The following is a 112,928-nucleotide window of genomic DNA, read 5'->3' on the forward strand; positions in this document are numbered from 1 at the left end:
CCAGCAGCGGTGTGTTCGCCGCGTCCCTGGTGATGTCACTGGTGGTGCTGTTCAACGCCGGCCACAAGCGCCGCGCGGTGCAGATCATCCGCCAGCACAGCCCGCGACCGCTATTCGTGATCGGCTTTCTCGTCGCTCTGAGCGATGCCCTGACCAGCCCGCAGATCGCCCATCAACTGGGCGGCAACCTCACCAGCAGCATCGCGGTGTTCACGGGGCTTGCGGCGTCGATCGCCTTCGGTTGGCTGGTGATTCGCATGCGCCGTCCCGTCGCCCAGGTGATACGGATCCTGCCGCTGGCCCAGCGTCGTTCGAAGCCGGCCTTGCGCGAAACCCTGCGGATTTTTTCCGGGCTCTGGTACTGGCCGATCCTGTTGATGGTGCTGGTGTCGATCGTCAACCTGATCGGCGTCGGCGATGACAACCAGAAAGTCCTGCGCAGCGCGCTGTTCACCACCGTATTGCTGATCGCCGGAGTGTTCCTGAGCACTACGCTGCATCACCTGTTCAAATCCCACAATCAGTCAGACGTACGCCGCAGCAGCGCCTACAAGGAGCGCTTTCTCAGCCTCTCCCACGCGTTGCTGCGCATCGCCATGGCCATCGTGTTCATCGACATCCTCGGGCGGATCTGGGGCGTGTCGCTGTTCGAATTTGCGGTGAGCAATTCGGTCGGCCGGGCGATTAGCGATTCCCTGAGCCACATCGGCCTGATCTTCCTGGTGACCTGGATGGTCTGGGTGGTGCTCGACACGGCGATTCAGGAAGCCCTGAAACCGCCGGTCAACAAACGCTCGGCGCGCCAGCCCAGCACCCGGGTGAAGACCATCCTGCCGTTGCTGCGCAATGCGATCAAAATCGTCCTGGTGGTGATTTGCGCGATCACCACCATGGCCAACCTGGGGATCAACGTCGCGCCGTTCCTCGCTGGTGCCGGGGTGATCGGGCTGGCGATCGGCTTCGGTTCCCAGCAACTGGTGCAGGACGTCATCACCGGCCTGTTCATCATCATCGAAGACACGCTGTCCATCGGCGACTGGGTGGTGCTCGACTCCGGCCACGCTGGCACTGTCGAAGGTCTGACCATCCGCACCCTGCGCCTGCGCGACGGCAAGGGTTTCGTGCATTCGGTACCGTTCGGGCAGATCAAGGCGGTCACCAACCAATCCCGGCAATTTGCCTATGCGTTCTTTTCGGTGCAGTTCACCTACGACACCGATGTCGACCGGGCCATCGAACTGATTCGCGAGGCGGGGCACGAGATCAGCAGCGATCCTTTTCTCAAGTACAACCTGCAGGGGCCGCTGGATGTGTTCGGCGTCGACAAGATGGACCTCAATGGCGTGGTGCTGACGGCGCAGTTCCGGACTGTGTCGGGTGGGCAATATGCGGTCAGTCGGGCGTTCAACCAGCGGTTGAAGAAGCTTGTGGATAACCATCCTGAAGTGCATTTCGCGCAGACTTATCCACAGCAGGTTTTGATGCCCAGACGGTCTGAGCCGGTGATGGATGGGGAGGTGGAGCATTCGGCGGTGTTGATGCCGGAGCGGGTTCGGCCGCAGTGATTGGGTTCGGCCGGTGATTCTTTGGTGACTGTGCCGGCCTCTTCGCGAGCAAGCCCAGACACTCTCAATGCCGGATCAGTTTGCTGCGCACTTCAGCCATCCCTTGCTGATCCAGCTCCAGCCAAAACTGCTGCTTGCCGGCAATCTCGGCAGCCGCCGGCAATCCATCCCGATACACCAGCCGATTGCTCGCCAATGCCGGCACTTTCACCCCCGGCAACAACGTCCCCGCCAGGTTCAGCGGATCGACGCCGCACACCGCGATCAAACTGCCGTCATGGGGCCGGCGGCGGACTTCGCGCAGCAGCGCGATTGCCTCGGGCAGGGCGAATTGCTCCCCCGCCAGGCCACTGACAAAACGCCCGCCACGAATTTCGCCTCGGGCCTCCAGCCGATGGAACGTGCGCAGCAGTTCGCGCCAGCTGGGCAGCCAGTCCGCCTCACGCTCCAGCAAGCGCCAGAACACCACGCCATAACGGCGCAGCAAGGTCATGGCGATGTGTTCCAGGGTATCGGGGGAAATGGCGGTAGGACGTGCACCCTCAGTCACAGCGCCACGTCGCAGCAACGCCCAGCGCCCGGCATCGTCCATGCCGCCGATAAACGCCCCGCGTCCGCGACGGCTGCTGCGATTCTGCCGTTTGCTGGCCGGAGTGATCAGCGCGCGCAGGCCGGCGAAGCTGTCGGCGTTCACCAGCCCGGCGCCCACCAGCTCCTGCAAGGCGATTTCCAGTTCGGTGCGCAGCACATGGGCTTCGTGGGTCAGCTCATCGAAAAACAGCGCGCCGTGCTGGCGCAGGGCTTCGTAGACTTTTTGCGTCTTGGGCGACAGCTCATTGACCGGCGTCTGCTCGGTCAGATCGCTCCACAGCCCGACCCGGTTGCGCGGTAGCAGCACGATGGGCGTGTTGCGCAGGGCGCTGCTGGCGCCCTTGTTGCGCGCGGTCAGTCGGGTCCAGATCAGCTTGCCACTGCGACACAAATCATCGAGCCAAGTGGCCGAATAGTCCTTGATACGCGCCGGCAGGATGTCGCTGTCCCAGGCGGATGCGGCGGCGGGGTAACCCTCGAACTGCGCGACGATCGACGGCAACACCGCGCTGCCCTGACCCTGGCTGGCGCTGGACAGATGCTGCCAGTCGAAGAGAAAACGCATGAAATCCTGCAGCGCCACCGGCTCGATTTCCCGTCGCAGACGCTTGACCGTGTAGCGATGAATCCGCGCCAGCAAATGCCGCTCGCACCACTGTTCCTCTTCCACGCCGGGGATGAAGCGACCGCGCAGGACGTAACCTTCACGCTCCAGTTGCGCCAGTGCCTGGATGACTTGCACCGGCGGCAATCCCAATGGTCCGGCGATCGCTTCGAGCGGGAGCGGCGAGAAGGCACTGAGCCGGGCGCGAATCACTTCCAGCACCGCTTCGTCGTGTTCCCAGGGCTCATCGAAACCGGGCAAGGCATCCAGCGCCGGCCACACGGCGGCCTGTGGATAAATCGCTTGCAGGCAGGTCAGCCGCTCCCGAGCCAGCCATAACCCTTGATCGAGACGACAGGCTCGCCCACTGTCGGCCAGCGCATTCAACCAATCGACCCAGTTCTCATTGGCCTGCGCCTCGGCCTCGGTGATGCACGCCAGGCTCATGAGCGCTTCGTGCATCTCGTCGACGCTGTTGGGCTTCGGCCAGGCTTCCTCGCCCACGGCGACGATGGCCTCGGCGTCCAGTGCACCGAGATCGTCGGTGGATTGCGGATCGCTCCAGCGGCGGTTGATCACGGCCTGGGTGCGGCGCTCTTCCAGCGGTGCATCGTCGAGAAAGGTATAGGGGCGGGCGCTGAGAATCTCCGCGGCCAGCGGCGAGGGCGCCGGCAGATCGCGACTGATCAGGCGCACCTCGCCTCGTTCCATGCGCCGCAACAACGCCAGCCAGCCTTCGCTGTCCATGGCCTCGTGCAGGCAGTCGTCGAGGGTTTGTTCCACCAGCGGATGATCAGGAACCTCCCGTTCACCGGCGAGGTTTTCCACACAGGCGATCTGATCGGGAAACACGCTGGCGATCAGGTCCTCGCTTTTCATCCGCTGGATCTGCGGCGCGACCTTGCGCCCGCCGGTGAAGCGCGGCAAGGCCAGCGCTACTCCGGCATTCCAGCGCCAGCGCACGCCGAACAGCGGCGCCTCGAGCACGGCCTGGATCAGGATGTGCTCGGCGCTGTTGCTGTGCAGGTAGCGCCAGACATCGTCCAGTTCAAAGCTGTGGCTGGTGGACAGCGACAGGACGATGGCGTCCTCACTGGCGGCGGCCTGCAATTCGAAGTTGAAGGTGCGGCAGAAACGCTTGCGCAGGGCCAGGCCCCAGGCGCGGTTGATGCGGCTGCCGAAGGGCGTGTGGATGATCAGTTGGGTGCCGCCGGACTCGTCGAAAAACCGCTCCATCAGCAAAGTGTCCTGGGACGGCAGGGCACCCAGGGCCTGGCGCGCGCGGGCCAGGTATTCCACCAGTTGTTCGGCGCTGGCGACGTTCAGGCCCAGGGTTGCGGTCAGCCAGTCGAGGGCCGGTTGCAGATTGCCCGGTGTGTCGCCCAGCAGCGCATCGAGTTGCGCCTGCAGACGCGCGACGGCGAACGACAGTTCCGCGCTGCGTCCCGGTGCTTCACCGAGCCAGAACGGGATGGTCGGCGGCTGGCCCTGGGCGTCCTCGACCCGGACCTTGCCGGTTTCGACCCGCAGGATGCGGTAGGAAGTATTGCCCAGCTGGAACACATCGCCGGCGATGCTTTCCACGGCGAAGTCTTCGTTGACGCTGCCGATGTTCAGGCCCTGGGGTTCGAGCAGCACGCTGTAGTCGGCGTTGTCCGGAATGGTCCCGCCGCTGGTCACGGCGGTCATTTTGCTGCCGCGCCGCCCGCGCAGGGTGCGGTTGACGGCATCGCGGTGCAGATAAGCGCTGCGGATGCCCTGTCGGCCGTTGTAGCCTTCTGCGAGCATGTGCAGCAGCGCCTGGTAGTGTTTTTCGTCGAGCGCGGCGTAGGGCGAGGCCTGTCGGAACAGTTCCAGCAACGCCTGCTCCGGCCATTCCTGGCAACTCACCTCGGCGATGATCTGTTGCGCCAGTACGTCCAGCGGCGCCTGGGGGATTTGCAGGGTGTCCAGTTCGCCCCGGCGCACGCAATCGAGCAGCGCCGCGCATTCGATCAGGTCGTCACGGGTGATGGCGAACAGTCGGCCCTTGGGCGTGCCGCCGACCTGGTGCCCGGAGCGACCGACCCGTTGCAGAAAACCGGCAATCGAGCGCGGCGAGGCGATCTGACAGACCAGGTCGACGTCACCGATGTCGATCCCCAGCTCCAGCGAGGCCGTGGCGATCAGCACTTGCAGCTCGCCACGCTTGAGCCGCTGCTCGGCGTCCAGGCGAAACTCCTTGGCCAGGCTGCCGTGGTGGGCGGCGACGGCGTCCTTGCCCAGGCGCTCGCTCAGGTGGCGGCTCAGGCGCTCGGCGAGGCGGCGGGTGTTGACGAAAATCAGCGTGGTGCGGTGTTCCTGGGCAAGGGCGGCGAGACGGTCGTAGACCAGCTCCCAGACATCGTTGGCCATCACCGCCGAGAGCGGCACCGGCGGCACTTCGATGTCCAGGTCCCGGGGGCGGGCGTGGCCGATGTCGATGATCTCGCAGTCGCGATCGCGCCCGACCAGAAAGCGCGATACCGCATCAATGGGTTTTTGCGTGGCCGACAGGCCGATGCGCACCAGTGGCTCGGCGCACAGCGCCTGCAGGCGTTCCAGGCTCAAGGCCAGATGGCTGCCGCGTTTGCTGGCGGCGATGGCGTGGATTTCGTCGACGATCACCGTGCGGGTGGTTTCGAGCATCTGCCGGCCGGAATCGGAGCCGAGCAGCACGTAAAGGGATTCGGGGGTGGTGACCAGAATGTGCGGCGCGGTCTTGCGCATCGCCGAGCGTTCTTTCTGCGGGGTATCGCCGGTGCGCACGGCGGTGGTGATCTGAAGTTCCGGCAGGCCCATGACCCGCAGTTGTTCGGTGATGCCGGCCAGTGGGTCTTGCAGGTTGATCTGGATGTCGTTGGACAGCGCCTTGAGCGGCGAGACGTAGACCACCAGGGTCTGGTCGGGCAGGCCTTCGGGGCTTTCCAGGCCGCGGTGGACCAGATCGTCGATGACGGCGAGAAATGCGGTGAGGGTCTTGCCGGAGCCGGTGGGCGCGGCGATCAGGGTCGAGCGGCGCTGGCGGATCAGCGGCCACGCCCGGGCCTGGGCGGCGGTGACCGTCGCGAAGGTGTTGCTGAACCAGGCGCTGACGGCAGGATGGAAGCCGCTCAGGGCACTGTCGGCGGGGATGGGCAGGTTCATGGGGTCAGTTATGCGGGTGGGGGCGGGAAGATGCAAGTACCGCCGGGGCTTTGTGGTGGTCTTGAGGGCCTCCTCGCGGGCAAGCCCGCTCTCACAGTGTCCGTGTCATTCACAAATGCCCTGTTCACTGCAAATCTCTGTGCGAGCGGGCTGCCCGCGAAGAGGCCGGATGCAGCGCCACAAAACCCTGCCATCTACACTTTGCGGATGACGGTTGCGCACTAAACCCGCAAAATGCAACGATTCCGGCAACTATCGACGACATCGCCCACAGGCGCTGTCGATAAAACCATTGTTCCAATCAGACTGGGCCTGCTGACTTTATGCGAATGCGCCTTATGTTACTGGGCGGCGGAAATGCCCTTGGGCAGGCGCTGATTCGCCTCGGTGCAGAGGAAGACATCAATTTCCTTGCCCCCCGCCCGCCGCAAGACGGCTGGGATGCCGCGAGCCTGACCCAACTGCTCGACGACACCCGCCCGGACGCGTTGATCAACCTTGCCTACTACTTCGACTGGTTCCAGGCCGAAGCGGTCAGCGAACAGCGTCTGGCCGGGCAGGAGCGGGCGATCGAGCGTCTGGCCGAACTGTGCCAGCATCACAATATCGTTCTGCTGCAGCCTTCGAGCTATCGCGTGTTCGACGGCTCCCGCGCCACGGCCTACAGCGAAAAGGACGAGCCGGTACCGCTGGGCCTGCGCGGCCAGGCGTTGTGGCGGATCGAACAGAGCGTCCGCGCGACGTGTCCACAGCACGTTCTGCTGCGTTTCGGCTGGCTGCTCGATGACAGCCCCGATGGCACTCTCGGGCGTTTCCTCGGTCGGGCCGAGCGCCCGGAAGAGCTGTTGATGGCCGATGATCGTCGTGGCAATCCGACACCGGTGGACGACGCAGCGCGGGTCATCATCTCGGTGCTCAAGCAACTCGACTGCGCGGCGCCGCTGTGGGGCACCTATCACTACGCCGGACACGAGGCGACCACGCCGCTGGCGCTGGGGCAGGCGATCCTTACCGAAGCCCGGGCCCTGCATCCGCTGGCCATCGAAGCCCCCACCGCCCAGGCCCACGCCGCGCGCCCCGACGCCGCCGAAGAGCCGCAGCACGCGGTACTGGCCTGCAAGAAAATCCTCCACACCTTCGGCATCAAACCCCGCGCCTGGCGTGCGGCGTTGCCGGGGTTGCTGGATCGGTTCTACCGCCACGGCTGATGCGCTCCCACAGAGGAAAAAATGCAGGAATAGATAAAGGCGCCCATCAGGCGCCTTTTTTTACAGCTCGTTCCCACCACGTGAACGATTTTTAGAACTTGTAGCCCACACCGACCATGTACACGAATGGATCTGCGTCCACGTTGACTCGTGCCCGGGTGCCCGGTGCGACGGCGTTGTTTTCCACGGTCGCGCGGGTATCGATGTCGATGTAGCGCAACTGGGCGTTGAGCAGGATGTGGTCAGTCAGCATGTAGTCCGCACCAACCTGCCAGGCCACGCCCCAGGAGTTTTTCGTGTTGAAGTTGCTGAAACCGTTGGCGCGGGCTTCGCTGCTCAGGTGTTCGTCGTACATCCAGGTGTAGTTGACGCCCGCACCGACATAAGGCTGGAACGCCGACTTGGCGTCGAGCGGGTAGTACACCAGGCTCAGGGTAGGCGGCAGTTGCTTGAAGCTGCCGAGCTTGCCGTTGGCTGCGCTCAGGGCAGTGCCCTTGAGTTTCACGTCATGCTCGAACGGCGTGGCCGCCAGCAGTTCGATGCCCAGGTGATCAGTGATCATGTAGGCGAAGTTCAGGCCCAGTTGCGTGTCGCTGCTCAGCGTCGCCTTGCCGCCCAGATCGGCACCGCTCAATGGACCCTGATCGACCTTCACGGTGGAGCTGTCGGTATTGGGATCAACGGTGATCGCGCCGGCACGCAGGAGGATGTCGCCTTTTTCGTGGGCATGGGCGAGCGGGGCTGCGAGCGCGAGAGCAAACAGCGTGGCGCCGAGCAGGGACTTGTTCATGGGGGCTCCAAAGGACGTTAAAAATTTTTGATGTCCAATGGTAAGGCGGCTAACGAATTGGTCTTTTGACTCAGCTCAAGGAAATCGTGATGGCCTGAAAAGATCGCAGCCTTCGGCAGCTCCTGCAGGGAAACGCATTCCAATGCAGGAGCTGCCGAAGGCTGCGATCTTTTGGGGGCCGAAATCACTCCGGCAATTCATACATGTAGATCTTGTCCGCCTGCATCTGATACCCGGCATCGGCCAGCTCGCTGGTGGACGCCTTGACCTGCATCGGCCCTTCGACCCAATACGGCTGATACAGCTCGTCGACCTTCACCCCCACCTCGCTTTTGACATGCACGATCTGGTTCGATGGCGGCGGCGGAACGTGGATGCAGGCACCGAAGTACGGCACCAGCAGGAACTCCGTGGTGCGGCCTTCCTCATTCACTTCCAGAGGCACGATGTAGCCCGGCAGGCGTATATCCTGGCCGTCGAGGGCCTGGACCACCGGTGCGTTGGGCATGCTCTGCTTGGCGGCCGGCGCCGATTCGGCGGACAGCGCATCGCTCATCTTCGACAGGTCATGCAGGGGCGTCATGTCCGGTACGACCGGCATGGCATCCGGCGGAATCATTTCCGACCAGGTCAGCTCCTTCGGCTCCGCTGCCCACAGCGGCAGGGCGACCAGCATCAACAGCGCAAGCAGAGCGCGGGGCATTTTCAACATCCTCATAAACGGATCGACAGGCCATCGGCCAGGGATTGGCGATACGCGCGCCAGGCCGGCACGCTGCCCATCAACAGGGCGGCGAGCAGAATGCCAGCAAGCAGCGTCCATTCATACTCGCTTGGCCATGCCAGTGGCAGATACAGCCCGTAATTGGCCTGCACATAACCCTGGGCCGCGGCGATGCACACATACAGCAGCGCAAGGCCAGCGGCCACTCCCGCCAGCGCCAGGGCAAACGCTTCGAGCACCAGCAAGGTCGCGATATGCCAAGGGCGCGCACCCACCGAACGCAGAATCGCCATCTCCCGGCGACGTTCGTTGAGGCTGGTGAGAATCGCCGTGAGCATGCCGATCAACCCGGTCAGCACTACAAACAGCGAGACCACGAACAAGGCTTTTTCCGCGGTGCCCATCAGGCTCCACAGCTCCTGCAGCGCCACGCCCGGCAGGATCGCCAGCATCGGTTCACCACGGAATTCGTTGATTTCCCGCTGCAGGGCGAAGGTGGAAATCTTGCTGTTGAGGCCGAGCATGAACGCGGTGATGGCTTGCGGCTTGAGATCCATGTTGCGCGCCTGATCGGCGCTGATCCGCTCGTTGCCCCGGGCCGGAACGCCGTTGTGCCAGTCGATGTGTATCGCCTCCATGCCGCCGAGGCTGATGTGCAGCGTGCGGTCCACCGGCGTACCGGTGCGCTTGAGAATGCCGACCACGGTGAATGGCTTGTCGTCATGCTTGACCAGGCTGATCGCCGCCACGCCGTGGGCCAGCACCAGTTTGTCGCCGAGCTTGTAGTGCAGGGCGTCCGCCACTTCGGCGCCGAGCACCACTTCGAACGGATCGGTGGCGAAGGCGCGGCCATCGGCCAGTTCCAGGTGTTGCTGGCGACCGTACTGGTAGTGCTCGAAGTAGGCCTCGGTGGTGCCCATCACCCGATAGCCGCGATGGGAATCGCCGAGGGACATCGGAATCGCCCACTTCACCTTCGGGTTGCTGGCGAAGTGTTCGAAGCTGTCCCAGCGGATGTTGTTGGTGGCGTTGCCGATGCGGAACACCGAATACAGCAGCAGGTTCACCGAGCCTGAACGCGCGCCGACGATCAGGTCGGTGCCGCTGATGGTGCTGGCGAAGCTGGCCTTGGCTTCGGTGCGCACCCGCTCCACGGCCAGCAACAGGCAGACCGACAGGGCGATGGCGAAGGCGGTGAGAATCGCGGTGAAGCGGCGGTTAGCCAGACTGGCCATGGCTAGACGAAACAAGTACATCTCAGACCTCGGAAACAGTGGCGGCGCGATTGAGTTCGGCCAGCGACAGATGACGATCGAACAGCGGCGCCAGGCTCTGGTCATGGCTGACGAACAGCAGGCTCGAACCGGCCTCGCGGCATTCGGCGAACAGCAGGCGAATGAAGTTTTCGCGGGCGTCGAAATCCAGGGCGGAGGTGGGTTCGTCGGCGATCACCAGTTCCGGCTGGCCGATCAGGGCCCGCGCGGCGGCGACCCGTTGCTGTTGGCCAATGGACAGTGAGTCGGCGCGACGACTGAGGATGTGTTCATCCTTTAAACCGAGGTGGGCGAGCAGGGTCGCGGCGGCCTGGTCGACGCTGCCGTGACGCTGCTTCGCCCGCTGGGCACGCAGCCTGGAGAAGTGGCAGGGCAGCTCGACGTTTTCCCGCACCGAGAGAAACGGCAGCAGGTTGAACTGCTGGAAGATGTAGCCGGTGTGATCGACGCGAAAGTGATCGCGGGCGCCGGCCGACAGTTGCGTCAGCTCCTGGCCGAGCAGGCGGATGCTGCCGCGATCGGGCTTTTGCACACCGCCGAGCAGGCCGAGCAGGGTGGTCTTGCCACTGCCGCTGGGGCCCTTGAGGAACAGGGTTTCGCCCGGTTCCAGGCGAAAGGCCGGGATGTCCAGCAGCGGTGGATGACCGGGCCAGCTGAAGCCCAGGTCGGACAGTTCGATGAGTGCTTGGGTCATGGCGCCGATTTCGTGATGTTGATGACCTGTGCAGGAGCTGCCGAAGGCTGCGATCTTTTGACTTTGAAAATCAAAAGATCGCAGCCTCGTTTCACTCGACAGCTCCTACAGGGGATCTACGTGAATTTAGAATTTCAGGGACGCAGCCTTGGCCGTGACTTCCACCCCTTGCTGCCCGTTCGGGCTGATCAGTTGTACCTGAATTTTCTGGGTAGCCGGGAATGTGTTGAAGATATTCGCCAGGTCCAGGGTTTTCAGCGCGGCCGCAGTGGCGCAGGTGAAGCTGTAGTGGGCGTGGATTTCGCTGTGGTCGTGATGATGTTCGTCCTTGGCGTCTTCATCGTGATCATCGTCGGCGTCCGGCTTGTCGCCGAACAGTGGGCTGTTGAGCTCCTGGCTGGCCACCACGCAACCGGCGGCCTTCGGCAGGCTGAACAGCGCCAGCGGGTTTTCCAGCTGGCTGCGGGCGGCGACGACCTTGGCCTTGTCGGCGTCAGTGGTGGCGGCGTGCTCGAAGCCCACCAGGTTCATCGCCGGGCTATCCAGTTCCAGTTCCAGGGTCTGGCCATCCAGCGCCGCGTTCAGGCGTCCGACACCGTGTTCATGGGCACCGAGGCTGCCGTGTTCATGGTCGTGGTCATGATCATGCTCGTCCGCGGCATGGGCGACAGCCAGCGGCAACAGGGCAAACGGCAAAGCGAGCAACAGACGACGCATGGCGAATCTCCGGAAAGCAAATGAAAGAAATGTTATGTAATCTTATAACGTAAGTGCGGAGAGTTTGACTGCCTGCTTGGCGTTGCACAAGTCCCATGGGAGCATGCAGCGAAGAAATATGCGGGAGCAGACCTATGTTGCGAATTCGCGGAAGCATCGGCGAGTGGCCGGTGGATTTGACGCTGGAGATGGATGACGCCGACTGGGCGCGGTTCGGCGCGCAATTGCAGGTGGAAAAAACCGAGGTCGTCGCAACACCGGCCAAAACGCCGAATCAGGATGAGACGCTGTGGCAGATCGCCCGGGATTTGCTGCGCAAGGCCGGGCAATTGAGCGGGCCGGATCTGCTGGATCAGCTGGAAGGGCTGACCGGTAGCGCGGTTTCAGGCAAGCGGCTGCTGGTGCGCCTGCGGCACAGTGCGGATGTGAAAGTGGAGAGTGGCGCGGATACGCCGATTTACCGCTGGATCGAGTGAAACATAAAAGATCGCAGCCTGCGCCAGCTCCTGCATTGGAACGTATTCCTCTGTAGGCGCTGCCGCAGGCTGCGATCTTTCGATCTTAATAAAGCGCAGCGAACAACTTGCGACGGTACACGGTCACCAACGGGTGATCATTACCCAGCAACTCGAACACCTGCAGCAACGTCTTGTGCGGCAAACCTTCGCTGTAGCTGCGGTTGCGCATGAACAGCTTGAGCAAACCATCGAGCGCCGCCTCGTACTGCTGGCGAGCCAGTTGCTGCACGGCAAGCTGGTAGACCGCTTCATCGTCCTGCGGATCTTTCGCCAGGCGCGCCTTCAAGTCGGCGGCGTCGGGCAGGTCCTTGGCCAGGCCAAGGAACTTGATCTGCGCCTTCGCACCGGCCAGGGCCGCCTTGTGATCATCGCTCTTGACCGCATCGAGCACCGCTTGCGCTTCGCTCAGTTCACCGCGCTCGGTGAGGCAGCGGGCAAAGAGGATCAGCGCCTTGGCGTTGGTGTTGTCCTCGCCCAAAAGGACGGTGAGGATGGCTTCGGCGTCGGCGAAGCGACTGTCATCGAACAGCGCCTGGGCCTGCTCCAACGGATCGGCCGCGGCAGGTGGCGGCATCTGGACATGAGGCTCGAGCAGGGCGCGAACGGCCGACTCGGGCTGCGCCCCGGCAAAGCCATCGACAGGCTGGCCATCCTTGAACAGCACCACGGTTGGCAGGCTGCGAATGCCGAAGCGGGCGACGATGTCCTGCTCGATATCGCAGTTGACCTTGGCCAGCAGCAACTCGCCCTGATAGCTCTCGGCGATGGTCTGCAGCATCGGCATCAGCACTTTGCACGGCGCACACCATTCGGCCCAGAAATCCACCAGTACCGGTTTGTGGAAAGAGTTCTCGATCACCGACTGGTCGAAATCGGCAGTCGTGGCGTCGAAGATGTACGGCGTTTGCTGACTCATGGGGGATCTCGTAGAAGCGTGAATGGGGCAACTATACGGCCTGGCGGGGTGTGGCCGGAAGCGTGATGGCCCTCGATAGTGTGTTGTCGGGACGTCCGTCATCGCGGGCAAGCCCGCTCCCACAGGTACAGTGCGATCCCTGTGGGAGCGGGCTTGCCCGCGATGCTTTTAATGGCGTTGCGCGTGATAAAGGCTCACATGCCGAAATTCTTCCGGCTCACACAGGTCCGGCAAGGTCATGGCTTCGAGCATTTCGATGCGTCGATACAACGGATGACGAAAATCCCGCACCCGCGAATCCGCCACCAGCGCTTGCCGGCCACGGCTGAGGAATTCATCGAGCAGCGGCAGGTTCGCCCGGTCGTACAGCACATCCGCCACCAGGATCAGATCGAAGCGATCGGCCTCGGCGAAGAAATCCGTCGAGTAATTGAGCTGTACATCATTGAGTTCGGCGTTCGCCCGACAGGCCGCAATCGCCAGCGGGTCCAGATCGCAGGCCACCACTTCCAGCGCCCCGGCCTTGACCGCGGCAATGCCCGCCACGCCTGAACCTGCGCCAAAATCCAGCACCCGCTTGCCGTTGACCCATTCCGGGAATTCGGCCAGGTATCGGGCCACCGCCAGGCCGCTGGCCCAGCAGAAACTCCAGTAGGGTGGTTCATGCAGGATGCGACGGGTTTCCTCGGGGCTGAAGGCGCGGTCCATGTTGTCGCCGTCGATCAGCCACAGCTTCAACTCGGTGTCAGGCAGGTCACAGGCAACCAGGCGCGCGTCGCCGAGCAGTTCACTCAACGCCTGTTGCAGGTCGAGCGGTGCACTCATGGGGCTTTGACAAATTGCAGTTGGCCCAGTGCCTGGGTGGTGGGTTGGGTGATCAATTGCGACGGCAGATGCAGGATCAGCTGGCCGGACTGGCTGGCGCGACCGCGCAATTCAACCCGTGCGCCGGCCGGAAAGGCGTCCGGGTTGAAGCGCAGGTGAAACGGCAACACCTGATTGGTGCCGATCAGGCTTGAACTGGCGAGCAACTGTTGCGGGCGATCCTTTTCGTCGATCACCAGCAGTGCCAGTTCGACTTCGGCGCCGGCCGGCACGCCCTGCAGGGTGCCGCTCAATTCACGCTGGTAAGCCGGCAGCGGGCCGAGCTCGGCAGCTTCTTTGGCTTTTTTCTGCGCCTGTTGCGGTGCCGGGCCTGGCGTCGGCGGCTGAGGCTTGGGCGCATCGCTGCTGCAGGCCACCAGGAGGCTGAAAAGGCTGAGCAATACGAGCGGGCGTAACGACATGGGCAGCTCCGGAAACGTGAAATCCATGGATCGACAGATCATGCCGTCTGTATACCGCAAAGCCTATGGCTTGTCTTGCCACCGGGATGCGCTACCATGGCCCTCCCTTTTTTTGTTGCCTGCCACCATGCACTGTCCCTTCTGCGGTGCCAACGACACCAAGGTCATCGACTCGCGTCTGGTCGCCGAGGGCGAACAGGTGCGCCGCCGGCGTGAATGCCTGGCCTGCGGCGAGCGTTTCACGACGTTCGAAACCGCTGAACTGGTGTTGCCGCGCCTGATCAAAACCGACGGCAGTCGCCAGCCGTTCGACGAAGAAAAACTCCGCGCCGGCATGCAGCGTGCGCTGGAGAAGCGCCCGGTGAGTGTCGAGCGCCTCGAATCGTCGCTGGTGCACATCAAACACAAACTGCGCGCCACCGGCGAGCGCGAGGTCAAGTCCCTCGTGGTCGGTGAGCTGGTGATGACCGAGCTGAAAAAGCTCGATGAAGTCGCCTACATCCGCTTCGCTTCGGTCTATCGCCGCTTCCAGGACCTCAACGAGTTCCGCGAAGAGATCGATCGCCTGGCCCGGGAGCCGGAGAAAGAATGACCACGCCTGCCGAGCAAGCCATCCTCGACGCCCATTACATGGCCCGCGCGCTGGAACTGGCGCGCCGCGGCCATTACACGACCCATCCCAACCCGCGGGTCGGCTGCGTGATCGTCCGTAACGGGCAGGTTGTCGGCGAAGGCTGGCACGTGCGTGCCGGCGAGCCCCATGCCGAAGTCCACGCCCTGCGCGCCGCCGGTGAATTGGCCAGGGGCGCCACCGCCTACGTGACCCTTGAACCTTGCAGCCACCACGGTCGTACGCCGCCTTGCGCCGACGCCTTGGTGAAGGCCGGCGTGGCGCGGGTCGTGGCAGCGATGCAGGACCCGAATCCGGAAGTTGCCGGTCGCGGCCTGCAACGCCTGGCGCAGGCTGGCATCGCCACCGACAGCGGCGTGCTGGAAGGCGAGGCGCGCAAGCTCAATGAAGGCTTCCTCAAACGTATGGAGCACGGCTTGCCCTTTGTACGGGTCAAGCTGGCCATGAGCCTGGACGGCCGCACGGCGATGGAAAGCGGCGAAAGCCAATGGATCACCGGCCCAGCCGCGCGTTCGGCGGTTCAGCGCCTGCGCGCCCAGGCCAGCGCGGTGCTGACCGGCGCCGATACCGTGTTGACGGACAACGCCCGCCTGACCGTACGCGCCGATGAGCTGGGCCTGGATGCCGAGCAAACCGCGCTGGCCATGAGCCGGCCGCCCCTGCGCGTATTGGTCGACGGCCGCCTGCGGGTGCCGCCGGATGCGCCGTTCTTCAAGGCCGGGCCGGCACTGATCGCAACTTCCGTGGCGGTCGAGGAACAACACGCCAACGGTCCGGAATGCCTGATCGTGCCCGGCTTCGATGGCCAGGTCGATTTGCGCCAGTTACTGGTCGAGTTGGCCAACCGTGGCATCAACGAAGTGCTGGTCGAAGCGGGTCCACGGCTGGCGGGTGCTTTCGCTCAGCTGGGGCTGGTGGATGAGTTCCAGATCTTCATGGCCGGCAAGTTCCTGGGCTCCACGGCCCGGCCGTTGCTGGACTGGCCGCTCGCCCAAATGAAGGATGCGCCGGCGCTCAAAATCACTGAAATTCGCGCGGTGGGCGATGACTGGCGAGTCACTGCCATTCCTTTGCCAGCGGCGAGCGTATAATTCCCGGCCATCGTTACAGCGCTGGCTCTGTTCTCGAGGAGAACCCCATGTTCACCGGCATCATCGAATCCATCGGCAGTATCCGTGCATTGACCCCCAAAGGCGGAGATGTGCGGGTCCATGTAGCAACCGGCAAGCTCGACTTGAGCGACGTCAAACTGGGCGACAGCATCGCGGTCAACGGCGTATGCCTGACCGCCGTTGAACTGCCGGGCAATGGCTTCGCGGCGGACGTCAGCCGTGAAACCCTCGACTGCACCGCCATGAACGACCTGAAAAGCGGCAGCCCGGTCAACCTGGAAAAAGCCCTGACGCCGACCACCCGCCTGGGCGGGCATCTGGTCAGCGGCCACGTCGATGGCGTGGGCGAAGTGGTTGCCCGCACCGAGAACGCACGGGCCGTGGAATTCCGCATCCGCGCCCCGAAGGAACTGGCCAAGTACATCGCCCATAAAGGCTCGATCACCGTCGACGGCACCAGCCTGACCGTGAACGCGGTCGATGGCGCCGAGTTCCTGCTGACCATCATTCCCCACACCCTGACCGAAACCATCATGGCGTCGTACCAGCCAGGCCGTCGGGTGAATCTGGAAGTCGATTTGCTCGCCCGTTACCTGGAGCGCCTGCTGCTGGGCGACAAGGCGGCGGAACCTGCAGCTGGCAGCACCATTACCGAAAGCTTCCTGGCCCAAAACGGCTACCTCAAATCCTGAATTTTGAAAGAAGGGGGTGCCTTGTGGCGCTCAATAGCATCGAAGAACTGGTTGAAGACATCCGCCAAGGCAAGATGGTCATCCTCATGGATGACGAAGACCGCGAGAACGAAGGCGACCTGATCATGGCCGCCGAGTGCTGCAAGCCCGAGCACATCAACTTCATGGCCAAGCACGCCCGTGGCCTGATCTGCATGCCGATGACCCGCGAGCGCTGCGAGCTGCTCAAGCTGCCCTTGATGGCGCCGCGCAATGGTTCCGGTTTCGGCACCAAGTTCACCGTGTCGATCGAAGCGGCCACCGGCGTGACCACCGGCATCTCCGCCGCCGACCGCGCCCGCACCGTGCAGGCGGCTGCCGCCAAGGACGCCAAGGCCGAAGACATCGTCAGCCCCGGCCACATCTTCCCGCTGATGGCCCAGGCCGGCGGCACCCTGGCCCGCGCCGGCCACACCGAAGCGGCCTGCGACCTGGCGCGCATGGCCGGTTTCGAGCCGAGCGGCGTGATCTGCGAAGTGATGAACGACGACGGCACCATGTCCCGTCGTGCCGAACTGGAAACCTTCGCCGCCGAACACAACATCAAGATCGGCACCATCGCCGACCTGATTCACTACCGGATGATCCACGAACGTACCGTTCAGCGGATTGCCGAGCAGCCGCTGGACAGCGAACTGGGCCAATTCAACCTGGTGACCTATCGTGATTCGGTGGAAGGCGACGTGCACATGGCCCTGACCCTGGGCAATGTCTGCGCCGAGGAACCGACCCTGGTTCGTGTGCATAACATGGACCCGCTGCGCGACCTGCTGATGGTCAAGCAACCGGGCCGCTGGAGTCTGCGCGCCGCCATGGCCGCGGTGGCCGAGGCCGGCAGCGGTGTGGTGCTGTTGCTCGGTCACCCGCTCGATGGCGATGTCCTGCTGGCGCACATCCGCGAAAACAGCGAGCACCCGGCGGTGAAAAAACCGACCACCTACAGCACTGTGGGTGCCGGTTCGCAGATCCTGCGTGACCTGGGCGTGCGCAAAATGCGCCTGATGTCGGCGCCGATGAAATTTAATGCGATATCCGGTTTCGATCTGGAAGTTGTAGAATACGTGCCCTCCGAATAATGACCGGGTGTTTCCGGCCAGTAATTCGCGGTTCAAATATCACTGAGGGGCGCGTAGAAGACGCGTCCCGGCTCTTTAAGAGATCTATCGAATGACCCTGAAGACCATCGAAGGTACGTTCATCGCCCCTAAAGGCCGCTACGCTCTGGTAGTGGGCCGTTTCAACAGCTTCGTCGTTGAAAGCCTGGTCAGCGGTGCAATCGATGCCCTGGTTCGCCATGGCGTGAGCGAAAGCGACATCACCATCATCCGTGCCCCTGGCGCCTTCGAAATCCCGCTGGTTGCGCAGAAAGTCGCTCAGAAGGGCGAGTTCGCGGCAATCATCGCCCTGGGCGCGGTCATTCGTGGCGGCACTCCGCACTTCGAATACGTGGCGGGTGAATGCACCAAGGGCCTGGCCCAAGTGTCCATGGAGTTCGGCGTACCGGTCGCCTTTGGCGTGCTGACCGTCGATTCCATCGAGCAAGCCATCGAACGTTCCGGCACCAAGGCCGGCAACAAAGGTGCTGAAGCTGCCCTGTCCGCTCTGGAAATGGTCAGCCTGCTGGCGCAGTTGGAGGCCAAGTGATTAGCGACGAAAGCGATCGTTTCAACCCGCGCGATCCAAAGCCTGCCGATGCCGGCAAGCCATCGAAAAGCGCCAAGCGTCGCGAAGCCCGTCAGCTCGCGACCCAGGCCCTGTATCAATGGCACATGGCCCGTCAGTCGCTGAACGAGATCGAAGCGCAGTTCCGGGTCGATAACGATTTCACCGATGTCGATGGCGCCTACTTCCGCGAAATCCTGCACGGGGTTCCGCAGTTCAAGACCGAAATCGACACCGCGCTCAAGCCTTGCCTGGACCTGACGATCGAAGAGCTGGACCCGGTTGAACTGGCGGTTCTGCGCCTGTCCACCTGGGAACTGCTCAAGCGCGTCGACGTGCCTTACCGCGTTGTGATCAACGAAGGTATCGAACTGGCCAAGGTCTTCGGTTCCACCGACGGCCACAAGTTCGTCAACGGTGTACTCGACAAGCTGGCACCGCGTCTGCGTGAAGCTGAAGTGAAGGCGTTCAAGCGCTGACAGGCGCTTGGAGTGTCGACACCAGTCCATGGGCGAGTTTGAGCTGATCCGTAATTTCTTCGCCGCCGCGCCCTGTGCGCAAGGCGGCGAAGGCGTTGCCCTCGGGATCGGCGATGACTGCGCCCTGCTGGCTGTTCCTCCCGGGGAGCAGTTGGCGATTTCCACCGACACCCTCGTGGCCGGTGTACATTTCGCAGACCCCTGCGACCCGTTTCTGCTCGGTCAGCGCTCGCTGGCTGTTGCGGTCAGCGACTTGGCCGCCATGGGCGCCACCCCCATTGCCTTTACCCTTGCCCTGACCTTGCCGTCGGTGACCTCCGACTGGCTGCAAGCCTATGCCCGCGGTTTGAACCAGATGGCGCAGAGCTGCGGCGTGGCCCTGGTGGGCGGCGATACCACGCGCGGGCCGTTGAGCCTGACCATGACCGTGTTCGGTCGTGTGCCGGCCGGCCAGGCCCTGACCCGCAGCGGCGCGCAACCCGGTGACCTACTGTGTGTGGGAGGTGACCTGGGCAATGCGGCCGGGGCGTTGCCGCTGGTGCTTGGCCAGCGTACTGCCGAGGCGGCCATCGCCGAACCGCTGCTGGCGCACTACTGGTCGCCGCAACCGCAACTGACATTGGGTCGGGCGCTGCGGGGCAAGGCGACGTCAGCGATGGATATCTCCGACGGCCTGCTCGCCGATTGCGGGCACATTGCCCTGGCGTCGAACGTCGGCCTGCAAGTCGAGCTCGAGCGCCTGCCGATGTCGGCGGCGCTGCGGGCCTTTCTCGGTGAAACGGGCGCGCAGAACGCCGCGCTCAGTGGCGGCGACGATTACGTTTTGGCCTTCACCCTACCGTCCGTCGAGTTGCCTGCGATGCTGGCCGATGGATGGCCAGTCCATGTGGTCGGACGTGTAGTGAGCGGGCAGGGCGTGACCCTGCTGGATGCCGACGGACAAGACATCACCCCGCAAATCCGGGGTTATCAACATTTTCGGGAGACACCGTGACAGACCATCCCAAGCAGGTCCCGGCGGAATTCGTACCGCCGTCGGTCTGGCGCAATCCATGGCATTTCCTGGCGTTCGGCTTCGGCTCGGGCACCTTGCCAAAGGCACCGGGCACCTGGGGGTCGTTAGTTGCGCTACCCTTTATCCCGTTATGGCAAATGTTGCCCGATTGGGGCTACTGGCTGATGTTGGGCATCACCATGCTGTTCGGCTTCTGGCTGTGCGGCAAGGTGGCCGACGATTTGCGTGTGCACGACCACGAAGGCATCGTCTGGGACGAGATGGTCGGGATGTGGATCACCCTGTGGCTGGTGCCGGAAGGCTGGCAGTGGCTGTTGGCGGGTTTCCTGGTGTTCCGCTTCTTCGATATTCTCAAGCCCTGGCCGATACGCTGGGTAGACCGGCATGTGCACGGCGGCGTCGGGATCATGCTCGATGACGTATTGGCCGGTGTGTTTGCCTGGTTGGCCATGCAAGGGTTGGTGTGGATGTTCGCCTGACTGGAGAGGTTAACAGGCGATTACCGGGAGAACTTGACTGGGAGAATCAAGGATGGCTCTACGCGGGTTGATGGTGTTGGTGCTGACCTTGTTTTGCTCATTCGCCCAGGCGGAGGAGGCCGCAACCACGCCGTCGGTGATTCACCTGGCCAGCGAGGATTGGGAAGACTACACCGCCGCCAATGGCCAGGGCCTGGGTTGGGACGTGCTGCGCAAGGTCTTCGAGCCGGCGGGCGTCCAGCTGGATATCCGCAGCGAACCTTATCTGCGCTCCATCGGCCTGGCCGAGCGTGGCGAAGTGGATGCCTGTGTCGGCTCCTACCGCGACGAGTCTGAAGCGCTGCTCTACCCGCACTGGAATTTCGATACCGATCACATCTACGCCCTGGGCCTGGCCAGTAGCCCGGTGCCGACCCCGGAAACCCTGGGTGATTACCGACTGGCCTGGGTCCGCGGCTACGATTACCAGGATTACCTGCCCAACATCCGCCACTACGATGAAGTGGTCCGCCGCACCGGCATCATTTCGATGCTCACCTACAAGCGCGTCGACTACTACATCGATGCACTCACCGAGGTGGATTTCGTCCTCAATCGCGCCAAGGATCCCTCACAGTTCCGTCGCACCCACATTGCAGAACTGCCGCTCTACCTGTGTTTCAGCAAGACCCCCCAGGCCCGCGCGCTGATGGCCCTGTTCGATGAGCGCATGGAAAAACTGGTGAAAAGCGGCGAGCTGAAGCCGATTTTCGAGCGTTGGAAACAGCCTTATCCATTCGACAAAAACTGAGTCTGGCCCGGTAACTCGCCTTTGACCTCTGTGGGAGCGAGCCTGCTCGCTCCCACAGAGGGTTTGGGCAGGCCATATCAAACTTTTTGATGGTTATGCTCGATAATTCAGCCTAAGCGTCGGTTGGAACGTGCTGTTACAATGCCGGCCTGCGAATCTTCAGTCTTCTTAGATCAGGAGCACACCGGTGCCTGTCGTTTTTGTCGCCGCTTCCAAGCTGCCAACGCCTTTTGCGCAATTCACCATGCACGGCTTTCTCGATGAAGCCACCGGCCGCGAGCACGTTGTGCTGAGCCTGGGTGAGATCGCCGACGGTGCCCCGGTACTCGGCCGGTTGCATTCCGAGTGCCTGACGGGCGACGCCCTGTTCAGCCAGCGTTGCGACTGCGGCTCGCAACTGGAAGCCGCGCTGCAGGCCATCGCCCGCGAAGGCCGTGGCGTGCTGCTGTACTTGCGTCAGGAAGGCCGCGGCATTGGTCTTCTGAACAAGATCCGCGCCTACGAGCTGCAGGACGGCGGTGCCGACACCGTTGAAGCCAACGAGCGCCTGGGCTTTGCCGCCGACCAGCGTGATTACGCCATGTGCCTGCCGATGCTGGAGCACCTGGGCGTGAAATCCCTGCGCCTGATGACCAACAACCCACGCAAGGTCAAAGCCTTGACCGACATGGGTATCGTGGTGGCCGAGCGCGTGCCGCTGCACACCGGTCACAATCCGCACAACAAACTCTACCTGGCGACCAAGGCCAGCAAGCTCGACCACATGATGGGCAACGAGCACCAGGGCGAGGTAGACCGCGCGTGACCCGAGGTCAGGTGCGGCGGCGACTGTCCGTCAACTGGTGGCAATACTTCGCGCTGGCGCTATTGCCGCTGTTCGTGATCAATGGCGTGTTCGGTGAGGGCGAGGCGATCCTGCCCGTGCTGGCGATGCCGTTTTTCATCGCCGGCGTGGCCTCGATGTTTGTCAGCCTGAAGTTCTTCGGTCGCTACAAGCACGCCTTGATCGCCACGCAAAAAGCCCTCGACACCCCGGAAGAACCCGCGGCCTGGATCAGCCTCGCGGCCAAGCGGCGCATGGCATTCCTCGCCGCCAGCCTGCCGGCGTGGATCGGTGCACTGGCGGTGTTCGTCGGTCTTGAAGCCGTGCCGTTGATGCTGCTGGCGCTGTCGACCGCCGTGCTGTTTTACCTCTACCGTATCCCGCGCCAGCTGGCTTGATGCGTTCTTTCTGGCTGGCCTGTCTGCTGCTGGCCTCAAGCGGGTCGGCAATGGCAGTCGAGCGGGTGGTCAGCCTTGCACCGTCACTCTCGGAAATCGTCGTCGAACTGGGCTCCGCCGATCTGCTGGTGGGGGTTCTGGATGCCGGCGAACGTCCCTCTGAACTGAAGAACCTGCCCTCCGTTGGCCGCTACGGTCAGTTGGACATGGAGCGGCTGCTCAGCCTGAAGCCCGATCTGCTGTTGCTCTGGCCCGGCAGCGTCGGTCCGGCCCAGCGCGAACAGCTCAAGCGCCTGAACATTCCCATCTTCGTCGCCGAACCGCACAACTTCGCCGAACTCACCGTACAGATCGAAGCCATCGCCGCGCGGCTCGGGCGATCTGAACGTGGGACGGCATTGGTGGGGGATTTGCGTCGACGGCTGGCGGAGCTGCGTCAGCGTTATCGGCGGGAGCAGCCGTTGCGCGGCTTTTATCAGGTATGGGACCGGCCGCTGTACACCGTTGGTGGTGGGCAGATCATCAGTGATGCGCTGGATGTCTGTGGTGTGCGCAACCTGTTTGCCGATCTGACATTGCCAGCGCCGCAGGTGAGTGTGGAGGCGGTATTGTTGCGTAATCCCGAAGTGATATTGGCGGGAGATCAGGCTCAGCTGGATGCCTGGAAGGCCTGGCCGCAAGTCGATGCGGTGGTTCACAAGCAGTTGCTGTTGGTCACCGACAAAGGCCTGGAGCGGCCGAGTGGGCAGATGGTCGAGGCGACCGCCAAACTCTGCCACCTGATCCAGCCCGATCGTTGAGTATCCACAAACCCCTGTAGGAGCTGCCGAAGGCTGCGATCTTTTGATTTTGTTTTTGAAGATCAAAAGATCGCAGCCTTCGGCAGCTCCTACAGGTGATTTCAGCGGATATCGGGTGTCCAGGTCACACCAAAGATCCAGGCCCGACCTTCCTCGCGATACCCGTACTGACTCCCCTCATGGCTGTACAACACCCGGCTGTAATCCTTGTCCAGCAGGTTATCCACCTTCATCTCCAGCCTGATCTCGCGATTGAGCGCCCAGCTGCTGCGCAATCCCAGCAACCCATAGCCACCCAGCGAATGCTCGTTGTTCAGGTCGTCATAGCTGCCGCTCACCGCCTGCCAGCTGGCGCCCAGCCCCAGGCGATCAAACTGCCGGTCCAGATCCAGGCTCAAGGTACGTCGCGCACGGCGGGCGAGGGTATGGCCGGTGTCGCGGTCGCGCGGGTCGATGATCGCCACGCCCAGGTTGCTCTGCCAGCCGAACAGCTCCTGCTTCAGCGCCGCCTCGAAACCGTTGATCCGCGCCGACGCGACGTTTTCCGGGCGTGAGTTGCTGCCGAAGATGATCGCGTCTTCCAGATCGGTCCGGTACAGCGATGCCTCCAGGCGGCTGTCTTCGGTCAGCTGGCTGCGCCATTGCAGTTCATAGCTCTTCGAGGTTTCGGGCTTGAGGTCCGGGTTGCTGAAGTCCGGGTAATACAGGTCGTTGAAGGTCGGTGCGCGGAAGCCTTCGCTGTAGGTCAGCAGCAGATCATTGTCAGGGTTTAGCGGCAGGGTGAAGGTGCCGCTCCAGCTGTTGTGCCCGCCGAATTGCTGGTTCTGGTCGCGGCGCAGACCCAGTTCGGTGGAGAAACTGTCGGTGTGATAGCGATGCTGAACGAACGCCGCGCGGTTCCAGCGGCTGTTTTCGTCGAAGTCCGTGCTGCTGTTGAGCCGATCTTCGTACCAGTCGCCGCCGAGGATCAGGCTGTTGCGTTCGTTGAGGGTCAGGTCGTTCTGCCAGCTCACCGAATCGCGATAGGTGTTGAACACGCTGCGTTCGTCGCTGAGCTTGTCGAGGGTCTTTTCGCGGTTTTCGCTGTGGCCGAATTCGACGCGGCTTTTCCAGACCTCATTCACTCGCGCGTCCACGTAGCTGCTGACGCTGCTCACGTCGAATTCGCTGTAGGGCTGCTGCTGGACCGACTCGAACGTGGTCAGGTCGAAGCGGCCGAACGGGTTGTCGAATTCGCTTTTGCCGCGGTTATCCAGCACGTTGGCGCCGATTTCGATGTCCTCGTTCCGGGCATGGCTCAGGCTCAGGCTGAATGACTGGTTGCGATAGGCGTCGTGGTCGCCATCGCTGGGATAGGACTGGTGGGTGCGATCGATCCCGGCGGTTTCATCGAGGCTGGCACCGAGGTTGAAACGGGTCTGCGCATCGCCCCCGGACAAACCGAGGCTGCGCTCCCAGGTCTGATTGCTGCCCATGCCGACGTGCAGTTGCGGTCGCAACCCCGGCTCGCCGCCACGACGGGTGAAAATCTGGATCACGCCGCCGATGGCATCGCTGCCGTAAATCGCCGAACGCGAGCCGCGCAGCACTTCCACGCGCTCGACCTGTTCGATGTTGATGTGCTGCAGGTTGCTGTCACCGGAACTGGAGGTGCCAATGCGCTGGCCGTCCACCAGCACCAGGCTTTGCGCCGATTGCGTACCGCGAATGTAGACGCCCGGCAGACTGCCGCGCCCGCCGGTTTGCGCCACCTGCACTCCCGGCACCCGGCGCAGCAGATCGGTGACGCTGTTCGGTTGCAGACGGTCGATGTCTTCGCGGGTGAACACGGTATTGGCGGCACTGCTGTCGTTGCGCGCCTCGACCTGGCGATTGGCGCTGATCAGCACATCCGGCAGTTTCAGGGCCTGATCGCGTTCGAAGCTGTCGGCCAGCAGCGGGCCCGACGGCAGAAGGGTCAGCGTCAGGGCGAGGGGGGAGAGTTTCATGGAAGATCCGAGATTTCAGCCACAACACAACCCCAATGCAGGAGCTGCCGAAGGCTGCGATCTTTTGATTTTGATTGTTCAGACTTGAAGCTGCCGAAGGTCAGGATCAATAGATCGCAGCCTTCGGCAGCTCCTGCATGGGGATCGGGTTTACCGGTTCAGCAATTGCAGGCGCTGACGGATCGAAGCCTCGATCCCGGCCTCATCCAGCCCGCATTCCGCCAGCATTTGCGCAGGCTTGGCGTGCTCGACGTAGATGTCCGGCAGGCCCAGGTTCAGCATCGACTTGAGGATGTTCTCCCGCGCCAGGAACTCGCTGACCGCGCTACCGGCGCCGCCCATGATCGCGTTCTCTTCGATGGTCACCAGCAGCTCGTGACCGGCGGCGATTTCGCGTACCAGCGCTTCGTCCAGGGGTTTGACGAAACGCATGTCGACCACGGTCGCATCCAGCGTCTCGGCGACTTTCAGCGCCTCGGCCAGTTGCACACCGAACACCAGCAGGGCGACTTTGCTGCCCTGGCGGCGAATCACGCCCTTGCCGATTTCGATCGGTTCGAGGTCTTTCTCGATGGTGGCGTTCGGGCCGTTGCCGCGCGGGTAGCGCACCGCCGCCGGGCCTTCGTAGAGGTGGCCGGTGGTGAGCATCTTGCGCAGTTCGTTCTCGTCGCTCGGGGTCATCACCAGCATGCCGGGGATGCAGCGCAGGAACGACAGGTCGAAGCTGCCGGCGTGGGTCGGGCCGTCTTCGCCCACCAGACCGGCACGGTCAATGGCGAACAGCACGTCGAGGTTCTGCACCGCCACGTCGTGGATCAGCTGGTCGTAGCCCCGCTGCAGGAAGGTCGAGTAGATCGCCACCACCGGTTTTGCGCCTTCGCAGGCCATGCCGGCGGCGAGGGTCACGGCGTGTTGCTCGGCAATCGCCACGTCGAAGTAGCGCGAAGGATAGCGCTCGCTGAAGGCCACCAGGTCGGAGCCTTCCTTCATCGCCGGGGTGATGCCGACCAGGCGCGGATCGACCGCCGCCATGTCGCACAGCCATTCGCCGAACACGCCGGAGTATTTCGGGCCGCTGGCTTTTTTCGGCGCGGCGGCCGGAGCGTTCAGGGGTTCGAGCTTGGTGATGGCGTGGTAACCGATCGGATCGACTTCCGCCGGTGCGAAGCCTTTGCCTTTCTTGGTGACCACGTGCAGGAACTGCGGGCCTTTGAGGTCGCGCATGTTACGCAGGGTGGCGATCAGGGTCGGCAGGTCATGGCCGTCGATCGGGCCGATGTAGTTCCAGCCCAGCTCTTCGAACAGCGTGCCGGGGACCAGCATGCCTTTTGCGTATTCTTCGGTGCGACGGGCGATTTCCCAGGCGCCGGGCAGACGCGACAGCACTTTCTTGCTGCCTTCGCGCATGCTCGCGTAGGTGCGGCTGGAAAGGATTTTCGCCAGATAGTTCGACAGGCCGCCGACGTTGCGCGAGATCGACATGTCGTTGTCGTTGAGGATCACCAGCATGTTGGCGTCCACTTCCGGCGCATGGTTCAGCGCTTCGAACGCCATGCCCGCGGTCAGGGCGCCGTCGCCGATCACCGCGATGGCCTTGCGATCGCTGTTCTGCAGGCGGGCGGCAATGGCCATGCCCAGCGCGGCGCTGATCGAGGTGCTGGAGTGGCCGACGCCAAAGGTGTCGTACTCGCTCTCGGAGCGGCGCGGGAAAGCGGCGATGCCGTCTTTCTGGCGCAGGGTGCCCATACGCGCGCGGCGATCGGTGAGGATCTTGTGCGGGTAGGCCTGATGCCCCACGTCCCACACCAGCCGGTCGTCCGGGGTGTCGAAAACGTAGTGCAACGCGATGGTCAGCTCGATCACGCCCAGGCCGGCACCGAAATGCCCACCGGTCTGACCGACCGTGTAGAGCAATTCCAGGCGCAACTCATCGGCCAGGGTTTCCAGCTCGGCTTCGCCTAACCGGCGCAGGCCGTCCGGCGTGTTCGCGCGGTCCAGCAGGGGCGTGGTCGGGCGCTTGCGGGGAATCTCATGAAACGTCGTGGGCATCAGGCGAATCGTTATAGGTATAAAAGATGCGGCAGTTTACCTGATGCATCGGCCCCTGCCCACGCGTTGGTCTTTTTTGGCGAATACGCCTTAGTTGCGGCGCGAGACGATGTAGCGGGCCAGATCGCGCAGGGGCTCGGCGGCCGCGTCAAACGGTCGCAGCGCATGCAGGGCCTGATCGCGCAGCTCCAGGGCGTAGGCCTTGGCGGCGTCCAGACCCAGCAGCGCCGGGTAGGTCGGCTTGTCGCGCGCGATGTCGGCGCCCTGGCGTTTGCCCAGGGTGGCGGTATCGCTTTCGACGTCGAGAATGTCGTCCTGCACCTGGAACGCCAGACCAATGGCCAGCGCATATGTCTTCAGGGACTTGAGTTCATCCTTCTCAGCGCGGCCACTGGCCAGGGCGCCGAGCTTGACGCTGACTTCGATCAGCGCACCGGTCTTGTGCCGATGCATGTATTCGAGGGCTTTCTGGTCGAGCTTGAGGCCCACCGAACCGAGGTCGATGGCCTGGCCACCGACCATGCCCGCCGGGCCCGCGGCCTGGGCCAGGGCGCTGACCATTTCGAGGCGAATCTGCGCGTCGGCGTCGCTCAAGCGCGGGTCGAGCAGGGCGCTGAAGGCCATGCTCTGCAGTCCGTCGCCGGCGAGAATCGCGCAGGCTTCATCGAATTTCTTGTGGGTGGTCGGCTGGCCGCGACGCAGATCGTCGTCGTCCATGGCCGGCAGGTCGTCGTGCACCAGCGAGTAGGCGTGGATCAACTCCACCGCACAGGCCGCGCCATTGGCTTGCTCGGCCTTGCCGCCCAGCGCTTCGCACGCGGCGTAGGCCAGCAGTGGACGCACACGCTTGCCACCGTTCATCACGCTGTAGTGCATGGCTTCGTAAAGACGCGCCAGCTCAGGGCTGGGCGCGGTGAAGAGGGTCTCCAGGGCCGCATTGACGCGGGCCTGGCTGGCTGCCGAGTACGCTGCAATCATTCTGGTTGATCCGCGTCGAAGGGTTCCTCGGCCAACTCGCCATCACGCTCGAGCAGCACCTGCACCTTCTGCTCGGCCTGGGCCAGCGCCGCCTGGCAATCGCGAGTCAGCCCGATGCCCTGCTCGAAAGCGGTCAGCGAGTCTTCCAGCGACAATTCACCATTCTCCAGACGCTCCACCAGCGTTTGCAGGTCAGCGAGGGACTGTTCGAAATCCAGTGCAGCTTTTTTGCGGGCCATGGCGGCTATTTCCGGTAGACGTTAAACCGGCGCGACACTAGCAGATAGGGGGTTTATGGGCAAATGAGCGGGCCGCAAAGCCATTCACCCCGTAGGAGCTGCCGAAGGCTGCGATCTTTTGATCTTGCCTTTGAAAAATCAAAAGATCGCAGCCTTCGGCAGCTCCTGCAGGGGATCGCGTTACGCTTCGGGATAGCGGATTTCATAGCGAGTGCTGCGGCCGCCACCCGGCAAGCGCTTCAGGCAACCCTTTTCCAGCAATTCGGCCAGATGCCGGGTCGCGGTGGCCTTGGACACCTTGGCCACCGCCTGATACTGCGCCGCGCTGATCCCGCCTTCGAATCCCCGTTCGCCGCCATCGAGCAAGCGATTGAGCACCTTGGTCTGCTCCGCCGTCAGCGCCGATTCCCGGTGCGCCTGCCAGAAACGCGTCTTGCCCAGCACCGATTCGATGCGCAGCATGGCCTGCTGCAGGCTGCGCAACAGGGTTTGCAGAAACCACTCCAGCCACTGGCTGATATCCAGCGTGGCCTTCTGGCTGCTTTCCAAGACCCGGTAGTAGCCTGCGCGATCGTCGAGGATGCTCGCCGACATGGCATGGAAACGGATCGCCTGGGCCTCGCCCTGTGCCAGTGCCAGGTCAGTGATGGTGCGTGTGAGTCGACCATTGCCGTCGTCGAAAGGGTGCAGCGTGACGAACCAGAAATGGGCGATGCCCGCCCTGAGCAGTGGATCGAGGTCGGGCTGATTCCGGCTGGCGGCAAACCAGTCAAGAAACGTAGTCAGTTGCTGTTCGAGTCCTGGACGGGGCGGCGCCTCGAAATGGATGGTCGGCCGGTCGAGTCGCCCCGAAACCACTTGCATCGGCTCATCGCCGCGCAGGGCTCCCACCCGTATCGAACGGGCCGCGAAGTCCGTGTGCTGATCAGGAAACAGCCATTCATGCCAGCTCAGCAGCCGCTCGAGGGTCAGAGGTTCGGCGAAATGCCGGGTGGCGTCGAGCAGCAACTGCGCCAGGCCCTCGCTGCGTGGGCTGACTCTTTCGCCATCGGTCAATTCCAGTCCCAGCCGCCGCGCCAGGGAGGAGCGCACCGAACCGACATTCAATTGCTCTCCCTCGATCGCCGAGGAGGTCACGATGTTCTGTAGCAGCGCATCCAGTTCGCTTTGCGCGCTCAGGGAGTTGCCGACTGACCCGGTCATCCCCATCAACTGGCCCTGGGCCTGAACACATTGGCGCAGCAGTGGCGCCAGGCGTTCGGCCTGCCATGTGAAGTTCGGCCAGTCGGGTTGTTGCCAGATCCAGTCAGTTGCCATGGGCGAAATGCTCTGCGGGGCGTGAGCCGAATAACAAGGCCATTCGGCTCATTTGATGAGCCGAATATGACGCCTAATCGGCTCACCGTCTACCCGCCAGCGTGATTGCCCCCGCACTTACAGACGTTTGCGATTGTTAAAAAACTTTCGAATGACTACCCTTCGCGCCATTGATGACCCGTCAGTCGCGGGTCTTTCAGACGAAACGCAGTATTGGGATCTGTAACGCGCCGAGGATCAGGCGCAAGGTTTCGTCAGGCATGGCAGGAGGCGTCACATGCGTTCATTTCTTTTGCTGCTGATCGGTTCGGTTTGTGTGCCGGCCATGGCCGCGCCGGGGGCCGAGTTGTCGGAGCCGGTGGGTGGCTGGCGCTTCAACGGGTTGCTCGATCGCACGGAAAATCCCCAGGTGGCCTATCCCACGCCGCCCATCGACCGGGGCGTGCAGCGCAATCGCACGATGATCCAGGGCCAGCTCAAGGCCCTTGGCACACAACGCGGGCCCCACACCCTGGCGGTCAACGGCAATCCGCTGAACCTGTACACCGACGAGCAGGGGCGTTTCGCCCGGCCCTATGCGTTCGGCGCCGGCTCCAACAGCGTCGAGGTTCGCAGCGCCGAAGGGCAGTCGCTCAAGCGCGTGCAATTCTATGAAGCCAACAACCTGCGCACGCCGGCGCGAATCCGTGTGGTGCTGGGTTGGGACGACCCGAAAGCCGAACTCGACCTGCACATCATCACCCCCGACGGCCAGCATGCGTTCTGGGCGCGGCCGGCGATGAGCAACGGCGGTGGCCTGGACCCGGACGGCGTCGATGGCCCCGGTCCCGAGATGTTCACCATGACCGCGCCGCTGCATGGCACCTATCTGGTTTACGTGAACTATTGGGGCAACTTCGGCAACGGCGGCTATAACTTCGATGAGGCCAGCAACCAGAACGAGGTCATCACCTCGCAAATCAACCTGGTGCTCAACGAAAACACCGTCGACGAAAAACGCGAGACCTTCATCGTGCCGTTGCGCGCCATCGGCGATCTGCTGCTGGTCAAGACTTTCAACTATTAAGCATCCCGCTTCACGGATGAACTGCCGAGCTTTTTGAACATGAGTGAAAACACTGCAGCCCCGGCCGCACAAACACCAGGCGTCAAACCTTCTCGCCGTTGGCCGGTCATTGTGGTCGGGCTGTGCCTGGTCGCGGGCGTGGCCGCCGGCATGGGCTGGTTCATGCAAAAGCACCAAGAGCCTGCGCCGCAGCTGGCGGCGGAAAAGCTCGGCATGAGCCGCCCCGACGGTTTGCTGGAAACCCGCTCCCTGAGCCAATTGCCCAAAGACCTGCTGACGGTGCCGTTCCTCAAGGAAACCCTGACCGAGGATTTCGTCTTCTATTACGAAACCCACGCCGATCGCCTGGGTTTGATCGGCAGTCTGCGGCGAATCATTTACGAACATGACCTGAAGTTACAGGACACGTTGATCGAGCAACTGTTCGATCAGCCGGCCGACATTGCCCTGTGGCGTGGAGCGGATGGGCGACTGCGGGATTTCCTGCTGGTGATGGATCGCGGCGGCCTGGCCAAGGTGCTGGAGCCGCTGGCGAAAGTGGCGCTGGATGATTCGCAGCTGAGCAAGATCGCCGACCTGAAAGTCGGCACCGATGATGTGGCGCTTTATCAGCTCACCTACAACGCCGGCCGCGCGCTGCTGTTTGCGTCCCATGGCGACAAACTGGTGGTGCTGTCGAACCCGACCAGGTTCTACGATCCGCAAAGCGGAGCGACACAGGCGTCGGGCAGCGTTTCACCGCAGGCCCTCGCCGCACTGCTCAACGGCGACAAACTGTTCCCCGAAGCCTTCGGCCTGCAACCCCGGGCGCCGGAGGTCAAGCAGCGGCTGTCGGTCAATGCCAGTGTGCTGGCCATGGGTTACCAGCGGTTCATCCCGAATTTCGCCGGCCTGCGGTTCGACATGGACGACAAGGGCTGGCACAGCTTCCTGGCCATGGACGAGCTGGATAACCAGCCGGACTTCGATTTCAAGCCGATCTGGCAGGCCATGCCCATGGGCGCCAGCGCCTGCGTGGCCTTGCCGCTGGCGGCCGAGCAACAGCAACCCTTGCTGGTCAAACTCGGTGCCGAAGCGTCGGCGGCCGAAGCGATGACTGAACACATGGCCGGCGCGGCGGGCCTGTGCTGGTACGCCGATTCGCGGTTGTACACGCCGTTGCTGGTGGCCAGCCTGAATGACAAGGACAGCGCAAAACTCGATGGCGATCTGGGCCAGCTGTTCGGTTCGATGGTGGGTGCCTACGAAGCCAAGGTCGACGAACACGCGTTTCCCGTGGTGGAGAAGCAGGAAGGCCAGAGCCATCAATGGCAGCGCCAGGTCAGCTCCAACTTCGGCCCCTACAAGGCCAAGAATGCCGAAAATCCCGACGCGATCAGCGGCAAGGCGTTCATGCGCGTGAGCCTGGCGCGGCACGGCTCGACCCTGGTGTTTTCTCTCGACGACAAGTTGGTGGACAAGGCCCTCGGCACCCTCGACAAACGCTTCCCGCCCATGGCTGACGTGGTGCCCAAGGACCTGCTGATGCCGATCTATTTCGGCCCCGACTCCATGGCGCAACTGATGCAGCAGGAAACCCTCGACAGCCTGCCGCAGGACATGGAGCCGGTGTTCTACAACGCCGCGCAAACCTACCTGATCCCGAAACTGCGCACCCTCGGCGGCTACGGCAAATACGCCCTGACCCTGCCCGAAGGCAGTGAGCCCGATGGCCACTGGCAATGGCTGCCGCTGGCGTGGAAAGCGCTGTGAGCCAATCGATGCGAATCCTCGGCCTGCTCGCGCTGTTGATGGCGGGACAAGCCCTGGGCAGCGAAACACCGGCGCTGGATGTGCAGCAATCCCAGGTGTTCCGTGCCTGGTTCGTGCGCATCGCCCAGGAGCAACTGAGCCAGGGCCCGAGCCCGCGCTGGTATCAGCAGGATTGCGCGGGGCTGGTGCGTTTCGCCGCCAACGAAGCGCTGAAAGTCCATGACGACAAATGGCTGCGCAGCAACGGCCTGTCCAATCGCTACTTGCCGCCGGAGTTGCAACTCAGCGATGCCCAGCGCGGCCTGGCCCAGCAGTGGCAACAGGGCGGTGGCAAGGTCGGGCCGTACGTCAACGCCATCAAGCTGATCCAGTTCAACAGCCATCTGGTCGGCCGTGACGTGACCCAGGCCCGTCCGGGCGACCTGATGTTTTTCGATCAGGGCGATGACCAGCACCTGATGATCTGGATGGGCCGCTACATCGCCTATCACACCGGCACCACCACTCCCACAGACAACGGCATGCGTTCGGCAAGCCTGCAACAACTCATGACATGGAAGGACACCCGATGGATACCCGATGCAGCCAACCCCAACTTCATCGGCGTTTATCGACTGAATTTTCTCTCCCAATGATCGGTGCCCGCATGTTGCGTCTTCTGCCTCTGTTGTTGCTGCTGGTGCTGCCGTTTTCCGCGAGCCGTGCCGAAGACACGGTCGAGCCGAGCGGCTATGCGCCGGTGGCCGGCGAGAGCTTTTTCCTGCTGGCCGACAGCAGTTTCGCCAGCGACGAACAGGCGATGGTGCGCCTGGAAGCCCCCGGCCGCGACTACCGCCGGTTCCGCATGGAGCCTTACGGCGGCGCGGACATCCGCGTGTATCGCATCGACAAGCCGCTGGATTTCCTCAAGCGCCAGAAGAACCTGCACCGGGTGGTCAGCGACGGCCAGTTCAAGGGCGAGGGCCTGTCCAACACCCTGGCCTACCTGTGGGACAACTGGTATCGCAAATCCCGTCGGGTGATGCAGCGGGCGTTTTCCTACGAGTCGCGTAAACAAGTCACCGAGGAAGTCCCGGAACTGAAGATGGGCGAGGCCATGGCCGCGCCAACGCCCTATGACGCACAGCCGCAATTCGCACTGATTCCGGGCCTGCCGGTGGTCAGTCAGTTCCGCTATCCGTTGTGGGAAGCCAAGCCGATACAGCCGCCGCCGGGAGTGAACCTGGCCGGTTCTTCCAGTGAGTTCGTCAGCGTCGCGCCGGGCAACGTCTATATCCCGTTGGGTCAGCTCAAACCGGGCCTGTATCTGGTGGAAGCGCTGATCGGCAAGTACCGTGCGACCACCATCGTCTTCGTGTCCAACACCGTGGCCGTGAGCAAGATTGCCGGTGATGAATTGCTGGTGTGGGCCGCGCGCAAACACGAAGGCAGTTCGGTGCCCAAGGTCAATGTGCTGTGGACCGATGGCCTGGGCGTGATGAGCAGTGGCGCCACCGATGCCGACGGTTTGCTGCGCCTGAAACACGTCAGCCCCGAGCGTTCGTTCGTGATCGGCGAGGACGAAGAGGGCGGGGTGTTCGTCTCGGAAAACTTCTACTACGACAGCGAAATCTACGACACCAAACTCTATGCCTTCACCGACCGGCCGCTGTATCGGCCGGGGGATTGGGTGTCGCTGAAAATCGTCGGTCGCGAGTTCAAGAATGCCTGGGATTCGGTGCAGCCGGCGGCGGCCGATGTCAACGTGACCGTGCTGGATGCGACGGGCACGGCGCTGCAAAGCCTGGACCTGAAGTTCGACGCCAAGGCCGGCACCCAGGGCCGTTTCCAGTTGCCGGACAACGCGGTGGCCGGTGGTTACGAGCTGCGTTTCAACTACAAGGATCAGGCCTACAGCAGTGCCTTCCGCGTGGCCGAATACATCAAGCCGCACTTCGAGATTTCCCTGAACCTGGCCAAGCAGGACTACCGCACCGGCGAACCGGTGAAGGGCAATCTGGTGCTGCTGTACCCGGACGGCAAGCCGGTGGCCAACGCCAGGTTGAGCCTGAGCCTGCGGGCTCAGCAACTGTCGATGGTGGATAACGAACTGCAGTATCTGGGGCAATTTCCGGTGGAGCTGACCAGCACCGAACTGACCACTGACGCCAAGGGCAACGCCACCCTCGACCTGCCGGCGGCAGAGAAGCCGAGCCGCTACATGCTCACGGTCTTTGCCAGCGATGGCGCGGCGTATCGGGTCAAGACCACCAAGGAAATCCTCATCGACCGTGGTGCCGCAAACTTCCGCCTCAGTGCGCCGCAGCGCTTCAGCGCGGTGGGCGACAAGGTCGTCTTCAGCTACACCAATGAAAACGAGCAGGCCCAGGCGGTCGTGCCAAGCAGCTACGGCTGGGTGCGCCTGGAAGACCAGAGCACCGGCGAAGGCAAGCTGGCGGCCGGGGACAAGGGCTTCACCCTGGCCTTCGATCGCCCGGGCACTTACAACCTGACGCTGCGCGATGATCACGGCCGAACCCTTGGCGCGACCGGGCACTCGGTCACCGGCGAAGGCGTGAAAGCGGTGCCGGGCACCGTGGAAATCGTCCTCGACAAACCCGAGTACAAGGCGGGCGATGAAGCGCTGGCGCTGATCACCTTCCCTGAGCCGGTCAGCGATGCGCTGCTGTCGCTGGAGCGGGACAAGGTCGAAGCCACGGCGTTGCTGTCCAAGGGCGGCGACTGGCTGAAGATGGAAAAGCTCAGCGACACCCAGTACCGCGCGCGTATCCCGGTGAAAGACAGCTTCACGCCGAACCTGACGTTCTCGGTGCTCTACACCAAGGGCGGTCAGTACAGCTTCCAGAATGCCGGGATCAAGGTGATCACGCCGCAGATCGACGTGGCTATCGCCACCGACAAGGATACCTATCAACCCGGCCAGACGGTGACCGTGGACCTGACTACGCAGTTCGCCGGCAAGCCGGTGCCGGCGCATCTGACGGTCAGCGTGGTCGACGAAATGGTCTACGCGCTGCAACCGGAAGTGGCGCCGACCATCGACCAGTTCTTCTATCACCCGCGGCGCAACAACGTGCGCACCAGCGCCAGTTTGTCGTTCATCAGCTACGACGTCGCGCTACCGGGCAGCCCCGGTGCACCGGGCAAGGCCAACCGCAGCGAGCGTGGGGTGAAGGTGCTTGAGCGGCCGCGTCGAGAAGACGTCGATACCGCCACCTGGCAGCCGGAGCTGCTGACTGATGCCAATGGCAAAACCCGCTTCACCTTCAAGATGCCGGACTCGCTGAGCCGCTGGCGCATCACCGCCCGTGCCATCGCCGATGACGGTCAGGTCGGGCAGAAGAAGCAGTTCGTGCGTTCGGAAAAACCGCTGTATCTGAAGTGGAGCGGGCCGAGCAAATTCCGCGCGGGCGATAAACCGGACCTCGGTGTGTTTGCCTTCAGCCAATCGGAAAGCCCGGTCAAGGCGGAGCTGGTGACCCATTACGCTGGTGCCGAACAGCGGATTCCCGTGACGCTCAACAGTGGTATCAATTACATCCCGCTGCCGGCGTTTGCCCTGGCCTCGGGCGAATGGACCGCCGAGCTCGTGCAGGACGGCAAGACCGCGGATGCCCTGGCCGTGCGCCTGATCGCAACCGGCGAAGGCTGGCAAGTCACGCAAACTCAAAGCCTGGACGTGGCCAGCGGTGACACGCCGCTGAGCCTGCCGGCAGACGCGACTGACATCCGCCTGCGCCTGGATGACAGCCCGCAAGCGCTGTTCCGCTCGGCGCTCGATGACCTGCTGGGCTACCCGTACGGCGGCGTCGAACAGACCGCCAGCCAGTTGCTGGCGCTGAGCATCGCCTATCCAGCGCTGTCGACGAACCCGCAGATTCGCGATCGCTTGCGCCTGATCATGCAGAACAGCCGCTTGCGCCTGGTGCAGATGGCCGGGCCGTCGGCGAGCTTCACCTGGTGGGGCATGGACGGCGAGCCGGATGCGTTCCTCACCGCCTACGCCTATTACGCCGACTGGCACGCCAGCAAAGTGCTGGAGCTGAACCTGCCGTCGGAGCATTGGCAGCGGGTGCTGGAGGTCTACGCCAAGCAGGCGAAAAACACGCCGCTGTTGCAGCGCGCGCTGATCCTGTCGTTCGCCCGGCAGATGCAGTTGCCGGTAAACACATTGCTCAGCGGCTTGATGGACGATCTGGCGCAAGCCGGCGAGGGCAGTGCCGCGAACGTGATGGAGTCGGATGGAGGCAGCCTGGTGATGGCTGACCCGGACTCGGCGCTCGGTCTGGCCGCTGCACGGGTGCTGACCGCTTCTCTGGCGCGTGAGGCCAAGGTGACTGTGCCGGAGGCGTTCAATCGGCAAATGGCGGATGCGCAACAGCGGCTGGCGGTCAGCTCGCAGCCGTTTGCCGAGGCATTGAGCCTGTCGCTGCAGCCTTTCGATCAGGCCCGGGCGACGGCATTGCTGCAACGGCTGCTGCCGCAACAATCGACCCTGGAGCGCGCGTTGGCGCTGACCTGGTTGCAGCGCAGCATCGAGCAAGCGTCGCCGACCATCGCACTGGCGCCGGGTGAAGGCTGGAAGAAAAAGTACGGTGACAGCGGCGAGATGTACTGGGTCTGGCAGGGGGCTTCGCCGGTGCCTTCGGTGTTGTCGGTGAGCGGCACGCAGGAGCGTCCGTTGCGCGCCGCATTGAGCTTCCAGACCCGCCAGCCATCGGTTGATCCGCTGGCCGTGACCGTCACCCGTCGCCTGTCGCGCCTGGTGCCGGGCGACGAGGCCTTCACCTTCAAGCTCGAACCGGTCGGCACCACGCCGCTGTCCAGCGACAGCCTGTATCTGGACGAAGTGATCCTCACCAGCAAGGCCGCCAGACCCTTGCGCTACGGCCTGCTGGAAGTGCCGCTGCCACCGGGCGCCGATGTCGAGCGCACCACCTGGGGCATCAAGCTGATGGGCAAGGCGGGCACCGAGCCGACGGCCCTGGAAAAGGCCCGCTTCGAGCCGGGGCAACTGGCTTATGCGGTGCCGGTGGATGCGTTGAGCGGCGAATTGCGCCTGCGGCATCTGGTGCGCTTCTCGCAGAAGGGCCAGTTCAACCTGCCGCCGGTGCGTTTCACCCAGGTGTATGCGCCGCAACATCAGGCCCAGGAGCAGAAACCGGCGCTCGGTCAGGTGACGGTCCACTGACATGTTTCGGGCGCTGGTCTGCGGCTTGCTGTGTTTGATACCTGCGCTGACGATGGCGCAGGACGAGCCCTTGCGTCTGGCCTTCAAGGGCGAGTTGCTGTCCTTGAGCCGGACGCAGCTGCTGTCCCGCGAGCCGTTGCCGGACGCTTTGCAGGCACCGCTGGGCAGCGTGTGGAAGCTGTTCGTCTACGCCTGGCTGGTGGACACCGGGGCCCGCGAGCCGGCTTATGAATGTCGCGGGCAGTCGAAGGAAGAAGTCTATTGCTGCACCGCGGGCGGCAAGATTGAGCGCGATCAGGCGTTGGTGAAGTCCTGCGGGTTGTATTTCGAGCCGTCGCGGCTGGGGATTTCTGCAGCGGACTGGCAGGCGTATTGGCAGGCGCGGCAGGCGCCGCAGTGGCTGATGTATTTGCCTTCGTTGCAGCCGGCGACACGGGTGTCGGTGGCGGAGTTGTTGCGCATGATGGCAACGATGCCGGCGCAGGATCAGGCTCGGCGAGTGCTGCTCGATGTGGTGTTGAGCGCTGCCGATGGAAATGTAGTGGGCGAACTCGGCAGCCGCTTGCGGGTGAAGACCTGGAGCTGGCTGGGAGATCAGGACGCTGCCTCGCGCCAGGGTGGTTTCGCTGGCTGGACCGTGGACGGCACGCCGATCTGGGCGGGTGGTCGCGGCACCAGTCAGCGGGTTTTGCGTGATTACGCACAGGCTCTGTCGACGGTCGTGCCTGTGCAATGGCCTGTCGATGCGGGGCGATGTGTCGAGGTCAGCCTGTTTTCCCGCTATCCGCTCAAACAGGTGCTTTCGGGTGGTAAGCAGGTGACTTCGGGGCCATTGCGTGGTGACTATCGCGTCGAATTCGACAACGGCAATCAGCTCGATATCCACAGTGGCGGTGAGCTGTATCTGCTCAAGGACAAACTCGTCGCCCGCCTGGATCGCGAGGAATACGTCGCCCGCGTGCTGCAACGCGAAGCCACTCCAGAGCCTGCCGAAGCCGCCAAAGCCCTGGCCGTGGCGATCCGCACCTATCTTCTGCAAAACGCCACCCGCAATGGGGACTGCCTGAGCATCGACGACAGCAGCCAGCGCCAGCGTGTGGCCCCGCGCCCGGCCAGTGTTGAGGCGCGCGACGTGGCGGCATGGACCAGCGATCTGGTGCTGGCGGGCAGCGACGTCACTTACCACTCCGATCAACCGGGCCCGGACAAGCTGTCCTGGCAGCAAGCCGTCGAGCAGGCCAATGCCGGCCAGCGCTACGACGCCATCCTTTTGCACGCTTACCCGCGAGCAAGCCTGAGTCGTTGGGACAATCCGGTGGCCTCTTGCGAAGCCTTGCCCGCCGCACAGGACTGGCTGCAAAAGCAACGGCGCGGCTGGCGTCCCCGGCTCGAAAGCGAAACCGGCTACAACGAAGTCATCACCTTCGCCGTCTGCCGCCTGGCGTTCGGCCGGCCCTATGTCGACCGCGAGCGTCAGCGCATCTACGTGCGTGGCGTGCTGTCCTTGCAGGACCGTCTCGACCTGACCCACGAATATTTGCACCTGGCTTTCGAAGCTCATCCCAACGGCCAGGACGAAACCTACATCGAAGGCCTCGCCCGCCACCTTTTGCTGGAATAACCCATGACACTTCGTTTTCCACAGGTCTTGCTGTTGCTCTGCACGTTTGCCGCACTCTCGCCGGCGATGGCGGCAGACGGCGTCAAACTCGACACCCCGGTCGGCGGCTGGCGCACCGGCGCGCCCGAAGGCGAGGGCGAAAGCTTCCGCCAGACCGTCAACTACCCGGCCTCCTCGGTGAACACCCCTGCCGGCCAGGCCAACACCGCGCGCATCAGCGGCCAGATCAAGGCCACGCCCAAGAGCAACGATCCGGGCCGACTGATCGTCAATGGCGTCAGCATGCCGCTGAAAGTCGACCCCGCCGGCCGCTTTGATCGCCCGTTCTCCTTCCCCAACGGCAGCAACAGCGTCGAAGTCCGCAGCCCCGACGGTCAGCAACGCCACCGCACGCAATTCCTCAACACCAGCGGCGGCGCAACCCCGGCAAAACTGCGCGTCCTGCTGGCCTGGGACAGCGACGGCACCGACCTGGACCTGCACCTCATCACCCCCGACGGCGCCCACATCTGGTACGGCGACCGCACCGCCCCCAACGGCGCCGCCCTCGACGTCGACGTCACCACCGGCTACGGCCCCGAAATCTTCGCCATGCCTGCGCCGATCAAGGGGCAGTACCTGGTGTATGTGAATTACTTCGGCGGTGGGTATCGCAGTGATGACGAAGGGCAGGAGGATGCGGTGCAGCCGCTGACTACGGCGCAGGTGACGGTGATTACGGAAGAGGGGACGCCGAGCGAAAAGATGGAGACGTTTCTGGTGCCGATGCGGGCGGTGGGGGAGTTGACGTTGGTTAAGGGGTTTAGTTATCCGTGAGGCTTTATGCTCAGTGCATGTTGAAGGGCATCGGTACCCGTGAGGACCCGGTCAACAGTGAATCCCGCCTCTGCAAGGCCCTGTTGTAAATCAGCACCGGTTTTCGGTTCGTCCTTGTGGCTACATTATGCTGCTGTCGTCGGCCGCTTTTTGCTGAGGGCGGGTGCGATCGGCATTAAAGCGGATACAGTAGCTTCGCGACAAAGACGAAGTGATTCTGGTGAAGGCGAAAAAAGCTCAACCCAGCGTAGTCTTCCAGACATTACACATTGCCCTTGAGAATGGTGTAATGGCGGACTTCCCACCCGAGCGTGACCGGCCTAGATAGAGCGTTGATTCATCCTGGCAGATAAAGCTTCCGCGCTTTCTTTTCGCTCCGAGTAGCGATCAACCAGATAGTCTTCACGGCCACGAACCAGCAGAGTGAATTTCACCAGTTCTTCCATAACGTCGACTACACGGTCGTAGTACGGCGAAGGCTTCATTCGGTCGGTGTCATCGAACTCCAAATAAGCTTTGGGCACCGACGACTGATTCGGGATGGTCAGCATGCGCATCCACCGACCCAGAACACGCATTTGGTTCACTGCGTTGAAGGACTGCGAGCCGCCGCACACCTGCATCACTGCGAGCGTTTTGCCTTGGGTAGGCCTCACTGCGCCCATGGTTAACGGAATCCAGTCGATCTGCGCTTTGAACACCGCAGACATCGCACCGTGACGTTCCGGGGAGCACCACACCTGACCGTCTGACCACAGCACCAGATCACGTAGCTCCTTCACCTTAGGGTGATCGACTGGCGCGTCATCTGGCAAGGGTAGCCCTGATGGATCGAAGATCATTGTCTCGGCCCCCATGTGTTGGAGCAAACGTGCTGCCTCCAGCGTCAGCAGTCTGCTGAACGACCGCTCTCTGGTCGAGCCATAAAGAAGCAGGATTCGTGGCTTGACGTTCGAAGCATCTGCCAGGCCCAGTTTATCGGTGTTGGGGAGATCCATCAGCGAAAGATCAAGGGCAGGAAAAGTCTCGGTAGAGTCCGTATCAAATTCGCTCATCACAATGCTCCGATTCGATCCAAGGCCTGCTTCAGATCAGCCCCTTGAAGCGTTTTCATATCCAGGGTGAAGAACGCGGCAAATCGCCTCTTGATGTGTTCAACCGTCGCATCAAATGCGGCCTGAATATCCTCATCAGCGCCGTCTACCTCCGACGGGTCGGACAGCCCCCAGTGGCTTTTGATGGCCGGGCCGAAATACACCGGGCAAGGCTCGCCGCCTGCCTTGTCGCATACGGTGATGACGATATCGGGCGGCGTGTCTGCGAAAGCCTCCGAGCCTTTGCTGTACAGGCCAGACGTATCGATCCCCAACCCTTGCAGAGTGCTCACAGCACGTGGGTTGATTTTGCCGCTGGGGAAACTGCCCGAACTGATGGCTGTGAATCCGTCGGGGGCAACATGGTTGAACAGCCCCTCTGACAGGACGCTGCGGCAGCTATTGGCCGTACACATGAATAGGATCTTCATAAGCTAACTCCTACGCGCTGATGCTCAAGCGCACGGCAAGTGCTGCCAGTGTCGCAAGCAGAATGGGAAAGGTGAGTACGCAGCCGACCTTGAAGTAGTAACCCCAAGTGATGCGGATGTTTTTCTGAGCCAGGACATGCAGCCACAGCAGCGTTGCCAGACTGCCGATGGGCGTGATCTTTGGGCCAAGGTCGCAGCCAATGACATTGGCGTACACCATCGCTTCCTGCGTGAGCCCAGAGGCGCCAGTTCCCTGAATCGACAAGGCACCGATCAGCACGCTGGGCATGTTGTTCATCACGGATGACAGCAGCGCGGCAGTGAAGCCGGTGCCCAATGTGGCAGCCCACAGGCCATGGTCGGCGAAGGTGCCAAGCAGTGAGCTGAGTCCTTCAGTCAGCCCGGCATTCTTAAGCCCGTAGATCACCAGATACATGCCGAGCGAAAACAGCACAACCTGCCAGGGTGCGTTGAACATTACTTTGCGTGTCGAGATCACATGCCCCTTCGCGGCGATGATCAGCAGCACCAGAGCGCATACGGCGGCGACACCACTGACAGGGATGCCTAGTGGTTCAAGGGCGAACAAACCGACCAGCAGAAGTAGTAACACCCACCAGCCCGCAATGAACGTATGGCGATCTTTGATCGCCTCTTCTGGTCGCCGTAATTGATCGGGCGAGTACGTCAACGGCACTTCCTTCCGATAGAACAGCCAGAGCATGCCCAGGGTCGCAACGATACTGACCAGATTTACTGGCCACATGATCGAGGCGTACCGAGCAAAACCGATATCGAAAAAGTCCGCAGAGACGATGTTCACGAGGTTCGAGACAATCAGCGGCAGGCTTGCAGTGTCGGCAATGAACCCCGCAGCCATCACGAATGCCAAAGTTGCGGATGGACTGAAGCGCAGCGATGTCAGCATTGCGATCACGATGGGAGTCAAAATCAATGCTGCGCCATCATTCGCAAACAGTGCCGAGACTGCTGCACCAAGAAGCACCATCAGCGCAAACAGGCGAGCACCGCTACCTTGGCCCCAGCGGGCCATATGAAGTGCTGCCCATTCGAAAAAGCCCGCTTCATCCAGCAGGAGGCTGATGATGATCACCGCGATGAACGTTGCCGTGGCGTTCCACACGATATGCCAGACAACGGGGATATCGCCGAACGCGATGACGCCAGTCATCAATGCGAGCACCGCTCCGGCAGATGCACTCCAGCCCACGCCGAGCCCGCGAGGTTGCCAGATCACCAGTACCAGCGTGACCAGAAATATTGAAACTGCCAGCAGCATGTCAGTTCTCCAGAAACACTTAGCAGCAGGAAACCTGGCGTACCGGGCGACCTTCCATTGAGGCAAGGCGACCTTGGTCATCGCCGAGCCAGGAACGGTTAGCCTCAAGCGTTGTTTGGAGTACCTCCACTGCCCACTGAGGCAGCTCTGGATGAAGGCGATAATAGATCCACTGCCCCTGACGGCGATCCTCCAGCAGCCCGCAGGTACGCAACTGCGCAAGGTGTCGGGAGACTTTTGGTTGGTGATCGTCGAGCGCCCAGATCAGTTCGCAGACACATAGCTCGCCCTCGGCAGCGAGCATGAGCATGATCCGGGCGCGGGTTTCGTCACCGAGACATTTGAAGAAGGTGTGGGGCTGAATGGACATAGTCAACCTGAATATTCGAATTTACGTATATTCGAATTTACAGATATGTTTCCACCATTGGAAGCAGCTTTTTACCCAGGAAGGTGCGCGCACGTTCGCCGGCACGGCTGGGGCTGAAGTCATAGACCACGGCCGTAAATGCCAAGAGCGGTGTCGTGCAATATCCCCAAGCATACGCGCGGTGCGATTTCGTCTCACTTGGTGCCAGCATCTGCACCGGTATTTCATCGGCATGGACGACTCGCCGGGCCGGCACCGTCTCGCGCAGTGCATCTACCAACGGTTGCAGTTGTACGCTGGTTTGGCCGGCCCACTGAGCCCGCGTCGAGCACGGGATAGCCAAGTCGGTACGGCTAAAGATCTTTCCTGCTGGTACCGCGGAAGATGATCGGCGAACTTGGTCGCCATCACGTGAGCCAATAAGCCGGCAGATGGTTCGTGAACACAAGTTGATGATGGCTGACAAGGAGTGTCACCCATAGCCCAGGATTAGTGGTCGTTCCCCCGCTGCTCCTTTGGTCTATCGGCGCCCACACGGCGCCGTTTTTTTGAGGGCCGCATGAAGCTGACGGAACTGTAATGCCGAGCTCAGCTTTCTGAAAGCGCAGCCTGGCTAATGTGCCCTAAGCCTGAACTCCATGGGCCGCACAGTAATCCGCCGAGGAACAACAGATGAACTCGATCAAAGCACTCGTAATGGTTATCACTTTTGGAATGGCTGGCCTTGCTCTTGCTGAAGGTGGTGGCGACCGTACCTTTGCGAAAATGGAGGCTGCCCGCCAAACCGCCACAGAGGCGTATCAGCTCGCACAGCAGAAGACCGACAAGGCGCCGATGGCAAGCCAAAGCCATAAACACGGGCAGCATGAGAACTGCTGATCCGAGCTTACAGAAATGTAATCACTCGGGAATCTTTTATGTGGCAGTTTCAAATCGCTTTCTCCCACTGTGGCTTGCGCTTTCGAGCAAGTCCATAAGACTTGTGGGCCCCCCAAGGAAGCCGGGTCTGCGATCGAGCGACCCGGATATCAGCGAATCATTTGACTGGACACTACGGCATGCACAGCAAAACCACGAGACGATCTTTCGTCAAAGGCCTGGCCGCTACTGGATTACTGGGTGGACTGGGCATGTGGCGCGCGCCGGTCTGGGCTGTGACCAGCCCTGGCCAACCGAATGTTCTGACAGGCACCGATTTTGATCTCTACATCGGTGAGTTGCCGGTCAACATCACCGGAGCAACTCGCACAGCCATGGCAATCAATGGTTCGCTGCCGGGGCCGATCCTTCGCTGGCGGGAGGGAGACACAGTCACGCTCCGCGTACGCAACCGCTTGAAGCAGGACACGTCTATCCATTGGCACGGCATCATCTTGCCGGCGAACATGGATGGAGTGCCTGGTCTTAGCTTTCATGGCATCGCACCCGATGGCATGTATGAGTACAAGTTCAAGGTTCATCAGAACGGTACCTACTGGTACCACAGCCACTCTGGACTCCAGGAGCAGGTCGGGGTGTACGGTGCCTTGGTCATTGATGCCAAGGAGCCAGAGCCATTCACCTATGATCGCGATTATGTGGTCATGCTTAGCGATTGGACTGACGAGGATCCTGCCAGGGTCCTGTCCAAGCTCAAGAAGCAGTCGGACTATTACAACTACCACAAACGCACCGTGGGCGACTTCGTCAACGACGTAGGCGAGATGGGATGGTCGGCTGCGGTGGCGGATCGGAAAATGTGGGCTGAGATGAAAATGAGCCCCACCGATCTCGCTGACGTAAGTGGCTACACCTACACCTATCTGATGAACGGCCAGGCCCCGGACGGTAACTGGACGGGCGTGTTCAAACCGGGCGAGAAAATCCGCCTGCGCTTCATCAACGGCTCGGCCATGACGTATTTCGATGTGCGAATTCCCGGCCTGAAGATGACGGTTGTCGCAGCGGATGGGCAGCATGTCAAACCCGTTGCGGTCGACGAGTTCCGCATCGCCGTTGCCGAAACCTACGATGTCATCGTCGAGCCCGAAAGCGAGCAGGCTTACACCATTTTTGCTCAATCCATGGATCGCACAGGCTACTCCAGAGGCACTTTAGCCGTTCGCGAAGGTATGCAAGCTGCAGTTCCGGCAGCTGATCCTCGCCCTCTCATTTCAATGAGCGATATGGGTATGGATCACGGCAGCATGGCCGGTATGGACCACAGCAAAATGGCTGGGATGAACCAAGGCGGCATGGCCGGCATGGACCACAGCAAGATGGCTGGGATGGACCAAGGCAGCATGGCCGGCATGGACCACAGCAAGATGGCTGGGATGAACCAAGGCAGCATGGCCGGTATGGACCACAGCAAGATGGCTGGGATGGACGAAGGCAGCATGGCCGGTATGGACCACAGCAAGATGGCTGGGATGGACCACGGCAGCATGGGAGACATGGGCGGCGCCATGCAGTCTCACCCAGCCTCAGAAACTAATAACCCCTTGGTCGACATGCAGACTATGAGTCCAACGCCTAAGTTGGACGATCCGGGAATCGGCCTGCGCAACAATGGACGGCGTGTCCTGACCTATGCGGATCTGCGAAGCACGTTCATTGATCCGGATGGACGTGAACCAGGGCGCACCATCGAGCTGCATCTCACAGGCCATATGGAGAAGTTCGCCTGGTCCTTTGACGGCGTCAAATTTTCCGATGCTGAACCCCTACGCCTCAAATATGGCGAGCGGCTGCGAATCACGTTGGTCAACGACACCATGATGACCCACCCCATCCACCTCCACGGCATGTGGAGCGATCTGGAAGATGAGGACGGTAATTTCATGGTTCGAAAACACACCATCGACATGCCTCCAGGCTCAAAACGAAGCTACCGAGTAACCGCGGATGCTTTGGGCCGTTGGGCCTACCACTGCCACCTACTGTTCCATATGGAAATGGGCATGTTCCGAGAAGTCCGCGTGGACGAATGAACTGGAGATCCAAGATGAGCAAACCAATGAAGCGAAACGCCTTTTTCCTCTCTGCTGCGATGGCTGGCTTGTTTGCTGTTTATGCGCCTTCGTCGTGGTCCAGCGATAACCATGAACAGCACACCCAGAAGTCTGCCGATGCCGCAAAATCGAAGAGTTCTCAGGGCATGGATCATGACTCGATGAAGGGTATGGATCATGGCTCCATGAAGGGTATGGACCACGACAGCATGAAAGGTATGGACCATGGCTCGATGGAGGGTATGGATCACAGCAAAATGATGGAATCGCATGGCAGCGATAAAGCTAAGGCAGGGAAAGATGACCAATAGCCTGGCACGACCATCGCTGCTGGCATTGACCGTTTCATTCAGCATGCTGGGTGCTGCGCCCAGCTTTGCTGCTGAGGAGATGGACCATTCGGCAATGGGGCACGGAGCCATGGAAATGGATTCCGCCCCGTCGGCCGACCCGATGCCAGGCATGGACCACGCTCACATGGGCGCGAGCAAGCAGCAGAAGAAACCTGCTCCCGTTGATCACAGCAAAATGAAACACAGTCAACCTGCGGCCAAACCTGCGCACATGGACCACAGCAAGATGGACCATGGCAGCATGCAGGGGATGGACCATGGGACCATGGATCACTCGACGATGAACCATGGCTCTGATGCCCCAACGACGACTAGCCGTACTCCGATACCTGTGCTGACGGATGCTGATCGCCAAGCTGCCTTTCCTCCGTTGGGCGGGCATCAGATGCACGACAGTGCGATCAACAGCTTCTTCCTGCTGGATAAGCTTGAGTACCAGGATGCAGACGAAGGCAGCGCGCTGGCTTGGGAAGCCTCTGGATGGGTTGGCGGCGATATCAACCGGCTGTGGATCCGCTCCGAAGGCGAGCGGACGAATGGCGTCACCGAGGACGCTGAGTTGCAGCTTCTGTATGGGCGATCCATTAGCCCATGGTGGGATGTGGTCGCTGGGGTGCGCCAGGATTTCCAACCAGGATCTCCACAGACATGGGGGGCTTTTGGTATCCAGGGCATGGCGCTCTATGACTTCGAAGCCGAAGCCACAGCGTTCATCGGTGAGAATGGCCAGACAGCTGCTCGGCTGGAGGGCGAATACGACATTCTCCTGACCAATCGCCTGATCCTGCAGCCAACCGCTGAAGCCAATTTTTATGGCAAAAACGATCCCGAGCGCGGGGTGGGTTCTGGCCTGGCGAACACTGAAGTCGGTCTGCGCTTACGGTATGAGATCGTGCGCCAATTCGCACCCTACATCGGCGTAACCTGGAACCGCTCCTACGGCAAAACAGCAGACCTGATTCGCGATGAAGGCGGGGATGTCGATGAAGCACGTTTCGTTGCCGGCATTCGGATGTGGTTTTGAGAGCCTGACATGAAGAGAACAATTACAACATTGGTAGCAGCAGGCGCCGTGGGTAGCGCGGCGGCATTGGCGGCCGCGTATTTTGGCCTGGTCAACGTCGGTGCTGATGATCCTCACTTCCCAGCTGTGCATGCTTTCCTTGCCATGGCGCGGGATCGCTCCATTGAAGTGCGCGCAAGGGACATCGAAGTACCGAACCTAAATGATGAAACCCTTATCCGTACAGGTGCCGGTAACTACAATGCGATGTGCATTGGCTGCCACCTCGCCCCTGGGTTGGAAAAAACCGAGCTCAGCCAAGCGCTTTATCCGGCACCGCCCAATCTTGCCAGGATTGGTTTAAGCGATGACCCCGCAGCGGCCTTCTGGACCATTAAACACGGTATCAAGGCTACCGGCATGCCCGCTTGGGGCAAGAGCATGGGTGATCAGTACATCTGGGGTATCGTCGCTTTCCTTGAGCAAATGCCACGGATGAGCGCGGAGCAGTACAAGGCCCTGGTAACAACCAGTGGTGGCCACCAGCACGGTGGTGGGGAAAGTGAGATGCACAACCATGAGGGCCAGCATGGCGGCAATGAGCCAGACCAGCATGGCAAGGTTTCCTCGGAGGCAGGGCACCACGATATGGAGCAGTCGGAGGCTCATCACTCGCACTCGGCAGATTCCGAGGGTCACGAGTCTGAGGGCGGCCATCATGATGCTGCCGAGTCCTCTAGTGATCAGCATTCCAAGCCAGGCTCGAAGACGCATACACACAAAGATGGAAAGGTACACACCCATGAAGGCTAACAGCCGCTTTCTCAGGTTGTCCCCAACGCAAACGGCGCTTTAAAAGGCGCCGTTTTCGTTGGGATAGCGTTCAAGAGCTCAATTCTGGCCGCGGTAATTGATACCAGCTGAGCGGTATTCGAGAATGTTGAGCTTGCCTGTCGAGTCTTCATAGGTCATTTGCGCAGGCATTACGTCACAGCGTTGCCCAATCATGTCGGCTTGGCCGAGCTCGATTGGGCAACGTCCGAGTGGGTTCCCAGCAGCCAGTTAGGATCTGCTCCGCCACCCTGATAGATACCGTCTTCTTCGTCGCGTGCACGTTTGTTGATGCGCTGGCGGAACTGAGTCCTTTCTTCCGTTGGGCGGCTGACATCGAACCTGAGGCCGTGAGATTCGTACCTGTAACGACCTTTGATGCCGCGTTCGACAACTCCGGGGTTGGGCACCCCAAAGCCGCAGGTTTTCACCAGCCGCTCGTAATCGCCTTTTGACCCAGCGCCCAGGAAGTCCTCCTTCATGCGTTCGGTCCACTCAGCAGAGGACAGATCGATAGCATTTAAGAAATCGAGTCCATGTAGCGGCGGCTAACCTAGCGCTTGGGTGTGGGTCAAAGTGTGAGTCAAAGATGAAGTTTCGTATCTAGCCCGCATTCTACGTAGCTTTCAGGCATTAAAAAGCCGGCTTGTGGCCGGCTTCTTGGGGACTGGCTTGGTTCATTTTTGGTAAACCTCGCCAGCCTTTAAAACGTACATCCGGATCTTGCGTCCGGCTGTGGGACTTGGCGAGAAAGTCATCTGCCTTGTCGGTGCGATCTGAGCCGCCTTGGCGGGTCGATGCGCAAATGTGGGGCGCATCATACTGATTTTTTGAGGGAATTCCCAGTTTGGCGTGCGCATTGGACTTATGTAGCAGCTGGCGAAGCCTGCGTTCGGCTGCGAAGCAGTCGTGAACCCGGTGGTCGCGGTGTTTCAGATAGACCGCCAGCATACGGTTTACGGCTGGTGCGCAGCCGGACGCAGGCTTCGCCAGCTGCTACAGGAAAGCGCTTTCACAGGAAGGGTATCTCCGGTCGGCGTTTGTTCAGCGTTGACCACCAGAACACCCAGCCGATCACTTTGATGTTCTGCTCTTCGATCTGGGCGGCCCGGAAGATTTCGTCCGGGTATTGTTCGCGATTATGGCTGCGCAATCGCAGCGCGTTGCCGGGCATTCGGTGCAGGTATTTGATTCGCAACATGCCGTCGTGTTCGATGGCGTAGATTTCGCCGTCGACAATCTGGGTCAGGCCGCGATCGATGGCGATGATCGAGCCGTCTTCGATGCGTTCGGCCATGCTGTTGCCGATCATGTGGGCGCAGATGGCGTCGGCGTGGCTGATTTCCAGTGAGTCGAGGTAGCTGCGGGGCAGGCGCACGGATTGGCCCGGGTCTTCGATGACGTGGGTTTTGCCGGAGCCGGGAGCGGTGGTGGTTTCCTTGTAGAGGGGCAGGTCGATGTCGGTGGGTTCGATGACCGTATAGACACCGCGAATGGCCTGGGCGTCGAAGACATTGCCAGACTCGTCGTGCAGGCGCAGGTGTCGGGCGTCCTTTGGACCTTCACCTGTTTTCAGCCATTCACTGTTGATCGACAGCTTTCTCGCGACTTCTTCCATGTAGTGAGCGGGCACACCCCGGGTGTACCAGTTATGGACATTCTGCGGGGCCGTGTTCAGAAACTCGGCAAACCCGGTAGTCGTGATGTTCGCTATCCCGAGGAGCGCTTTGAAGCGGGGTCCGCTAGTGTTTTTTTTCATGAACGCGAGTCTACTGGCGCGTCAAAAGCCTTTGAATAAACGCCGCGTTCAAATTACGAGGGAAATTTACGACCGAATGTAAGACGTGTTTGAGGATTTTTAAACAGAAAACACTAAACCGGACTTACTTAAACGAGATGTTTAAAAAGCCATTTAAAACCCATTTCCAGCACCCACAAAAAACCCCGGATCACCGGGGTTTTTTACTTGAAGCTTGCAGCTCAAAGCTCGCAGTTGCTCTTAGCCTTTATAGGCAGCAACCGACTTGGTGATCGCAGCACGGGCGGCGTCTGCGCCGTCCCAGCCTTCGATCTTGACCCACTTGCCCTTCTCGAGATCCTTGTAGTTCGCGAAGAAGTGCTCGATCTGCTGGATCAGCAGGGGTGGCAGGTCAGTGTATTCCTTCACGTCGACGTACAGCTGGGACAGCTTGTCGTGAGGAACGGCAACAACCTTGGCGTCGCCGCCGCCGTCGTCGGTCATGTTCAGGATGCCGACTGGACGCGCGCGGATCACCGAACCGGGAGCAACCGGGTAAGGGGTCACGACCAGCACGTCGAGGGGGTCACCGTCGTCAGCCAGCGTGTTCGGGATGTAACCGTAGTTGGCCGGGTAGAACATTGGGGTGGCCATGAAACGGTCAACGAACAGGCAATCGCTGTCTTTGTCGATTTCGTATTTGATCGGCGCGTGGTTGGCCGGAATCTCGATCGCGACGTAGATGTCGTTCGGCAGGTCTTTGCCAGCCGGAATCTTGCTGTAGCTCATTGGGCGATGCCCCCGTAGTTGACCAAAAAGTGGCGGCGATTATAGGCACATTCCTGTGTCGACGCCATGTACCAGAGGTCGTGTAGACCTTAGTCGTGGGCCCTGTAGACCGGATCCTCGGCCAGAAGTTGCTGCAGACGCGCCAGCGGGTCCTGGCGATAGAACAGTTTGAGCTGTTCATACACCTGCGGATACGCCTCGTGCAGCAGATCCGGGGCGCTGAAGAAGTATTCACTGGTGACGGCGAAGAACTCGGCGGGATTTTCCGCGGCATAGGGATCGATGGCGGTTTCGGCGTCTGGGTTGCGTTCCAGCTGCCGGTCCAGATCGTCGTAGGCCTGCTGCATGACCCGAGCCCAGTCGCTGACCCGCATGTCGGCGTGCAGCGGCGGCAAGCCATTGGCATTGCCGTTGAGCATGTCGAGCTTGTGCGCCAGTTCGTGGATCACCAGGTTGTAGCCTTCCCAGCCACCACTGGCCATGACGCCCGGCCAGGCGAGGATGACCGGACCCTGCTGCCAGGCTTCGCCGCTGTGCTCGCCGTCCCATTCGTGTTCAACGCCGCTGGCGTCGCGATGGCGCTGGGGGCTGAGGAAGTCGTCGGGGTAGAGAATGATTTCGTGAAAGCCCTGATACCAGTTCAGATCGCCCAGATGCAGCAACGGCAATTGCGCCTGGGCAGCGAGCAGCAAGCGCTGTTCCTGATGCAATTCGACACCGGGCAGGGTGGTCAGGTGTTTATCTTCCAGAAACAGGACGCAGGCTTCGCGCAGCCAGCGGTCTTCGGCAGCGCTGATGCCGTCGAGAAAGCTCAGTTGATGGCGTACCCGCTGCCACATGTCGTCGGCAATCGGGTACTTGGCCAGGGTGCGCCGGCGTCGCCAGGCGCTGAGCGACCACATGCCGGATCAGCGCGTTTCGGCTTTGGAGTTCGAACCGCCGAAGCGGCTGCGCACCACGCCGATGATCATCGGCACCAGCGACAGCAGGATGATGCCGACCACCAGCAAGGACAGGTTGGACTTGATGAACGGCACGTTGCCGAAGAAGAAACCGAGGGTGACCAGGCCGCCGACCCAGAGGATGGTGCCCAGGACGCTGAAGCCGAAGAACCGCGGGTAAGGCATTTTTGCCACGCCGGCGACGAAGGGTGCGAAGGTACGAATGATGGGCAGGAAACGCGCCAGGGTCACGGTTTTGCCGCCGTGCTTCTCATAGAAGTCATGGGTTTGCTGCAGGTAGTCGCGACGGAAGATTTTCGAGTTCGGATTGCTGAACAATCGCTCGCCGGCCGTTCGTCCGATGATGTAGTTGGTGCTGTCCCCCAGGATCGCCGCCAGCATCAGCAAGCCGCCCAGCAGTACCGGGTCCATGCCGCCGCCCGCGGCAACGGCGCCGGCGATGAACAGCAGCGAGTCGCCCGGCAGGAAGGGCATGACCACCAGGCCGGTTTCACAGAAGATCACCAGAAACAGAATCGCGTAGATCCATGGCCCGTAGTTGGTGACCAGCAAATCGAGGTACACATCAAGGTGCAGCACTAGATCGAGCGGGTTGAAATCCATGGATGGCACCTGTGATGACGGCCCGACTCGGCAGGCCTGTGCGGATGACTTCGCGTAAGCCTACAAGCGGGTGTAGATTTTCTTACAAGTCGGAAAGGTCGGCATTATACGGTCTGGGACGTGAAAAACGCGTCGAGATTGTAGCGAGGGATGTCGGCGGGTTGATGACAATTAATAACTGTGACTGTGACTGTGACTGTGACTGTGGCGAGGGGGCTTGTCGAAACGTCGCGCAGTCCAACGGGGCGGTGCGACGTTTCGACAAGCCCCCTCGCCACAAGGCCACGCTAGACGTATCAGAGCTTGTCGCTGATCGGCAGCACGTAGTTCTTGAACTCGGTGTCTTCCTTGAACCCGATGGATTCGTAGGTTTTCTGCGCCACGGCGTTGTTGCTGCTGGTGGAAACGCGCATGCGCACGGCGTTGGTTTCCTTGGCCATTTTCTTCGCGGTGCGAATCAGATGATCGGCCACCAGCTGGCGACGGGCGTCCTCGGCGACGTAGATGTCGTTGAGGATCCACACGCGCTTGAGCGAAAGGGAGGAGAAGCTTGGGTATAACTGACAGAAACCCATCAGTTTCTTGTCGTCCTCATCGGACAGGGCCAGGTAGATCACCGATTCCTTACGGCGCAGGCGTTTCTCGAGGAAGGCCCGGGACGAGTCCGGATACGGCAGGGAACCATAAAACTCGCGATATTTGACGAACAACGGGGTCAGCAGGTCCAGGTGTTCGAGGGTCGCTTGAATAATCCGCATGGTAGGTCTCGTCTTCAAGTGGCTGTCTTGCGTGCTTGGACGGCGACGGGGAACTCTGGAGGCCGTGGATCCGATCCTGCCTCAAACTGGAACGAAAGTGCAACGCAAGCGGTTCAGGCTTGCGGCGAGCTGAGCAGGAAATTGCCTTTCATGTCTGAGCCTGAATCCTCCTCCAGCGTATGAATCTGCGCTTCGTCCTTCAGATTGACCCCCGACAACTGTCGCCGACAGGCTTCGCGCATCAAATACAGCAGACGGTGTGCCGCCATGCCGTAACTCAAGCCCTCCAGACGAACATTGGAGATGCAGTTACGGTAGGCGTCCGTCAGGCCGACCTTGGGATTGTAGGTGAAATATAAACCCAGGCTGTCCGGAGAGCTCAGGCCAGGGCGTTCGCCGATCAGGATTACCGTCATTCTGGCGCCCAGCAGTTCGCCGATTTCGTCAGCGACGGCAACGCGGCCCTGTTCCACGAGGATGACCGGAGCGACGCTCCAGTTCTCCACCCGGATGTGTTCTTCCATACGCGCCACAAATGGCAGGGTATGCCGGTGAACCGCCAAAGCTGACAAACCGTCGGCGACCACAATCACCAAATCCACGCCGCCCGGACGGGCCGAAGCGTAATCACGCAGCGCTTGTGCGGAGTCATCGCTCAACTTTCGCCCCAGATCGGGGCGTTGCAGGTAGCTGTTGCGGTCTGTAGCAGCGCTGTGCAGCAGCAGACTGTCCTGTCCGCGTTCGGCCAGTTGCGAGCGCAGCGCCCGGTGATCGAACGGCAAATGCACGGCATCCCGCGCCTGGGCATGGGCGTATTGAAAGTCCAGTTGCGCGCGGGTCGGCATGCTCGTGCCGGTGCGGCCCAAGGCAATGCGCGCCGGGGTCAGGCGCCGCAGTTCCTGCCAGGGGTTGTGCGGATCGAAGGGCAGTTTTTCCATATCAACTCTCATCCCAATTGCGCCAAAGCCTGGCGAAAGGCCGGCGGCAGACTGTTACCGAACAGCACCTTGCCGTCCGCCTGGGTGAAAATCCCCATCTTCGCCAGCCATGCCTCGAATTCCGGCGCTGGCTTGAGGCCCAGGGTCTGCCGGGCGTAGAGCGCGTCGTGGAACGAGGTGGTCTGGTAGTTGAGCATGATGTCGTCGGAGCCGGGAATGCCCATGATGAAGTTGATTCCGGCCACGCCCAGCAGGGTCAGCAGGGTGTCCATGTCATCCTGGTCGGCTTCGGCATGGTTGGTGTAACAGATGTCGCAACCCATCGGCACGCCGAGCAGCTTGCCGCAGAAGTGGTCTTCGAGGCCGGCGCGGATGATCTGTTTACCGTTGTAGAGGTATTCCGGGCCGATGAAGCCTACGACGGTGTTCACCAGGAACGGGTTGAAATGTCGCGCCACCGCGTAGGCCCGGGTTTCGCAGGTCTGTTGATCGATGCCGTGGTGGGCGTTGGCCGACAGGGCGCTGCCCTGGCCGGTTTCGAAATACATCAGGTTCTGCCCGAGTGTGCCGCGATTGAGGCTCAAGCCCGCGTCGTAGCCTTCTTTGAGTACGTTCAGATTGATGCCGAAGCTGGCGTTGGCCGCCTCGGTGCCGGCAATCGACTGGAACACCAGATCCAGCGGCACGCCGCGATTCACCGCCTCGATGGAGGTCGTGACGTGGGTCAGTACGCAGGCCTGGGTCGGAATCTCGTAGCGCTGGATGATGGCGTCGAGCATCTCCAGCATGGCGCAGATCGAAGCAATGCTGTCGGTGGCCGGGTTGATGCCGATCATGGCATCGCCATTGCCGTGCAACAGGCCATCGAGAATGCTCGCGGCGATACCCGCCGGTTCGTCGGTCGGGTGATTCGGCTGCAGGCGAGTGGACAGCCGCCCGCGCAGGCCGAGAGTGCCGCGGAACTGCGTCACTACGCGGATTTTCTGCGCCACCAGCACCAGGTCCTGCACGCGCATGATTTTCGAGACGGCGGCGACCATTTCCGGGGTCAGGCCGGGGGCGAGGGCGCGCAGGGTCTGTTCATCGGCGGCATCGCTGAGCAGCCAGTCGCGAAAACCGCCGACGGTGAGGTGGCTGACGACCGCGAACGCCTGTTTGTCGTGGGTATCGATGATCAGTCGGGTGACTTCATCGGCTTCATAGGGAATCAGTACTTCCTGCAGGAAGTGGCTCAACGGAATATCGGCCAGCGCCATCTGCGCGGCGACCCGTTCGACATCGTTGAGGGCGGCGACACCGGCCAGAAAGTCCCCGGAGCGCGCCGGACTGGCCTTGGCCATCACTTCCTTGAGGCTGTCGAAGCGATAGGTCTGGGCGCCGACGCAATGGGAAAATACGGCCATAGGGTGGTGTCCTCCTGTTCTGTGAATCACTCAAAAACCACAAGGGGTCTGTATTTCAGGCTGCAAGGCTTGTGCCTGAGCCTTCGGTTTGCATTTGTTGTGTGCTTGAGGACGTCTTCGCGGGCAAGCCTCGCTCCTACAGGTTCAGGTGTCTGTAGGAGCGAGCTGCCCGCGAAGGCTGTTATGCGGTGTTACGCCGGGTTATCAGAAGAAGCCCAGCGGATTGATGTCGTAGCTCACCAGCAGGTTTTTGGTCTGCTGATAGTGATCGAGCATCATTTTGTGGGTTTCGCGGCCGACGCCGGACTTCTTGTAACCGCCGAACGCGGCGTGCGCCGGGTACAGGTGGTAGCAGTTGGTCCACACGCGACCGGCCTTGATGGCGCGGCCCATGCGATAGGCGCGGTTGATGTCGCGGGTCCAGAGACCGGCACCCAGGCCGAACTCGGTGTCGTTGGCGATCGCTAGGGCTTCGGCTTCGTCCTTGAAGGTGGTGACGCTCACCACCGGGCCAAAGATTTCTTCCTGGAACACACGCATCTTGTTGGTGCCCTTGAGCAGGGTCGGCTGGATGTAATAGCCGGTCGCCAGGTTGCCATCGAGCTTCTCGACCTTGCCGCCGGTCAGCAACTCGGCACCTTCGCCCTTGGCGATTTCCAGGTACGACAGGATCTTGTCGAATTGCTGCTCGGACGCTTGGGCGCCGACCATGGTGTCGGTGTCGAAGGGGTCGCCACGCTTGATTTGCATGACCTTCTTCATCACCACTTGCATGAACTCGTCGTAGATCGACTCCTGTACCAGCGCGCGGGAAGGGCAGGTGCAGACTTCGCCCTGGTTGAAGAACGCCAGCACCAGACCTTCGGCCGCCTTCTCGATGAAGGTCGGCTCAGCCTGCATGATGTCTTCGAAGAAGATGTTCGGCGATTTGCCACCCAGCTCCACGGTGGACGGAATGATGTTTTCGGCCGCGCATTTCATGATGTGCGAGCCGACCGGGGTCGAGCCGGTGAAGGCGATTTTGGCGATGCGCTTGCTGGTGGCCAGGGCTTCGCCGGCTTCTTTGCCGAAGCCTTGCACGATGTTCAGCACGCCCGGTGGCAGCAGGTCGCCGATCAGTTCGACCAGCACGCTGATGCCCAGCGGAGTTTGCTCGGCCGGCTTGAGCACCACGCAGTTACCGGCAGCGAGGGCCGGAGCGAGTTTCCAGGCGGCCATCAGGATCGGGAAGTTCCACGGAATGATCTGCCCGACCACGCCCAGCGGTTCATGGATGTGATAGGCCACGGTGTTGCCGTCGATCTCGGCGGCGCTGCCTTCCTGGGCGCGCAGGCAGCCTGCGAAGTAACGGAAGTGGTCGGCAGCCAGCGGGATGTCGGCGTTGAGGGTTTCGCGAACGGCCTTGCCGTTGTCCCAGCTCTCGGTGAGCGCCAGGGTTTCCAGGTTCTGTTCGATGCGATCGGCGATTTTCAGCAGAATCAAAGAGCGCGCCTGGACGGACGTGGCGCCCCAGGCATCGGCCGCCGCATGGGCAGCATCCAGGGCCTTTTCGATGTCTTCGGCCGTGGAACGGGGGAATTCGGCAATCGGTTGGCCATTCACTGGCGAGGTATTGGTGAAGTACTGACCTTTGACAGGCGCGACGAACTCGCCGCCGATGTAGTTACCGTATTTGGCTTTGAACGAAACAATAGCGCCTTCAGTACCGGGGTGAGCGTAACGCATGATGTTTCTCTCCTTGCTTTTGTGCTTATAGGGAGGACGCGCATGTGCGCTGCATTAAGCGTAGAGCAAAGGTCGGGCCACTGCCTCGCAGGTCAGGCAAATCAAGGTCTTGCGTGATTCTTGTCGGACCGGCGGGCGGCGGCCGTGACGCTATCGGTACAGCCAGGGTGACAGTTTGTACCGTTTATGGCACAGCCTGTGACTGCCCGGTCTCGCCAGCATTGCAATGAGGGCCAGCCTGGAGGATGCTCAGAGCAATCGCTGCTGATACACCCTGTGTGGTGGGAGTTGCCGAAGGCTGCGATCTTTTGATTTTGTTTTTAAGAGCAAGATCAAAAGATCGCAGCCTTCGGCAGCTCCTGCAGGGATGTAAACCTTTCGGGGGAACAATAAGAAATGCACGACAACCATTTGAGTCGCCATGCCCGTCAGGTCCTGACCGTTGCCCAGGGCAAGGCCCATCTGCACGGCCCCGGCAGCGACCCGTCCATCGCACGCTCCTGGTTGCGTTGCCTTGAGGACTACCATCTCGACCCGGCCCTGACCATGGCGCCCACGGTGCTGGAACACGGTCGCGTCCTCGAAAGCCGTGAGCGCCTGCAGCAGGTGCTGCACATCGCCGGCAACGAAATGACCAGTCTGCATCAGCAACTCTCCGGTTCCGGCCATGCGGTGCTGCTGACCGACGCCCGGGGCGTGATCCTCAATTGCGTGACGGCCCCCACCGAACGGAAGATTTTCGAACGCGCCGGGCTCTGGCTCGGCGCGGACTGGAGCGAAGCCTGCGAAGGCACCAACGGCATCGGCACCTGTCTGGTGGAGCGCCAGGCGCTGACGATTCATCGCGACGAACATTTCCGTGGCCGCCATACCGGTCTGACCTGCTCGGCCAGCCCCGTGTTCGATCCCCATGGCGAATTGCTGGCGGTGCTCGACGTTTCCTCGGCGCGCCAGGACGTATCGCGCCAGAGCCAGTTCCACACCATGGCGCTGGTCAATCTCTCGGCGAAGATGATCGAGAGTTGCTACTTCCTGCGTTATTTCGAGAACCAATGGCTGCTGCGCTTTCATCTGCAAGCCGAATCTGTCGGCCTGTTCAGTGAAGGATTGCTGGCGTTCGACGGCGATGGGCGCATCTGTGCGGTCAATCAAAGCGCATTGAACCTGTTGGGGCATCCCCGTGGCGGCTTGCCGGGGCAGCCGGTGGAAGCGTTTTTCGATTGCCGGCTCGATGAACTGCTTGGTCGCGCCAGCCTCGACGCCAGCGCCAGTTGGCCACTGCGTACCCGTGACGGACGGCGATTGTTCGCTGTTTTGCGCGGACAGCCGCGGCGCGTGCCGGTGCCTCTGGTGCCGGGGCCGATCATTGAGGCGCGTGCGCAGCTGTCGGGCATTTGCCTTGGCGACACCGCGTTGCAGACCGATTTCCGCAAGGCCCTGCGCGTCTATGAGCGGGACGTGCCGCTGCTGATCAACGGGGAAACCGGTTCGGGCAAGGAAGCCTTCGCCAAGGCGGTGCATCAAGCCAGTCAGCGTGCCGACAAGGCCTTTGTCGCCCTTAACTGCGCGGCCATTCCCGAAAGCCTGATCGAGAGTGAACTGTTCGGCTATCGCGGCGGCAGTTTCACCGGCGCGCGCAAGGAAGGCATGCGCGGCAAGCTGCAGCAGGCCGATGGCGGGACGCTGTTCCTCGACGAAATCGGTGATATGCCCCTGGCGTTGCAGACGCGACTGCTGAGGGTGCTGGAGGATCGCCAGGTGGTGCCCATCGGTGGCGAGCCCCAGGAAATCAATGTGCGGATCATCAGCGCCACGCACCGCCAGCTGCTGGATCGGGTCGAGGAGGGCAGTTTCCGCGAAGATCTGTATTACCGGCTCAATGGTCTGGAAATTGCGCTGCCGGCGTTGCGCGATCGCAGTGACAAATCGCAACTGCTCGACTTTTTGCTGGCCGAAGAGTCGCGCGGGGAAAGCGTGCTGATCGACGAATCCGCGCGTCAGGCTTTGCTGGCCTTCGCCTGGCCGGGCAACGTGCGCCAATTGCGCAATGTGCTGCGCACCCTGGCGGCGCTGTGCGAAGACGGGCACATCGGGCTGGAGGATTTGCCGGCGATGATCCGACAGGCCCGGCCGATGGTCGTGCAGCCCGTTGAAGAGTCCGAACGCCCACTGGACGATGCCGAGCGGCTGGCGTTGCTCAATGCGCTGGAGCATACGCGCTGGCACATGACCCATACGGCGCAGCAGTTGGGCGTGAGTCGCAATACCCTCTACCGGAAACTGCGCAAACACGGGATTGCCCGCTAGATACCTGTAGGAGCGAGGCCTGCCCGCGAATGCCGTGACGCGTACTGCCTGATGGGACGCGTTAACATTCTTCGCGGGCAAGCCTCGCTCCTGCAGGGTTTCATCGCGATCGGAAACAAAGGTGCGATTTTCCCCTCCCTAAGCTAACCTGCGGCCATGTTTTACGAGGTCGACTATGCACATTCATATTCTTGGTATCTGCGGCACTTTCATGGGTTCGATGGCGGTTCTGGCCAAAGAGCTGGGCCATCACGTGACGGGCTCCGATGCCAACGTCTATCCGCCGATGAGTACTCAACTGGAGGCCCAGGGCATCGAGTTGACCCAGGGCTACGACCCGGCGCAGCTGGATCCGGCCCCTGATCTGGTGGTGATCGGCAACGCCATGTCCCGTGGCAACCCGGCGGTGGAATATGTGCTGAACAAAGGCCTGCCTTACGTCTCCGGCCCGCAATGGCTGGCGGATCACGTGCTGCAGGGTCGTTGGGTGCTGGCGGTCGCCGGCACCCATGGCAAGACCACCACCAGCAGCATGCTCGCCTGGGTGCTGGAGCACGCCGGCATGAGTCCCGGCTTCCTGATCGGCGGCGTACCGCAGAACTTCTCGGTGTCGGCGCGTCTGGGTGGCACCCCGTTCTTCGTGATCGAAGCCGATGAATACGACAGCGCCTTCTTCGACAAACGCTCCAAATTCGTTCACTACCGCCCGCGCACGGCGATTCTGAACAATCTCGAATACGATCACGCTGACATCTTCCCCGATCTGCCAGCCATCGAGCGGCAATTCCACCATCTGGTGCGGACCATCCCGAGCGAAGGCCTGGTGATTCATCCGACCACCGAGCCAGCTTTGCAGCGCGTCATCGAGATGGGCTGCTGGACCCCGGTGCAGACCACCGGTGCCGGCGGTCAGTGGCAGGTCAAGTTGCTCAGCGAAGACGGTTCGGCCTTCGAAGTGATGTTCGAAGGGGTTTCCCAGGGCGTGGTCGAGTGGGACCTGACGGGCCAGCACAACGTCGCCAACGCCCTGGCCACTTTGGCGGCGGCGCGTCACGTCGGTGTCGTCCCATCCATGGGCATCGCAGCGCTGAGCGCTTTCAAGAGCGTAAAGCGCCGCATGGAGAAAGTCGCGGAGGTCCGGGGCATCACCATTTATGACGATTTCGCCCACCACCCGACCGCCATCGCCACCACCCTCGACGGCCTGCGCAAGCGCATCGGCGACGCTCCGCTGATCGCGATCATCGAGCCGCGTTCCAACTCCATGAAGCTCGGCGCACACCGTGACGGACTGCCGGAAAGCGTGGTCGATGCCGATCAGGTGATCTGGTACGCACCGCCGAATCTTGGCTGGGACTTGGCGGGCACCGCCGCGCTGTGCACTGTGCCATCGATCGTCAGCGATTCGCTGGAGGGCATCATCGAGCGGGTGAAAAGCCAGGCGCAACCGGGCACCCATGTGGTGATCATGAGCAACGGCGGCTTCGGCGGCCTGCACGGCAAACTCGCCGAGGCGCTGAAATGAACAACGGTCCGGACCGCATCACGCTGGCGATGACGGGCGCTTCCGGCGCCCAGTACGGCTTGCGCCTGTTGGACTGCCTGGTGCGTGACGACCGCGAGGTGCACTTCCTGATCTCCAAGGCGGCGCAACTGGTGATGGCCACCGAAACCGACGTCACGCTGCCGGCCAAGCCGCAGATGATGCAGGCGTTCCTCACCGAGTACACCGGTGCGGCCGCCGGGCAGATTCGGGTCTATGGCAAGGAAGACTGGATGTCGCCGGTGGCTTCGGGCTCAGGGGCACCTGCTGCGATGGTGGTGGTGCCGTGTTCCACGGGGACCTTGTCGGCCATTGCCACCGGCGCCTGCAACAACCTGATCGAACGCGCCGCCGACGTCACGCTCAAGGAGCGCCGCCAGTTGATCCTGGTGCCCCGCGAGGCGCCGTACTCGAGCATTCATCTGGAACACATGCTCAAGCTGTCGAACATGGGCGTGACCATCCTGCCGGCCTCGCCGGGCTTCTACCATCAGCCGCAAACCATCGACGACCTGATCGATTTTGTCGTGGCGCGGATTCTCAATCTGCTGAACATTCCCCAGGACATGCTGCCGCGCTGGGGCGAGCACCATATGAGCAGCGATGAATAAGCTGCTGGTCATTGTGCTGGCGCTGCAACTGGCGGGGTGTGCGACGGCGCGGACCCTGGACGCGGCCAAGCCGGGCGCGCCGGTGGTGTACGCCGGGACGCGGCTGGACCTGTATGCAATGAATGGCGGCTGCTGTGCCAAGGATCGATTCGGTGCCGAGGCACCGAGCTATCCGGGTGTCGACCTGCCGGCCAGCGCGTTGCTCGATACCCTGTTGTTACCGTTGTCGCTGTTGACGGTGCTGGGAGTGAATTTTCAGGCAACGGGCGGGATGTAAAAGCAAAAGATCGCAGCCTTCGGCAGCTCCTACAAAGTACTCGAGTAGGAGCTGCCGAAGGCTGCGATCTTTTGATCTTGATTAACCGAGCTTTCTATTTGCCGAGCTTCCTCAGCTCATCCGATTCGATAACCCGCACCCCATCCTGCTCTTCCAGCGCCAGACGCCACATCGCGCGCGCCAACTGACAGGCTTCGATGCCATGGTATTTGCCAGGAATCAGCCGTGACAGGGGACCAGCAACCTTCTCGCCCAGACGCGGCTCGGTACGTTCACCCAGCAGCAGTGAAGGACGGCAAATGGTCAGTTGTGGCCAGTCCTGCGCCCGCAACGCGTATTCCATCTCGCCTTTGACCTTGTTGTAGAAATTCGAGGACCTGCGATCAGCTCCCAATGCACTGATCACGATCAGGTGTCGCGCGCCCATCTCCCGGGCACGCTTGGCGAACGCCACGACCATGTCCAGATCCACCGCCCGAAACGCCTCTTGCGAGCCGGCCTGCTTGATGGTCGTGCCCAGGCAGCAATAGGCGATGTCGACGCGTCCGCTCAGTTGCGGCAGGAACATCGCCGGGTCGCCCACGGGGTTTTCAAGGTGCGGATGCTTGACCAGCGGCCGGCGCGACGGCGCCAGTACGCGGGTAATCGTCGGCTCGTTGAGCAGGCGATCGAGCAAATGCTCACCGGTCAAACCGGTGGCTCCGGCAAGCAATACGTGCTGAGGCGTCAAGTACATAGTGTTTCTCCCTTGATACTCTTCAGCTTAGTTGGTCTTTGCGTCCTTGCTGTCAATCGACGTACTTTGCAGGGCTTTGCGCGCTTGCTGCTTGCGCAGCAACTGCCAGTGCGACAGCACGGTTTTCGGCGCCCAGATCTGCGGTTCAGAGGCTTCGAAGCCATCGGCCAGTTCACGCTCGGCGACGGTGGCCTTGGCCAGTTTGAAGGCTTGCTCCAGGTCGTCGGTCTGGTTCAGCGCCTGGGCGAACAGGGCGTCGCCGAAGTAGGTGAAGTTGGCTTCTTCGGAGCAACCGAAGGACACGCGATCGGCCCGCGAGGCGGTCATGATCAGGGTGCGTTCGTCCTTGAGGGCGGGAATGAAACCCCCGGAATAGCAGGCCGAAATCACGATAATCTTGTCGCGGTTTTTCAGCGGGGCGAGCACGGCCGCCAGTTCGTCGGCGGGCAGGTCGGCCAGCTCCATGCGCGGCTGATCGAGTACCAGCTCATGCTCGCTGGTGCCGTGGCTGGACAGGTAGATGAAAATCAGATCTTCCGGGCCGCTGCGTTCGGCCAGCGTCAGTGCGGCGCGACGCAGGTTTTCCCGGGTGGCCATCGGCCGGTCGCCGAGATGATCGCGATGGTTCACCAGGCGAATCTGGCCAAAGGCGCCGAAGCGGCTGGTGAGCATGTTGGCGACGTAGTCGGATTCGCGCAGGAACACGCTCTGCTTGCCGTCACCGCCCAGGGTCAGGGTGTACAGCTCGACTGCCGGGGTCGAGGCGGGCACATTGCCCAGCGCGTCTTCGAGCAGGCGGCCCTGGGCCAGCAGGCCGAGTTCGAGGGTATCGGGCAAAAGCTTGCCATCGGCGTCACGCACCCGTTGGCCATTGACCCAGATGCCGCTGAGCACCGAGCCGTCCGTCAGCACCAGGGTGCCGCGACCGGAATAGGTGTCGCTGTCGAACTGGCCGATGTAAAAGCTGCCGTCGGCCAGGTTCAGGCGGCCCTGGCCACTGAAGCGCCAATCATTGAAGTGGCCGGTGTAATGGCTGCCATCGGCGCCGATCAGTTCGCCCTTGCCATTGAGCGAGCCTTCCTTGAACTGCCCCAGCCAGACATCGCCGTCCGCGTTCTCGTAGCGGCCCTTGCCGTTGAGCTGGTTATTCTTGAAGCTGCCGACATAGATGTCGCCGTCAGCACTGTTGAATGTCCCGTTGCCTTCCAGCTGGCCGTCGACGAAGCGGCCGGTGAACTGATTGCCGTTGCCGTCGCCGCGCTGGCCTTCGCCGTTGGGCTTGCCGTGGGCGAACTGGCCCTGATAGGCGCTGCCGTCCTCGAGTTCCAGGCGACCCAGGCCCGAATACTGGTCGGCCTTGAATTCGCCCCGGTAGGTCATGCCGTTTTCTTTGAGGGTGCCTTCGCCGTCGCGCCGGCCGAGCTTGAAACCGCCGGTGTAGCTGCTGCCATTGGTGGTGAGGCTGCCCTGGCCGTCGAACAGGCCCTGATTGAATTTGCCGCGGTAGACCTCGCCGTTGCTGCCGTGCCATTCGCCCTGGCCGTGCCACTGGCCCTTGTCGAACTCGCCGGCGTACCAACTGCCGTTGGGGTAATCGATGCGTCCCTGGCCTTGCAGCAATCCATCGACCAGGTCGCCACGATAACGACCGCCGTCCGGCAAGCGGGCGTCAGGAGGTAACGGAGATTCACCGTCGCCGCACGCGGAGAGCATCAGAGTCAAGGCAAGGAGTGCAAGTGAGCGCATAGCGGGTTCCGGGCAATTAGGCGACCGAGTATGCCGCAGCTATGTGTCCTTATACAGCGGGTATATAAAGTGGCGGGCGCGAAACAGCAGGTGCTGCTTCGCATCCGGGAGGGTTTACACGAAGCAGAGCGACAGAGGCTCGGCGATGTACGCCGGCTTGTCCGAACCTTCGATTTCCAGGGTGGTAGTGGCCTTGAGCAGCCATTGGCCAGGTTTTTTCTCGGTCACTTCGGTCAGGTCGACCTTCAGGCGCACCTTCGAATTGACCTTGACCGGCTGGATGAAGCGCACGCTGTCCAGACCGTAGTTGACCACCATCTTCAGGCCTTCAGGCACGACGAGGATGTCTTCCATCAGTTTCGGAATCAGCGACAGCGACAGGAAACCGTGGGCGATGGTGCTGCCAAACGGGGTTTGCGCCGCCTTGACCGGGTCGACGTGGATGAACTGATAGTCCCCTGTGGCTTCGGCGAACAGGTTGATGCGCTCCTGATCGATCGTGAGCCATTCGGAACGTCCAAGTTCCTTGCCGACATAATCTTTGAGCTCTGCAACTGGAACAAAGGGCATTGAGACTCTCCTTGGGTTCATCGGTTTTATAGTTTTTTCAGTCGAGATGTTTGCACCTCAGGCTTACCACTGTAGATCAACATTGTTAATTCCTGCGGTCAACCGACCATGCTTTTGGCGAATGCCGGTGTATACGGCTGGCGTGTTTATAATGCTCGGCCCGTGACGGCGGGCGACGGGTTCTGCGGGAGAGTGAAGGATGTTGTTACGTGGCCTGACCTGGCTGGTGCTGTTTCAATTGCTCGGCACCGCGATCAACCATTTGTTTTTGCCGGTGCTGCCGGGGCCGATTGTCGGCCTGCTGCTGTTGCTGGTGTTTCTGATCAGCCGCGGTCAGGTGGGCGAGCCGCTGAACCTGGCGGCCGGCAGCCTGCTGCGGTACCTGCCTTTGCTGCTGGTGCCGCCGGCGGTGGGCGTGATGGTCTACGCCAAGGACATTGCCGCCGATTTCTGGGCCATCGCCGGCGCGCTGGTGTTGTCGCTGCTGCTGTCCATGGCCTTCGCCGGCGTGCTCATGCAGCGCATGATCAAGCGTCACGCCCATCCTCGCGAGGACCGCCCATGACCCTCGACTGGAACGGCGCCTGGACCTCGGTCATCCATCATCCCTTGTTCGGCATCGGCATCACCCTCGGTGCCTATCAGCTGGTGCTCGCGGCTTTCGAGAAAACCCGCTGGATCTTTTTGCAGCCGGTGCTGGTCTCCATGTTGCTGGTGATCGGTGTGCTGGTGAGCTGCGGGCTGACCTATACCGAGTATCGCAAGAGCACCGAGATCCTCAGCATTCTGCTGGGACCGGCGACCGTTGCGCTGGCGGTGCCGCTGTACCTGAACCTGCGGCGGATTCGGCAGTTGTTCTGGCCGATATTTACTACGCTGGTGATAGGTGGAGTGGTCGCCACCAGCATGGGCGTGCTGCTGGGCTGGTGGTTCGGCGCCGAGCACATGATCCTGATGACCATGGCGCCCAAATCGGTGACGTCGCCGATTGCCATGCTGGTGGCCGAGCAGATTGGTGGTGTCGCGGCGCTGGCGGCGGTGTTCGTGTTGATCACCGGTGTGATCGGCGCGATCTTCGGCCCCAGCCTGCTGACCCGGCTCGGGGTCCACAGCCCCGAGGCGCGGGGCATGGCACTGGGCATGACGGCTCACGCGGTCGGCACGGCGGTGGCGATGCAGGAAAATGAAGAGTGCGGTGCCTTCGCGGCGCTGGCGATGAGTCTGATGGGCGTGGCCACGGCGGTCTTGCTGCCGCTGGCGGTGTCGATGGTGGTTTAAGGAAATGTCTATGAGTCTGCCGCTTTTTCCGCTGAACACGGTGCTGTTTCCGGGCTGCATCCTCGATCTGCAGATTTTCGAGGCGCGTTACCTGGACATGATCGGACGCTGCATGAAACAGGGCGGCGGCTTCGGTGTGGTGTGCATCCTCGATGGTGAAGAGGTCGGCATCGCTCCGGCAGGCTACGCGCTGGTCGGCTGCGAAGCGCTGATCACCGATTTCAAGACCCAGGAAAACGGCCTGCTGGGAATTCGGGTGCAGGGCGGTCGACGCTTCCATGTTCTGCGTACCGAAGTGCAGCGCGACCAGTTGATCGTCGCCGAAGTCGACTGGCTGGAAGAGGAACCGGAACAACCGCTGCAGGATGAGGACGCCGATCTGGTGGCGCTGCTCAAGGCCCTGGCGGAACATCCCATGGTCGAAGCGCTGAACATGGGCACCGAAGCGGCCGGGCAGCAGTCCCTGGCCAATCAACTGGCTTACCTGTTGCCGTTCGCCGAACTGGACAAGATCGACCTGCTGCAACTCGATGACCCGCAGCAGCGTCTGGATGCGATTCAGGCGTTGCTGGATGAGTTGCAGGGCGAGTTGTTTGCCTGACGCCCTTTAAAAGATCGCAGCCTGGGACGCTCCCCCTGTGGGAGCGTCCCAGGCTGCGATCTTTTGCTTTTGTCTAATAGGCATACCTCAACATCGTATTCGGCAAATGCCGCAACACGAAGAATCCGAACAACGCCACCAGCGACGGCAGCACCAGCCACCAGATCTTTGGTGGCATGGGGTTGAGCGGGGTCCGGAGTTGCATCAAACCCAGGCTCGCCGCACAGACACAAGCCGCCAGCATCGCGCCGGCCAGCACGTCCGTTGGCCAGTGCGCGCCGAGATAAACCCGCGACAGTGCAATCGCCAGTGCCGGCAGGCAGGCCACCAGCAACCAGGTCAGACGCATGCGTGGTGGTTGTCCGCGGCCGGCCAGGACGGCCAGGGTCAGGAAAAGCGCAAAGGAGCCGGAAGCATGGCCGCTGGGCATGCTGTAACTGGACAGCGGGTCGCTCAAGACTTCCGGGCGCATGCGGGCGAAAAAGTGCTTGGTCGCCGTGTTGGCCAGTGCGGTGAACAGCAACGTACTGCAGGCGAAGATGGCTTGGCGCCATTGTCGCGTCAGCAACAGCAGCACCACCAGCAGGGCGCTGAACACCAGCATGTTGCGGAACTCACCGATCAGCGTGAACACCACCGCCACTTCATCGAGCATGGGGCTGCGATGTTCCTGCACCAGTGTCATGATTCCCTGGTCCAGAGCAGTCAGGTGCGAGTAACCGATAAACAACGCGGCCAGAATCAGAAAACTCATCCCGGTAATGAATACCGTGGCCTTGCGGTGTTTGCGCAGGCTGCTGGTGGCGCTCAAGCCGATCATCAAGGCGATGCTGGCGGCGACGATGCCGGCCTGGGGCCAGAAGCCCTCGGGCAGCGGCAAGCGAATCGCCGCCCCGGTGGCCCAGCCCGGCAGCAGATATGCGACCGACCACCCCGCGCCGGCCAACAGGCTGACGGCAAAGAAACGCGGGAAGGGCATGTCGAACATCCCGGCGACCATCGGCAGCATGGGGCGCAGGGGGCCGATGAAGCGACCGACCAGCAGGCTGGCGATACCGTAGCGCTGGAAATAGGCCTCGGCCCCGGCGATCCATTCCGGGTGATGACGCAAGCCGGGCAGGCGGCGGATGTTCTGATGGAAATGGCGCCCGAGGAAATACGACACCACATCGCCCAGCACGCCCGCGAAGAAACCCAGCAACAGGGTTTCGCTCAGCGACAACGCGCCGCTGCCGGCCAGTACCGCCACGGCGAACAGCAGCACCGTGCCGGGTACGATCAGTCCTGCAATCGCCAGGCATTCGACGAAGGCCACGATGAACACCGCTGCCGCCAGCCATTGCGGGTTGACGGTCAGCCAGGCGGTCACGCTATCGAGCCATGGGCCCATAAAAACAACTCCATTCAATGATCAGGCACACATTCCAAAAACACATCCATCCCCTGTAGGAGCCGAGCTTGCTCGCGAAAGCGCCGTGTCAGTCGACATCGATGGTGAAGCAACCACCGCTTTCGCGAGCAAGCTCGGCTCCTACAGGGATTTTTGTTCGATTCAGGTCAGCACGAAATAATCACGTCCTTCGACCTGCCCCCGTCGCAGCGGGTTGCGCGTGCACCAGGCTGCATAGGCCGCATCGACGAAACGGTACATCAGATGTTCGTCACGCCCATGGGGGATGCCCAGGCGCGTGGTCTGGATGACATGGGCGGGCGTCTGGCCGACGTCTTCCACCAGCAGCACTTCATGATCGAAGCGCTTGGCGTCCCAGACCGGCACCTTCAAGCCCAGGGATTTGCACAGCAGGGTTTGCCCCGCGCAGAGCTTCTGCGACGGGCGCGGGCGGCCCTGGGCGTCGGGGTTGTTGAGCAGCATCTGCGCCAGGCTCGCCGGTCCACTCAGTTCGTCGACCCACGGGTAGGCGGATTTGATCAAGACCGCATTACCCGGCCCTTGAGCGCTGAAGTTCAGGGAGTCGCCGCCACGGGAGTAGTACATATAGATGTGCCCGCCATCTAGAAACAAAGCCTTACGCTTTTCCGTGTAACCGAGGGAGGCGTGGCTGCCTTTTTCGGCAAGGTAATAGGCTTCGGTCTCGATGATTCGGGCGCTGAGCCACAGGTCACCGACGCGATGACGAATGACTTTGCCCAGCAGAGCGCGGGCGAGAATTTGCGGGTCACGGTCGAAAAACGCGTCCGCAAGGCCCGTGGGCAGGCGCGTTGCGGAGGCTCGAACAGTCAGGTCGGTCATGATGAACGGCCTTAATCAGGGCTGAAAGAACGTGGATGATAACAATTTGCGGCTTAATCCCGGCTGAACGTCGGCAAATCCAACTCCATTTCGACCATCCGCCCGTCACCGCTGTTAGTCGGGAGTCACGACAGCTATAATCTGCCGCTTTATTCTTTACCAAGCCCTTTTCAAAGACCACGCCAGACCATGACTGAGTCCGTTCTTGACTACATGACCCGCCTGGGTCGCGCTGCCCGCCAGGCGTCCCGCGTCATCGGCCGTGCCAGCACCGCGCAGAAGAATCGCGCGCTGCAAGCCGCCGCCAACGCGCTGGACGCTGCCCGCGCCGAGCTGACCGCTGCCAATGAGCTGGATCTGGCGGCCGGTCGCGCCAACGGTCTGGAGCCGGCGCTGCTCGAGCGTCTGTCGCTGACGCCTGCGCGAATCGACGGCATGATCGTGGGCCTGCGCCAGGTGGCGGCATTGCCGGACCCGGTCGGCGCGATCCGCGACATGAGCTACCGGCCGTCGGGGATTCAGGTCGGCAAGATGCGCGTGCCGCTGGGCGTGATCGGGATCATTTACGAATCCCGGCCGAACGTGACCATCGACGCCGCCAGCCTGTGCCTGAAGTCCGGGAACGCGACCATCTTGCGTGGCGGCTCCGAAGCCATTCATTCCAACCGCGCGATCGCTGCCTGCATCCAGCGCGGCCTGGACGAAGCCGATCTGCCGGCGGCGGTGGTGCAAGTGGTCGAAACCACTGACCGGGCTGCCGTTGGCGCGCTCATCGCCATGCCTGAATACGTCGATGTCATCGTGCCCCGTGGCGGCCGTGGCCTGATCGAACGCATCAGCCGCGATGCCCGTGTGCCGGTGATCAAACACCTGGACGGCATCTGCCACGTCTACGTCAGTGCCCACGCCGACCTGGCAAAGGCCCAGCGGATCGCTTTCAACGCCAAGACTTACCGCTATGGCATTTGCGGAGCGATGGAGACGTTGCTGGTCGATCAAATGGTTGCCAAAGATTTCCTGCCAGCGATGGCGGCCCAGTTCCGCGAAAAAGGCGTCGAGTTGCGTGGCTGCGAGCGCACCCGGGCGATCATCGACGCGCTGCCGGCCACCGAAGAAGACTGGAACACCGAGTATCTGGCGCCGATCCTGTCGATCCGCGTGGTCGACGGAGTGGAACAGGCCATCGAACACATCAACCATTACGGCTCCCACCACACCGATTCGATCGTCAGCGAACATCAGGGCGAAACCCGGCAGTTCGTGGCCGAGGTCGATTCGTCGTCGGTGATGATCAACACCCCGACCTGTTTTGCCGACGGCTTCGAATACGGATTGGGTGCCGAGATCGGCATTTCTACTGATAAGCTGCACGCCCGCGGACCGGTGGGTCTCGAAGGTCTGACCTGCGAGAAGTACATCGTGGTCGGTGATGGCCAGTTGCGCGGACAGGAGCCGGCCTGACTTGGGCGACCTCGACCCGTCAGCCCCGGACACTGCCAGCGCGCCTGAACCCAGACGCATCGGCGTACTGGGCGGAACGTTCGACCCGGTGCACATCGGCCATTTGCGTGGTGCGCTGGAAGTCGCCGAATCCCTGGCGCTCGACGAGCTGCGCCTGACACCCAGTGCCAGGCCGCCTCATCGGGATACGCCGCAGGTGTCGGCGAAAGACCGTCTGGCGATGGTCGAGTGCGCGGTGGCCGGTGTGGCGCCGCTGGTTGTGGATGCCCGCGAATTGCAGCGGGACAAACCGTCCTGGACCATCGATACCCTGGAACTGATGCGTGCGGAACTCGCCGCGGATGACCAGGTTTTTCTGCTTTTGGGCTGGGACGCTTTTTGCGGCCTGCCCACCTGGCATCGCTGGGAAGAGTTGCTCCAGCATTGCCACATCCTGGTGTTGCAACGCCCGGATGCCGACAGCGAGCCGCCGGATGCCCTGCGCAACCTGCTGGCGGCGCGCTCGGTGAGCGACCCGCTGGCCCTCAAGGGGCCGAGCGGACAGATTGCATTCGTCTGGCAGACGCCGCTCGCGGTATCCGCCACCCAGATCCGTCAACTGCTGGCCAGCGGTAAGTCGGTACGTTTCCTGGTGCCCGACGCGGTCCTGGCCTACATCGATGCGCACGGTCTGTACCGTGCGTCGAACTGAACAAGGCGTGCTTCACTGATACGGACCAACGTGTCGCCAAGCCGCCGAATACATGAGCAAAACGAGTTTTATATGACCAACAACGACGTAAACAAAGTTAAGCGCAAAGGCACATTCAAGAGTGCCCCGCTGCCTGAGCCGGTTGCCACCAACGAGCCGCTCAACGGTGACGAGCTGGTCAAGGTTGCCGTTGCAGCCCTGGAAGACGTCAAGGCGCAGGACATCCAGGTCATCGATGTTCGCGACAAGCAAAGCATCACCGACTACATGATCATCGCCACCGGTACCTCCAATCGCCAGATCAACGCGATGCTGGAAAAGGTTCGCGAAGAAGTCAAAAAGAAAGGCGCCCGTCCGCTGGGTGAAGAAGGCAAGGGCGACAGCGACTGGGTACTGCTGGACCTGGACCTCGTGATCGTGCACATGATGACCGCCTCGGCTCGCCAGTTCTACGACCTGGAGCGCCTGTGGGCCGGTGCCGAGCAGAGCCGTGCGGCAGACGCCAAGCACCACAGCCCGGAAAACACCCACGAGCATTTCGCCAAGCTCAACAAAGACCAGCAGTAAGGGTAGCGCTGTGCGACTGCGACTGATCGCCGTCGGTTCCCGCATGCCCAAATGGGTGGAAGAAGGCTGGCATGAGTATGCCAAGCGTCTTCCGTCCGAGCTGGCGCTGGAACTGGTGGAAATTCCGCTCAATACCCGTGGCAAGAACGCCGACGTGGCGCGCTTCATCCGTCAGGAAGGCGAAGCCATGCTGGCCAAGGTCGGGCAGAACGAGCGTGTCGTCACCCTCGAAGTCCACGGCAAGCCCTGGAGCACCGAGCAACTGGCGGTCGAACTCGATCGCTGGCGGCTGGATTCGCGCACGGTCAATTTCATGGTCGGCGGCCCGGAAGGGCTGGCGCCTGAAGTCTGTGCCCGCGCCGATCAGCGCTGGTCGCTCTCGCCACTGACGTTGCCGCACCCGCTGGTGCGCATCCTGATCGGTGAACAGCTGTATCGCGCCTGGACTGTGCTGTCCGGCCACCCTTATCACAAGTAGTCCTGCCTCCCCATGACCCAGCCGATCCGCATCAAGGACCACGAAAAAGACGCCCGTCTGGTGCGTGGCCGCGTCGTGTTCGGGGCCATTGCGGTCGTGGCGCTGATTGGCGTGCTGATTGCGCGCCTGTATTTCCTGCAGGTGATCCAGTACGACTATCACTCGACCCTGTCGGAAAACAACCGCGTCCATGTGCAGCCGATCCCGCCGACCCGCGGGTTGATTTTCGACCGCAATGGCGTGGTGATTGCCGACAACCGTCCCAGCTTCAGTCTGAGCATGACCCGCGAACGTTCGGGGGACTGGCAGCAGGTGCTCGACGTGATCGTCGAGGTGCTGGAGCTGACGCCCGAGGACCGGGTGATCTTCGAGAAACGCATGCGTCAGGGGCGCCGGCCATTCGAGCCGGTACCGATCCTGTTCGAGCTGACTGAAGAACAGATCGCCCGCATCGCCGTCAACCAGTTCCGCCTGCCGGGGGTGGAAGTGGTCGCGCAACTGGTTCGTCACTATCCACAGGGCGCGCACTTTGCGCACTCGGTGGGCTACATGGGGCGGATCAACGAGAAAGAGCTGAAAACCCTCGATCCGGTCAATTACAGCGGCACCCACCACATCGGCAAGACCGGCATCGAGCGGTTCTACGAGCCGGAATTGCACGGCCAGGTGGGTTACGAGGAAGTCGAGACCAACGCCCGGGGCCGCGTGCTGCGGGTGCTCAAGCGCACCGACCCGATACCCGGCAAGGACATCGTCCTGAGCCTGGACATCAAGTTGCAGGAAGCCGCGGAAGCCGCCCTCGGCGGTCGTCGTGGCGCGGTGGTGGCGCTGGACCCGAAAACCGGCGAAGTGCTGGCGATGGTCAGCCAGCCGAGTTTCGACCCGAACCTGTTCGTCACCGGCATCAGCTTCAAGGCCTATTCCGAACTGCGCGATTCCATCGACCGGCCGCTGTTCAACCGCGTGCTGCGCGGTCTGTACCCGCCAGGTTCGACCATCAAGCCCGCCGTGGCGATTGCCGGCCTGGACGCCGGCGTAGTGACCGCCTCGAGCCGCGTGTTCGACCCGGGCTACTACATGCTGCCCAACTACGATCACAAATACCGTAACTGGAACCGCACCGGTGACGGTTTCGTCGACCTCGACACCGCGATCATGCGTTCCAACGACACCTACTTCTACGATCTGGCCCACAAGCTGGGGATCGATCGGTTGTCGGCCTACATGACCAAGTTCGGCATCGGTCAGAAAGTCTCCCTGGACATGTTCGAAGAATCGCCGGGGCTGATGCCGTCCCGCGAGTGGAAGCGCGCGACCCGCCGTCAGGCGTGGTTCCCGGGTGAAACACTGATTCTCGGGATCGGCCAGGGCTACATGCAGTCGACTCCGTTGCAACTGGCCCAGGCCACGGCGCTGGTGGCCAACAAAGGCATCTGGAACCGCCCGCACCTGGCCAAGACCATCGAAGGCGAGAAACCGGTGGATCACAATCCGATGCCGGACATCGTCCTGCGCGACCCGTCCGACTGGACCAAGGTCAACCACGGCATGCAGCAGGTCATGCACGGCGCCCGCGGTACGGCGCGCAAGGCTTCGATCGGTGCGCAATACCGCATCGCCGGCAAGTCCGGTACGGCCCAGGTGGTCGCGATCAAGCAGGGTGAGAAGTACGACCGCTCGAAAGTCCAGGAACGCCATCGCGACCACGCCTTGTTCGTGGGCTTCGCGCCTGCCGACGATCCGGCGATCGTGGTGTCGGTGATGGTCGAGAACGGTGAGTCCGGTTCTGGCGTCGCAGCCCCGGTCGTGCGTCAGGTCATGGACGCCTGGTTGCTGGATCAGAACGGTCGCCTCAAGGCCGAATACGCAAGCCCCAATAGCGCGGAGGCCACCGCCCGTGATGAATAACTTTGATCGCATGCTCTCCAGCGAGGATGTGATGCGCCGCCGCGCGACGCTGCTGCAACGCATGCATATCGATGGTCCGCTGCTGATCCTGCTGCTGACCCTCGCCGCCGGCAGCCTGTTCGTGCTGTATTCGGCCAGTGGCAAGAGCTGGGATCTGCTGGCCAAACAGGCCACTTCCTTTGGCATCGGCCTGGTCTCGATGATCGTCATCGCCCAGTTCGAGCCGCGTTTCATGGCCCGTTGGGTGCCGCTGGGTTACGTGGTAGGCGTGATGCTGCTGCTGGTGGTGGACATCATGGGCCACAACGCCATGGGTGCCACCCGCTGGATCAACATTCCCGGGGTCATCCGCTTCCAGCCCTCGGAATTCATGAAGATCCTGATGCCGGCAACCATTGCCTGGTATCTGTCCAAACGCACCTTGCCGCCGCAACTCAAGCATGTGGGCGTCAGCCTGATGCTGATCGGCATTCCGTTCATCCTGATCGTGCGCCAGCCGGACCTCGGCACCTCGCTGCTGATTCTGGCCGGCGGCGCGTTCGTGCTGTTCATGGGCGGGCTGCGCTGGCGCTGGATTCTCAGCGTGCTCGCCGCCGCCGTGCCCGTGGCCATTGCCATGTGGTTCTTCATCATGCACGACTACCAGAAGCAGCGGATCCTGACGTTCCTCGATCCGGAAAGCGATCCGCTGGGCACCGGCTGGAACATCATCCAGTCCAAGGCGGCCATCGGCTCTGGTGGCGTGTTCGGCAAGGGCTGGCTGCTGGGCACCCAGTCGCACCTGGATTTCCTGCCGGAAAGCCACACCGACTTCATCATTGCGGTCATGGGCGAGGAGTTCGGTCTGGTGGGGATCTGCGCGCTGTTGCTGATCTATCTGTTGCTGATCGGTCGGGGGCTGGTGATTACCGCCCAGGCCCAGACCCTATTCGGCAAGCTGCTGGCCGGCGCCTTGACCATGACGTTCTTTGTTTATGTTTTCGTCAACATCGGCATGGTCAGTGGCCTGTTGCCGGTGGTGGGGGTGCCGTTGCCGTTCATTAGCTACGGAGGAACTTCGCTGGTGACGCTGCTGTCAGCGTTTGGGGTTTTGATGTCGATCCATACCCACCGCAAGTGGATCGCGCAGGTTTGAATAAGGTGAAGAGTTCAATGCAGGTAATGCGTGGCTGGGCGACTCGATATGCGCCGTGGGTCGGTCTGGTAAGCATCCTAGGCAGCGCGCAGGAAGCGTTGGCCGGCGATTACGAAGGTTCGCCCCAGGTGGCCGAGTTCGTGGGTGAAATGACCCGCGACTACGGTTTCGCCGGCGAACAACTGATGGGCGTGTTCCGCGAAGTCGAGCGCAAACAGTCGATTCTGGATGCGATTTCCAAGCCCGCCGAGCGGGTCAAGCAGTGGAACGAATATCGCCCGATGTTCATCACCGACGCGCGCATCGCCCGCGGTGTGGATTTCTGGCGTCAGCACGAAGCGGTGCTGGCCCGTGCCGAGCAGGAATATGGCGTGCCGGCGCAGGTAATTGTCTCGATCATTGGCGTTGAGACCTTTTTCGGTCGCAATACCGGCAACTTCCGCGTCATCGATGCCTTGTCGACCCTGGGTTTCGACTATCCTCCCCGTGCCGAATTCTTCCGCAAGGAGTTGCGCGAGTTCCTGTTGCTGGCCCGGGAAGAGCAGGTTGATCCGCTGACGCTCAAGGGTTCCTACGCCGGCGCCATGGGCCTGCCGCAGTTCATGCCCAGCAGCTTTCGCGCCTACGCTGTGGATTTCGACGGTGACGGCCACATCAATATCTGGAACAACCCGGATGACGCGATCGGGAGTGTTGCCAGTTACTTCAAACGTCACGGTTGGGTCGCCGGTGAGCCGGTGGTCAGTCGCGCCGATGTACGCGGCGATCAGGTGGACGAGGGTTTGACCACCGGCATCGAGCCCACCAAAACCGTTGGAGAGTTGCGGGCGCTGGGCTGGTCAAGTCATGATGCGCTGCGCGATGATATGCCGGTTACCGCTTTTCGCCTGGAAGGCGACAATGGCCCCGAATACTGGATGGGCCTGAAGAATTTTTACGCAATCACGCGTTATAACCGCAGCGTGATGTACGCCATGGCCGTACATCAACTGTCTGAACAGCTGGTCCAAGCACGGGGCGTCAAGTAATGCGGGCATTGCCTATGAGTAAACCCCTGAAGCTGATGGCATTTGCCACGTTGGCAGTGCTGGTCGCCAGTTGTTCGACCAGTCGTTCGCCGACGCAGAAATCCTCCACCGCCGTGCGTTCCGCGCCGGGGCTGGACATCAATCGCGCCCACAAGGATGGCGCGCCCTGGTGGGACGTCGACGTCTCGCGCATCCCGGATGCCACGCCGACCCTGCACACCGGTCCCTACAAGGCCAACCCCTACACCGTGCTGGGCAAGACCTATTTCCCGATGCAGGAATCCAAGTCCTACGTGGCTTCGGGCACGGCGTCCTGGTACGGCACCAAGTTCCATGGTCAGAACACCGCCAACGGTGAGGTCTATGACTTGTACGGCATGAGTGCCGCCCACAAGACCCTGCCACTGCCGAGTTACGTGCGGGTGACCAACCTGGACAACAACAAGAGCGTGATCCTGCGGGTCAACGACCGCGGGCCGTTCTACTCCGACCGGATCATCGACCTGTCCTATGCCGCCGCCAAAAAGCTCGGTTATGCCGAAATCGGCACCGCGCGGGTCAAGGTCGAAGGCATCGATCCACAACAATGGTGGGCCGCCAAAGGCCGTCCGGCGCCTTTAATGCTCAACGAGCCGCAAGTCGCGCAGAATAGCGCGCCGGTGATCACGGCTTCGGCCGGCAGCGTCGAGCAATGGACGCCACCGCCGCAGCAACATGCCGCCGCCGTTGTACCAGTACAACTTGCGGACGCAAAAAAAAACGCTTCTGCACAAGCCTCTGGCCAGTATCTGCAGGTGGGCGCGTTCGCCAACCCGGACGCTGCAGAACTCCTGAGGTCGAAACTCAGCGGGATGGTGAGCGCTCCGGTGTTCATCAGTTCGATCGTGCGCAACCAGCAGACGCTGCATCGGGTGCGCCTGGGGCCGATCGGTTCGCCGGGTGAAATCCAGCAAGTGCAGAACAGCGTGCGCCTGGCCAACCTTGGTTCGCCAAGTGTGGTCACCGAGTAAAACGTAGGACTTGATTGACGGTTCATCCGCGGTTTGCGAGATGGACCAGGTTGTTGGCTCGTCGAAGAACAAAAGCCCGGCAAAGGGTGACTTGGAGTGAGCAACTGAACACGCGATGGCCCGATTAGAAGGCCATCTGATTAGTTTTGCCCCAGGGCAAGTTTCCATTAGCGATTTCGAGAGACGGATGAACATCACCACCTTTGCCAAACGCCTGTGCCTTCTAGTCCCGCTGCTCCTCTCACCTGCCGCGTTCGCGGCCGAGATGATGCCGTCGCCACCGCAACTGGCCGCCAAGGCCTATGTGCTCATGGACGCCAGCAGCGGCAACGTTCTGGTCGAGAACAATGGTGACCAGCGTCTGCCACCAGCCAGCCTGACCAAGCTGATGACCGCGTACATCGCGACGCTGGAAATCCGTCGTGGTCAGATCGGCGAGAACGATCCGGTGACCGTCAGCGAAAACGCCTGGCGTACCGGCGGTTCGCGGATGTTCATCAAGGTCGGCTCCCAGGTGACCGTCAGCGACCTGCTGCACGGCATCATCATCCAATCGGGCAACGACGCCAGCGTTGCGCTGTCCGAGCACATCGCCGGCAGCGAAGACGCGTTCGCCGACCTGATGAACAAGACTGTCGCCGACCTGGGCATGACCAACAGCCACTTCATGAACCCGACCGGCCTGCCGAACCCTGAGCACTACTCGTCGGCTCACGACATGGCGGTGCTGGCTCGCGCGATCATCCATGAAGACCCGGCTCACTACGCGATCTACTCGCAGAAAGAGTTCTTCTGGAACGGCATCAAGCAACCCAACCGCAACCTGCTGCTGTGGCGTGACAAGACCGTCGACGGTCTGAAAACCGGTCACACCGAAGAAGCCGGCTACTGCATGGTGTCCTCGGCCGTACGTGACGGCATGCGGCTGATCGCCGTGGTCTTCGGTACCAACAGCGAAGTGGCCCGTGCCGCTGAAACCCAGAAACTGCTGACTTACGGCTTCCGTTTCTTCGAAACCCAGACCTTCTATCAGAAAGGCACCGAGCTGGCTCAGGCCCCTGTGTGGAAGGGCGCTACCAGCCAGGTCAAAGCCGGTCTGGCTGAAGACCTGACCATGACCCTGCCGAAGGGCCAGCTGAAAAAGCTCGCCGCCAGCATGACCATGAACCCGCAACTGGTTGCGCCAATCGCCAAGGGCGACGTGATCGGCAAAGTCGAAGTCAAACTGGACGACAAGGTAGTGCACAGCGCCGATCTGATCGCTCTGGACGGCGTCGAAGAGGGTGGTATCTTCCGTCGCATGTGGGATAGCATCCGTCTATTCTTCTACGGCTTGTTCAACTGATAGTGTGCACCTGCAAAGCCCCGCGCTCATCCGGCGCGGGGCTTTGCCCGTCGCCACGGCTTACGCTTACGAGGCCGTTACGCCATGACCGATACAGATGTAAAGGCTCCCAAGATCGAATTCCCGGCCAACGATTACCCGGTTAAGGTGATCAGCGACACGGGTGTGGGCAACAAGGACAAGATCATCGACATCGTCCGCAAACACGCAAAGATCAATGATGAGCGCGTGGACGAGCGTCAAAGCAGCAACGGCAAGTACACCACGATTCAGTTGCACATCGTCGCCACCGATCAGGACCAGCTGTACAACATCAACAGCGAACTGCGGGCTACCGGCTTCGTGCACATGGTGCTGTGATGTCCGCGACATTGGGCTTTCGCGAGCTCGGTCAGATGGCTTACGAGCCGGTCTGGCATGCCATGCAACGCTTTACCAACGAACGCGGCAGTGATGCCGCCGACGAGATCTGGCTGGTCGAACACCCGCCGGTTTTCACCCAGGGCCAGGCCGGCAAGGCCGAGCATCTGTTACTGCCGGGCGATATTCCGGTGGTGCAGGTCGATCGTGGCGGCCAGGTGACGTATCACGGCCCCGGGCAACTGGTGGTCTACCTGTTGCTGGATGTGCGCAAGCTGGGTTTCGGCGTGCGTGATCTGGTGACTCGCATGGAATCGTGCCTGATCGAGCTGCTCGCCAGTTATGGCGTGACGGCCGCGGCCAAGCCCGATGCGCCGGGTGTCTATGTCGACGGAGCGAAAATCGCGTCTCTGGGTCTGCGGATCCGCCATGGTTGTTCCTTTCACGGCCTGGCCCTGAACGTGGACATGAACCTGGAACCGTTTCGACGGATTAATCCCTGCGGCTACGCCGGGCTGGCGATGACCCAGCTGAGCGATCACGCAGGATCGATTGAATTTGCCGAGGTAAGTGCCCGGCTGCGTGCGCAGCTCGTCAAACACCTCGACTATGCTGAGCAGACGACCCTCACGGGCGGAATCGACTGATATGACTACTGATGCAGTGCAAACCATGATCCCGACGCTCGACGTTTCCGAGCGCCCGGCCCCGCGTCCCAAGGTTGAAGCCGGCGTCAAGCTGCGCGGCGCCGAGAAGGTTGCACGCATTCCGGTAAAGATCATTCCGACCACCGAACTGCCGAAGAAGCCTGACTGGATTCGCGTGCGCATCCCGGTGTCGCCGGAAGTCGACCGCATCAAATCCCTGCTGCGCAAACACAAGCTGCACAGCGTGTGCGAAGAAGCGTCCTGCCCGAACCTGGGCGAGTGCTTCTCCGGCGGCACCGCGACCTTCATGATCATGGGTGACATCTGCACCCGTCGCTGCCCGTTCTGCGACGTTGGCCACGGTCGTCCGAAGCCGCTGGACGTCAACGAGCCGGAAAGCCTGGCCATCGCCATCGCTGACCTGCGCCTGAAGTACGTGGTGATCACCTCGGTGGACCGCGACGACCTGCGCGACGGCGGTGCCCAGCACTTCGCCGACTGCATCCGTGAAATCCGCAAGCTGTCGCCGAACGTGCAGCTCGAAACCCTGGTGCCGGACTACCGCGGCCGCATGGACATCGCGCTGGAAATCACCGCGGCCGAGCCGCCGGATGTGTTCAACCACAACCTGGAAACCGTGCCGCGCTTGTACAAGGCTGCGCGTCCGGGTTCGGACTACCAGTGGTCGCTGACCCTGCTGCAACGCTTCAAGCAGATGATGCCGCACATTCCGACCAAATCCGGCTTGATGTTGGGTCTGGGCGAGACCGACGACGAAGTGATCGAAGTCATGAAGCGCATGCGCGAACACGACATCGATATGCTGACCCTGGGCCAGTACCTGCAACCGTCCCGCAGCCACTTGCCGGTGCAGCGTTTCGTGCACCCGGACACCTTCGCCTGGTTCGCCGAGGAAGGTTACAAAATGGGCTTCAAGAACGTCGCTTCCGGTCCGCTGGTACGTTCCTCGTACCACGCTGACGAACAGGCGAAGCTGGTCAAGGCCGAGCTGATTTCGTCCTGATAGCCGGGTCGTATTGAAAAAGCCCGCAAGGCTTTGAGTCTTGCGGGCTTTTTTTCGGCTGGCCTAAAGTGATGAAGCTTCTTCTGTTTGTCCTCGTTCCTGACTACTGTGTTGATGTTTTACCCAGGGAGATTCATGGTGACCGCTAGACCTGTCCACACCCTTCGTCCTCACTCACCCGTCCCGGCACTGCCGTCGCAAGGGCTGATCGGCGTCATCGCGCCCGCAGGCCCGGCCCCGCTGGACACCGACAAAGCCGTGCAATGGATGCGCGCCCGCGGTTATTCGCTGAAGATTTTTCCGGGTGTCTACGAGAAGGATGGCTACCTGGCCGGCAGTGACGAGGTGCGCCTCAATGATCTGCACGCGGCGTTCGCCGACAACGAGGTCGACGCCATCATCTGCCTTCGCGGTGGCTATGGCACTCCACGCTTGCTCGATCGCCTCGACTTCGAACTGCTGCGCAACAACGCCAAGCCCTTCATCGGCTACAGCGACATCACCGCGCTGCATCTGGCGATCAGTCGATACTCAGGCTTTGTGACATTCCATGGCCCGCTGCTCAATGCCGATTTGCTGGGTGACAAGCGCAAGCCCACCGAGTCATCGTTTTTCAACATGCTGCGCGGGCAGGTGAAGGCGGGCAGTGTGCTGGCCCACCCTGAGGCCTATCCCTTGACGACCATCGAGCCAGGCATCGCCCACGGGCGCTTGCTGGGGGGCAATCTGTCGATGATCGCGGCGACCATGGGCACGCCTTACGAGATCGATGCCGAAGGCGTCATCCTGTTGATCGAGGACATCAACGAGCCGCTGTACCGCGTCGACCGACTGCTGACCCATCTGCGTCTGGCGGGCACTCTCGGCAAGCTGCGCGGGGTTCTGGTGGGGGATGTAGCGGGTGTGGAGGTGCCGGCGCTGGAGCGGTTACTCAAGCAGACATTCGAACCGTTGCGGATCCCGGTGTTGTCTGGATGGCGCAGCGGGCATTGCGATCCGAACTTGACGTTGCCGATGGGGGCGCTGGTCAGGCTGGATGTCGGGAAGCAGGAATTGGTGTTGGAGCAGGATGTGGTCGTCAGCGTCAGATAGTACGTCTTCGCGGACAAGCCTCGCTCCTGCAGGTGCTCATCGACCTGTAGGAGCGAGGCTTGCCCGCGAAGCTTTTTAGCGGTTACGCAAACCTTCCAGCAACTTGTGCGTCGGATACCCATCCGCCGGCCAGCCAAACGACTGCTGCGCGCTGCGGATCGCCTTTCGGGTGTTGGCGCCGATGATTCCGTCCGCGGTGCCCGCGTCGTAATTCTGGGCACTCAGCAGGCTTTGCAGTTCCATTCGCTCGGTACGGCTCAACGGCAAGTCATCCTTCGGCCAGGTGCCGCTGATCAGACCCGCACCATGGAAGCGCTGAGACAACAGGCCGACGCCCAGCGCGTAGGACGACGAATTGTTGTACTTGAGGATGGCCCGGAAGTTGTCGAGCACCAGGAACGCCGGGCCACGATAGCCGGCCGGCAGCAGCAGAGCCGCGGACAGTTGCTCCGAGCCTGGCGGAACCTGGCCGCCATTGGGCGGGATTACACCCAGCTGGCGCCATTCGGCGACGCTTTTGCGAATCGTGCCGTCGGCCAGCAAATAGTTGAAGCCGCCCGGCAATTGCACTTCAAAGCCCCACGGCTGGCCTCTCTGCCAGCCGGAGCTTTGCAGGTAGTGCGCGGTCGAGGCCAGGGCATCGGCGGAGCTGCCCCAGATGTCGCGGCGACCATCGCCATCGAAGTCCACGGCGTGGGTGTTGTAGGTGGTCGGGATGAACTGGGTCTGGCCCATGGCGCCGGCCCAGGAACCGAGCATCTTCTCGGGTTCGATATCACCCTGTTGCAAAATCTGCAGCGCGGCGATCAATTGCGCGTGGGCAAAGCCCGGGCGGCGGCCTTCGTAGGCCAGGGTCGCCAGCGAGTTGATCACTGATTTGTTGCCCTGGAACTGGCCGAAATTGCTTTCCATGCCCCACACGGCGACCAGGGCTTCACGGTCAACGCCGTAGCGCTGTTCGATGCTCTGCAGGATGCCATCGTACTGGCTGAGCAGCGACTGACCCTTGCGAATCCGCAACGGTGAAAGCGCGCCATCGAGGTACTCCCACACCGGGCGGGTGAACTCGGGCTGGCTGCGATCGGCACGGATCACGCTGGGGTCGAAGCTGACGTTGGCGAAGGCGCGGTCGAACAGATCGGCGCGAATCCCGGCGGCCAGGGCGTCCTTGCGGAAACCTGCCTGCCATTCGGCGAAAGTCTGGGTCGGCTGGATATCGAGGTTTTCACCGCTCGGAACCACGGGTGCAACGATGGCCGGAGCAGTGGCCAGAGCAGGCGTCTGAAGCTGCTGTGCGTCGGCGGCGGTCGGTTTTTCCGCACAGGCGACTAGCAAAATGAGGCTGGAGGCAGCGATCAATTGGCGAAGGTGCCAACGACGGGAAAGACTAAGGGGCATGCACGGGTCCAGGGAATTCGAATCAGGTGCAGACCTTAACATGTTGAGCGGATGCTTGCCGTTTCAGGCCGCCAGAAAGTAAAAAGCCTCCCGGTTATCAGACCGGAAGGCTTCGCGACGGTAGCTGCCTTTGCCCTTGCCGGGGCGTTCCTGGCGGCTACGGAACAGTGGCTGGGCGATGATGGATTTGGCCTTGTTGGGGCCATGCTTTGCTGGCTTTTTGCTCATGATGGATGCTCGCGAGTGGGTGTTTTTTGCGCGGCAAATATTCGGCCGAAATGGGACGGATGTCCATAGTGCAAATGCAGGCGTGATTTGTAGGAAAAAGACCGCGGAACGCTTATTCGGCAGGCAACGGCAGCCGCTGACCGGCCATCAACAGCGTCAAGCGACTCAGGCTCATCCACGGCGAGCCCGCCGCCTGGCCCTTGATTTGCGCGTCGATACGCTGCGCTTCGAGCAGCAACTGCGCCCAGCGTGGAGCTGAATAGCGTTGCAGGGCCTTGCTCATCAGCGGTTTGCGCTTGTCCCACACCGGTGGCCTGGCCTGGCTGAATGCCTTGTCCAGCGGCGTGCCCTGGCTGTATTGCAGGGCAATGTTGGCCAGCAGGCGCAATTCCCGAGACAGGGCCCAGAGAATCACCGGTGGCTCGACGCCTTCGCCCCGCAAGCCTTCGAGCATGCGCAGGGCATGGGACGCCTCGCCGTTGAGAATCGCATCGGTCAGCCCGAAGACATCGAAGCGCGCGCTGTCGGCGACCGCCGCCTGCACGGTTTCGATGGTGATCTGACCGCCTTCGGCCATCAACTTGAGCTTTTCGATCTCTTGGGCGGCGGCCAGCAGGTTGCCTTCGACCCGCGCAGCGATCAGTTCGACCGCGTCCTGGCTGGCGGACAGTCCGGCCTGGGACAGACGCTGACGGATCCAGCTCGGCAACTGGCTGGCATCCACCGGCCATATCTGCACGAACTGGGTCTGCTGGCCTTCGACCAGCGCCTTGCCCCACTTGGTTTTCTGCGCACTGCCGTCGAGTTTCGGCAGGCTGATCAGCAGTACCGTGTCTTCGGCCGGGCGCGAGCAGTATTCGATGAGCGCGGCAGCGCCCTTGTCACCGGGCTTGCCGGAGGGCAGGCGCAGTTCCAGCAGGCGCTTTTCGGCGAACAGCGACATGCTGGCCCCGGCGAGCAACAGCGTTCCCCAGTCGAAATTGGCGTCGGCGGCAAACACCTGGCGTTCATCGAAGCCCTGCTGACGAGCGGCGGAGCGGATGGCGTCAGCGGCCTCCTGGCACAGCAGTGGATCATCGCCACTGATGACGTAGACCGGCGCGAGGCTGCCTTGCAGGTGCTTGGCGAGTTGGGCGGGAGCGAGCTTCATAAGAGAGGGCGAACGGGGCGCCTGAGCGCCCCGTAAGTCTTACTGCTGCGGGATTTCGATAGGCGACTGACGCGGGGTTTCCGCTTCAGCCTTCTGCGCCGCTTCCAGTGCCGCGGCTTCTGCCTTGGCGCGGGCTTCGGCGGTCTGCTGCAACTGTTGCAACTGGGTCGGCGTGATCTGCTGCAGGCGCAGCATCATGCGTTGTACCAGTTCACGACGCATTTCCTTGCGGGCGTCGGCGGCTTCCTGGTCGGAGCCCACCAGGTTGTTGCCGTCGTGGATGAAGACCTTTTCCACTTCGAGCTTGTCATTGATCAACGACAGGTTGCCCTGGCTGAGGATGCTGTAGTTGAGCGTGGTGTTCAGTTGATATTCGCCGGTACGACCAGCCCCTGCATAGCTGAGGATGCGCTGGGTTTCCTGCTCGTCCGTCAGCACCAGCTTGTAGGGTGCGCCGGTGTAGACCTTGACGCCGCTGCTATCGAGTACCTGACGCAGTTGCGTCACGGTTTCGCCATAGGAGTTGCGCGCGCTGACGTCGAGTTCCTTGATCGCCAGTTCGGTGGTGCCGGTGCCGCGCAGCTGGAAACCGCAGGCGCTCAGCAGGACTGCGAGGCCCATCACCAGCAAGTTGCGTTTGATCATTGTGTTGCTCCCCTTGAAACCATGTGGGCCGTTCAAGCGGCCCGAAAGGTTTTACTCGGCGCCGGGCATGACCCGGCGCCTGATCCAATTAGCTGGCGACGATGTTGACCAGTTTGCCCGGTACCACGATCACTTTGCGAATCGTCAGACCGTCGACGAAACGCAGCACGTTTTCGTTGGCGCGGGCGGCGGCTTCGATTTCTTCGCGGGTGGCGCTGGCAGGCATGTCGATCTGACCGCGCAGCTTGCCGTTCACCTGGATGACCAGTTGCAGGCTGTCCTGCACCAGGGCGCTGTCGTCGACGGCCGGCCAGGCGGCGTCGATCACGGCACCTGCATGGCCCAGGCGATGCCACAGTTCATGGCTGATGTGCGGGGTGATCGGCGCCAGCAGCAGGGTCACGGCTTCCAGGCCTTCCTGAACCAAAGCGCGATCCTGCTCGGTCGCTTGCGCGGCTTTTTCCAGCACGTTCATCAGCGTCATCACCTGGGCGATGGCGGTGTTGAATTTGTGGTTCTGGCCGACGTCGTGGCTGGCCTGCTTGATGGCCAGGTGGATCGAACGGCGAATGGCTTTCTGCTCGTCGGAAAGGCTCGCGACGTCCAGTTTGCCCGGCAGGCCCTGGGTGACGTGGGCCTGGGCCAGACGCCAGACGCGCTTGAGGAAGCGGTGCGAACCTTCAACGCCGGAGTCGGACCATTCGGCGCTCATGTCAGGCGGCGAGGCGAACATCATGAACAGGCGGCAGGTGTCCGCGCCGAACTGGTCGATCATCGACTGTGGGTCGACGCCGTTGTTCTTCGACTTGGCCATCTTTTCGGTGCCGCCGATTTCCACCGGCAAGCCGTCGGCTTTCAGCTTGGCGCTGATGACCTTGGCCTTGCTGTCGCGCTCGAGTTCGACGTCCGCCGGGTTGAACCAGGTGTAGGCGCCGTTGGCTTCGCGACGGTAGTAAGTCTCGGCGACCACCATGCCCTGGGTCAGCAGGTTCTTGAATGGCTCGTTGGAGCTCACCAGCCCTTCGTCGCGCATCAGCTTGTGGAAGAAGCGCGCGTAGAGCAGGTGGAGAATGGCGTGTTCGATACCGCCGATGTACTGATCCACCGGCAGCCAGTGGTCGGCCGCGGCTTTTTCCACCAGGCCGCCCTCGTACTTCGGCGAGGCATAGCGGGCGTAATACCACGAGGACTCGACGAAGGTGTCCATGGTGTCGGTTTCACGCTTGGCAGGCTGGCCGCATTTCGGGCAGGTGCACTCGTAGAACTCGGGCATGCGCGCCAGCGGCGAGCCGGCGCCGTCCGGCACCACGTCTTCCGGCAGCACGACTGGCAATTGATCTTCCGGCACCGGCACGTCGCCACAGCTGGCGCAGTGGATGATCGGGATCGGGCAGCCCCAGTAACGCTGGCGGCTGATGCCCCAGTCGCGCAGGCGGAACTGGGTGCGCGAGGCGCCGAGGTTTTTCTTGATCAGGGCGACTTCGATGGCGTCGAAGGCGCCGGCGAAGTCCAGGCCGTCGAATTCGCCGGAGTTGATCAGCGTGCCGTGCTCGCCGTAAGCCTCCTGCCACGGGGCAGGGTTGGTCTCGCCGGAGCTGGTACGCACCACGGATTTGACCGGCAGGTTGTACTTGTGGGCGAATTCGAAATCGCGCTCGTCGTGGGCCGGTACAGCCATTACCGCGCCGTCGCCGTAATGCATCAGCACGTAGTTGGCGACCCAGACCGGCAGTTTTTCGCCAGTCAGCGGGTGCTCGACGAACAGGCCGGTCGGCAGGCCTCTTTTCTCCTGGGTGGCGACGTCGGCTTCGGCGACGCTGCCGCTCTTGCATTCGGCGATGAACGCTTGCAGCTCGGGATTGTTCTGCGCCGCCAGGGTGGCCAGGTGGTGCTCGGCGGCCACGGCGACATAGGTCGCGCCCATCAGGGTATCCGGACGGGTGGTGAAGACTTTCAGGGTGCCGCTTTCGCCGATGGAGTCGACGTTATACGGGAACTGCACTTCCATGCCGCGGGACTTGCCGATCCAGTTGCGCTGCATGGTCTTGACCTGTTCAGGCCAGCCATCCAGTTCGTCGAGGCTCTCCAGCAGCTCATCCGCGTAGGCGGTGATCTTGAAGTAGTACATCGGGATTTCGCGCTTCTCGATCAGCGCGCCGGAACGCCAGCCGCGACCGTCGATCACCTGCTCGTTGGCCAGTACGGTCTGGTCGATCGGGTCCCAGTTCACGGTGCCGTTCTTGCGGTAGATCACACCCTTTTCGAACAGGCGGGTGAACAGCCATTGTTCCCAGCGGTAGTAATCGGGCTTGCAGGTGGTCACTTCGCGGGACCAGTCCACCGCCAGGCCCAGGCTGCGCAGCTGGGATTTCATGTAGGCGATGTTTTCGTAGGTCCACTTGGCGGGCGCCACGTTGTTCTTCATCGCGGCGTTTTCCGCCGGCATGCCGAAGGCGTCCCAACCCATGGGTTGCAGGACGTTCTTGCCTTGCATGCGCTGGTAGCGGGAGATCACGTCGCCGATGGTGTAGTTGCGCACGTGCCCCATGTGTAGCTTGCCGCTGGGGTAAGGGAACATCGACAGGCAGTAGTAGGTTTCCTTGCCTGGCTGTTCACTGACTTCAAAGGACTTTTGCTCGTCCCAGAACGACTGGGCGGCGGCTTCGATTTCACGGGGCTGATATTGTTCGTGCATGGCTACTTTTGAACTGAATAGGGGTGGCCCAATCCTCTTCAATGCAACGCTGGACGGTGAAGGCGCCGATACGGCGATTTCGATGTCCAGCCGAGCTGGAAGTGGAGTTACAGGAAGCGCCGTAGCATACATGACCGCACTCTGCCGAGGGAAACCCTGATTGCTGCCGCGCGTCTTGCCAAAACCGCTGCGAGGGCCGTTGGTCGCGGCGTTCAGCCGGTTTGTGCATGGAAGCTAAGCTCTTATTTGGGGAGTAGGTCTTATCTTCCAATGAGGTGAGGGATGGTTGAGTCACAGCAAAAAGCTACAAAACCGGAGCTGTACGAAAGACTGATCGATCGTCTGGGCCTGGCGCTGGAAGCAGCAAAAACCGCCAGCCGGCTGCGTGATGAACGTCCGCTTGAACTGGAGCTGCGCGGCTTGAGCCCCGCAGAGTTCGCTCTGGTCAAGGCGTACCTGGATCGCAGCGAACGTGAGACGCACGGATGCCTGTCAGAAGCCGTGAAACAACTCGACGCACCACGTTCTGCCAAGGTCATCTGGCTCAAGGACAAAGTACCCGGTAGAGACGCGGTAAAGGTCCGGTCTCTGAAGTTCAAGTAGGCGCAAAGCCATGTCCAGTGGTTTTTTGCAGCGCAGTCCTTCCGTATTTATTGTCGCATTGCGTCAACCCACTTAGGCTTCGGGCATCTTCATGGAGATGCTCGATGCCTTTTCGTTATTTCGTCAAACACCTTCTGATGCCGCCCGGCATTCTCATCCTGTTGCTGATCCTCGCCTGGTGGCTGCGTCGCTCAAGACCGCGGCTTGCAGGTTTTTGCTTTGCCGTGGGGCTGGGCGGGTTCTGGTTGATGAGCCTGCCGGCGGTGGTGCAATGGGGCGCGGAACTGCTTGAGCGTGAGCCACCGCTGGCTCGCGACGAATGGGCGACCCTGGGGCAACGTGCCGATGCCATCGTGGTGCTGGGGTCAGGGCGTGAACGCGGTGATCTGGCCTGGGACACTGACCAGCCCACCGGTGTGGGCCTGGAGCGCCAGCGTTATGCGGCGCGGTTGGCCAAGGCCTCGGGCTTGCCGGTGTTGACCAGCGGCGGGCTGCATTACGGTGCGCCGCCGAGCGAGGCGCAGATGATGGCCGACTCCCTGCGTGACGATTTCGGCGTGGCGGTGCGTTGGCAGGAAGGGCAGAGTCGCACCACCTGGGAAAACGCGCAAATGACCGCGCAGGTTTTGTTGCCCGAAGGGGTCAAGCGCGTGGTGGTCGTGACGACGGCCGCGCATATGCCGCGAGCGGTCTGGAGTTTCAGGAAGGCCGGGTTTGAGGTAGTGCCGGCACCGGTCGGGTTTCTGGGCCAGGACAACAGCGAAGTGTTCGGCGGCTGGATGCCGGAGTTCAAGGCGATCTGGCGCAGCGGACAGCTGATGAACGAGGCGGTGGGGCAGGTGGGGTATTGGCTTTTTTACCGTTGAGGATCAAAAGATCGCAGCCTGCGGCAATTCCTGCACAGGCTGCGATCTTTGTTTTTAAACGGTCTTGGCCATTCGGCTGGCAATCAACGCCCAGCCAAACAGAACCAGACAAACGATGATCAACGGCCACGAGCGCCATTGCAGGTAAGGCGTGAGGTTGTGCATCGGCACCACTTCGCCGTACAGAATGCCGCGCTCGAATTGCGGGATCTGCTCGGTGATCTGACCAAACGGGTTGATCAGGCCCGTCACGCCGTTGTTGGTGGCGCGGATCATCCAGCGACCGGCTTCCAGTGCCCGCATCTGCGCCATTTGCAGGTGTTGCAACGGGCCGATGGAGGTGCCGAACCAGGTGTCGTTACTGATCGTCAGCAGCAGATCGCTTTGCGCGGCGAGGCCCGCTGCGAACTCCGGATACACCACTTCGTAGCAGATGAACGGCGCAATCTGGTAGCCCTTGGCTTGCAGCATCGCTTGATCCGCAGGGCCGCGGGCGAAGTCCGACATGGGCAGGTCGAAGAAGGCGATCAAGCCGCGCAGCACATCCTGCAAGGGAACGTACTCACCGAATGGCACCAGTTTCTGCTTGAGGTAGGTGCCATCGCCTTCACCGACGACGGTAATGCCGTTGAAGAAGCGCTTCTCGTGGTGAACCACCTGGCGAATCGGGACGCCGGTGATCAGGGCGGAATTACGCTCGGCGGCGAAATTCCCCATCATGTCCAGGTAGCCCTGAGCGGACTCCTTGAGTACCGGGACCGCGGTTTCCGGCCAGATCAGCAGGTCGACCGGTTTTGAGGTGAAGCTCATGTCGCGGTACAGCGCCAGCTGCGAATTGAGCTGTGCCGGGTCCCATTTCATGCTCTGTTCGACGTTGCCCTGAATCGCCGCGACGCTCAACGGTGCGCCCGACGGGCTGGTCCAGGCATGGTGCTTGAGCGCCATGCCGGCGATCCACGGGCCGACCAGAAGCACTGCGCCAATGGCGATGAAGGCTTTGCGGCCGCTGCGAACCAGGCGCATGCCGTTGTAGATCAGCGCGGCGGTCAGCGCGAGGGTAAAGGAAATCAGCCACATGCCGCCGACAGGTGCGAGCCCGGTCAACGGGCCGTCGAGTTGGCTGTAGCCGGAATAAAGCCACGGGAAACCGGTAAGAAACCAGCCGCGAAACGCCTCCTGGCCCACCCACAGCGCGGCAAACGCCAGCGCATCGGCCAGTGGCGCTTCGTTGCGTCGCAGCCAGCGGGCCCAGACCCAGGCGGGCAGGGCGAAGAACCAGGCAATCGCCGCGGTGAACAGCAGCATCAGGAAGCCGGCCAGCAGTACCGACGCACCACCGAAGTGGTGGATGCTGTAGTAGATCCAGCTGGTCCCGGCGCCGAACAGGCCGAAACCGAAGCACCAGCCACGACCCAAGGCCTGGCGAGGGCTCAGCTCACGCAAGCCGGCGTAGAAAAGACCGACCGCCAGCAAAGCCAGCGGCCAGATGTCGAATGGCGCCAGGGCCAGGGTGGTGATTGCACCGGCCGCCACGGCCAGCAGGTTACCGGGCCAGCCGGGGCGGTTCAGACGGAGCATTTCAGTCCTTGGAATTACCGGGCGATTGGGGTCAGGCGCAGCAAGTGAATCCGACGGCTGTCGGCGTTCAGGATGCGGAAGCGGTAGGTGCCGATTTCAGTGATTTCGTTGCGTTTTGGCAAGTGCCCGAATGCACTCATCACCAGGCCGCCGACGGTATCGAACTCGTCATCGGAGAATTCGCTGTCGAAGAACTCGTTGAAGTTCTCGATCGGCGTCAGCGCCTTGATCAGGAAATCACCGCTGGGTAGCGGCTTGATGTAGCTGTCTTCTTCGACATCGTGCTCGTCTTCGATGTCGCCGACGATCTGCTCCAGCACGTCCTCGATGGTCACCAGGCCCGCCACGCCGCCGTACTCGTCAATGACGATGGCCATGTGGTTGTGGTTGGCGCGGAACTCGCGCAGCAGCACGTTAAGGCGCTTGGACTCGGGCACGAAGGTGGCCGGGCGCAGCAGGTCCTTGATGTTGAAGTTGTCGCCGTTCTCCTTGAGGATCAGCGGCAGCAAATCCTTGGCCAGCAACACGCCCATCACGTCATCGTGGCTTTCGCCGATCACCGGGTAACGGGAGTGGGCCGAGTCGACCACGGCAGGCAGGAACTCGCGGGGTGTCTGGGTCGCCTTGATGCTGACCATCTGCGAGCGCGGGACCATGATGTCCCTAACCTGCAGGTCTGCAACCTGGATGGCGCCTTCGACGATGGCCAGCGCTTCGCTGTCCAACAGTTTGTTCTGGTGTGCGTCGCGCAGCAGCTCCAAAAGCTCCTGGCGGTTCTTCGGCTCGTGGGCAAAAGCCTGGGTCAGCTTACCCAGCCAGGACTTCTGCCCGTTGCTCGATCGATCTTCGCTCATAGCGATTACTCTGAATCCTTTGTTGTCACTGTTGTTCGGGATGTTTAGTTTTCGTCGTCCGCGTACGGATCGGGAAAGCCCAGTTCGGCAAGCAAGGTGCGTTCCAGTGCTTCCATTTCTTCTGCTTCGTCGTCCTCTATATGGTCGTAACCGAGCAGATGCAAGCAGCCGTGAATCACCAGGTGTGCCCAGTGGGCCTTGAGTGCCTTGCCTTGTTCGCCAGCCTCGCGCTCGACCACGGCGACACAGATCACCAGATCGCCCAGCAGCGGGATGTCGAGAAACTCCTCAGGCACATCGGCCGGGAATGACAAGACGTTAGTTGCGTAATCCTTTTGCCGCCAGGTGTGGTTCAGCTCGCGGCCTTCGGCTTCGTCGACCAGGCGGATGGTCATTTCCGAGTCGGCCGTGCGCTGGCGCAGCGCGAGTTCGCACCATTGGCGGAACTCGGCTTCGCTGGGGGCGGGCGCTTCGGTTGCGACTTGCAGGTCAAGCTCAAGCATCGCGGTGGCTATCCTTGGCGGCTGCGTCATGGGCCGCGCGGGTTTCGAAGCGCTCGTAGGCTTCGACGATGCGTTGTACCAACGGATGGCGCACCACGTCCTTGGGCTGGAAGTGGGTGAAGCTTATGCCTGGCACGTCTTTCAACACTTCGATCACATGGTGCAGCCCGGACTTGGTGCCGCGAGGCAGGTCGACCTGGGTGATGTCACCCGTGATGACCGCGGTTGAACCGAAGCCGATCCGGGTCAGGAACATCTTCATCTGCTCGACGGTGGTGTTCTGGCTTTCGTCGAGGATGATGAAACTGTTGTTGAGCGTGCGGCCACGCATGTAGGCCAAAGGCGCGACTTCGATGATCTGGCGTTCGATCAGCTTGGCGACGTATTCGAAGCCGAGCATTTCGTAGAGCGCGTCGTAGAGCGGGCGCAGGTACGGGTCGATCTTCTGGCTGAGGTCGCCGGGCAGGAAACCCAGCTTCTCGCCGGCTTCCACCGCCGGACGCACCAGCAGGATGCGACGGATCTGCTCGCGCTCCAGGGCATCCACCGCGCAGGCCACGGCCAGATAGGTCTTGCCGGTACCGGCCGGGCCTATGCCGAAGTTGATGTCGTTACCGAGGATTTCCTTCACGTAGCGCTGCTGATTCAAGCCGCGAGGGCGAATCATGCCTTTCTTGGTGCGCAGGGCGACGGCGGCTTCGGCGGGGGAGTGGTTGTCCAGCTCTTCGACGGCGGATTCCTGCAGGAACAGGTGAACCATGTCCGGCGACAGCTCGGTACCCTTGGTTTCCCGGTACAGGCGGCGCAGGAGGTTTTCCGCGGAGGTGGTGTGTTTACGCTCGCCGATCAGCTCGAACTGATTGCCGCGGTTGCGGATCTCGACGGTCAGGCGCTTTTCGATCAAGCGCAGATGCTCGTCGAACTGCCCGCACAGATTGGCGAAGCGGCGAGCCTCGAAGGGCTCGAGGATGAAACGATGCGGTTCTATGGGTGCGTTCAAGGTCGTATTTAGCCGCCCTGGGGCAATAGTGATGAAATCAAGGATAACGCCAGTGGCGTGGGTGCGAAAGCTCTTAAATATCGCAACAAGTCCCCACGGCTGACGCTGTACCTGTGGGAGCGGGCTTGCTCGCGAAGAGGGAGTGTCAGTTGGCAGGGTTGCAACTGACAGGCCGCATTCGCGAGCAAGCCCGCTCCCACAGGGATCGTAGCGTTACGAAATCAGCGAACCGCGCAGCGAATGCGGCTGCGCCGAGTCGATGTGCACGTCGGCGAACTGGCCGATCAGGGTCGGATTGTCGCAGCGGAAGTTGACGATACGGTTATTCTCGGTCCGGCCCTGCAGCTCGCCAGGGTCCTTTTTCGAGTAATCGGTGACCAGGATGCGCTGGATCGACCCGACCATTTGTCGGCTGATCTCGAAACCTTGCTGGTTCAGGCGATGTTGCAGGGCGTTCAGGCGCTCTTTTTTCAGCTCTTCCGGCGTGTCATCGGCCAGATCGGCGGCCGGCGTGCCGGGGCGCTGGCTGTAGACGAACGAGTAGGAGAAGTCGAAACCGACGTCGGCAATCAGCTTTATGGTCTGTTCGAAGTCTTTTTCGGTCTCGCCGGGGAAGCCGACGATGAAGTCCGAGCTGATGCAGATACCCGGCACCGCAGCCCGCAACTTGCGCAATTTGGACTTGTATTCCAGCGCAGTGTGATTGCGCTTCATCGCCGCCAGGATGCGGTCCGAACCCGATTGCACCGGCAGGTGCAGGTGCTTGACCAGTTCAGGCACTTCGGCATGGGCCTGGATCAGGCTGTCGGAGAACTCCAGCGGGTGCGAGGTGGTGTAGCGAATACGGTCGATGCCGTCGACAGCGGCCACCACGCGGATCAGTTCTGCCAGATCGGCCAGGCGACCGTCATGGGTCGCGCCGCGATAACCGTTGACGTTCTGCCCCAGCAGCGTCACTTCGCGCACACCGTTTTCCGCCAGGTGGATGATCTCGCCGATCACGTCATCGAACGGGCGGCTGACTTCTTCGCCGCGGGTGTAGGGCACCACGCAGAAGGTGCAGTACTTGCTGCAACCTTCCATTACCGACACGTAGGCGCTCGGGCCGTCGATGCGCGGTTCTGGCAAGTGGTCGAATTTCTCGATTTCCGGGAAGCTCACGTCGACTTGCGGCAGCTTGCTGATGCGCGCCGCGTCGATCATTTCCGGCAGGCGGTGCAGGGTTTGCGGACCGAAAACCACGTCGACATAGGGCGCGCGATCGCGGATCGCGGCGCCTTCCTGGCTGGCCACGCAACCGCCGACGGCGATCACCATGTCCGGGTTGGCCAGTTTCAGTTCGCGCCAGCGGCCCAGTTGCGAGTAGACGCGATCCTGGGCGCGCTCGCGGATCGAGCAGGTGTTGAGCAGAATCACGTCGGCGTCTTCGGCGCGAGCGGTGACTTCCAGGGCCTGGTGTTCGCCCAGCAGATCGACCATGCGCGAGCTGTCGTACTCGTTCATCTGGCAACCGTGGGTTTCGATATAGAGCTTCTTGGCCATGGAAAAGGGTCATCACGTGATTCGAAGAACCGCGCATTATAGGGAACATGCTCCCAGGTTCCTACCGCTGCGCGTCCGGTGGCTGTGCTATAGTTCGCGCCCTCTTTTTAGCCCCCGATGTGTTGCCCGCCCACCATGACCAAACGCGAAGCTCCAATCTACAAGGTGATTTTCCTCAACCAGGGCCAGGTGTTCGAAATGTACGCCAAGCAGATCTACCAGAGCGATCTGTGGGGTTTCCTGGAAGTGGAAGAATTCGTCTTTGGCGAGCGCACGCAGGTGGTTGTCGACCCGAGCGAAGAGAAGCTCAAGGCGCAGTTCGAAGGCGTGGTGCGCAGCTTCGTGCCAATGCATTCGATCGTGCGGATCGATGAAGTGGAGCGCCTGGGCACCCCGAAAATCAGCGAAGCCCGGGCCGGGGTTGGCAATGTGATGCCGTTTCCGATGCCGATGCCTGAGAAGTAAACCCCCTCGCCACAGGGCGAGTGTTAGCCTTCAGGGCAATGGCGCAAAAGGCGTACGCCCGTCGGCACTCTGCAGCTCCATCAGGTATTTGCGGAAGATCTGCCCCAGTACCTGAGTCGCGACTTCCAGCTCTTCGCGGGGCATTTTCTCGGTGACTTCGTCGGCGGTATCCAGTGCGTCTTCGGCGCCGTTGACGGCCGCCATCTTCAGCAGGATGTATGCCTGAACGTTGTTGGCCGGCACGCCTTCGCCGTGGAAGAACATGGTACCGAGTTTGAATTGCGCCTGGGCGTGGCCTTGCAGCGAGGCCTTTTCGAAATAGCTCAGGGCTTGATTGAGGTCGCGCGGCGCGCCTTTGCCTTCATAGTAGAACTCACCCAACTCGTATTGCGCCTGCGCATCCCCCTCATTCGACGCTTTCTGGCAGGCGGCGAGGGCCTGTGCCAGATCTTGCGGCTGGGTATTGAGGGTGCAGCGACCCATCGCCGGGATCAACAACGAGTTACCGCCTGCTTGTGCGAGCGCGAGCAGGGGCTGAAGGAGCAACAGGCAGCCCATTGAAAGGGCGCGGCCGGTGCGGTTCATGGGAATCGACTTACCTCTGAAGGGCGCGCGGACCCAACCAGGGGATCCAATAAGCGCGCATTATGAAATAAGCAGGGCCAACCTTACAAAGTCTTTACTCGTTTTTCTGCTGCACGGGAACCCTGTCACCCGGTTTGCTGGGGGATTATGGGCAGATGTGTAGGAAAAAGCGCGGGAGTGTAGGTCAAAGCTGACGCTGGCAATGGCCAACGTCAGCGGCACAGCGATTATTTCAATGCAGCGAAGGCGCGTTCGGCGGCGTCCAGGGTCAGTTTCAGCTCGGCTTCGCCGTGGGCGATCGAGGTGAAACCGGCTTCGAAGGCGCTCGGTGCCAGGTACACGCCGCCTTCGAGCATCAGGTGGAAGAAACGACCGAACAGCGCGGCGTCGCTGGCCATCACGTCATCGAAGGTCACGATGTCGTCGGCACCGCTGAAGTACAGGCCGAACATGCCACCGGCCTGGGTGGTCACGAACGGAATGCCGGCGGCGTCGGCACGCTGTTGCAGGCCGTCGAGCAGGCGCGTGGTGTAGTCGGTCAGCTCGGCGTGGAAGCCCGGGCGGCTGATCAGGCGCAGGGTGGTCAGGCCGGCGGCCATCGCCAGCGGGTTACCCGACAGGGTGCCTGCCTGGTAAACCGGGCCGAGCGGCGCGATGCGCGACATGATTTCGCGTTTGCCGCCGAAGCAGCCGACCGGCATGCCGCCGCCGATGATCTTGCCGAAAGTCGTCAGGTCAGGAGTAACACCGTAGTGCGCCTGGGCGCCGCCCAGGGCGACACGGAAGCCGGTCATCACTTCGTCGAAAATCAGCACCACGCCGTGCTTGTCGCACAGGCTGCGCAGGCCTTCGAGGAAACCTGGGGCTGGCGGTACGCAGTTCATGTTGCCGGCCACCGGCTCGACGATGATGCACGCCACGTCCTGGCCGACTTCGGCGAGCATGTTTTCAACGGCGTCGATGTCGTTGAACGGCAGGGTCAGGGTGTGTTTGGCGAAGGCCGCCGGTACGCCGGCGGAGCTTGGTACGCCCTGAGTCAGGGCACCGGAGCCCGCTTTTACCAGCAGGCTGTCGGAGTGTCCGTGATAGCAGCCTTCGAACTTGATGATGCTGTCGCGACCTGTGAAACCACGGGCCAGACGGATCGCGCTCATGGTCGCTTCGGTGCCGGAGCTGACCATGCGCACCATTTCCATCGACGGCACCAGGGAGCAGACCAGGTCTGCCATTTGGGTTTCCATCTCGGTCGGCGCGCCGTAGGACAGGCCGTGTTCCAGCTGCTTGCGCACCGCGTCCAGCACGTCCGGGTGGCTGTGGCCGAGGATCATCGGGCCCCAGGAGCCGACGTAATCCACATAACGCTTGTTGTCTTCGTCAGTGACGTAGGCACCTTCGGCGTGCTTGAAGAACAGTGGTGTGCCGCCAACGCTCTTGAACGCGCGAACCGGAGAGTTCACGCCGCCGGGGATGTGCTTCTGGGCATTGGCAAACAGGGTTTCGGAGCGAGACATGATCGGATTCTCGGAAGTCAGGAAATGGGCTGATTAAACACAAAGCAATTCATTGAAGGCGCGGGCGCGGCGGGTGACTTGCGCGGTGCTGTCGGCGCCAAACAAACCGTGGACCACGGCCAGCAGATCCACCCCGTGGGCCACCAGTGGAGCGGCGTTTTCGAGGGTGATGCCGCCAATCGCGCAGATCGGCAGATGCAGTTGCTGGCGTGCCTTGTCGAGCAGTTCCAGGCTGCAGGTCGGGGCGCCCGGTTTGGTGTTGGAGTTGAAGAAGCGGCCGAAGGCGACATAGCTGGCGCCTTCCTTCGCCGCCTGTTCGGCGAGTTCGAGTTGTGCGTGGCAGGTCGAACCGATGATCGCCTTCGAGCCCAGCAAGGCGCGGGTCGGCGACAGTGGGCCGTCGGTCTGGCCCAGGTGCACGCCGACGTTCAGGCGCGCCGCCAGTTCGGCGTCATCGTTGATGATCAGGTGCGTCTTGTAGCGTTCGCACAAGTCACGCAGGGCTTCGGCTTCGCGCAGGCGACGGGCTTCGTCGCTGCTCTTGTCGCGGTATTGCAGCAGGGTGACGCCGCCTTCCAGCGCGGCCTCGACATACGACAGGAACTTGCCGGCCAGCAGCTCGCTGTCGGTAATGGCGTACAGGCCACGTAGTTTCATCAGGCAGGCCTCTTGGCGTTACGAACAGAAGTCCAGTGGCAGGCGGCGCGGCACGAACTGGCCTTTGCCCAGCTGCTCGGCATCGCGCAGGGTGCGCCACGTGTAATTCAGTGCAGTCTGTACGGCGCTGGCGAGGTTTTCACCCTGGGCCAGACGACCGGCCAGGGCGCTGGCCAGGGTGCAGCCGGAACCGTGATAACTGCCGGGCAGGCGCTGGCATTTATAGGTTTCGCGCAGACCGTCGCGGCTGTACAGGCGATTGTGGATTTCGGTTTCGTCGCCGTGGCCGCCGGTGATCAGCAGGTGTTTGACGAACGGCAGGAGTTTTTCAGCGCACTCGTCCGCGGTGCCTTCGGGCAGTTCGGCGAGGATTCGGGCTTCGGGAAGGTTGGGGGTGGCGATGATCGACAGGGGCAGCAGGCGTTCGCGCATGGCGTAGCCGACTTCGTCCTTGCCCAGTCGTCCACCGCCGCCGGCGCGCAGCACCGGGTCGCAGACCACTGGCAGGTGCGGGTTCGCCGAGAGCAGTTCGACAACGGTGTCGACCATTTCCAGGGAACCGAGCATGCCCAGTTTGACCGCGGCGACTTCGGAATCGTTGAGCACGGCATTGGCCTGGGCCAGCACCCACTCACGGTCGAGGACGCGGAAGTCAGTGACGTTGACCGTGTCTTGCACGGTCAGGGCGGTGACGGCCGGAGCCGCGTGGCAACCCTGAGCGAGCAGGGCTTCGATATCTGCCTGCAAGCCGGCGCCACCACTTGGGTCGTGGCCGGAGAGACAGAGGACAACGGGGCGAGAGCTGTAGATATTCATGGTGCGCGAGCTTACCACCAGTCGACCAGCGAGTCATGAAGCCCTGTAGCAGCTGGCGAAGCCTGCGTCCGGCTGCGAAGCAGTCGCCAAATCTACACCCAGGGTTTAACTGAACGCCCTCATTTTACGACTGCTGCGCAGCCGGACGCAGGCTTCGCCAGCTGCTACAGGAATGAGTGAGTGCTCTAGATCAATACTCGCCGCTGGAACGCCCGTTCTAGAGCCTTTGCAGGAAATATTTCTGTAGTGTTCAATGGCCATCAGCCGCTATGCTAGAGTGGATCCAAACCAATAACAGGAAACACCGGTTTTACGTCTGCTCAAAGGGAATGGGGGGCTTGCTGACCGAACCGGAAAGGCCACGCTGGGGCATAAATGCGCTATTTGCTGATGTTGCTGTTGTGTTTGCCCCTTTTGGCGAACGCCGTCGAGTTCGATGAGCTCACTCAAAGCCTCCCCCTGGGCCGAACCCTGCAGGTGTTCGAGGATGCCGATGGTCAGGCGACCATCGATGATGTGCGCAACCAGGCCGCTGCCGGCAACTTCAAGCAACACGACAAAGCCACCCTCAACGCCGGGTACTCGCGTTCGGCGTTCTGGCTGAAAATCGACCTGCACTACCGCCCGGCCAATCCGACGGCGCAACGCACCTGGTTGCTGGAACTGGCCTATCCGCCCCTCGATCACCTCGACCTGTACCTGCCCGATGCTTCCGGCAACTATCAATTGGCGCGCCAGACCGGCGATGCCCTGCCGTTCGCCACTCGCGAGATTCGCCAGAACAACTACCTGTTCAATCTGACGTTCGCCCCCGAGCAAACGCAAACCGTGTATCTGCGCCTGCAGAGCCAGGGCTCGATCCAGGCACCGGTCACGTTGTGGTCGAGCACTGCGTACCTCGAAGACCAGCCCGTGCGCCTGTATGTATTGGGTCTGATCTACGGCGTACTGCTGGGGATGCTGGTCTACAACCTGTTCATCTACCTCAGCGTGCGCGACACCAGTTACCTCTACTACATCTTCTATATCGCCTCGTTCGGCTTTTATCAGCTGTCGGTGAACGGTGCGGCGGTCCAGTATTTCTGGCCGGATAACCCTTGGTGGGCCAACGCGGCGACACCGTTTTTCATCGGCTGCGCCGGCTTGTTCGGCAGCCAGTTCGCCCGCAGCTTCCTGCAGACGGCCACTTTCAGTCGCTGGCTGGACCGCCTGTTGCTGGCGCTGGTGCTGTTCAGCGCGCTGGTGGTCGGGTTGTCGCTGATGACCAGCTACGCCCTGGCCCTGCGCCTGGCGACGGCCCTGGCGCTGACCTTCACGGTGGTGATTTTCTCCGCGGGGATCTTCGCCTGGCTGCGCGGGCTGCGGGTGGCGCGCTACTTCATCATTGCCTGGTCGGCGTTTTTGCTCGGCGGCATCATCAACACGCTGATGGTGCTCGGTTACCTGCCGAACGTTTTCCTGACGATGTACTCCAGCCAGATCGGCTCGGCCATCGAAGTGGCGCTGCTGTCCCTGGCCCTGGCCGACCGCATCAACGCCATGCGCGAACAGCAGGCGCAAACGCTGCAGGATGCCGGGCAAAAACTGGAAGTGCTCAACCAGCAGCTGGCGCGCAGTAACCAGCTCAAAGACGAATTCCTCGCGACCCTGACCCACGAACTGCGCACGCCCATGAACGGTGTGATCGGTTCGCTGGAGCTGATGCAGACCGTTGAGATGGATGCGGAACTTGAGCAATACCAGCAGACGGCCGCAGGCTCCGCGCGGGACATGATGCGCATGGTCAACGGCATTCTGACGCTGACCGAATTGCAGGCCGGCAAGCTCAGCGCCTGTGCGTCGAATTTCAGCCTGCGCGGTCTGGTCGACGCCCTGCGCATGCAATTCGATGGCAACGCCAGCGGCAAGTCGCTGGACTTCAAGGTCGATGTGGCGCCGAACGTGCCGGACCGGTTGAATGGCGACAACCTCAAGCTGGCGCAATGCCTGGAATGCCTGCTGGACAACGCCATCAAATTCACCCGGGTCGGCGGCGTGGCGCTGCGGGTGACGGCGAAGACGATCAAGCCGGATCGACTGGCGCTGACCTTTGCCGTGATCGACACCGGCATCGGCTTCACCGATCTCGGTGAGGCGACGATGTACCAGCGTTTCTTCCAGCTCGACGGTTCGATGACCCGCGAATACGGCGGTCTGGGTGTCGGCCTGGCGATCTGCCGACAGCTGATCGAGCTGCTCGGCGGGCGTCTGACCCACCGTTCCGAGCCGGGGCGCGGCAGCCGATTCCAGCTGGATGTCGAGCTTGATATCCCGGTGAACGAATCCCCCGCGGCTCCCTTCATGACCCGTGACTTCCCGCGCTTGCGCCTGCCCCAGGACTGCAAGGTGCTGCTGGTGGACGATAACAACATCAATCAGCTGGTGATGCGCGGCATGTTGCTCAAGCTGGGTTTCCGCGTACGGACCGCCGACAACGGCAGCGCCGCCCTGGATATTCTGCAGCGCGAAACCTTCGATGCCGTACTGCTCGATTGTCAGTTACCGGCGCCGGATGGCGAGTCGATTTGCTGCCAGATCCGCGCCTTGCCCGGTTGCGCCGAATTGCCAGTGTTCATGATTGCCTTGAATGCGGATCGCGAACGCTGCCCGACCGGCGCGCTGATCGATCATTTGAGCAAACCGGTGAAATTCGAAGACTTGCAGGCGGCGCTCTATCGCCGCGTACTCTGCGCGCAACAAGGCGAAAGCGCCGGCAGTTAGGCACATATGACACTTTGTTCGACCAAGGGGCGGTGCTTAACTGAAGTCCCTTGGCTGACCAAAGGAGCCGCGCCATGAACCTGCATCAGTTCGCCGAAACCCACGAAGTGACCAATCAGCCGCCCTCGCTGGATGGCGCCAACCTGTACCGCATCGATTTGCCATTGCAGGAGTGGTCGCGGCGTTTCGGGGCCGGTTGGGCCGAGTCGCGGATCGAGGCGTACGGCGCCCTGGCCGGCGGACCGCTGATGGAGGCAGGATTTCTCGCCAACCAGAACAAGCCGGTGTTCAACAGTCATGACCGTTATGGCCATCGCATCGATCTGGTGGAATTTCATCCCGCCTATCACCAATTGATGCGCGCGGCGATCGAGCATGGCCTGACCTCGCTGCCCTGGGTGCACCCGCAGGACGGCGCCCACGTCGCCCGCGCCTCCATGACCTATCTGCACAGTCAGGCTGAAGCCGGCAGTGGCTGTCCGTTGACCATGACCTTTGCCAGCGTCCCGGCGATGCGCCTGCAACCGGATCTGGCACAGAAATGGCTGCCGAAGATCCTCGCCACCGAATACGACCCGCGCAACGTCGGCATGGCGCACAAGACCGGCGTGACCATCGGCATGGCCATGACCGAGAAACAGGGCGGCACCGATGTGCGGGCCAACACCACCAAGGCCTTTCCGGTGGGCGCCAGCGGCCCCGGCCAGGCCTACGAACTGGTGGGGCACAAGTGGTTCTGTTCGGCGCCGATGTGCGACGCCTTCCTGACCCTGGCCCAGACCGACAAGGGCCTGACCTGTTTCCTGCTGCCGCGCCATCGCCCGGACGATACGCGCAATCAGTTCTATATCCAGCGCTTGAAGAACAAGCTCGGCAACTGCTCCAACGCCTCCAGCGAGGTGGAATTCCGTGGGGCGCTGGCGTGGATGGTCGGTGAAGAAGGGCGCGGCGTGCCGACCATCATCGAGATGGTCGCCATGACCCGCTTCGATTGCATGGTCGGCTCCAGTGCCCTGATGCGCCAGGCCCTGACCCAGGCCAGCCATCACTGCGCACACCGTTCGGTCGGTGGCAAGCTGCTCAGCGAGCAGCCGTTGATGCAGAACGTGCTGGCCGATCTGGCGCTGGAAAGCGAAGCGGCCTTGGCCCTGAGCCTGCGCATGGGCCGGGCGCTGGATCATCTGGACGATTCGCAGGAGGCGAAATTCGCCCGGCTGGTGACGGCGGTGGGCAAGTACTGGATCTGCAAACGCGCCCCGGCCATGATCAACGAAGCCGCCGAGTGCATGGGCGGCGCCGGTTATGTCGAGGAGAGCATCCTGCCAAGGCTGTACCGCGAAGCGCCGGTCAATTCGACCTGGGAAGGCTCCGCAAACGTGCAATGCCTGGACGTATTGCGCGCCCTGTCGAAAGAGCCGGGCGTGCTGGAGGCGCTGTTCAACGAGATGGGAGACGGCCATGGCGACAAGCGCCTGGCGGCGCACATCAGCCAGTTGCAGGCGGCGTTCAAGGACACCAGCGACATCCAGTACCGCGCCCGACAGTTGACCGAGGACATTGCGTTGGGGCTTCAGGCCAAGCTGTTGCTGGAGGCGGGAAACTCGGTGGTGAGTGATGGATTTATTGCCAGCCGGCTGGGATCGGCGGGGCGTGTTTACGGCGCATTGCCGCGGGGGCTGGATGTGGGCGCGATCGTATCTCGTTCGACTCCGCAAGGCTTCTGATCACGCCTGATCAAACACTGCAGACCCTGTGGGAGCGGGCAAGCCCGCTCCCACATTGGATCTATGGTGAACTCGGCATTTATGTCGTCCCCGGTTCCCGTGAAGCGACGATACAGGCAAGATGAAGCTCTGCAAGTCAGAACACAGGATGCTGATCGTGACCGAAGCTTTTATTGTCGTTCAAACCGCCGAGCAAGCCGTGGACCAGCTTGCGTATCTACATAATCGTGCAACCACCGCGCTGAGCGGGGCGCTCAAGCGTTATCTCAAGGATCGTGTCGAGCCTGACGCCGAGCAGCGGGCGATGTTTCGTTATCCCGAGCTGCGCCTGACCTACCACTGCCAGGGCGAAGTGCCGCAGACCACTCGCGCTTACGCCAAGGTCCAGTTGCCGGGCACCTACAGCGTCACCGTCACCCATCCATCGGCTTTCCGTAAGTACCTGCTGGAACAGCTGGTGCCCTTGATGCACGACTTCACCGTGACCGTGGAAGTCGGGATCAGCCAGCAAAACATTCCTTATCCGTACGTGGTCGAGCAGGGCGATGAGCTGGCCGGCTCCGGTGTGACTGCCGCCGTGCTGGCGCGGGTGTTCCCAAGCACCGACCTTTCGGCGGCCACCGATGGCATCGCCGATGGCCTGTACGACTGGGAAAACACCGATCCGCTGCCCCTGGCGCTGTTCGACGCCGCGCGGGTGGATTTTTCCCTGCGCCGCCTGGTGCACTACACCGGCAGCGACTGGCGCCATGTGCAGCCGTGGATTCTGCTGACCAACTACCACCGCTATGTCGATCAGTTCATCGTCCATGGCCTGGAACAACTGCGCAGCGACCCGCGTTTCGTGCGCATGGTGTTGCCGGGCAACGTGATCATCGAAAAAAGCATGGATCACGGCGAGGCCTCGGCGATTGCCGCCGGCGTGGTCTGGCACCGCTACCAGATGCCGGCCTACCACCTGATCGCCAGCGACGGCCATGGCGTCACGCTGGTGAACATCGGCGTTGGCCCGTCCAACGCCAAGAACATCACCGACCACCTGGCGGTGCTGCGTCCGCACTGCTGGCTGATGATCGGGCACTGTGGCGGCTTGCGGCAGTCGCAGACCATCGGCGATTACGTACTGGCCCACGCTTACATGCGCCGTGACGGGATTCTCGATCGCGTGGTGCCGCCGAACATTCCGATCCCGGCCCTGGCCGAGGTGCAGATGGCCTTGCAGCAGGCGGCGGCGAACATCACCGGCGAGAAGGGCGACGAGCTGAAGAAACGCCTGCGCACCGGCACCGTACTCACTTACGACGACCGCAACTGGGAACTGCGCTGGGCCCAGGAACGGCCGCTGATCAACCTGGCCCGCGCTGTGGCGGTGGACATGGAAAGCGGCACCATCGCCGCCCAGGGTTATCGCCTGCGGGTGCCGTATGGCACGTTGCTCTGCGTTTCCGACAAGCCGCTGCACAGTGAAATCAAGCTGCCGGGTTCGGCCAACGCCTTCTATGAGCGTGCGGTCAGCCAGCACTTGAAGATCGGCATCGAGGCGGTGGACCTGTTGCGCACCGAGCTCAACTCGCTGCACTCGCGCAAACTGCGCAGCTTCGACGAGCCGCCGTTCCGCTAACGATGGTCATTTGATGGTCGGGGCACTAGCATTACCAGCCCTGACCGTCAGATGTTCTCTTTCCCATGTCCCGTCCCCCACGTCCCGTTTCCCGCCGCCCGGGCACGAAACCCGCGTCACCGTCTTCAGCCCCGCGCCGAGTCGCCAAGGCGCCACCGGCCGAGCCGAAGCTGATCCTGTTCAACAAACCGTTCGATGTGCTGACGCAATTCAGCGATGGCGAGGGGCGGGCGACGCTCAAGGATTTCATCGAGGTTCCGGGCATCTACCCGGCGGGTCGTCTGGATCGCGACAGCGAAGGGTTGCTGCTGCTGACCAACGACGGCCAGCTTCAGGCGCGCATCGCCGACCCGAAGCACAAGCTGGCCAAGACCTATTGGGTGCAGGTGGAAGGCGAGCCGAGCGAAGAGCAGTTGCAGCGGCTGCGCGATGGCGTCGAATTGAACGACGGCATGACTTTGCCCGCCGAGGCGCGGCAGCTGGATGAGCCGCAGCTTTGGCCGCGCAATCCGCCGGTGCGCTTTCGAAAAAGCGTACCGACGAGCTGGCTGGAACTGGTGATTCGCGAAGGGCGCAACCGGCAGGTGCGGCGCATGACGGCCGCGGTCGGGTTGCCGACGTTGCGGCTGGTGCGGGTCAGGATCGGTGACTGGACGATCGAAGGGCTCGATCAGGGCCAGTGGAAGGAAGTACCGGCGCGCTTATAACGTGCCGGTTTCGATCAGGCCGATGACTACGCTCTTGATCACGAATGCCGCGACGCCCAGGCCCAGCACGAAGAACAGGATGAACGAGCCAAAACGCCCGGCCTTGGATTTTTTCGCCAGATCCCAGACGATAAAACCCATGAAAATGATCAGGATGCTGACCAGTCCGGTCATCATCCACTCTTCGAATACTGCAGGATCCATCGGACAACTCCAGCGCGGGCGGGGCTAAAAAGACGGCGCGAGTATAAGTCACGCAGGGATCGCGCAGGATGGACCTGCGGCACTGTGCCGCAGTCATCTGTCGGGTCACCCCAAACCCTGCAGGAGCGAGCTTGCTCGCTCCTGCAGGGGATTCGGGAAATCAGTTACGCAGGTGGGTCAGCGGCAGCTCGGTGCTGTTGAGCACCTGGTTCAGTACAAAGCTGGAGCGCACGCTGGTCACGCCTTCGATGCGAGTCAGGTGCCCCAGCAGCAGCTTCTGGTAGTGGTCCATGTCCGGCACCACGACCTTGAGTTGGTAGTCGGCATCCATCCCGGTGACCAGGCTGCATTCGAGCACTTGCGGCAGGGTGCGAATGGCCGCTTCGAAGTTCTCGAAGCGCTCGGGTGTGTGGCGGTCCATGCCGATCAGCACATAGGCGGTCAGGCTCAGGCCCAGCATCTTGCGGTCGAGCAGGGCGACCTGGCGGGAGATGTAGCCGTCGTCCTCCAGTTGCTTGACCCGACGCGAGCAGGGGGAAGGGGACAGACCGATTCGTTCGGCCAGCTCCTGATTGGAAATGCGCGCGTCGCGCTGCAATTCAGCCAAAATGCTCAGGTCGTATCGGTCGAGTTTGCTCATCAAACAGTTCCTTGTTGTAACTATTGCGGCAGATTATCTATCCAGGGTTAAAAATTGCGCAAGTAATGTTTATTTGAGCAATCTTCGCAATCCTCTGCCGGCAGTCCGAGCCTATTCTTATCACCAGAATCACTGCTCGGACAAACAGTCCAGTGCGGCTCGCCCAAACAGGCCAGCTGCGGTCGCCACCCCCACAGGGGATGAGCCGGCCCCCGAGCTACACACTGTCCAGAAGACGGCGTGAGGTGAGCCGACGTCAAAAGCGTCGAGCACGGACGAAGTTCTCAAGGGGAGGCCGACGGGTCTCCCCTTTTTCTTGCGCGTAATTTGCCTGGCGCCCTCAATAAATAAGTTGCGCGACTGATAACCTGTTGCAGAACCGGTCTGCGCTTTCCCAGTCTTATGTACAGGCCCCAACCCTCAGTGAGGAAAAGCATGAAGTCGCGCATCTGGCATTTGGCTGGAGTCGGGTTGTTATGTGTCAGTGTGACTGCGCAATCGCTGGCCGATGATCAGCAAGGGCGTGCGCCGGATGGTGGGCATCACGGCGACGGCGGTCATCAGGGCAACAATCAGGGCCATGGCGGCAACAATCAGCCGCGTCCGCAAAATGGCCAGCAGCAGAATGAGCCGCGTCCTCAAAACAATGGCCAATATCAGAACAATGGCCAATATCAAAACCAGTACCACGGCCAGAATCAAAACAACGGCCAGTGGCAGAACCGTCAGCAGCCCAATTTCAACAACCCGGTGCGTTCGCCGCCGCCTCCTCCGCAATTGCCGGCCAATGACCTGCCGATCCAGCCGCGCCCCGACGCCGTGCAACAGACCCAGCCACCACGGCGTGGTTACTATCAGGACGAGCGTCCGCAGAACAACCCGAACCAGCGCTGGAATGGCTATATCGGCGCGCCATCCAGTCCGCCTCGCGGGTCTTACCACGGCAACGGATGGGGGCCTGGGCCGCAGTACCGACCGGGCCATGTGATCGACCGCTTCCCCGACCGTAATTACCGGGTGCCTTACCGTGGCATGGATTACTACTATTCCGGCGGTTACTGGTATCGCCCGTTGGGCCCGCGGTATGTGGTGGTGGAGCCGCCGCGGGGGATCCGGGTCAGCTACTTGCCGGACTACGCCGAGCAGGTGGTGATCGGCGGCTCGATCCTGTTTCTCGCGGCCGGTTCCTACTACGCCTATCAGGAGAGCTCACAGGACTACGAGGTGGTTGAGCCACCGATGGGCGCCGTGCAGCCGCAACAACAGCCGCAACCCTCCAATGGCGGTTATGACGTGGAAGCCTATCCGGCGGCCGGCCAGTCCCAGGAACAGGTCAATCGCGATGGCTACGAGTGCTATCAGACCGCTGTGCAACAGAGCGGCTTCGATCCACGCACCGCGACCTATCAGCCTGATCCGTCCGTGGTGCAAACCTATCGTCAGGTCCAGGGCAGCTGCCTGAGCAGTCGCGGTTATCAGGTCAGCTTCTGAGCCCTGGCGGCTTTTACCACCTCTTGCGGGTCGGCGTGCACCAGCACTTCGGCTCGCGGGTACGCCTTGTGAATGGCATCGGCGGCCTGATCGCTGATGCCGTGGGCCACCGACAACGTCAGCTCGCCGGGCAGTTCCAGATGCAACTGCACGAACCACTGGTTGCCGGAAATCCGGGTACGCAAGTCATGGGCGCCTAACACCCCCGGCACGCTGCACGCCAGCTCCAGCATGTGCTGGCTGACATCCGGCGGCAGCTCCTCATCCATCAGCACCGCGAAGCTTTCCCGGGCGATCTGCACAGCGCTCCAGAGGATGTACGCGGCGATCCCCAGACCAAACCAGGCGTCCACTTGATGCAGGCCGAAACTGGCCAACACCAGCGCCACCAGAATGCTGCCGTTGAGCATCATGTCCGAGCGGTAGTGCAGGGAGTCGGCACGTACCGCGTTGGAACCCGTGGCCTTGATCACCCTGTGCTGCAACGTCAGCAGCGCCAGGGTCAGGGCCAGCGAGAACACGATCACCCCGATGCTGAGCCACGGAGCACCCACCGGTTCCGGATGCTTGATCCGGTCCAGCGCCTGCAGCGCGATCAACACCGCACTGCCGCCAATGAACAACGCCTGCGCCATGCCGGCCAGGGACTCGGCCTTGCCGTGCCCATAACGATGATCGTCATCGGCCGGGCGCAGGGCGTAATGCACCGCCAGCAGGTTGAGCAGCGAAGTCACGCCGTCGAGGGCCGAGTCGGTGAGGCCGGCGAGCATGCTCACCGATCCGCTGAGCCACCAGGCAATGGCTTTGGCGACGATCAGCGTACACGCCACCGCCACCGAGGCACGGGTCGCCAGCCGCAGCAGGCGGGCGTGTTCGGAGCTGGAGATCATGAGTGCGCTTATTCCTTAACGGGCACCGATTATGCGGCAGGTTGCAGGCCAAACATGGCCAGTTGCTGGGTGCTGCCCTTGTGCTGGATCAGGCGTGGGTCATCCAGCGGGAAGCTGCGGCCCAGCTCACGTTCCAGAATAGTCTGCAACTTGAGGTTATCGACCTTGCCGTCGGCGCAGATGGCGTCCTTGAGTTTTTCCGGGTCGACCTGGGCGGTCTTGCCGGGCTCGAAGTAAATCGCGCCGGTGGCGAAGTCCACAGCGAACGCGATCAGGCCGGGAATGATGTAGAACAGCAGGCCCACGGCGTCGAGCACGGCGATGGCCGGGTCGATCTTGCCGTCGATCTGGCCACGGCGATCGGGATAGAAAATCGAGCCGCACGCCGTGACCTGGGTAAGCAGGGTCGCGACCAGCACACCGCCGATCAGGCGAAAGGGAATACGCATGTGAAATCTCCTTGGGTCTCTAAAAACGAAGCGTCGTCGATATGAATTAGGACCGCGACAAACGCTGGGCAGTTCGCCGTTATACTCGCGGCTCTGTTTGGGAGCCAGCATGATTTCTTTGCCGATCGATGAAGTTTTACCCGCCCTGCGTGAAGCCCTCGCGACACGCCACGAAGCCGTGCTCGAAGCGCCGCCCGGCGCCGGTAAAACCACCCGCGTGCCCCTGGCCCTGTTCGATGAACCGTGGCTGGCCGGACAGACCATCCTGATGCTCGAACCGCGCCGCCTGGCTGCGCGGGCAGCGGCGGAGCGACTGGCCAGCGAACTGGGCGAGAAGGTCGGTGAAACCGTGGGTTATCGCATTCGGCTCGACAGCAAGGTCGGCCCCAATACCCGTATCGAAGTGGTGACCGAGGGCATCCTCACCCGACGCTTGCAGGAAGATCCGGCGCTGGAAGGTGTGGGCCTTTTGATCTTCGACGAATACCACGAGCGAAGTCTCGATGCCGATCTGGCGCTGGCCCTGAGCCTCAATGGCCGTGAACTGTTTCGCGATGATCAACCGCTGAAAATCCTCCTGATGTCGGCCACCCTCGAAGGCGAGCGTCTGGCCGGCCTGCTCGACGACGCGCCGATCCTGCGCAGCGAAGGCCGCATGTACCCGGTGGCGATGCGCTGGGGTCGGCCGTTCCAGGCCGGCGAATTCATCGAACCGCGACTGGTGCAGACCATCCTCGAAGCCTTGAACGACGAAGCCGGCAGCGTGCTGGTGTTCCTGCCGGGGCAGGCGGAGATCCGTCGTGTGCATCAGCAACTGGCCGACGCGCTGGGCGATGACCCGCAGGTGCTGCTGTGTCCGTTGCACGGTGAGCTGGACCTGACCGCGCAACGGGCGGCGATCGATCCGGCGCCGGTGGGCAAACGCAAAGTGGTGTTGGCCACCAACATCGCCGAGACCAGCCTGACCATCGATGGCGTGCGCGTGGTGGTCGATGCCGGGCTGGCGCGGGTGCCGCGTTTCGATCCCGGCAGCGGCATGACACGTCTCGACACCCAGCGGATTTCCAGGGCCAGCGCCACCCAGCGCGCGGGCCGGGCAGGGCGTCTTGAGCCGGGCGTGTGTTATCGCCTGTGGTCGCAGGATCAGCATGAGCACCTGGCGGCGTATGGCAGCGCGGAAATTCTTTCGGCGGATCTTGCGGGACTGGCCTTGCAGCTCGGTCGCTGGGGCGTGTCGCCCGGGCAATTGGTGTGGCTCGACGTGCCGCCTGCTGCAGCCTATGCACAGGCGCAGGATCTGCTCGAACGACTGGGAGCGTTGGAAGGCGAAGCGCTGACCCGTCACGGTCAGGCCATGGCCGAACTGCCGGCTCATCCGCGTATCGCCCATTTGCTGTTGCGCGGACAGGCGCTGGGGCTGGCGGACATGGCCTGCGATGTCGCGGCGCTGCTCGGCGAGCGGGATATCCTGCGCGGTGCCGGCGCCGATCTGCACAGTCGGCTGGTGCTGTTGTCCGGCGAAGAACGGGCGGCTCGCGGCGCTCAGGGCGGGGTGCAGCGCGCGCGGCAACTGGCGCGGCAGTATCGCGGGTATCTGCGTGGAAAAGCATCGGAGCCGGTCAGCGATCCGGATCACCCGCGTTGGCTGGGTGCCTTGCTGGCGCTGGCCTATCCCGATCGCGTCGCCCAGCAGCGTCGTGCCGGCGGTGCCGAGTACCGATTGGCCAATGGTCGTGCTGCTTTGTTTGCCGAAGCCGACAGCCTGATGAAGCAACCGTGGCTGGTGATCGCCGATCTTGGCAGTCGTCAGGGCCAGCGAGAGGAAAGGATTTATCTGGCGACGGATTTCGACCCGACATTGTTCGACACGGTGCTGGCCGAACAGGTGCGCTGCGTCGATCAACTGGATTGGGATGAGCGTGAAGGTGTGCTGCGTGCAGAGCGACAGCGCAAGGTCGGCGAGCTGATCCTCAGTCGCGAACCGTTGACCGGCCTCGACGAAGCGGCTCGTAGTCAGGCGCTGGTCAATCTGGTGCGACGCAAAGGCCTGGAGTTGTTGCCATGGACCCCGGAGTTGCGCCAATGGCAGGCGCGGGTCGCGCTGCTGCGCCAACTGGATCTGGACGCCAAGGGCGACAGCGAATGGCCGGATGTCAGCGACACCGCGCTGCTGAAAAACCTCGAACACTGGTTGATGCCGTATCTCGGTAAAGTCTCGCGGCTCAGTCACTTCGCCAACCTCGACCTGCCCGGTATCGTCCACAGCCTGCTGCCCTGGCCGTTGCCGCAACGCCTGGACGAGCAGGCCCCCCATCACCTGAGCGTGCCCTCGGGGTCTTCGATCCGTCTGGACTACAGTGAACAGCCACCGATCCTCGCGGTGCGCCTGCAAGAACTGTTCGGCCTGGCCGAAACCCCGCGTATCGCCGGCGGCCGGCAAGTGGTCAAACTGCACCTGCTGTCCCCGGCACGACGCCCCGTGCAGGTGACCCAGGACCTGGCCAACTTCTGGCGCAGCACCTACGCGGAAGTGAAAAAAGACCTGAAGGGGCGCTATCCAAAACACTATTGGCCCGATGATCCCCTGATCGCCGAAGCCACAGCCCGCGCCAAGCCGCGTAAATAGCCAAGTCTGCTGTAGGAGCGAGCGTGCTCGCTCCTACAGATGGCCCGCCGAAATGGGAGAGATTTATTTCGATGCAGGCGCTTCACATCAGAAATGGTCTGCTTTCGTTTCTCAATCCGTGCTTAGAGGAACGTTTACCTTGGCCTTGATGAAAGGCACGCCTGGAGACAAATAGGGTTTTATGAATTCAGCGACCTTTTCCTTTTGCTTTCGTTTGCAAAATACATTGAGGCTCCAGTTGGTTTTAAAATCGTCGCCTTCCTGAGTGACGCTGTATTTTAGGTCAACTACTTCTCTATTGGTTGCGATGGCGAGTTGCGTAAGTTCTTCCCATTTATATGCGTAATGATGGTGTTGAGTATGCATTTGCTGATAGCTCTTGGAGTGAGCCATAGACAGATACATCAGTCCCATGCCGCCGGGGCCTACCAGAGCACCGATCAGGAATGCCGGGTCAATGGTTGCGAGGAAGATGAAAATAACTGCTGTTATGCCGGTAAACCATTTCAAAAATGGCAACACCCATTTGGGAAAGTCTTTCCACTCGCAATGCTCTACTCCGGACCGCGTGAAGCGGTAGGCGAAATTCATTCGTTGATGGGTCATGCACGAGATTGTAAATAGTATAAAGATGAAAAAGAGCACGCTGGATAACGTTCGCCATGGTTGGCTCATGCCTTCATATACTTCATACATAATGAATGCCCCGCCCATTATCACAGCCGCCATAAACCAAAACATGCAATTAGCTACAAAGGTGTTGTAATTGCGTGC

107 protein-coding genes and 3 pseudogenes (2 of these 110 running past the window's edge) are annotated in these 112,928 nt (G+C 61.8%); 55 read left to right on the plus strand and 55 right to left on the minus strand.

The window, feature by feature from the left end; genetic code table 11:
- A protein-coding gene (locus HNO86_RS11610; RefSeq protein ID WP_175377104.1) for a mechanosensitive ion channel family protein crosses the window boundary here: on the plus strand, positions 1-1,565 show its 3' portion. The gene continues 547 nt to the left of window position 1, outside the view; only the last 1,565 of its 2,112 coding nucleotides appear in the window; its start codon lies beyond the left edge, outside the window; its stop codon occupies positions 1,563-1,565.
- Between the two features lie 64 nt (positions 1,566-1,629).
- Here the strand turns inward: HNO86_RS11610 and HNO86_RS11615 are convergent, their stop codons facing one another.
- Positions 1,630-5,925, minus strand: coding sequence for a DEAD/DEAH box helicase (locus HNO86_RS11615; RefSeq protein WP_175377105.1), 4,296 nt, complete (start codon positions 5,923-5,925; stop codon positions 1,630-1,632).
- A gap of 323 nt (positions 5,926-6,248) precedes the next feature.
- On the opposite strand from HNO86_RS11615, the gene HNO86_RS11620 reads away from it, so the two are divergent.
- Entirely contained in the window at positions 6,249-7,133 is an 885-nt protein-coding gene (locus HNO86_RS11620) for a sugar nucleotide-binding protein (protein ID WP_175377106.1), read from the plus strand.
- Positions 7,134-7,224: 91 nt separating this feature from the next.
- Here the strand turns inward: HNO86_RS11620 and HNO86_RS11625 are convergent, their stop codons facing one another.
- From HNO86_RS11625 to HNO86_RS11645, 5 genes are all read right to left on the minus strand, one after another.
- Positions 7,225-7,923, minus strand: coding sequence for an OmpW family protein (locus tag HNO86_RS11625; RefSeq protein WP_175377107.1), 699 nt, complete (start codon positions 7,921-7,923; stop codon positions 7,225-7,227).
- Between the two features lie 184 nt (positions 7,924-8,107).
- On the minus strand, positions 8,108-8,626 hold the full coding sequence (locus tag HNO86_RS11630) for a DUF3299 domain-containing protein (protein WP_175377108.1): 519 nt from the start codon (positions 8,624-8,626) through the stop codon (positions 8,108-8,110).
- A gap of 11 nt (positions 8,627-8,637) precedes the next feature.
- Positions 8,638-9,903, minus strand: coding sequence for an ABC transporter permease (locus HNO86_RS11635; RefSeq protein ID WP_175377109.1), 1,266 nt, complete (start codon positions 9,901-9,903; stop codon positions 8,638-8,640).
- Position 9,904: 1 nt separating this feature from the next.
- The gene (locus HNO86_RS11640; protein WP_175377110.1) at positions 9,905-10,615 is read right to left on the minus strand and encodes an ABC transporter ATP-binding protein; all 711 of its coding nucleotides are present in this window, start codon (positions 10,613-10,615) and stop codon (positions 9,905-9,907) included.
- Positions 10,616-10,741: 126 nt separating this feature from the next.
- Positions 10,742-11,332, minus strand: coding sequence for a DUF2796 domain-containing protein (locus tag HNO86_RS11645; RefSeq protein WP_175377111.1), 591 nt, complete (start codon positions 11,330-11,332; stop codon positions 10,742-10,744).
- A 134-nt stretch (positions 11,333-11,466) separates the two neighbouring features.
- Between HNO86_RS11645 and HNO86_RS11650 the strand changes: the two genes are divergently transcribed.
- Positions 11,467-11,808, plus strand: coding sequence for a hypothetical protein (locus HNO86_RS11650; RefSeq protein WP_175377112.1), 342 nt, complete (start codon positions 11,467-11,469; stop codon positions 11,806-11,808).
- An 85-nt stretch (positions 11,809-11,893) separates the two neighbouring features.
- On the opposite strand, the gene trxA is transcribed toward HNO86_RS11650, so the two are convergent.
- The 3 genes from trxA to HNO86_RS11665 all read right to left on the minus strand — a co-directional run bounded on the left by trxA (position 11,894) and on the right by HNO86_RS11665 (position 14,052).
- The gene (gene trxA, locus HNO86_RS11655) at positions 11,894-12,766 is read right to left on the minus strand and encodes a thioredoxin (protein WP_175377113.1); all 873 of its coding nucleotides are present in this window, start codon (positions 12,764-12,766) and stop codon (positions 11,894-11,896) included.
- Between the two features lie 168 nt (positions 12,767-12,934).
- A complete protein-coding gene (locus tag HNO86_RS11660) occupies positions 12,935-13,591 on the minus strand; it encodes a methyltransferase (RefSeq protein WP_175377114.1) in 657 nt (218 codons plus the stop codon).
- Complete coding sequence (locus HNO86_RS11665; protein WP_175377115.1) at positions 13,588-14,052, minus strand: YbaY family lipoprotein; 465 nt, start codon at positions 14,050-14,052, stop codon at positions 13,588-13,590. The genes HNO86_RS11660 and HNO86_RS11665 overlap by 4 nt, the downstream gene beginning before the upstream one ends.
- Positions 14,053-14,179: 127 nt before the next feature.
- On the opposite strand from HNO86_RS11665, the gene nrdR reads away from it, so the two are divergent.
- From nrdR to HNO86_RS11725, 12 genes are all read left to right on the plus strand, one after another.
- Complete coding sequence (gene nrdR, locus HNO86_RS11670; protein ID WP_162634909.1) at positions 14,180-14,644, plus strand: transcriptional regulator NrdR; 465 nt, start codon at positions 14,180-14,182, stop codon at positions 14,642-14,644.
- Positions 14,641-15,774, plus strand: a complete 1,134-nt coding sequence (gene ribD / locus HNO86_RS11675; RefSeq protein WP_175377116.1) for a bifunctional diaminohydroxyphosphoribosylaminopyrimidine deaminase/5-amino-6-(5-phosphoribosylamino)uracil reductase RibD — start codon at positions 14,641-14,643, stop codon at positions 15,772-15,774. The genes nrdR and ribD overlap by 4 nt, the downstream gene beginning before the upstream one ends.
- Positions 15,775-15,821: 47 nt before the next feature.
- Positions 15,822-16,487 (plus strand): riboflavin synthase, encoded by a 666-nt coding sequence (locus tag HNO86_RS11680; RefSeq protein WP_175377117.1) that lies wholly within the window; start codon positions 15,822-15,824, stop codon positions 16,485-16,487.
- A 23-nt stretch (positions 16,488-16,510) separates the two neighbouring features.
- The gene (gene ribBA, locus HNO86_RS11685) at positions 16,511-17,602 is read left to right on the plus strand and encodes a bifunctional 3,4-dihydroxy-2-butanone-4-phosphate synthase/GTP cyclohydrolase II (protein WP_175377118.1); all 1,092 of its coding nucleotides are present in this window, start codon (positions 16,511-16,513) and stop codon (positions 17,600-17,602) included.
- Positions 17,603-17,693: 91 nt separating this feature from the next.
- Positions 17,694-18,170: a 6,7-dimethyl-8-ribityllumazine synthase gene (gene ribE / locus HNO86_RS11690; RefSeq protein WP_175377119.1), complete on the plus strand. Its 477-nt coding sequence runs from the start codon at positions 17,694-17,696 to the stop codon at positions 18,168-18,170.
- Positions 18,167-18,667 (plus strand): transcription antitermination factor NusB, encoded by a 501-nt coding sequence (gene nusB / locus HNO86_RS11695; protein ID WP_175377120.1) that lies wholly within the window; start codon positions 18,167-18,169, stop codon positions 18,665-18,667. Before ribE ends, nusB begins: the two co-directional genes overlap by 4 nt.
- A 28-nt stretch (positions 18,668-18,695) precedes the next feature.
- The gene (gene thiL, locus HNO86_RS11700) at positions 18,696-19,661 is read left to right on the plus strand and encodes a thiamine-phosphate kinase (protein ID WP_175377121.1); all 966 of its coding nucleotides are present in this window, start codon (positions 18,696-18,698) and stop codon (positions 19,659-19,661) included.
- Complete coding sequence (locus HNO86_RS11705; protein WP_175377122.1) at positions 19,658-20,161, plus strand: phosphatidylglycerophosphatase A; 504 nt, start codon at positions 19,658-19,660, stop codon at positions 20,159-20,161. Before thiL ends, HNO86_RS11705 begins: the two co-directional genes overlap by 4 nt.
- 52 nt (positions 20,162-20,213) lie before the next feature.
- Positions 20,214-20,951: an ABC transporter substrate-binding protein gene (locus HNO86_RS11710; protein WP_175377123.1), complete on the plus strand. Its 738-nt coding sequence runs from the start codon at positions 20,214-20,216 to the stop codon at positions 20,949-20,951.
- A gap of 187 nt (positions 20,952-21,138) precedes the next feature.
- Positions 21,139-21,756: a GTP cyclohydrolase II gene (gene ribA, locus HNO86_RS11715; protein WP_044465292.1), complete on the plus strand. Its 618-nt coding sequence runs from the start codon at positions 21,139-21,141 to the stop codon at positions 21,754-21,756.
- Positions 21,753-22,172, plus strand: a complete 420-nt coding sequence (locus HNO86_RS11720) for an MFS transporter (protein ID WP_175377124.1) — start codon at positions 21,753-21,755, stop codon at positions 22,170-22,172. The genes ribA and HNO86_RS11720 overlap by 4 nt, the downstream gene beginning before the upstream one ends.
- Entirely contained in the window at positions 22,172-22,972 is an 801-nt protein-coding gene (locus tag HNO86_RS11725) for a cobalamin-binding protein (protein WP_175377125.1), read from the plus strand. Before HNO86_RS11720 ends, HNO86_RS11725 begins: the two co-directional genes overlap by 1 nt.
- Positions 22,973-23,073: 101 nt before the next feature.
- Here HNO86_RS11725 and HNO86_RS11730 read toward each other — a convergent pair whose 3' ends face one another.
- The 5 genes from HNO86_RS11730 to HNO86_RS11750 form a co-directional block, all read right to left on the minus strand.
- Complete coding sequence (locus HNO86_RS11730) at positions 23,074-24,960, minus strand: TonB-dependent receptor domain-containing protein (protein WP_175377126.1); 1,887 nt, start codon at positions 24,958-24,960, stop codon at positions 23,074-23,076.
- 150 nt (positions 24,961-25,110) lie between these two features.
- Positions 25,111-27,009, minus strand: a complete 1,899-nt coding sequence (dxs, locus tag HNO86_RS11735; RefSeq protein WP_175377127.1) for a 1-deoxy-D-xylulose-5-phosphate synthase — start codon at positions 27,007-27,009, stop codon at positions 25,111-25,113.
- 90 nt (positions 27,010-27,099) lie between these two features.
- Positions 27,100-27,987, minus strand: coding sequence for a (2E,6E)-farnesyl diphosphate synthase (gene ispA / locus HNO86_RS11740; protein ID WP_175377128.1), 888 nt, complete (start codon positions 27,985-27,987; stop codon positions 27,100-27,102).
- On the minus strand, positions 27,984-28,226 hold the full coding sequence (locus HNO86_RS11745; RefSeq protein WP_007894317.1) for an exodeoxyribonuclease VII small subunit: 243 nt from the start codon (positions 28,224-28,226) through the stop codon (positions 27,984-27,986). Before HNO86_RS11745 ends, ispA begins: the two co-directional genes overlap by 4 nt.
- A 180-nt stretch (positions 28,227-28,406) precedes the next feature.
- Entirely contained in the window at positions 28,407-29,543 is a 1,137-nt protein-coding gene (locus HNO86_RS11750) for a Fic family protein (RefSeq protein WP_175377129.1), read from the minus strand.
- Positions 29,544-29,820: 277 nt separating this feature from the next.
- Between HNO86_RS11750 and HNO86_RS11755 the strand changes: the two genes are divergently transcribed.
- The 6 genes from HNO86_RS11755 to HNO86_RS11780 are packed head-to-tail and all read left to right on the plus strand — an operon-like array spanning position 29,821 to position 39,989.
- Entirely contained in the window at positions 29,821-30,609 is a 789-nt protein-coding gene (locus HNO86_RS11755) for a YfaP family protein (RefSeq protein ID WP_175377130.1), read from the plus strand.
- 39 nt (positions 30,610-30,648) lie between these two features.
- Entirely contained in the window at positions 30,649-32,361 is a 1,713-nt protein-coding gene (locus HNO86_RS11760; protein WP_175377131.1) for a DUF2138 domain-containing protein, read from the plus strand.
- A gap of 8 nt (positions 32,362-32,369) precedes the next feature.
- The gene (locus HNO86_RS11765; RefSeq protein ID WP_175377198.1) at positions 32,370-32,996 is read left to right on the plus strand and encodes a DUF1175 domain-containing protein; all 627 of its coding nucleotides are present in this window, start codon (positions 32,370-32,372) and stop codon (positions 32,994-32,996) included.
- Entirely contained in the window at positions 32,993-37,552 is a 4,560-nt protein-coding gene (locus HNO86_RS11770; RefSeq protein ID WP_175377132.1) for an alpha-2-macroglobulin, read from the plus strand. Before HNO86_RS11765 ends, HNO86_RS11770 begins: the two co-directional genes overlap by 4 nt.
- A 1-nt stretch (position 37,553) precedes the next feature.
- On the plus strand, positions 37,554-39,173 hold the full coding sequence (locus tag HNO86_RS11775; RefSeq protein WP_175377133.1) for a DUF2300 domain-containing protein: 1,620 nt from the start codon (positions 37,554-37,556) through the stop codon (positions 39,171-39,173).
- A gap of 3 nt (positions 39,174-39,176) precedes the next feature.
- A complete protein-coding gene (locus tag HNO86_RS11780) occupies positions 39,177-39,989 on the plus strand; it encodes a YfaP family protein (RefSeq protein ID WP_175377134.1) in 813 nt (270 codons plus the stop codon).
- 8 nt (positions 39,990-39,997) lie between these two features.
- Here the strand turns inward: HNO86_RS11780 and HNO86_RS11785 are convergent.
- From HNO86_RS11785 to HNO86_RS11810, 6 genes and pseudogenes are all read right to left on the minus strand, one after another.
- Positions 39,998-40,105, minus strand: a pseudogene (locus HNO86_RS11785) (DNA-binding response regulator); the annotation flags it as partial.
- Between the two features lie 204 nt (positions 40,106-40,309).
- Positions 40,310-41,044 carry an arsenical resistance protein ArsH gene (gene arsH, locus HNO86_RS11790; protein ID WP_175377135.1) on the minus strand — a complete coding sequence of 245 codons (735 nt, stop codon included), beginning with the start codon at positions 41,042-41,044 and terminating at the stop codon, positions 40,310-40,312.
- Positions 41,044-41,514 (minus strand): arsenate reductase ArsC, encoded by a 471-nt coding sequence (locus HNO86_RS11795; RefSeq protein ID WP_175377136.1) that lies wholly within the window; start codon positions 41,512-41,514, stop codon positions 41,044-41,046. The genes arsH and HNO86_RS11795 overlap by 1 nt, the downstream gene beginning before the upstream one ends.
- Before the next feature lie 10 nt (positions 41,515-41,524).
- Entirely contained in the window at positions 41,525-42,814 is a 1,290-nt protein-coding gene (locus HNO86_RS11800) for an arsenic transporter (protein WP_175377137.1), read from the minus strand.
- 19 nt (positions 42,815-42,833) lie between these two features.
- Positions 42,834-43,184 (minus strand): metalloregulator ArsR/SmtB family transcription factor, encoded by a 351-nt coding sequence (locus tag HNO86_RS11805; protein ID WP_175377138.1) that lies wholly within the window; start codon positions 43,182-43,184, stop codon positions 42,834-42,836.
- Between the two features lie 73 nt (positions 43,185-43,257).
- Positions 43,258-43,619 (minus strand): annotated as a pseudogene (locus tag HNO86_RS11810) (transposase); the annotation flags it as partial.
- A 237-nt stretch (positions 43,620-43,856) separates the two neighbouring features.
- Between HNO86_RS11810 and HNO86_RS11815 the strand changes: the two are divergent.
- The 5 genes from HNO86_RS11815 to HNO86_RS11835 all read left to right on the plus strand — a co-directional run bounded on the left by HNO86_RS11815 (position 43,857) and on the right by HNO86_RS11835 (position 48,346).
- Positions 43,857-44,063, plus strand: coding sequence for a co-regulatory protein PtrA N-terminal domain-containing protein (locus HNO86_RS11815; protein WP_059183363.1), 207 nt, complete (start codon positions 43,857-43,859; stop codon positions 44,061-44,063).
- A gap of 179 nt (positions 44,064-44,242) precedes the next feature.
- Positions 44,243-46,156, plus strand: a complete 1,914-nt coding sequence (locus HNO86_RS11820) for a copper resistance system multicopper oxidase (protein WP_175377139.1) — start codon at positions 44,243-44,245, stop codon at positions 46,154-46,156.
- 14 nt (positions 46,157-46,170) lie between these two features.
- On the plus strand, positions 46,171-46,488 hold the full coding sequence (locus HNO86_RS11825) for a hypothetical protein (protein WP_256672617.1): 318 nt from the start codon (positions 46,171-46,173) through the stop codon (positions 46,486-46,488).
- Positions 46,478-47,554, plus strand: coding sequence for a copper resistance protein B (locus tag HNO86_RS11830; protein ID WP_175377141.1), 1,077 nt, complete (start codon positions 46,478-46,480; stop codon positions 47,552-47,554). Before HNO86_RS11825 ends, HNO86_RS11830 begins: the two co-directional genes overlap by 11 nt.
- A 9-nt stretch (positions 47,555-47,563) precedes the next feature.
- On the plus strand, positions 47,564-48,346 hold the full coding sequence (locus HNO86_RS11835) for a cytochrome c (RefSeq protein ID WP_175377142.1): 783 nt from the start codon (positions 47,564-47,566) through the stop codon (positions 48,344-48,346).
- Positions 48,347-48,424: 78 nt separating this feature from the next.
- Here HNO86_RS11835 and HNO86_RS11840 read toward each other — a convergent pair.
- The 11 genes and pseudogenes from HNO86_RS11840 to HNO86_RS11890 all read right to left on the minus strand — a co-directional run.
- Positions 48,425-48,526: pseudogene (locus tag HNO86_RS11840) on the minus strand (DUF2790 domain-containing protein); the annotation flags it as partial.
- 11 nt (positions 48,527-48,537) lie between these two features.
- A complete protein-coding gene (locus tag HNO86_RS11845; protein ID WP_256672618.1) occupies positions 48,538-48,846 on the minus strand; it encodes a hypothetical protein in 309 nt (102 codons plus the stop codon).
- Positions 48,847-48,997: 151 nt separating this feature from the next.
- Positions 48,998-49,315 carry a hypothetical protein gene (locus tag HNO86_RS11850; protein WP_175377076.1) on the minus strand — a complete coding sequence of 106 codons (318 nt, stop codon included), beginning with the start codon at positions 49,313-49,315 and terminating at the stop codon, positions 48,998-49,000.
- Between the two features lie 61 nt (positions 49,316-49,376).
- Positions 49,377-50,123: a S24 family peptidase gene (locus tag HNO86_RS11855; protein ID WP_175377143.1), complete on the minus strand. Its 747-nt coding sequence runs from the start codon at positions 50,121-50,123 to the stop codon at positions 49,377-49,379.
- 240 nt (positions 50,124-50,363) lie between these two features.
- Positions 50,364-50,891: an inorganic diphosphatase gene (ppa, locus tag HNO86_RS11860; RefSeq protein WP_085585933.1), complete on the minus strand. Its 528-nt coding sequence runs from the start codon at positions 50,889-50,891 to the stop codon at positions 50,364-50,366.
- Between the two features lie 89 nt (positions 50,892-50,980).
- Complete coding sequence (locus tag HNO86_RS11865) at positions 50,981-51,793, minus strand: zinc-dependent peptidase (RefSeq protein WP_175377144.1); 813 nt, start codon at positions 51,791-51,793, stop codon at positions 50,981-50,983.
- Between the two features lie 6 nt (positions 51,794-51,799).
- Positions 51,800-52,456: a DedA family protein gene (locus tag HNO86_RS11870; RefSeq protein WP_175377145.1), complete on the minus strand. Its 657-nt coding sequence runs from the start codon at positions 52,454-52,456 to the stop codon at positions 51,800-51,802.
- Between the two features lie 296 nt (positions 52,457-52,752).
- A complete protein-coding gene (locus tag HNO86_RS11875; RefSeq protein WP_175377146.1) occupies positions 52,753-53,214 on the minus strand; it encodes an N-acetyltransferase in 462 nt (153 codons plus the stop codon).
- Positions 53,215-53,327: 113 nt separating this feature from the next.
- Entirely contained in the window at positions 53,328-54,152 is an 825-nt protein-coding gene (gene eutC, locus HNO86_RS11880; protein WP_175377147.1) for an ethanolamine ammonia-lyase subunit EutC, read from the minus strand.
- Positions 54,153-54,160: 8 nt separating this feature from the next.
- Complete coding sequence (locus tag HNO86_RS11885) at positions 54,161-55,555, minus strand: ethanolamine ammonia-lyase subunit EutB (RefSeq protein WP_175377148.1); 1,395 nt, start codon at positions 55,553-55,555, stop codon at positions 54,161-54,163.
- 204 nt (positions 55,556-55,759) lie between these two features.
- Complete coding sequence (locus HNO86_RS11890; RefSeq protein ID WP_175377149.1) at positions 55,760-57,280, minus strand: aldehyde dehydrogenase family protein; 1,521 nt, start codon at positions 57,278-57,280, stop codon at positions 55,760-55,762.
- A gap of 396 nt (positions 57,281-57,676) precedes the next feature.
- On the opposite strand from HNO86_RS11890, the gene HNO86_RS11895 reads away from it, so the two are divergent.
- From HNO86_RS11895 to HNO86_RS11910, 4 genes are all read left to right on the plus strand, one after another.
- Positions 57,677-59,587: a sigma-54-dependent Fis family transcriptional regulator gene (locus tag HNO86_RS11895; protein ID WP_175377150.1), complete on the plus strand. Its 1,911-nt coding sequence runs from the start codon at positions 57,677-57,679 to the stop codon at positions 59,585-59,587.
- A 175-nt stretch (positions 59,588-59,762) separates the two neighbouring features.
- The gene (mpl, locus tag HNO86_RS11900) at positions 59,763-61,112 is read left to right on the plus strand and encodes a UDP-N-acetylmuramate:L-alanyl-gamma-D-glutamyl-meso-diaminopimelate ligase (protein WP_175377151.1); all 1,350 of its coding nucleotides are present in this window, start codon (positions 59,763-59,765) and stop codon (positions 61,110-61,112) included.
- Positions 61,109-61,741, plus strand: coding sequence for a flavin prenyltransferase UbiX (ubiX, locus tag HNO86_RS11905; protein ID WP_175377152.1), 633 nt, complete (start codon positions 61,109-61,111; stop codon positions 61,739-61,741). The genes mpl and ubiX overlap by 4 nt, the downstream gene beginning before the upstream one ends.
- Positions 61,734-62,018 carry a YceK/YidQ family lipoprotein gene (locus tag HNO86_RS11910; RefSeq protein ID WP_175377153.1) on the plus strand — a complete coding sequence of 95 codons (285 nt, stop codon included), beginning with the start codon at positions 61,734-61,736 and terminating at the stop codon, positions 62,016-62,018. The genes ubiX and HNO86_RS11910 overlap by 8 nt, the downstream gene beginning before the upstream one ends.
- 94 nt (positions 62,019-62,112) lie before the next feature.
- On the opposite strand, the gene HNO86_RS11915 is transcribed toward HNO86_RS11910, so the two are convergent.
- From HNO86_RS11915 to HNO86_RS11925, 3 genes are all read right to left on the minus strand, one after another.
- Positions 62,113-62,754, minus strand: coding sequence for an oxidoreductase (locus HNO86_RS11915; protein WP_175377154.1), 642 nt, complete (start codon positions 62,752-62,754; stop codon positions 62,113-62,115).
- Between the two features lie 27 nt (positions 62,755-62,781).
- The gene (locus HNO86_RS11920; RefSeq protein WP_175377155.1) at positions 62,782-64,500 is read right to left on the minus strand and encodes a C13 family peptidase; all 1,719 of its coding nucleotides are present in this window, start codon (positions 64,498-64,500) and stop codon (positions 62,782-62,784) included.
- Between the two features lie 114 nt (positions 64,501-64,614).
- The gene (locus HNO86_RS11925) at positions 64,615-65,070 is read right to left on the minus strand and encodes a MaoC family dehydratase (protein ID WP_110965059.1); all 456 of its coding nucleotides are present in this window, start codon (positions 65,068-65,070) and stop codon (positions 64,615-64,617) included.
- Between the two features lie 199 nt (positions 65,071-65,269).
- On the opposite strand from HNO86_RS11925, the gene HNO86_RS11930 reads away from it, so the two are divergent.
- Genes HNO86_RS11930 through HNO86_RS11940 form a run of 3 tightly spaced genes read left to right on the plus strand, consistent with a single transcriptional unit; the run spans position 65,270 to position 66,949 of the window.
- Positions 65,270-65,635 (plus strand): CidA/LrgA family protein, encoded by a 366-nt coding sequence (locus HNO86_RS11930; protein ID WP_175377156.1) that lies wholly within the window; start codon positions 65,270-65,272, stop codon positions 65,633-65,635.
- Positions 65,632-66,348: an LrgB family protein gene (locus HNO86_RS11935; protein WP_175377157.1), complete on the plus strand. Its 717-nt coding sequence runs from the start codon at positions 65,632-65,634 to the stop codon at positions 66,346-66,348. The genes HNO86_RS11930 and HNO86_RS11935 overlap by 4 nt, the downstream gene beginning before the upstream one ends.
- A 10-nt stretch (positions 66,349-66,358) precedes the next feature.
- Positions 66,359-66,949: an LON peptidase substrate-binding domain-containing protein gene (locus HNO86_RS11940; RefSeq protein ID WP_175377158.1), complete on the plus strand. Its 591-nt coding sequence runs from the start codon at positions 66,359-66,361 to the stop codon at positions 66,947-66,949.
- Positions 66,950-67,022: 73 nt separating this feature from the next.
- Here the strand turns inward: HNO86_RS11940 and HNO86_RS11945 are convergent, their stop codons facing one another.
- Together HNO86_RS11945 and HNO86_RS11950 are read right to left on the minus strand one after the other, a co-directional pair.
- Positions 67,023-68,339, minus strand: a complete 1,317-nt coding sequence (locus HNO86_RS11945) for a bifunctional DedA family/phosphatase PAP2 family protein (protein ID WP_175377159.1) — start codon at positions 68,337-68,339, stop codon at positions 67,023-67,025.
- A gap of 162 nt (positions 68,340-68,501) precedes the next feature.
- A complete protein-coding gene (locus tag HNO86_RS11950; RefSeq protein ID WP_175377160.1) occupies positions 68,502-69,200 on the minus strand; it encodes a DNA-3-methyladenine glycosylase in 699 nt (232 codons plus the stop codon).
- A 189-nt stretch (positions 69,201-69,389) separates the two neighbouring features.
- On the opposite strand from HNO86_RS11950, the gene HNO86_RS11955 reads away from it, so the two are divergent.
- The 13 genes from HNO86_RS11955 to HNO86_RS12015 all read left to right on the plus strand — a co-directional run bounded on the left by HNO86_RS11955 (position 69,390) and on the right by HNO86_RS12015 (position 81,946).
- Entirely contained in the window at positions 69,390-70,661 is a 1,272-nt protein-coding gene (locus HNO86_RS11955; RefSeq protein ID WP_175377161.1) for a glutamate-5-semialdehyde dehydrogenase, read from the plus strand.
- A gap of 1 nt (position 70,662) precedes the next feature.
- Positions 70,663-71,352, plus strand: coding sequence for a nicotinate-nucleotide adenylyltransferase (gene nadD, locus HNO86_RS11960; protein WP_175377162.1), 690 nt, complete (start codon positions 70,663-70,665; stop codon positions 71,350-71,352).
- 72 nt (positions 71,353-71,424) lie between these two features.
- Positions 71,425-71,919, plus strand: a complete 495-nt coding sequence (gene rsfS, locus HNO86_RS11965; RefSeq protein ID WP_175377163.1) for a ribosome silencing factor — start codon at positions 71,425-71,427, stop codon at positions 71,917-71,919.
- Positions 71,920-71,929: 10 nt separating this feature from the next.
- A complete protein-coding gene (gene rlmH, locus HNO86_RS11970) occupies positions 71,930-72,397 on the plus strand; it encodes a 23S rRNA (pseudouridine(1915)-N(3))-methyltransferase RlmH (protein WP_110965050.1) in 468 nt (155 codons plus the stop codon).
- 12 nt (positions 72,398-72,409) lie between these two features.
- Positions 72,410-74,305: a penicillin-binding protein 2 gene (gene mrdA / locus HNO86_RS11975; RefSeq protein WP_175377164.1), complete on the plus strand. Its 1,896-nt coding sequence runs from the start codon at positions 72,410-72,412 to the stop codon at positions 74,303-74,305.
- Between the two features lie 31 nt (positions 74,306-74,336).
- Entirely contained in the window at positions 74,337-75,440 is a 1,104-nt protein-coding gene (rodA, locus tag HNO86_RS11980) for a rod shape-determining protein RodA (RefSeq protein WP_175377199.1), read from the plus strand.
- A gap of 17 nt (positions 75,441-75,457) precedes the next feature.
- Positions 75,458-76,468 (plus strand): lytic murein transglycosylase B, encoded by a 1,011-nt coding sequence (mltB, locus tag HNO86_RS11985; RefSeq protein WP_175377165.1) that lies wholly within the window; start codon positions 75,458-75,460, stop codon positions 76,466-76,468.
- Entirely contained in the window at positions 76,468-77,478 is a 1,011-nt protein-coding gene (locus HNO86_RS11990; RefSeq protein ID WP_175377166.1) for a septal ring lytic transglycosylase RlpA family protein, read from the plus strand. The genes mltB and HNO86_RS11990 overlap by 1 nt, the downstream gene beginning before the upstream one ends.
- Before the next feature lie 187 nt (positions 77,479-77,665).
- Positions 77,666-78,823: a D-alanyl-D-alanine carboxypeptidase family protein gene (locus HNO86_RS11995; protein WP_175377167.1), complete on the plus strand. Its 1,158-nt coding sequence runs from the start codon at positions 77,666-77,668 to the stop codon at positions 78,821-78,823.
- Positions 78,824-78,907: 84 nt separating this feature from the next.
- A complete protein-coding gene (locus HNO86_RS12000) occupies positions 78,908-79,183 on the plus strand; it encodes a DUF493 domain-containing protein (RefSeq protein WP_175377168.1) in 276 nt (91 codons plus the stop codon).
- Positions 79,183-79,830 (plus strand): lipoyl(octanoyl) transferase LipB, encoded by a 648-nt coding sequence (gene lipB / locus HNO86_RS12005; protein WP_175377169.1) that lies wholly within the window; start codon positions 79,183-79,185, stop codon positions 79,828-79,830. Before HNO86_RS12000 ends, lipB begins: the two co-directional genes overlap by 1 nt.
- Positions 79,831-79,855: 25 nt before the next feature.
- Positions 79,856-80,854 (plus strand): lipoyl synthase, encoded by a 999-nt coding sequence (gene lipA / locus HNO86_RS12010; RefSeq protein WP_175377200.1) that lies wholly within the window; start codon positions 79,856-79,858, stop codon positions 80,852-80,854.
- 138 nt (positions 80,855-80,992) lie between these two features.
- Positions 80,993-81,946 carry an LD-carboxypeptidase gene (locus HNO86_RS12015; RefSeq protein ID WP_175377170.1) on the plus strand — a complete coding sequence of 318 codons (954 nt, stop codon included), beginning with the start codon at positions 80,993-80,995 and terminating at the stop codon, positions 81,944-81,946.
- A 75-nt stretch (positions 81,947-82,021) separates the two neighbouring features.
- Here the strand turns inward: HNO86_RS12015 and HNO86_RS12020 are convergent, their stop codons facing one another.
- From HNO86_RS12020 to leuS, 5 genes are all read right to left on the minus strand, one after another.
- Positions 82,022-83,344: a lytic murein transglycosylase gene (locus tag HNO86_RS12020; RefSeq protein WP_175377171.1), complete on the minus strand. Its 1,323-nt coding sequence runs from the start codon at positions 83,342-83,344 to the stop codon at positions 82,022-82,024.
- Positions 83,345-83,407: 63 nt separating this feature from the next.
- Positions 83,408-83,572, minus strand: a complete 165-nt coding sequence (arfA, locus tag HNO86_RS12025) for an alternative ribosome rescue factor ArfA (RefSeq protein WP_175377172.1) — start codon at positions 83,570-83,572, stop codon at positions 83,408-83,410.
- 112 nt (positions 83,573-83,684) lie between these two features.
- Complete coding sequence (holA, locus tag HNO86_RS12030) at positions 83,685-84,722, minus strand: DNA polymerase III subunit delta (protein WP_175377173.1); 1,038 nt, start codon at positions 84,720-84,722, stop codon at positions 83,685-83,687.
- Positions 84,723-84,761: 39 nt separating this feature from the next.
- Positions 84,762-85,367, minus strand: coding sequence for an LPS assembly lipoprotein LptE (lptE, locus tag HNO86_RS12035; protein WP_175377174.1), 606 nt, complete (start codon positions 85,365-85,367; stop codon positions 84,762-84,764).
- A gap of 88 nt (positions 85,368-85,455) precedes the next feature.
- On the minus strand, positions 85,456-88,062 hold the full coding sequence (leuS, locus tag HNO86_RS12040) for a leucine--tRNA ligase (RefSeq protein WP_175377175.1): 2,607 nt from the start codon (positions 88,060-88,062) through the stop codon (positions 85,456-85,458).
- A 282-nt stretch (positions 88,063-88,344) separates the two neighbouring features.
- On the opposite strand from leuS, the gene HNO86_RS12045 reads away from it, so the two are divergent.
- Positions 88,345-88,665, plus strand: a complete 321-nt coding sequence (locus HNO86_RS12045) for a hypothetical protein (protein ID WP_175377176.1) — start codon at positions 88,345-88,347, stop codon at positions 88,663-88,665.
- Between the two features lie 104 nt (positions 88,666-88,769).
- A complete protein-coding gene (locus HNO86_RS12050) occupies positions 88,770-89,531 on the plus strand; it encodes a YdcF family protein (protein ID WP_175377177.1) in 762 nt (253 codons plus the stop codon).
- A 54-nt stretch (positions 89,532-89,585) separates the two neighbouring features.
- Here HNO86_RS12050 and lnt read toward each other — a convergent pair whose 3' ends face one another.
- From lnt to miaB, 5 genes are all read right to left on the minus strand, one after another.
- The gene (lnt, locus tag HNO86_RS12055; protein ID WP_175377178.1) at positions 89,586-91,109 is read right to left on the minus strand and encodes an apolipoprotein N-acyltransferase; all 1,524 of its coding nucleotides are present in this window, start codon (positions 91,107-91,109) and stop codon (positions 89,586-89,588) included.
- A 14-nt stretch (positions 91,110-91,123) separates the two neighbouring features.
- Complete coding sequence (locus HNO86_RS12060) at positions 91,124-91,963, minus strand: HlyC/CorC family transporter (RefSeq protein ID WP_175377179.1); 840 nt, start codon at positions 91,961-91,963, stop codon at positions 91,124-91,126.
- 44 nt (positions 91,964-92,007) lie between these two features.
- On the minus strand, positions 92,008-92,466 hold the full coding sequence (gene ybeY / locus HNO86_RS12065; protein WP_175377180.1) for an rRNA maturation RNase YbeY: 459 nt from the start codon (positions 92,464-92,466) through the stop codon (positions 92,008-92,010).
- Positions 92,459-93,466 carry a PhoH family protein gene (locus tag HNO86_RS12070; RefSeq protein ID WP_175377181.1) on the minus strand — a complete coding sequence of 336 codons (1,008 nt, stop codon included), beginning with the start codon at positions 93,464-93,466 and terminating at the stop codon, positions 92,459-92,461. Before HNO86_RS12070 ends, ybeY begins: the two co-directional genes overlap by 8 nt.
- 213 nt (positions 93,467-93,679) lie before the next feature.
- Positions 93,680-95,008, minus strand: coding sequence for a tRNA (N6-isopentenyl adenosine(37)-C2)-methylthiotransferase MiaB (gene miaB / locus HNO86_RS12075; RefSeq protein ID WP_175377182.1), 1,329 nt, complete (start codon positions 95,006-95,008; stop codon positions 93,680-93,682).
- A gap of 135 nt (positions 95,009-95,143) precedes the next feature.
- Between miaB and HNO86_RS12080 the strand changes: the two genes are divergently transcribed.
- Positions 95,144-95,473, plus strand: a complete 330-nt coding sequence (locus tag HNO86_RS12080) for a DUF1820 family protein (RefSeq protein WP_047736335.1) — start codon at positions 95,144-95,146, stop codon at positions 95,471-95,473.
- A gap of 30 nt (positions 95,474-95,503) precedes the next feature.
- On the opposite strand, the gene HNO86_RS12085 is transcribed toward HNO86_RS12080, so the two are convergent.
- From HNO86_RS12085 to HNO86_RS12100, 4 genes are all read right to left on the minus strand, one after another.
- Positions 95,504-96,058 (minus strand): tetratricopeptide repeat protein, encoded by a 555-nt coding sequence (locus tag HNO86_RS12085; protein WP_175377183.1) that lies wholly within the window; start codon positions 96,056-96,058, stop codon positions 95,504-95,506.
- 227 nt (positions 96,059-96,285) lie between these two features.
- The gene (hemL, locus tag HNO86_RS12090) at positions 96,286-97,569 is read right to left on the minus strand and encodes a glutamate-1-semialdehyde 2,1-aminomutase (RefSeq protein ID WP_175377184.1); all 1,284 of its coding nucleotides are present in this window, start codon (positions 97,567-97,569) and stop codon (positions 96,286-96,288) included.
- Positions 97,570-97,602: 33 nt separating this feature from the next.
- Positions 97,603-98,226, minus strand: a complete 624-nt coding sequence (thiE, locus tag HNO86_RS12095; RefSeq protein WP_175377185.1) for a thiamine phosphate synthase — start codon at positions 98,224-98,226, stop codon at positions 97,603-97,605.
- 18 nt (positions 98,227-98,244) lie between these two features.
- Positions 98,245-99,042 (minus strand): hydroxymethylpyrimidine/phosphomethylpyrimidine kinase, encoded by a 798-nt coding sequence (locus HNO86_RS12100; RefSeq protein WP_175377186.1) that lies wholly within the window; start codon positions 99,040-99,042, stop codon positions 98,245-98,247.
- 375 nt (positions 99,043-99,417) lie between these two features.
- Between HNO86_RS12100 and HNO86_RS12105 the strand changes: the two genes are divergently transcribed.
- The 4 genes from HNO86_RS12105 (at position 99,418) to HNO86_RS12120 (ending at position 105,854) form a co-directional block, all read left to right on the plus strand.
- The gene (locus tag HNO86_RS12105) at positions 99,418-101,802 is read left to right on the plus strand and encodes a hybrid sensor histidine kinase/response regulator (protein WP_175377187.1); all 2,385 of its coding nucleotides are present in this window, start codon (positions 99,418-99,420) and stop codon (positions 101,800-101,802) included.
- A 74-nt stretch (positions 101,803-101,876) separates the two neighbouring features.
- On the plus strand, positions 101,877-103,526 hold the full coding sequence (locus tag HNO86_RS12110; RefSeq protein ID WP_175377188.1) for an acyl-CoA dehydrogenase family protein: 1,650 nt from the start codon (positions 101,877-101,879) through the stop codon (positions 103,524-103,526).
- A gap of 121 nt (positions 103,527-103,647) precedes the next feature.
- Positions 103,648-105,147 carry an AMP nucleosidase gene (gene amn, locus HNO86_RS12115; RefSeq protein WP_175377189.1) on the plus strand — a complete coding sequence of 500 codons (1,500 nt, stop codon included), beginning with the start codon at positions 103,648-103,650 and terminating at the stop codon, positions 105,145-105,147.
- A gap of 65 nt (positions 105,148-105,212) precedes the next feature.
- Positions 105,213-105,854 carry a pseudouridine synthase gene (locus HNO86_RS12120; protein ID WP_256672619.1) on the plus strand — a complete coding sequence of 214 codons (642 nt, stop codon included), beginning with the start codon at positions 105,213-105,215 and terminating at the stop codon, positions 105,852-105,854.
- Here the strand turns inward: HNO86_RS12120 and HNO86_RS12125 are convergent.
- Together HNO86_RS12125 and HNO86_RS12130 are read right to left on the minus strand one after the other, a co-directional pair.
- Entirely contained in the window at positions 105,849-106,058 is a 210-nt protein-coding gene (locus HNO86_RS12125) for a DUF2788 domain-containing protein (protein ID WP_046815823.1), read from the minus strand. The genes HNO86_RS12120 and HNO86_RS12125 overlap by 6 nt on opposite strands.
- A 160-nt stretch (positions 106,059-106,218) precedes the next feature.
- A complete protein-coding gene (locus tag HNO86_RS12130; protein WP_042934386.1) occupies positions 106,219-106,698 on the minus strand; it encodes an Lrp/AsnC family transcriptional regulator in 480 nt (159 codons plus the stop codon).
- A 435-nt stretch (positions 106,699-107,133) separates the two neighbouring features.
- On the opposite strand from HNO86_RS12130, the gene HNO86_RS12135 reads away from it, so the two are divergent.
- On the plus strand, positions 107,134-108,189 hold the full coding sequence (locus HNO86_RS12135) for a DUF6515 family protein (protein WP_175377190.1): 1,056 nt from the start codon (positions 107,134-107,136) through the stop codon (positions 108,187-108,189).
- Here the strand turns inward: HNO86_RS12135 and HNO86_RS12140 are convergent.
- Together HNO86_RS12140 and HNO86_RS12145 are read right to left on the minus strand one after the other, a co-directional pair.
- The gene (locus tag HNO86_RS12140) at positions 108,174-109,079 is read right to left on the minus strand and encodes a cation diffusion facilitator family transporter (protein ID WP_175377191.1); all 906 of its coding nucleotides are present in this window, start codon (positions 109,077-109,079) and stop codon (positions 108,174-108,176) included. The genes HNO86_RS12135 and HNO86_RS12140 overlap by 16 nt on opposite strands.
- A 29-nt stretch (positions 109,080-109,108) precedes the next feature.
- Positions 109,109-109,528 carry a polyribonucleotide nucleotidyltransferase gene (locus HNO86_RS12145; protein ID WP_175377192.1) on the minus strand — a complete coding sequence of 140 codons (420 nt, stop codon included), beginning with the start codon at positions 109,526-109,528 and terminating at the stop codon, positions 109,109-109,111.
- A gap of 109 nt (positions 109,529-109,637) precedes the next feature.
- Between HNO86_RS12145 and hrpB the strand changes: the two genes are divergently transcribed.
- Positions 109,638-112,154: an ATP-dependent helicase HrpB gene (gene hrpB / locus HNO86_RS12150; protein ID WP_175377193.1), complete on the plus strand. Its 2,517-nt coding sequence runs from the start codon at positions 109,638-109,640 to the stop codon at positions 112,152-112,154.
- Between the two features lie 111 nt (positions 112,155-112,265).
- Here hrpB and HNO86_RS12155 read toward each other — a convergent pair whose 3' ends face one another.
- A protein-coding gene (locus HNO86_RS12155) for a hypothetical protein (RefSeq protein WP_175377194.1) crosses the window boundary here: on the minus strand, positions 112,266-112,928 show its 3' portion. 90 nt of this gene lie beyond the right edge of the window; only the last 663 of its 753 coding nucleotides appear in the window; its start codon lies beyond the right edge, outside the window — the gene reads right to left on this strand; its stop codon occupies positions 112,266-112,268.

Source organism: Pseudomonas sp. C1C7 (assembly GCF_013359595.1).
In the GTDB taxonomy this organism is placed as follows: Bacteria; Pseudomonadota; Gammaproteobacteria; order Pseudomonadales; family Pseudomonadaceae; genus Aquipseudomonas.

Excerpts from the sequence above, each read along its gene's own strand:
- mpl (WP_175377151.1), top strand. The coding sequence starts at position 59,763 with ATGCACATTCATATTCTTGGTATCTGCGGCACTTTCATGGGTTCGATG.
- HNO86_RS11760 (WP_175377131.1), top strand. The coding sequence starts at position 30,649 with ATGAGTGAAAACACTGCAGCCCCGGCCGCACAAACACCAGGCGTCAAA.
- HNO86_RS12000 (WP_175377168.1), top strand. The coding sequence starts at position 78,908 with ATGACCGATACAGATGTAAAGGCTCCCAAGATCGAATTCCCGGCCAAC.
- rodA (WP_175377199.1), top strand. The coding sequence starts at position 74,337 with ATGCGCCGCCGCGCGACGCTGCTGCAACGCATGCATATCGATGGTCCG.
- amn (WP_175377189.1), top strand. The coding sequence starts at position 103,648 with ATGAAGCTCTGCAAGTCAGAACACAGGATGCTGATCGTGACCGAAGCT.
- HNO86_RS12100 (WP_175377186.1), bottom strand. The coding sequence starts at position 99,042 with ATGAATATCTACAGCTCTCGCCCCGTTGTCCTCTGTCTCTCCGGCCAC.
- HNO86_RS12120 (WP_256672619.1), top strand. The coding sequence starts at position 105,213 with ATGTCCCGTCCCCCACGTCCCGTTTCCCGCCGCCCGGGCACGAAACCC.
- HNO86_RS12060 (WP_175377179.1), bottom strand. The coding sequence starts at position 91,963 with ATGAGCGAAGATCGATCGAGCAACGGGCAGAAGTCCTGGCTGGGTAAG.
- HNO86_RS11930 (WP_175377156.1), top strand. The coding sequence starts at position 65,270 with ATGTTGTTACGTGGCCTGACCTGGCTGGTGCTGTTTCAATTGCTCGGC.
- HNO86_RS11820 (WP_175377139.1), top strand. The coding sequence starts at position 44,243 with ATGCACAGCAAAACCACGAGACGATCTTTCGTCAAAGGCCTGGCCGCT.
- HNO86_RS11870 (WP_175377145.1), bottom strand. The coding sequence starts at position 52,456 with ATGGATTTCAACCCGCTCGATCTAGTGCTGCACCTTGATGTGTACCTC.
- HNO86_RS12045 (WP_175377176.1), top strand. The coding sequence starts at position 88,345 with ATGGTTGAGTCACAGCAAAAAGCTACAAAACCGGAGCTGTACGAAAGA.
- HNO86_RS11765 (WP_175377198.1), top strand. The coding sequence starts at position 32,370 with ATGCGAATCCTCGGCCTGCTCGCGCTGTTGATGGCGGGACAAGCCCTG.
- HNO86_RS12125 (WP_046815823.1), bottom strand. The coding sequence starts at position 106,058 with ATGGATCCTGCAGTATTCGAAGAGTGGATGATGACCGGACTGGTCAGC.
- HNO86_RS11665 (WP_175377115.1), bottom strand. The coding sequence starts at position 14,052 with ATGTCGTTACGCCCGCTCGTATTGCTCAGCCTTTTCAGCCTCCTGGTG.
- HNO86_RS11835 (WP_175377142.1), top strand. The coding sequence starts at position 47,564 with ATGAAGAGAACAATTACAACATTGGTAGCAGCAGGCGCCGTGGGTAGC.
- HNO86_RS11730 (WP_175377126.1), bottom strand. The coding sequence starts at position 24,960 with ATGAAACTCTCCCCCCTCGCCCTGACGCTGACCCTTCTGCCGTCGGGC.
- ribE (WP_175377119.1), top strand. The coding sequence starts at position 17,694 with ATGACCCTGAAGACCATCGAAGGTACGTTCATCGCCCCTAAAGGCCGC.
- HNO86_RS11620 (WP_175377106.1), top strand. The coding sequence starts at position 6,249 with ATGCGAATGCGCCTTATGTTACTGGGCGGCGGAAATGCCCTTGGGCAG.
- trxA (WP_175377113.1), bottom strand. The coding sequence starts at position 12,766 with ATGAGTCAGCAAACGCCGTACATCTTCGACGCCACGACTGCCGATTTC.
- arfA (WP_175377172.1), bottom strand. The coding sequence starts at position 83,572 with ATGAGCAAAAAGCCAGCAAAGCATGGCCCCAACAAGGCCAAATCCATC.
- HNO86_RS11855 (WP_175377143.1), bottom strand. The coding sequence starts at position 50,123 with ATGAAAAAAAACACTAGCGGACCCCGCTTCAAAGCGCTCCTCGGGATA.
- HNO86_RS11950 (WP_175377160.1), bottom strand. The coding sequence starts at position 69,200 with ATGACCGACCTGACTGTTCGAGCCTCCGCAACGCGCCTGCCCACGGGC.
- HNO86_RS11815 (WP_059183363.1), top strand. The coding sequence starts at position 43,857 with ATGAACTCGATCAAAGCACTCGTAATGGTTATCACTTTTGGAATGGCT.
- thiL (WP_175377121.1), top strand. The coding sequence starts at position 18,696 with ATGGGCGAGTTTGAGCTGATCCGTAATTTCTTCGCCGCCGCGCCCTGT.
- HNO86_RS11920 (WP_175377155.1), bottom strand. The coding sequence starts at position 64,500 with ATGCGCTCACTTGCACTCCTTGCCTTGACTCTGATGCTCTCCGCGTGC.
- HNO86_RS11825 (WP_256672617.1), top strand. The coding sequence starts at position 46,171 with ATGAGCAAACCAATGAAGCGAAACGCCTTTTTCCTCTCTGCTGCGATG.
- HNO86_RS11955 (WP_175377161.1), top strand. The coding sequence starts at position 69,390 with ATGACTGAGTCCGTTCTTGACTACATGACCCGCCTGGGTCGCGCTGCC.
- holA (WP_175377173.1), bottom strand. The coding sequence starts at position 84,722 with ATGAAGCTCGCTCCCGCCCAACTCGCCAAGCACCTGCAAGGCAGCCTC.
- HNO86_RS12085 (WP_175377183.1), bottom strand. The coding sequence starts at position 96,058 with ATGAACCGCACCGGCCGCGCCCTTTCAATGGGCTGCCTGTTGCTCCTT.
- HNO86_RS11990 (WP_175377166.1), top strand. The coding sequence starts at position 76,468 with ATGCGGGCATTGCCTATGAGTAAACCCCTGAAGCTGATGGCATTTGCC.
- HNO86_RS11775 (WP_175377133.1), top strand. The coding sequence starts at position 37,554 with ATGTTTCGGGCGCTGGTCTGCGGCTTGCTGTGTTTGATACCTGCGCTG.
- HNO86_RS11915 (WP_175377154.1), bottom strand. The coding sequence starts at position 62,754 with ATGTACTTGACGCCTCAGCACGTATTGCTTGCCGGAGCCACCGGTTTG.
- HNO86_RS11875 (WP_175377146.1), bottom strand. The coding sequence starts at position 53,214 with ATGCGGATTATTCAAGCGACCCTCGAACACCTGGACCTGCTGACCCCG.
- lipB (WP_175377169.1), top strand. The coding sequence starts at position 79,183 with ATGTCCGCGACATTGGGCTTTCGCGAGCTCGGTCAGATGGCTTACGAG.
- HNO86_RS11805 (WP_175377138.1), bottom strand. The coding sequence starts at position 43,184 with ATGTCCATTCAGCCCCACACCTTCTTCAAATGTCTCGGTGACGAAACC.
- HNO86_RS11680 (WP_175377117.1), top strand. The coding sequence starts at position 15,822 with ATGTTCACCGGCATCATCGAATCCATCGGCAGTATCCGTGCATTGACC.
- nrdR (WP_162634909.1), top strand. The coding sequence starts at position 14,180 with ATGCACTGTCCCTTCTGCGGTGCCAACGACACCAAGGTCATCGACTCG.
- ribD (WP_175377116.1), top strand. The coding sequence starts at position 14,641 with ATGACCACGCCTGCCGAGCAAGCCATCCTCGACGCCCATTACATGGCC.
- rsfS (WP_175377163.1), top strand. The coding sequence starts at position 71,425 with ATGACCAACAACGACGTAAACAAAGTTAAGCGCAAAGGCACATTCAAG.
- HNO86_RS11845 (WP_256672618.1), bottom strand. The coding sequence starts at position 48,846 with ATGAAGGAGGACTTCCTGGGCGCTGGGTCAAAAGGCGATTACGAGCGG.
- HNO86_RS11770 (WP_175377132.1), top strand. The coding sequence starts at position 32,993 with ATGATCGGTGCCCGCATGTTGCGTCTTCTGCCTCTGTTGTTGCTGCTG.
- HNO86_RS11745 (WP_007894317.1), bottom strand. The coding sequence starts at position 28,226 with ATGGCCCGCAAAAAAGCTGCACTGGATTTCGAACAGTCCCTCGCTGAC.
- ppa (WP_085585933.1), bottom strand. The coding sequence starts at position 50,891 with ATGAGCTACAGCAAGATTCCGGCTGGCAAAGACCTGCCGAACGACATC.
- HNO86_RS11925 (WP_110965059.1), bottom strand. The coding sequence starts at position 65,070 with ATGCCCTTTGTTCCAGTTGCAGAGCTCAAAGATTATGTCGGCAAGGAA.
- lptE (WP_175377174.1), bottom strand. The coding sequence starts at position 85,367 with ATGATCAAACGCAACTTGCTGGTGATGGGCCTCGCAGTCCTGCTGAGC.
- HNO86_RS11630 (WP_175377108.1), bottom strand. The coding sequence starts at position 8,626 with ATGCCCCGCGCTCTGCTTGCGCTGTTGATGCTGGTCGCCCTGCCGCTG.
- HNO86_RS11640 (WP_175377110.1), bottom strand. The coding sequence starts at position 10,615 with ATGACCCAAGCACTCATCGAACTGTCCGACCTGGGCTTCAGCTGGCCC.
- HNO86_RS12050 (WP_175377177.1), top strand. The coding sequence starts at position 88,770 with ATGCCTTTTCGTTATTTCGTCAAACACCTTCTGATGCCGCCCGGCATT.
- leuS (WP_175377175.1), bottom strand. The coding sequence starts at position 88,062 with ATGCACGAACAATATCAGCCCCGTGAAATCGAAGCCGCCGCCCAGTCG.
- HNO86_RS11890 (WP_175377149.1), bottom strand. The coding sequence starts at position 57,280 with ATGCGTTACGCTCACCCCGGTACTGAAGGCGCTATTGTTTCGTTCAAA.
- hrpB (WP_175377193.1), top strand. The coding sequence starts at position 109,638 with ATGATTTCTTTGCCGATCGATGAAGTTTTACCCGCCCTGCGTGAAGCC.
- HNO86_RS12080 (WP_047736335.1), top strand. The coding sequence starts at position 95,144 with ATGACCAAACGCGAAGCTCCAATCTACAAGGTGATTTTCCTCAACCAG.
- HNO86_RS11635 (WP_175377109.1), bottom strand. The coding sequence starts at position 9,903 with ATGTACTTGTTTCGTCTAGCCATGGCCAGTCTGGCTAACCGCCGCTTC.
- lnt (WP_175377178.1), bottom strand. The coding sequence starts at position 91,109 with ATGCTCCGTCTGAACCGCCCCGGCTGGCCCGGTAACCTGCTGGCCGTG.
- ispA (WP_175377128.1), bottom strand. The coding sequence starts at position 27,987 with ATGATTGCAGCGTACTCGGCAGCCAGCCAGGCCCGCGTCAATGCGGCC.
- HNO86_RS11800 (WP_175377137.1), bottom strand. The coding sequence starts at position 42,814 with ATGCTGCTGGCAGTTTCAATATTTCTGGTCACGCTGGTACTGGTGATC.
- HNO86_RS11945 (WP_175377159.1), bottom strand. The coding sequence starts at position 68,339 with ATGGGCCCATGGCTCGATAGCGTGACCGCCTGGCTGACCGTCAACCCG.
- eutC (WP_175377147.1), bottom strand. The coding sequence starts at position 54,152 with ATGGAAAAACTGCCCTTCGATCCGCACAACCCCTGGCAGGAACTGCGG.
- arsH (WP_175377135.1), bottom strand. The coding sequence starts at position 41,044 with ATGAGCGAATTTGATACGGACTCTACCGAGACTTTTCCTGCCCTTGAT.
- thiE (WP_175377185.1), bottom strand. The coding sequence starts at position 98,226 with ATGAAACTACGTGGCCTGTACGCCATTACCGACAGCGAGCTGCTGGCC.
- HNO86_RS12135 (WP_175377190.1), top strand. The coding sequence starts at position 107,134 with ATGAAGTCGCGCATCTGGCATTTGGCTGGAGTCGGGTTGTTATGTGTC.
- mrdA (WP_175377164.1), top strand. The coding sequence starts at position 72,410 with ATGACCCAGCCGATCCGCATCAAGGACCACGAAAAAGACGCCCGTCTG.
- miaB (WP_175377182.1), bottom strand. The coding sequence starts at position 95,008 with ATGGCCAAGAAGCTCTATATCGAAACCCACGGTTGCCAGATGAACGAG.
- HNO86_RS11795 (WP_175377136.1), bottom strand. The coding sequence starts at position 41,514 with ATGAAGATCCTATTCATGTGTACGGCCAATAGCTGCCGCAGCGTCCTG.
- HNO86_RS12020 (WP_175377171.1), bottom strand. The coding sequence starts at position 83,344 with ATGCCCCTTAGTCTTTCCCGTCGTTGGCACCTTCGCCAATTGATCGCT.
- HNO86_RS11865 (WP_175377144.1), bottom strand. The coding sequence starts at position 51,793 with ATGTGGTCGCTCAGCGCCTGGCGACGCCGGCGCACCCTGGCCAAGTAC.
- HNO86_RS11995 (WP_175377167.1), top strand. The coding sequence starts at position 77,666 with ATGAACATCACCACCTTTGCCAAACGCCTGTGCCTTCTAGTCCCGCTG.
- HNO86_RS11850 (WP_175377076.1), bottom strand. The coding sequence starts at position 49,315 with ATGCTGGCGGTCTATCTGAAACACCGCGACCACCGGGTTCACGACTGC.
- HNO86_RS11725 (WP_175377125.1), top strand. The coding sequence starts at position 22,172 with ATGCGTTCTTTCTGGCTGGCCTGTCTGCTGCTGGCCTCAAGCGGGTCG.
- HNO86_RS11650 (WP_175377112.1), top strand. The coding sequence starts at position 11,467 with ATGTTGCGAATTCGCGGAAGCATCGGCGAGTGGCCGGTGGATTTGACG.
- HNO86_RS12130 (WP_042934386.1), bottom strand. The coding sequence starts at position 106,698 with ATGAGCAAACTCGACCGATACGACCTGAGCATTTTGGCTGAATTGCAG.
- HNO86_RS11750 (WP_175377129.1), bottom strand. The coding sequence starts at position 29,543 with ATGGCAACTGACTGGATCTGGCAACAACCCGACTGGCCGAACTTCACA.
- dxs (WP_175377127.1), bottom strand. The coding sequence starts at position 27,009 with ATGCCCACGACGTTTCATGAGATTCCCCGCAAGCGCCCGACCACGCCC.
- lipA (WP_175377200.1), top strand. The coding sequence starts at position 79,856 with ATGATCCCGACGCTCGACGTTTCCGAGCGCCCGGCCCCGCGTCCCAAG.
- ybeY (WP_175377180.1), bottom strand. The coding sequence starts at position 92,466 with ATGCTTGAGCTTGACCTGCAAGTCGCAACCGAAGCGCCCGCCCCCAGC.
- HNO86_RS11895 (WP_175377150.1), top strand. The coding sequence starts at position 57,677 with ATGCACGACAACCATTTGAGTCGCCATGCCCGTCAGGTCCTGACCGTT.
- HNO86_RS11780 (WP_175377134.1), top strand. The coding sequence starts at position 39,177 with ATGACACTTCGTTTTCCACAGGTCTTGCTGTTGCTCTGCACGTTTGCC.
- HNO86_RS12145 (WP_175377192.1), bottom strand. The coding sequence starts at position 109,528 with ATGCGTATTCCCTTTCGCCTGATCGGCGGTGTGCTGGTCGCGACCCTG.
- HNO86_RS12110 (WP_175377188.1), top strand. The coding sequence starts at position 101,877 with ATGAACCTGCATCAGTTCGCCGAAACCCACGAAGTGACCAATCAGCCG.
- HNO86_RS11645 (WP_175377111.1), bottom strand. The coding sequence starts at position 11,332 with ATGCGTCGTCTGTTGCTCGCTTTGCCGTTTGCCCTGTTGCCGCTGGCT.
- hemL (WP_175377184.1), bottom strand. The coding sequence starts at position 97,569 with ATGTCTCGCTCCGAAACCCTGTTTGCCAATGCCCAGAAGCACATCCCC.
- HNO86_RS11910 (WP_175377153.1), top strand. The coding sequence starts at position 61,734 with ATGAATAAGCTGCTGGTCATTGTGCTGGCGCTGCAACTGGCGGGGTGT.
- HNO86_RS11940 (WP_175377158.1), top strand. The coding sequence starts at position 66,359 with ATGAGTCTGCCGCTTTTTCCGCTGAACACGGTGCTGTTTCCGGGCTGC.
- HNO86_RS11625 (WP_175377107.1), bottom strand. The coding sequence starts at position 7,923 with ATGAACAAGTCCCTGCTCGGCGCCACGCTGTTTGCTCTCGCGCTCGCA.
- HNO86_RS12105 (WP_175377187.1), top strand. The coding sequence starts at position 99,418 with ATGCGCTATTTGCTGATGTTGCTGTTGTGTTTGCCCCTTTTGGCGAAC.
- HNO86_RS11935 (WP_175377157.1), top strand. The coding sequence starts at position 65,632 with ATGACCCTCGACTGGAACGGCGCCTGGACCTCGGTCATCCATCATCCC.
- HNO86_RS11615 (WP_175377105.1), bottom strand. The coding sequence starts at position 5,925 with ATGAACCTGCCCATCCCCGCCGACAGTGCCCTGAGCGGCTTCCATCCT.
- HNO86_RS12140 (WP_175377191.1), bottom strand. The coding sequence starts at position 109,079 with ATGATCTCCAGCTCCGAACACGCCCGCCTGCTGCGGCTGGCGACCCGT.
- HNO86_RS11755 (WP_175377130.1), top strand. The coding sequence starts at position 29,821 with ATGCGTTCATTTCTTTTGCTGCTGATCGGTTCGGTTTGTGTGCCGGCC.
- HNO86_RS11830 (WP_175377141.1), top strand. The coding sequence starts at position 46,478 with ATGACCAATAGCCTGGCACGACCATCGCTGCTGGCATTGACCGTTTCA.
- HNO86_RS11710 (WP_175377123.1), top strand. The coding sequence starts at position 20,214 with ATGGCTCTACGCGGGTTGATGGTGTTGGTGCTGACCTTGTTTTGCTCA.
- ubiX (WP_175377152.1), top strand. The coding sequence starts at position 61,109 with ATGAACAACGGTCCGGACCGCATCACGCTGGCGATGACGGGCGCTTCC.
- mltB (WP_175377165.1), top strand. The coding sequence starts at position 75,458 with ATGCAGGTAATGCGTGGCTGGGCGACTCGATATGCGCCGTGGGTCGGT.
- HNO86_RS11660 (WP_175377114.1), bottom strand. The coding sequence starts at position 13,591 with ATGAGTGCACCGCTCGACCTGCAACAGGCGTTGAGTGAACTGCTCGGC.
- HNO86_RS11885 (WP_175377148.1), bottom strand. The coding sequence starts at position 55,555 with ATGGCCGTATTTTCCCATTGCGTCGGCGCCCAGACCTATCGCTTCGAC.